This is a genomic window from Streptomyces sp. NPDC052036 (assembly GCF_040680495.1).
GTDB lineage: Bacteria > Actinomycetota > Actinomycetes > Streptomycetales > Streptomycetaceae > Streptomyces.
In genome coordinates, this window is record NZ_JBFAWW010000002.1 from 55799 (window position 1) to 171141 (window position 115343).

The following is a 115343-nucleotide window of genomic DNA, read 5'->3' on the forward strand; positions in this document are numbered from 1 at the left end:
CGGCGGCAGGCTGCCGCACAGGGCCACCGCCGTCGCGGAGCGCACCAGGTCGGTGTAGGTGTCCAGGAAGGCCGACCACTCGGCCGGCGCTATCACCGGGCCCGGCTCGTTGAGCTGGGTGGTGTCACCGGTGGTCTCGTCGACCACCGCGACGGTGCGCCGGGTCGAGCCCGCCACCGGGACGAGCGCGTCCACGACCCCGGGCGTGTGGGTGAGCTGGTCCTTCAGGGAGCGGCCCGTCGCGCCGCCCGCGAAGCCCGTGGCCGTCACCCTGTGGCCGAGCGCGGCGAGCACCCGGGCCGCGTTCAGGCCCTTGCCCCCGGGCCGTTCGGTCACCTCGGTCACCCGGTGCGCGGTGTGCGGCCTCAGCGCCCGTACGCGATAGGTGATGTCGAGAGCGGTGTTCAGCGTGACCGTCAGGATCACCTGGGGACCTCCCTCGAATGTCGTGACGGCGTGTCCGGTGGTTCCGTACGGCGGTCGCCCGCGTACGGAATCCCAGGATGCGCCCGCCGTCGGCGGTGTGCGGAGGCTCGATCATGCCAAATGAGTCGGCGGTCGGCCCAGTCCCCGGGTCGACCGCCGTGCACCAACGAACGGATGAATCATCCCAGTTGGGGATCGACCACCCATGCGCCGCGGCGCATCACCCCCTTGAGGGCGAACTCCTCGTCCAGCAGCACCAGGTCGGCGTCCTTGCCGGGCTCCAGGGAACCCACCCGGTCGTAGACGCCCAGCAGCCTGGCCGGATTGGCCGAGATGGCGGCGACGACGTCCTGCACCGGGAGCCGGTCCACGGTGACCGCCCGCCGGAAGGCGCGGTCCAGGGTGAGCGTCGAGCCCGCGATCGAGCCGCCCTGCACCAGACGTGCCACCCCGTCGGTCACCTCCACCTCCAGCGGACCGAGCATGTACCGCCCGTCGCCGCTGCCCGCCGCGTCCATCGCGTCCGTGATGAACGCGACCCGTGCGGCCCCCGCGTGATGGAACGCCAGCTGGAGGGAGGCCGGGTGCAGATGGGTGCCGTCGTCGATCAGCTCGACCGTGATCCGCTCGTCCTCCAGGAGCGCGGCGATGGGTCCCGGGGTGCGGTGGCCGAGTGGCGGCATGGCGTTGAACAGGTGCGTCGCGACGGTGGCGCCCGCGTCGACGGCCTCCACCGTCTGCTCGTAGGTCGCGTCCGTGTGCCCGATCGCCGCGATCACGCCGTGCTCAGCGAGCAGGCGCACGGAGTCGATGCCGCCGGGCAGTTCGGTGGCCAGCGTGACCATCCTCGCCCGGCCGCGGGCCGCGTCGATCAGCTTGCGGACCTCCGCCGGGTCCGGGGCGCGCAGCAGTTTCTCGGAGTGCGCGCCCTTGCGGCACGGCGAGATGAACGGCCCCTCGAAGTGGATCCCGGCGATGTCGCCCTGCTCCGCCAGCTCGGACAGCAGTCCGGCCTGCCGGACGAGGACGTCCATGTCGTCGGTGACGGTCGAGGCGACGAGGGTGGTGGTGCCGTGCAGCCGGTGGGTGCGGACGGCCGTGAGGATGTCGTCGGCCGTGCCGGAGAAGGACGCCCCGCCGCCGCCGTGGTTGTGCAGGTCGACGAAGCCGGGGACCAGCCAGTGGCCCCGTACGTCGACGGTCTCCGCGTCCGGGGGAGGGGTGTCGGTGATCCGTGTGCCCTCCACGACGACGCGGCCGTCGTCCACGATCCCGGTGGGCAGTACCACCCGGGCACCGGCGAGAACCTTGCTGGGGGCCATCAGGCGGTTACCTCCGAACGGTCAGTGGTTTCGAGGAGATCCCAGGCGAGGAGTCCCGCGCCCAGGCATCCGGCGGTGTCCCCCAGCGCCGCGGGGACGACCGACGGCGGCTTCTGGAAGGTGAGCCGTCGCCGGAGGGCATCCCGCAGCGGCGTGAACAGGGTGTCGCCCGCCTCGGCGAGCCCCCCGCCGACGATGATCGTGCGCGGGTCCAGCAGGGTCAGGGCGGTGACCAGGCCGTCGGCGAGCGCGTCCACGGCCTGCTGCCAGATCCGGACGGCGTTCGGGTCTCCGGACGTGACGGCCCGCGCGCAGTCGGCCGCGTCGGCGTCCGGCTCCCCGGACGCCTCGGCCCAGGCCTCGCTGACGGCCGCCGCGGAGGCGTAGCGCTCCAGACAGCCGGACTGGCCGCACGGGCAGGGGGTCCCGCCGGGCCGTACGACGATATGGCCGATCTCGCCCGCGAAGCCGTGCGCCCCGGCCTCCACCCGGCCGTCGATCCCGATGGCGCCCGCGATGCCGGTGCCGAGGGGGACGAACAGGAAGCGGTCGGCGCCCTGGCCCGCGCCGATGCGGCCCTCGGCGAGCCCGCCGGTGCGCACGTCGTGTCCGAGGGCGACCGGCGCGCCGGACAGCCGGCGGCTGAGCAGATCACGCAGAGGTATGTCACGCCAGCCGAGGTTGGCCGAGTAGGCGGCGACGCCGTGCTCGGCGTCCACGATGCCGGGCACCGCGACGCCCGCCGCGGCCGCGGGTTCGCCGAGGTGCTGCTCGCCGTGCGCGCGCAGCTCGGCGGCGAAGGCGAGGATCGACTCCACCACGGCGTCGGGTCCGCGTTCGCGGCCGGTGGCCCGGCGCGCCCGGTGCAGCAGCTCGCCCCCCGCACCGACCAGGGCGGCCTTCATCCCGGTGCCGCCCACGTCGAGGGCGATGACATGTCTCACGGAGACAGTGTGGGCCCTGGACCCGGAAGAGGTCTAGTCCACTCACGTGGTGTAGACCTTATGCAGTTGATATTCCGCATGGCGAGACAGCAGGGTTGGGCAAGAGCGGTGCAGGGGCGCGGGACGCGTAGGACGACGTGGCACAAGGGTCTGATCGCGGGAGTGTCCGCGCTGGGCATGACAGCGGTACTGGCGGGCTGCGGGGGCTCGTCAGGCTCGGGGGACGTGACGCTGCGGCTGGTGGCCGCGGACTACGGTGACTCCTCGGCCAACAGCTCCAAGAAGTACTGGGACGACCTGGTCCGGGGCTTCGAGGCGGGGCACTCCGGAATCAAGGTCGAGGTCAGCGTCTACTCCTGGAACGACGTGGACCGCAAGGTCAAGGAGATGGTGGCCGCGGGCGACGCGCCCGACATGGCGCAGATCGGGGCGTACGCGGACTACGCGGCGGCGGGGCGGCTCTACCAGGCGGACGAGGTGCTCTCCATCCCCGTCCAGGCGGACTTCGCCTCGGAGCTGAGCGACGCGGGCAAGGTGAACCGCACCCAGTACGGCATGCCGTTCGCGGCGTCCACGCGGCTGCTCTTCTACAACAAGACGCTGTTCGCGCAGGCGGGGATCCAGCCGCCCACGAGCTGGCACGACCTGGCGGCGGACGCCGAGGCGCTCAAGGCCAAGGGGGTGAAGTTCCCCTACGCGCTGCCGCTCGGACCGGAGGAGGCACAGGCCGAGACGATGCAGTGGCTGCTCAGCGGCGGAGACGGCTATCTGGACGGGTTCGGCTCCTACGACATCGACTCCGCGCAGAACGTGGGCACCTTCACCTGGCTGAAGGACGACCTGGTCGGCAAGGGGCTGACGGGGCCGGTGCCGCCGGGCCGGCTCAACCGCGCCGACGCCTTCGCCGCCTTCACCCGCGGCGAGGTCGGCATGCTCGACGGTCACCCCTCCCTGATGAAGACGGCCCAGGCCAAGGGCGTGGACTTCGGCATGGTGCCGATGCCGGGGGTCAACGGACGGGCGAAGTCCACGATGGGCGTGGCCGACTGGATGACCGCCTTCAAGCAGAACGGCCACCAGGACCAGGTCCGCGAGTTCCTCGACTATGTGTACGACGAGAAGAACGTGCTGGACTTCTCGCGCGAGTACGACCTGCTGCCCGTCACCAGCTCGGCCCAGGAGGCGATGGCGGCGTCCTCGCGGGACACGGACCTGGAGCCCTTCCTGCAGCAGCTGCCCAGTGCGGAGCTGTATCCGGCCGGCAAGACGTCCTGGGCGGGCGTCAGCGCGGACATCAAGAAGGAGATCGGCGAGGCCGTCAGCCCGGACGGCAATCCGTCGGCCGTCCTCGGCCGGATCCAGCAGGCGGCGGTGACGGCGGAGCGCGCCACCGGCTGAGCCGTCCGCTCTGTCGGCCCCTGCGGCTACCGTTTCCCCATGGAAGAGCTCAACCCCCGGGAAAAGGCCGTCCTCGCCCTGGAGGGGCGCAGCTTCTCCGGGCCGGGGGCCAAGGAGCGGGCCGTCCGGGAGCAGCTGGGACTCGCCCCCGTGCGGTACTACCAGCTGCTCAACGCCCTCCTGGACGACCCGAGGGCGCTCGCCCACGCCCCGGTCACGGTCAACCGTCTGCGCCGGATCCGCGACTCCCGCCGCGCCGAGCGCTGACCGCGTCGAGCGCTGATCGCTGGGAGCGGACCACGCCGGCGCGCGGCGAGTGTGCCGATGCGTCTGCCGGAGTCAGGAGTGGGTCCGGTCCCGCGCGGATAGGGTCGACGCATGGGCAGCCATACGGACTCCTTGCCGACGCCCGTCACCCCGGCCGGGCGCGACGGTCTCGACGCCATCCTCGCCCGGCCCGAGCGGGCCGTCCTCGCCTTCGACTTCGACGGGACGCTTGCCCCGATCGTCCCCGACCCCGACCGGGCCCGCGCCCATCCGGACGCGGCTGCCGCCCTCGCGGTGCTCGCCCCGAAGGTCGCCTCCGTCGCGGTCGTCACCGGCCGCCCGGCCGGCGTCGCCGTCCGCCACGGCGGCTTCGCGGGCGTGCCCGGACTCGACCGCCTCGTCGTCCTCGGCCACTACGGCGCCGAACGCTGGGACGCCCGCACCGGCACCGTCAACGCCCCCGCCCCCCACCCGGGCGTCGCCGCCGTCCGCGCCGAACTCCCCGGCTTCCTGGGCGAGATCGGTGCCTGGCGCGGCACCTGGATCGAGGAGAAGGGGCGCGCCGTCGCCGTGCACACCCGCCGGGCCGACGATCCGCAGGCCGCCTTCGAGGCCCTGCGCGAACCCCTCACCGGGCTCGCCGCCCGCCATGGCCTGATCGTCGAACCCGGCCGCCTGGTCCTGGAACTGCGTCCGCCGGGCATGGACAAGGGAGTGGCCCTGTCGGAGTACGTCCGCGAGACCGGTGCCGGAGCGGTCATGTACGTGGGGGACGACCTCGGCGACCTCCCGGCCTTCGCCGCCGTCGACAAACTCCGCTCCGACGGCGTACCCGGACTGCTCGTCTGCAGCGGCAGCGAGGAGGTCACGGAACTGGCCGACCGAGCGGATCTCGTGGTCGACGGCCCGGCAGGCGTCGTACGGCTGATGACCGCTCTGGGGGCCCGTATGACGGACCGCTCCTGAGGGCCTGAGGGCCGCTGTCCCGCCGGGCGCCGGACCGCCCCGCCCGGCCGGGCGGGGCGGTCCTCAGCCCCCCAGCGCGGCCAGCTGATCCAGGAACCAGCGGGCCGGGGGCAGCGCGGTGGCCTGCGCGGCCAGCCGCTTGGTGCGTTCCGCGCGCTCTGCGGGACTCATCGACAGCGCCTCGTGCAGCGCCTGGGCCGTGCGCACGATGTCGTACGGGTTCACGGTCACCGCGTCCTCGCCCAGCTCCTCGTACGCCCCGGCCTCCCGTGAGAGCACCAGCGCACAGCCCTCGTCGGAGACCACCGGCACCTCCTTGGCGACCAGGTTCATGCCGTCCCGGATGGGGTTCACCAGGGCCACGTCCGCCAGCCGGTAGGCGGCGAGGGAGCGGGCGAAGTCGTCCTTCACGTGCAGTTCCACCGGGGTCCAGCCGGGGGTGCCGAAACGGGCGTTGATCTCCGCCGCCACCCGCTGGACCTCCGCCGTGTAGTCGCGGTAGACCGCCAGGTCCTGCCGGGAGGGGTAGGCGAACGCCACATGGACGACCCGTTCGCGCCACTCCGGACGCGACTGGAGCAGTTCCTCGTACGCCAGCAGCCCGCGCACGATGTTCTTCGACAGCTCCGTGCGGTCCACCCGCACGACCGCCTTGCGGGGCGTGCCGTCGGGGGCCGTGCCGATCTGCTGCCGCAGGGCCCGCATCCGCTCTTCCACGTCCGGCCGGTGCGCCCGCTCGCGCAGGAACTCGGCGTCGGCACCCAGCCCGTGGACGCCGATGCGCGTCCCCGAGGGGATGCCGGGGCCGAGGACCGCGTGGCAGCAGTCTGTGAACGCGTCCGCCCACCGCTGGGTGAGGAACGCCGCCCGGTCCGCGCCCAGGATCCCGCCGAGCACCTGCGCGGCGATGTCGTCGGGCAGCAGACGGAAGTACTCCGGCGGTGCCCACGGCGTGTGCGAGAAGTGGCCGATCCGCAGGTCGGGCCGCAGCTCGCGGAGCATCCGGGGGGTCAGGGTGAGGTGGTAGTCCTGGACCAGGACCGCCGCGCCCTCGGCCGCCTCCTCGGCGAGCGCCTCGGCGAACGCCCGGTTGTAGGTCTCGTACGCCGCCCACTGCCGCCGGAACTCCGCGTCGAAGACCGGCTCCAGCGGCGTCTGGTACAGCATGTGGTGCACGAACCACAGGACCGAGTTCGCGATGCCGTTGTACGCGTCCGCGTGCATCTGCGCGTCGATGTCGAGCATCCGTACGCGCTGGCCGCCGGTGTCGGCCGGATCGAGCCTGCCCGCCGTGCGCCGGACGGCCTCCCGGTCGCTGTCGTTCAGCGCGGAGCAGACCCACACCGCGTCCGCGTCGGGGCCGATGGCTGACAGACCGGAGACCAGTCCGCCCCCGCCGCGCCTGGCCGTGAGCTGTCCGCTCTCGTCCAGTACGTACGAGACCGGGCCGCGGTTGGACGCCACCAGAACGGAAGCCGCATTCGAAGCCATGCCACGAAACCTAGCCCGAGCCGAAAACGCTCAAACGTTCCCTTCGGCCGTCTGCGGAACCGTATACAAATACAAAGGGGGCGCCATGGGCTTGGTTCCCCCGGGTTCCCCAGGGTGTGCCCGGACCGGACGGCTCAGGCCGCCCGCCGGTCCGTGTACTCCGCGATCTCCGCCATCGGCGGCCGCTCCTCCGTGTCCACCGAGTACGTCCGTGGTTCGAAGCGGCCCTCGACACGCTCGAACTGGGTGAGGGCGGGGCGCACCAGATGGCCCCGGGCCAGCCGCAGCTGCGCGGTGCGGTAGATCTCCGCGGCCATGCGGCCCAGCGCCTGGCCGTCCTGGTGGCGGTGCAGGCGCACCCCGACGTCGACCTGGGCCAGGGCGTCCAGGCCCACCAGATGCAGGGAGTCGACCAGCATGCCCAGCTCCACCCCGTACCCGACCGGGAACGGGAGCCGTTCCAACAGGGAGCGGCGGGCGGCGTACTCGCCGCCGAGCGGCTGGACGAAACCGGCCAGCCGCGGCCAGTGCATATTGAGCAGCGGGCGCGCCATCAGCTCGGTGACCCGGCCGCCCTGGCCGGCCGCCGTGCCGGTGGCGGGCTCACCGGGCAGGGCCAGCGGCCGGTCGTACATCGCCTTCACGAGGCACACGCCCGGGTCGGTGAGCAGTGGGCCCACGATCCCGGAGACGAAGTCGGAGGAGAACTCCCTCAGATCCGCGTCGACGAAGCAGACGATGTCCCCTCGGGTGACCAGGAGCGAGCGCCACAGCACCTCGCCCTTCCCGGGCACGGCCGGAACGCGCGGCAGGATCGCGTCGCGGTGCACCACCGTCGCGCCGGCCGCCGCGGCGACCTCGGAAGTGCGGTCCGTGGAGCCGGAGTCGACGACGACGATCTCGTCGACGAGCGGAACCTGCTGCATCAGGTCATGGCGGATCACGGCGACGATCTCGCCGACCGTCTCCTCCTCGTTCAGTGCGGGCAGCACGACGCTGACCGACGAACCCGAGGCGCGTTTGGCGGCCAGGATCTGGTGGATCGGGCGATCGGCCGCGGTCCAGGAGCGGGTGCTCAGCCAGCGCTCGACTTCTTCCAGCACAGTCTGCGGCTCCTTACATGCGGTGATCCATCTCGCGGGTCGGACGACTATCTCAACTGTCCTGGCCTTCGGTTACAGTCTTGAACAACGCCGGTGACCATCGCATGTCGGGGGTCGCCGCTGCTGACAGCAGTGAAACAACCGCATACAGCTCATCCAGAGGGGCAGAGGGACACGGCCCGATGAAGCCCCGGCAACCCTCCAGCCGGTTCTCGTAGATCCATGTGATCGTCTCCGCGAGGCTCCCGGCTAGGGAAGGTGCCAAATCCGTCTCACGGCGAGATGCGTCGTGAGGAAGATGAGGAGAAAGGGCCTCGCCTGACATGGCTGTGCAGACAGTTGTAAGCAGCACCGACTCCGTGAATCTCGGACCCGCCGCGGCTCTGTCCTGCCGCGAGTGCGGCCATCGGGTGCCCCTCGGTCCGGTCTTCGCCTGCGAGGAGTGTTTCGGCCCGCTGGAGATCGCCTACGACTTCTCGGGCTACGACACCGAGGAGCTGCGCAAGCGCATCGAGGCGGGCCCCGCGAACATCTGGCGCTATGCGCCGCTGCTGCCCGTCCCGGCGGACGTCGCCGACAAGCCGAACCTCAACCCCGGCTGGACCAAGCTGGTCAAGGCCGACAACCTGGCGCGCGAGCTGGGCGTGACCGGCGGTCTGTATGTGAAGGACGACTCCGGCAACCCGACGCACTCCTTCAAGGACCGCGTGGTCGCCCAGGCGCTGGAGGCGGCGCGCGCCTTCGGCTTCACCACCCTCTCCTGCTCCTCCACCGGCAACCTGGCGGGCGCGGTGGGCGCCGCGGCGGCCCGGGCCGGCTTCCGCTCCTGCGTCTTCATCCCGCACGACCTGGAGCAGGGCAAGATCGTCATGGCCGCGGTCTACGGCGGCGAGCTGGTCGGCATCGAGGGCAACTACGACGATGTGAACCGCTTCTGCTCGGAGCTGATCGGCGACCCGGTCGGCGAGGGCTGGGGCTTCGTCAACGTCAACCTGCGCCCGTACTACGCGGAGGGGTCCAAGACCCTGGCGTACGAGATCGCCGAGCAGCTGGGCTGGCGGCTGCCGGACCAGATCGTGGTCCCGATCGCCTCCGGCTCCCAGCTCACGAAGATCGACAAGGGGCTGCAGGAGCTGATCAAACTCGGGCTGGTCGAGGACCGCCCGTACAAGATCTTCGGTGCCCAGGCCGAGGGCTGCTCCCCGGTGTCGACCGCGTTCAAGGCGGGCCGCGACGTCGTACGGCCGCAGAAGCCGGACACGATCGCCAAGTCGCTGGCGATCGGCAACCCGGCGGACGGTCCCTATGTCCTCGACATCGCGCGCCGCACCGGAGGGGCCGTGGAGGACGTGACGGACGCGCAGATCGTGGACGCCATCAAGCTGCTCGCCCGCACCGAGGGCATCTTCGCGGAGACGGCGGGCGGTGTGACGGTGGGCGTCACCCGCAAGCTGGTCGAGAGCGGTGCGCTCGACCCGACGAAGACGACCGTCGTCCTCAACACCGGCGACGGCCTCAAGACCCTGGACGCGGTGGCGGGCACCGGCCTCACCGCGACGATCCGTCCGACCCTGGACTCCTTCCGAGAGGCTGGCCTCGCATGAGCGTGACCGTTCGCATCCCCACCATCCTGCGCACCTACACCGGAGGCCGGGCCGAGGTCGCCGCCGAGGGCGCGACCCTCGCCGACGTCATCGCCGACCTGGAGAAGAACCACACCGGCATCGCCGCCCGCGTCCTCGACGACCAGGGCAAGCTGCGCCGCTTCGTCAATGTGTACGTCAACGACGACGACGTCCGCTTCGAGCAGGGCCTTCAGACGGCCACCCCGGACGGCGTGGGCGTCTCCATCATCCCGGCTGTCGCGGGTGGCTGACGGCCGTTCATCCCCGCGCGACCATTACCCTCGGTAAGGTCGAGTACCGAGAGTTCACCGAATTGCCCTCTCCGTGACAGAAGCGGAGGGGGCAATTCTGCATGGTTGAGCACGGTACAGTTGGGGAACTCGCTCCCCGTTTTCCGGTCGGACAACCGGTGTCCCTGCCGCCCGTCCGACAAGAAGCAGCCAAAGTAGGCAGGGGTTTTGCGCCATCCATTCCTTTTGTCGGGCCCGACTTGCCCTGAATTCGGGTGAATTCTTAGTACATTCCCGACCGGTCGTGCCCGGAATTCTCGTCCGATTGACCTGTTGCACACGGCAGTTGGACAGATACATTCAGCCGCGGTCGACGCGTTCCGGCGCACGCCCCCAACCGTTGGGGGGTGAGGTCTGACCCGGATCCGCGAAGTGTGGATCTGTGCAAGGGCCAGTAATAGGGGAGTTAGGCATGGCTCAGGGCACCGTCAAGTGGTTCAACGCGGAGAAGGGGTACGGCTTCATCGCGGTCGACGGTGGTGCGGATGTATTCGTCCACTACAGCGCGATCCAGATGGACGGCTACCGCACCCTGGAAGAGGGCCAGCGGGTCGAGTTCGAGATCTCGCAGGGTCAGAAGGGGCCGCAGGCGGACATGGTCCGTCTGGCCGGCTGAGTTGCGCGCCGACGACTGAACTGTTCGACGTGTCGAGGGGCTCGTATCCCGTACGGGATACGAGCCCCTCGGTCTGTCCGGATCCGATGGGTCCGGACGCGACGGGGGCGCGCGGGGAGTCGCGGCGGGGGCTGCTGCGCGCCCTCCGGCGAGCGCGCTTCGCGGGCGCGCCGTGCGCCCACCCGTCACCCGGCCACCACCCCCCATCGAGCCCGCTTCGCGGGCAGCGTCTTGCACTCTCGGGGGGCGAGTGCTAATCATTGGCGTTAGCACTCTGAAGGTGAGAGTGACAAAGAAGGACCGGGTCGGTGAGGCCACGGACCGGGTGGGGCAAGGAACCTCCGGCCGGGGCCGTCCGTCGCGGGCGCGGGCGCGGTCCGAAGTAATCACCCCCAGTCCTGGAGGGACCACTTCACATGGCCAAGATCATCGCGTTCGACGAGGAGGCGCGGCGCGGCCTCGAGCGCGGCATGAACCAGCTCGCGGACGCCGTGAAGGTGACGCTCGGCCCCAAGGGCCGCAACGTCGTCCTCGAGAAGAAGTGGGGCGCCCCCACGATCACCAACGATGGTGTGTCCATCGCCAAGGAGATCGAGCTCGAGGACCCGTACGAGAAGATCGGCGCCGAGCTGGTCAAGGAAGTCGCCAAGAAGACGGACGACGTCGCCGGTGACGGTACGACCACCGCGACCGTGCTCGCCCAGGCGCTGGTCCGCGAGGGCCTGCGCAACGTGGCCGCCGGTGCCAACCCCATGGCTCTGAAGCGCGGTATCGAGAAGGCCGTCGAGGCCGTCTCCGCCGCCCTGCTGGAGCAGGCGAAGGACGTCGAGACCAAGGAGCAGATCGCCTCCACGGCCTCCATCTCCGCCGCCGACACCCAGATCGGCGAGCTCATCGCCGAGGCCATGGACAAGGTCGGCAAGGAAGGCGTCATCACCGTCGAGGAGTCGCAGACCTTCGGTCTGGAGCTCGAGCTCACCGAGGGCATGCGCTTCGACAAGGGCTACATCTCGGCGTACTTCGCCACCGACATGGAGCGTATGGAGGCCGTCCTCGACGACCCGTACATCCTGATCGCCAACTCCAAGATCTCCTCGGTCAAGGACCTGCTCCCGCTGCTGGAGAAGGTCATGCAGTCGGGCAAGCCGCTGCTGATCATCGCCGAGGACGTCGAGGGCGAGGCCCTGTCGACCCTGGTCGTCAACAAGATCCGTGGCACCTTCAAGTCCGTCGCCGTCAAGGCCCCGGGCTTCGGTGACCGCCGCAAGGCCATGCTCGGTGACATCGCCATCCTCACGGGCGGCGAGGTCATCTCCGAGGAGGTCGGCCTCAAGCTGGAGAACGCGACCCTGGACCTCCTGGGCCGCGCCCGCAAGGTCGTCATCACCAAGGACGAGACCACCATCGTGGACGGCTCCGGCTCCACCGACCAGGTCGCCGGTCGTGTGAACCAGATCCGCGCCGAGATCGAGAACAGCGACTCGGACTACGACCGCGAGAAGCTCCAGGAGCGCCTGGCGAAGCTGGCCGGCGGTGTGGCCGTCATCAAGGCCGGTGCCGCCACCGAGGTCGAGCTCAAGGAGCGCAAGCACCGCATCGAGGACGCCGTTCGCAACGCGAAGGCGGCCGTCGAGGAGGGCATCGTCGCCGGTGGTGGCGTGGCCCTGCTCCAGGCCTCCCAGGTCTTCGAGAAGCTGGAGCTGGAGGGCGACGAGGCCACCGGTGCCGCCGCCGTCAAGCTGGCGCTCGAGGCCCCGCTGAAGCAGATCGCCGTCAACGCCGGCCTTGAGGGCGGCGTCGTGGTGGAGAAGGTGCGCAACCTGACCCCGGGTCACGGCCTGAACGCCGCGACCGGCGAGTACGTCGACCTGGTCAAGGAAGGCATCATCGACCCGGCGAAGGTGACCCGTTCCGCGCTGCAGAACGCCGCCTCCATCGCCGCGCTGTTCCTCACCACCGAGGCCGTCATCGCCGACAAGCCGGAGAAGGCCGCCGCGCCCGCCGGCGGTGGCATGCCGGGCGGTGACATGGACTTCTGATCGACCCTGGTCGATCACCGTCCTGACCGAGGGCGGCATCCCCTGTTCCGACAGGGGGTGCCGCCCTCGGGCGTGTCCGGGGTCACGCCCGTGGTGCGCCGGGGTGCGGAATACGGGGTACTGCAATCGGCGTTTGCTTTATGAGGTGCAACAATGCGCGTGCACATACCACCCGGTTAGCAGAGCCACCACGAGGAGCCCACGTGACCGTCGCCCCGTCTCCCGCCTCCCGCGCGGCCCGGATCCTGTCCCGGCCGATCACCCTCAACGGCCTCACGGTCCCGAACCGGATCGCGATGGCCCCGATGACCCGTATGTTCTCCACGGACGGCGTTCCCGGCGAGGACGTGTCGGCGTACTACGCCCGCCGGGCGGCCGCCGGTGTCGGTCTGATCGTCACCGAGGGCACGTATGTGGGCCACGCGTCGGCGGGTCAGAGCAGCCGGGTGCCGCGCTTCCACGGCGAGGAGCAGCTCGCGGGCTGGGCGAAGGTCGCCGAGGCGGTGCACGCGGCAGGCGGCACGATCGTCCCGCAGTTGTGGCACGTCGGCATGGTCCGCGAGGAGGGCCGGCCGCCGTTCGCCGACGCCCCCGCCGTCGGCCCCTCGGGTCTGCGCATCGGCGCCACCGAGGCCACCGGCAAGACCATGGACCGGGCCGACCTGGACGCCGTGATCGGCGCGTTCGCGCAGGCCGCGGCCGACGCCGAGCGCATCGGCTTCGACGGTGTGGAGATCCACGGCGCCCACGGCTACCTCGTCGACCAGTTCCTGTGGGAGGGCACCAACCGCCGTTCCGACGCCTACGGCGGCGACGCGGTGGCCCGCACGAAGTTCGGGGCGGAGATCGTGGCCGCCGTACGGGAGACGGTCTCGGCGGAGTTCCCGGTCATTTTCCGCTACTCGCAGTGGAAGCAGGACGCCTACGACGCCCGGCTCGCGGAGACCCCCGAGGAGCTGGAGGCGATCCTGACCCCGCTGGCCGCGGCCGGTGTCGACGTCTTCCACGCCTCCACCCGCCGCTACTGGCTGCCGGAGTTCGACGGTTCGGACCTCAACCTGGCGGGCTGGACCAAGAAGCTCACGGGCAAGCAGGTCATCACCGTCGGCTCGGTGGGTCTGGACGGCGATTTCATCAGCGGCTTCCAGGGCGAGGGCGCCCCGGTCAAGGCCATCGACAACCTCCTGGACCGCCTGGAGGCGGACGAGTTCGACATGGTCGCGGTGGGCCGCGCCCTGCTCCAGGACCCCGAGTGGGCGGCGAAGGTCCTGGCGGGCCGGTTCGACGAGCTGACGTCGTACGACGCGGCAGCGGTGCAGACCCTGTACTGATCGGTGCCCCGGGCGGCCCCCGCGCCTCGAGCGAGCGCGGGGCCGTGCCGGCCGTCGTACCAGGTTCCCCCTCGGGGTCGCTGTCCCTCTCGGGCGCCTGGCTCGCCTTCAATCGGCCCCGCGCCTGTCTCGATTTCGTAGGGTGCTTCCGTGGGCGATTTACCTTGCTTAAGTCAATCAACCGACTTAAGGTTGCCTGAGTCAAGCACGCCTGCACTCCGACGGAGGCACTCTTCATGTCCGACGCACTCGCCCGGCCCGCCGAGGCCGGGCCGTCCGCGGCGCCGAGATCGAACGTCCTGGTCGCGGTGCTCGCCTTCGGAGGCATCGTGGTCTCGCTGATGCAGACCCTGGTGATCCCGATCGTCCCCGAGCTGCCGAAGCTCCTGGGCGCCTCCTCCTCGGACACCGCCTGGGCCGTCACCGCGACCCTGCTCGCCGCCGCCGTCGCCACCCCGGTGATGGGCCGCCTCGGAGACATGTACGGCAAGCGCCGCATGCTGCTGACCGGGCTGTCGATGCTGGTCGTCGGCTCGGTCACCGTCGCTCTCAGCGACGCCCTGACGCCGGTGATCGTGGGCCGCGCCCTCCAGGGCCTCGCCTCCGGTGTCATCCCGCTCGGCATCAGCATCATGCGCGACGAACTGCCCGCCGAGCGGCTGGGTTCGGCGACCGCGATGATGAGCGCCTCGCTCGGTGTCGGCGGCGCCCTCGGCCTGCCCGCCGCCGCGGTCATCGCCGAGAACTTCGACTGGCACATGCTGTTCTGGACCTCTGCCGCGCTCGGTGCGGTCGCCGCCGTCCTCGTCGCGGCCCTTGTCCCGGAGTCGGCGGTGCGCAGCGGCGGCCGGTTCGACGCGCTCGGCGCGCTCGGCATGGCGGCCGGACTGATGTGCCTTCTGCTGGCGGTCTCCAAGGGCGCCGACTGGGGCTGGGCCGGTGGCACCACCCTCGGCCTGTTCGCGGCGGCCGTCCTGATCCTGCTGGTGTGGGGCGTCTTCGAACTGCGCGTGGCGGAGCCGCTGGTGGACCTGCGTACCACCGCCCGCCGGCAGGTGCTGGTCACCAACCTCGCCTCGGTGGCGCTCGGCTTCGGCATGTTCGCGATGTCCCTCGTCATCCCGCAGCTGCTGCAACTGCCCGCGGCCACGGGCTACGGCCTCGGCAAGTCCCTGCTGACGGCCGGTCTGGTCATGGCGCCCTCCGGCCTGGTGATGATGGCGACGGCTCCGGTGTCGGCCGCCGTCTCGCGCGCCAAGGGTCCGAAGACGACTCTGATGATCGGCGCGCTGATCGTGGCCGCCGGCTACGGCATCAACATCGCGCTGATGGACCAGGTCTGGCACTTCGTGCTGGTCTCCTGTGTCATCGGCGCCGGCATCGGCTTCACCTACGGCGCCATGCCCGCCCTCATCATGGGGGCCGTGCCCGCCTCCGAGACCGGGTCCGCCAACAGCCTCAACACCCTGATGCGCTCCATCGGCACGTCCACCGCGAGCGCGGTGGCCGGTGTCATCCTGGCCCAGATGACCACGACCCTGGGGCCCGTCACCCTCCCGTCGGAGAGCGGCTTCAAGACCGTTCTGGCCATCGGCGCGGGCGCCGCTCTCCTCGCCTTCGTCGTGGCGTCCTTCATCCCGCGCCGGGGCACGCCCGACGAGCAGGGGCCGGCCGCCGCGGCAGCGGGCGAGCAGGAGCCGGCGGACGAGGTGTCCGGGAGCAAGGCATAAGAGCTGCGAACACAATGGGAGCGCGAGCCGGGCGCCCATTGTGTTCGCAGCTCTCAGGGTCCGGCGACCGTGACGTGCGCGGCGGACACGGTCCCGCTCCGGCGGGATCACCCGCCGCGCGCCGTTCGTTACGGGAGCGGGCGCGCCGTGCGCCGCTTCTCCCGATCGAGCAGTGGAGGTCATCGATGACGTCATCCGGGCTCCTCGTCCCGGGCGCCGACCCGTCCGCCCCCGTGGTGCGCACCGCCGCCGGTGCCGTCCGCGGGCGCCGGGAGGACGGACTCGCGGTCTTCCGCGGCGTCCCGTTCGCCGAGCCGCCGGTGGGCGAGGGGCGCTTCGCGGCGCCACGGCCGGTGCGCGCCTGGGACGGCACCCGCGAGGCGTACGCGTTCGGCCCGCCGCCCCCGCAGGAGGCCGGGATCCAGGGCCGTGCCCGGCCGGTGGACGCCGCGCTCGGCGACGACTGGCTGACCGTCAACGTCTGGACACCGGAACCCGATCCGGCCGCACACCGCCCCGTCATGGTGTGGATCTACGGCGGCGCCTACAAGGTCGGCCACGCCGGCAGCCCCGGCTACGACGCCCGGCACCTCGCTCGGGACGGCGACCTCGTCGTCGTCACCTTCAACTACCGCGTCGGCATGGAGGGGTTCGCCCGTATCGACGGCGCTCCCGCCAACCGCGGCCTGCTGGACCAGGTCGCGGCCCTGGAATGGGTGAGGGACAACATCACGGCGTTCGGCGGCGACCCCGACCGGGTCACCGCCTTCGGCGAGTCGGCCGGCGCCGGCTCGGTCGCCGCGCTGCTGGCCATGCCCCGCGCGGCCGGACTGTTCCGTCGGGCGATCGCCCAGAGCGTGCCGGGCACCTACTTCTCGGACGAACTGGCCAGGGACATCGCGACCGCTCTCGCCGCGGAGGCAGGGCTGTCCCCGACGGCCCCCGCCCTGGCGGCCGTGGACCCCCGCCGGCTGACCGACGCGGGGGAGGCGCTGGGCGCCAAGATGGCCCAGTACCAGGACCGCTGGGGGAAGGCCGCCCCCACCGCGACCCCCTTCTCCCCGGTCGTCGACGGCGAGGTGCTGCCCACCACGCCCTGGCGGGCGCTGGCGTCGGGCGCGGGCCGGGACATCGATCTGGTCACCGGGCACAACCGGGAGGAGTTCCAGCTGTTCCTGGTCCTCGGCGGAATGCTCGGGAAGATCACCGACGAGCAGGTGACGGCGGCCCTGCGGCTGCTCGCGCCCGGCCCGGACGGCGAGCGCGCCTACCGGGACGCGTACCCGGACGCCACGGCCGACGAGATGTACGAGCGGATCCAGTCCGACTGGCTCTTCCGCATGCCCACGCTGCATCTGGCCGAGGCGCAGGCGGCGGGCGGCGGGCGGGCGTACGCGTATGAACTGACCTGGCCGGCCCCGGGCAGCGGGGGAGTGCTGCGCGCCTGCCACGGCCTGGACATCCCGCTGGTGTTCGGCACGTTCACCGCCGACCTCGGCACCCTGCTGTTCGCGGGCGCGGACCCCACACCGGAGGCCGAGGCGCTCTCGGCCCGCTTCCGCGCGTCCTGGACGGCGTTCGCCCGGACCGGCGACCCGGGCTGGCCGGCCTACGACACCGGGCGACGGCAGGTGCAGATCCTCGACGCCCGGCCGACGGTCACGGCGTACCCGGAGGAGCGGTCGCGGCGCATCTGGGAGGGCCACGAGTTCTCCGAGCTGCCGCTGCTCGGGTGAGACGGGACCTCCGCCGGTGACGCCGTACCGGAACGAGACCGGTACGGCGGCCGGGCGAGGCAGTGTCCCGCTCGGCCCCCGCGTGACGGACCATGGAAGCCGGTGCCGACCGCCGAAGCCCAGCCGCCCGGAGACCGCCGATGACCCAGCCCCCGCTCCCCGGAGTCCTCGCCGATGTCGCGCCGGTCCTGGACCACTGGGGCTATCCGGCCGTCGTCGGCCTGGTGTTCCTGGAGGACTTCGGCGTGCCCGTCCCCGGCGAGACGATCCTGATCGTGGCCGCCGTGTATGCGGGCACGGGGCGGCTGAACCTGATCCTGGTGGCCGTCATCGCCTTCCTCGCCGCGGTCGTCGGCGACAACGTCGGCTATGCGATCGGCCACTTCGGCGGCCACCGGGTGGTGGAGCGCTACGGCCGCTACGTCCTGCTCACCCCGGCCCGGGTCGCCAAGGCGGAGGCCTTCTTCACCCGGCACGGCGGCAAGGTCGTCACCGTGGCCCGGTTCATCGACGGGCTGCGCCAGGCGAACGGCATCATCGCCGGGCTGGCCAAGATGCCCTGGCGGCGTTTTCTGCTGTTCAACGCGCTCGGCGCCGCCCTGTGGGTCGGTGTGTGGGTCACGTTCGGCGCCCTCGCCGGATCTCATCTGGAGACGCTGTACCCGGCGATCAGCCGCTTTGAGCTGTACCTGTTCATCGCGCTGGCCGTCCTTGTCGTGCTGCTCGTCGGCCGCCGTCTGCACCGCCGCCGCAAGAACCGGACCGAGCGGTAGCGCGGGGACCACGGATGACGTGGAGATCCCGGCAGCCGCGGCCCCGTGAACCCGAGCGGGATCGCCCGCGTCCGGTCAGTCCGCCGCCTTCTCCAGCGCCGTGCGCAGACGGCCGTCGCTCTCGGCGAGGAGCCGGGCCGCCGTCGGACCGTCCACCGCGCCGAGGAGGGTCAGGATCGCGTTCTTGACCTCGCCGTCCGTGGCCGCGAGGGCGCGTTCGATCTCCTCGTCGTCCGCGCCCGTCGCCCGTCGCCAGCGCCACGATGCGCCGGGAGCGGGCGCGCAGCTTGTCGTTGGAGGCCCGCACATCGACCATCAGGTTCCCGTACGTCTTGCCCAGCCGGATCATCGTGATCGTCGAGAGCATGTTGAGGACCAGCTTCTGCGCGGTGCCCGCCTTCAGCCGGGTCGAGCCGGTCAGCAGTTCGGGGCCGACCACGATCTCGATGCCGTGGTCGGCGGCCGCTGCGAGGGGACTGTCCGCGTTGCAGGACAGGCCGACCGTGAGGGCGCCGGCCGCCCGGGCGTGCTCCACCGCGCCGAGTGCGTACGGCGTGCGCCCCGAGGCCGAGATGCCGACCACCGTGTCACGGGCCGTCAGCCCCAGTGCGTCGAGGTCCTGGGCCGCCAGCTTCCGGGAGTCCTCCGCGCCCTCCACCGACGTCACCATCGCGCCGGGGCCGCCCGCGATCAGCCCCACCACCTGCGAGGGGTCCGTGTTGAAGGTCGGCGGGCACTCGGAGGCGTCGAGGACGCCGAGCCGTCCGGCCGTGCCCGCGCCCGCGTACACCAGCCGGCCGCCCCGGGCCATCCGTTCGGCGACGGCGTCGATCGCGGCGGCGATCTGAGGCAGCCGCGCGGCGACCGCGGCCGGCACGGTCGCGTCCTCGCCGTTCATGATCTGCGCGATCCGGAGGGTCGGCAGCCGGTCGATCTCGGCCAGCTCGGGGCGGAACGCCTCGGTGGTCAGGGACTCCAGCTCGGCTCGCAGATCACGCGGGTGGGACGAGGAGGTCATCGGGCGCGGCTCTTTCCGGTGCGGCACTGCTCTGGGGGGAGGACGGGCAGAGCTATCGCTTCGTTGCGCCGCGGGGGTGGTGACGGTGCGCCAGGGCCTCGTAGGAGGCGGACAGGGCCGGTGCGGCGGTCTCGTACGTCCGCTGTGCCACGCCGACGAACAGGCAGTCCACGACGAGGAGCTGGCTGGTGCGGGACGACATCGCGGCCGGCCTCAGCTCGCTCTCGCGCGCGGTGGAGGTGGTCAGGATGTGGTCCGCGTACTGCGTGACGGGCGCGTCCGGACGGCCGGTGACCGCGACGGTGGTCGCCCCGTGCTCGAAGGCCGCCCGCAGCGGTTCGATGACGTCGCCGGTGGAACCGGAGTGCGTGATCGCGATCGCCACGTCCTTGGCGCGCAACTGCACGGCGTTGGTGACCGCGAGGTGCGGATCGCTGTGCGCATGGGCTATGAGCCCTATCCGCAGCAGCTTCTGGACGAGGTCCTGGGCGACGAGCCCGGACGCCCCTATGCCGTACACATCGATGCGGCGGGCGCCGGCGAGCGCGGCGACGGCGGCGCCGAGCTGCACGGTGTCGAGACCGGCCGCCGTGTCGGCGAGGGTCTGCTGCTCGTCGTAGGCGAGCTTCGCGACGACGTCCGCGATCGGGTCGTCGACCGCGATGTCGGCGGTGACGGACGGGGCACGGCCCGACTGCTGCTGGGCGGCGAGGCCCGCGAGGGCCAGGCGCAGGTCCCGGTAGCCGGGATAGCCGAGGAGGCGGGCCGTACGCACCACGGTGGCCTCGCTGGTGCCGGTCCGCTCGGCGAGACCGGTGACCGTGAGCGCGGCGCACCCCGCCGGGTCACCGGCGACCGCCTCGGCGACACGCTGCATGGACCGGGTCATGGAGGGCGCCAGGGTGCGCACCTTGGCGGCGAGCGCGGCGGGAGCGGGCGGCGCGTCCTGGCCCGATGAACCGTGGAAAGTTTCCTTCACGCGCTGGGTCACAATGTGAAAGATATTTTCCGTTCGGACGTCCGGTCAAGAGTTGCGCACAATGGGGGCATGGATCCCATCAGTCCCCTGGAGCAGGCCCTGCACGCGGCTCGGGCCCTGGTGCTCGCCGATCTGGTCGCGGGCGAGGTCGCCGAGGCGGATGTCGTCTCGCTCGTCGAGAACTCCGTCGCCGAGCGGCGATGGTGGGTCGAACAGTGGCCGGACGGCGTGGACTATGTGGCCGGGCTCGTCGCCCAGGACGTCCAGGACGCCCTTCTGGAGCGGTACGGACGCTGGCCGCTGTGCCCCGTCTGCGGCTCCGGCGACCCGCACGCCCTCGACGTCGAGCCCGAACTCGGCGCCGATCCGCACTGGGTGTGCCCGAAGGCGGGCGTGAAGGTCGCGGCGGTGGGGTTCCTGGGGAGGGCCACGGGCGGGATGTCGTCCTCGTGACGGTCTATATCGACCCGCCCACCTGGCCGGGCCACGGCCGACTGTGGTCGCACCTGGTCAGCGACGTCTCGTACGACGAACTGCACCGGTTCGCCGAGCGGCTGGGCGTGCCGCGCCGGGCCTTCGAACGCGACCACTACGACCTGCCCTCCCACCGCTACCCGGACGCCGTCCGGGCGGGCGCGGTGGAGGTGGACAGCCGTGAAGTGGTGCGTCTGTTGCTTGCCTCCGGTCTACGGCGGCGCAAGGGCCCGGCGGCCGCCGCGGCGCGCCTGTCAGACACCCCCTAGCTCGTACGCCACCTGCGTGCCGTCCTTGCCGGTCGTGCCCACCCGCCGGAACCCGGCGCGCGAGACCACCGCGTGCGAGGCGTGGTTGTCCTCGTCCACGACCGCGTGCAGGGCGCGGACGTCGTCCCGCTCCAGCGCCCGTGCCGTCAGGGCGCGCAGGGCCTCGGTCGCGTAGCCGTGGCCGCGGGCGGCCTCCGCCAGGGCGTAGCCGACCTCCGCACGTCCGTCCTCGTCCGGGGCGCCGTGGAAGCCCATGCCGCCGACCGCGCGGCCGTCCTCCTTCCGTACGAGGACGTACAGGCCCCACTCCGGCCGGTACATCCCGTTCTCGTACGCGGCCACCACCATCCCGGAGGCCTCCCGCGTGCCGTAAAAGGGCCCGCCCTCGATCCACTCGAACCCTCCGGCGCCGCCCAGGAACAGATCACGGGCCGCTGCGGGCGTGACGCCCTCCAGGGTCAGGCGCTCCGCCGGGACCACCGGGGTGTTGTGCCAGCGCCACTCGGTGACCGGCGCCCGGCCGGGCAGGTCACCGCGTCCGGTGGCCCACAACAGGGTGGGCCAGGGCTCCGGTCCGGGCTCGACCTGCGGGAAGATCCGGGTCAGGACGTCCTCGCACAGCTCGGCGGGCGGCTCGTACGCGAGCCCCAGGCCCGCGGCGATGTCGTGGGTGTGCAGCAGGACTTCGGTGATGCCCATCGCGGCGAAGCCCTCGCGGTTCACGCTGCGGAAGGGATACGGGTGGAAGGCGCGCACCCCCGGCGGGGTGGTGCGGACGGCCGCCGAGAGCAGGGCGCCGGTCGTCTCGATCACGTCCAGCGCGCCCGCCGCGCCGGTGCCCTCGTCGAGGGTGAGGTCGAAGGGCACGTACGCGTTCTGTGCCCGGCCCGCCAACTGCCCCGCGTAGGCGATGAGATCGCTCGCGATGTGTTCCGCCGTCCGCAGGCAGCTCCACTCCAGCCGTCCGGCCTTCACCCCGTCCCAGTCCCGGTCCGTCGCCGTCCGCAACAGCCCCGTGCAGCTCGCCACGGCCTCTTCCACCCGTTCCCCGCCCATGTTCCGCATGCGGGCAGGCTAGGAGAGCGCCGGTCCTCAGGGCGACAGCATTTCCAGCTCCGAGGCGATGTTGTAGCGGGCCGTCGCCTCCCACCGGTCCTGTCCGTACGGGGTGTGGAACAGCCGGGGCAGGCCGAGGAGTTCGCGCAGGATCGCGGAGCGGCCCGCGCGGAAGGCGTCGCCCGGGACGAAGCCGTACTCCTCGCGGACGGCGGCGGTGTAGGCGGCGTACGCGGACGGAGGCGCCGCGAGGATCGCGAGATCGGCGTCGCACAGCACCTGGCCGTCGCGGTCGTCGTCGGCCGGGTCGTGGGTGACGGTGAGCCGGACCAGCCGGGCGACCTCGGCCGTCCGGTCCTCGGCGACCCCGGCCTCGGGCAGGGCGCGTTCGGCGAGACGGGCGGAGCGCTCCTCGTTCTCGGAGCGGTCGGGCAGATAGACGGCGTCGTGGAACCAGGCGGCCAGCCGCACCACGTCCGGATCGTCCGCGTACTGCTGCAGGACGTCGACGTGGTCGAGGACCGCGGTGAGATGCGCGAGCGTGTGATACCGGCGCTGCGGCTCCTGCCAGCGGGCGAGCAGGTTCTCGGCGTACGGGGCGGGGTCGGGGCCGCCGGCCGGTCCCCGGGCTCCGTCGAGGGCCCGGGTCCAGCGTGCGCGCAGGGCTTCGAGATCGGCCATGCCGCCATTGTCCTCGTGGTGCCCCGGTCGTTCGACCGGGGCCTCAGGCGGCGAGGTCCGTCTTGGGAACCGCTCGGGACCGCAGCGTGCGGAAGACGACGTCCAGGGCGTCGATCTCGTCGTCGGTGAAGTGGTTGTCGATGACTCCGCGGCTTCTGAAGAAGCCGTTCTCGTACAGGTCGCGGATGCCGATGAGGCCGTTGGCCGCGACGTACCGGACCATCAGGCCGACGAGATCGATCTGGCCGGCGGAGAGGTCGCGGCCGGCGACGAAGCCGGAGAAGGCCGTCTGCGCGGCCGCCTTGTCCAGGCCGCCGACACCGCGCAGGAACACCCCGAGTCCGCCCTCGGCGGCCCGCTTCTGCTCCAGGTCCTCGGCGGAGGCGACGCCCTCGGCGAGGAAGATCCCTTCCAGCACGGCCAGGTCCTCGGCGGTGATCTGCTCGTTCTCGCGCAGTTTGCGGACGGCCTCCTGTTCGCGGTGGTTCTGGAGGTAGGCACGGGCCTTCTGCTTGAAGCGCTCCTCGTCCGTGCCGACGGGGAGCCCCTTCAACTCGACCTCCGAGAGCGTCCCGTGGTCCTCCGCTATGTCGGTGTAGACGATCTTCCGGACGGACGGTGCCTCGATCAGATGGGCCAGACCGCGCAGCCGGCGGCGCACATGCTCCAGCATCGGGACGGTGATGTCCTGCCACCACGCGTCCTCGGTGAGGGACTCCAGCAGGACGGACTCGTCCCGGACGGCGGGAATCATGGTCCTCTTGCCGAGGAGGTCCTCGGCGATCTCCCGCAGCTGTCCGCGCAGACGGGCGTACTCCGAGCCGCCCTCCAGGGCCGCGAGCTGGAGACGGTAGGCGAGAAGGTCGAAGCGCTTGGCGTCCTCGCCCTGGTCCTCGCCCTCGGGCCGGTAGTCGGACGGCAGTCCGAGAACATGCTCGCTCAGCGCGTGGGCCGCGTCGTCGTCGATGCGGTGCCAGGCGGTGAAGTCACCGCCGAACAGCTCGACATGACGGCGGTGCGGCCGTACGAGGAAATTGTCGAGGTTCATGCCCCGCACGGTCTCGTGGAGCCGGTGTGCCGCCGCCCAGCGCAGTGTCGCCTCGGTGTCGAACGTGTCCGGACCGCCGTCCTGCGCCGGATCGGGAGCCTGGCGGCGGTCCAGTGTCCGGATGAGGTCGAGCCGGCGCCGCAGGAGCTTCTCGGTGAGCGTCGGCGCCTGCCGGGCCGGGGCGCGGTCGAGTTCCTGGTTGAAGAACTCGGCGTTGCCGCAGAGGTCGAAGACGTGGAAACCGTCCTTGTCACGGCCGGGCCCCTGGATGTTCTCGCGCAGACGGGTGCCGCGGCCGATCATCTGCCAGAACTTGGTCCGCGAGTACACCGGCTTGAACAGGACGAGGTTCAGCACCTCGGGCACGTCGATACCGGTGTCCAGCATGTCGACGGAGATGGCGATGTCCGGGGCCTTGGCCGGGTCGGAGAAGTCGTCGATGAGCTGCTGGGGGTTCTTCTCCTGGTAGGTGATGACCCGGGCGTCGTTCCCCGCGCCCTGCGGGTAGTGGAGGTGGTAGCACTCCTCGATGAAGAGGGCGTGCTTGTTGTTCTTGGCGAAGACGATCGTCTTGCCGAGCCGGTCCCCGCCCTCGACGCGCAGTCCGTGCCGCATCAGGACCTCAAGCGCCTTTTCCACGGTCGGAGCGTTGAACAGGAAGCGGTTGACCTCGTCCGCGGAGACCGTGTCCGGGACCTGACCGTCCTCGGTCCACTCCAGGTTGTCCCAGGCCTCCTTCTGCTCCTCGGTGAGGTCGTCGTAGCGGAAGCCGCGCCGCAGGGAGTCGAAGGGGACGTCGACGACGTTGGGCTTCACCAGGAAGCCCTCGGCGGCGGCCTGGTCCAGGCTGTAGGAGTCGGTGGGGACCCCGTCCTCCAGCTGGAACAGCCGGTAGGTGTTGTGGTCGACGTCGTCCTTGGGAGTGGCCGTCAGTCCCAGCAGGAGGCCGTCGAAGTACTCGAAGAGTTCCCCGTACTTGTTGTAGACCGAGCGATGGGCCTCGTCGATGACGACCAGATCGAAGAAGCCCGGCCCGAAGCGGCGCCGGCCGTCGTCCGTGACCTCGTCGACCAGGTTCATCATCTTCGGGTACGTCGAGACGTACACATGGCCTTCGGTCTTCCTCTCGGTGAGGAGGTTGACCGTCACGCTGTTCGGCAGGTGCTCCTTGAACGCGCGCACGGCCTGGTTGACGAGCGCCTGGCGGTCGGCCAGGAAGAGGATGCGCCGCGCCCAGCCCGCCCGCTGCAACAGCTCGGTGAACGCGACCGTGGTACGGGTCTTGCCGGTGCCGGTCGCCATTACGAGCAGGGCGCGGCGGCGGTGCTCCTTCTCGAAGCTCTCGCCGACGCGCTGGATGGCGTGCAGCTGGTAAGGGCGGCCCGCGATGCCCTGGTTGACGTTGGACGACTTCAGGGCGAGCCGGCCGGCCCGCTGGCGGATCAGCCAGTGCAACTCGTCCTTGGTGCGGAAGCCCTGGACCCGGCGGGGCGGATAGCCGTTGCCCTCGTCCCACAGGTGGGTCTCGTAGCCGTTGGTGTAGAAGATCACCGGCCGCTGGTGGTACGCGGCTTCGAGCGCGTCGGCGTAGAGCTTGGCCTGCTGTCGGCCGGCGCGCGCGTCGACGCGGGTTCGTTTGGCTTCGACAACGGCCAGGGGCCGGTCGTCGTCGCCCCACAGGACGTAGTCCGCAAAGCCCTTGCCGGACGTGCTGATCACCCCGGGCTCGCCCTCGACCGGGAACTCCCGGTCGCGGTCCTCGGCGAGATCCCAGCCCGCCTCCTTGAGGAGGAGGTCGATGAACAGGTCCCGGGTGGCGGCCTCGTCGTAGTCGTGGGTGTCCGGGCGGTCCTCGTTGGCCTTGCGGAGCGCGGTCGCCCGGGCGCGCAGCTCCGCCACCTCGGCGGCGAGCCGGGCGCCCTTCGCGCGCTCCGCGGTCAGCTCCTCGGCCTGCGCGTCCCAGCGGGCCTGGTCCTCCTCCGCCTGCTTCTTCAGCTCGGCCTGACGCCGCAGCCGGACCTCGGCGGGGACGGGACGCGGAATGCGCCGGTTGTCGAACTGAACGCCGGGGGCGGGGGCCGCGGCCGGATCGGGCGCGTAGGTGCGGGCGAACCAGTAGAAGACGTGGAACAACTCGGCGACCGTCCGCACCGCGTCCCTGGCCTGGACGGGGGCGGGGCGGTGCACGGCGTAGTTGCCCTGGCGCCGGACGAGATCCATCTTCGCGCTGAGCGCCGGCCCGACCAGATTCCGCATGCTCGGCTCGTTGAGCATCGCGCTCAGGTCGTTGCGGTACGGGGGCCGCAGCGCCGAGTCGTGGTCGTACATCCAGTGCACGGCGAGTTCGAGAACCCGGCGGGCGTAGAAGCAGGACGTGCGGGGGTCGGCGTGGGCGAGCCGCTCGGCACGGACGGCTTCGTCATGGAGAGCGGGCCACTCGGCGCGCAGGAAGTGGAAGTTGCTCCGGGGCTGCCCGACGGCGTGCGCGGCCGCGATGTCCCGGGCGTCCTTCGCTCCGTGTGCCTCCGGTGCGTTGCCCTGCCCCTGGCTGCCCGTGTGTCGCTCTGTGCCCATGACGGAACAGATCCCCCTCCCCAGTGGTGCTGTGTGCGGTGCCGCGCGGCCCGTCAGGGTCTACGCGGCGGGTTCATGCTTCCAGAGGGTGCCGGCGAAGGCACGCGGCTGGATCGAGGCGAAGAGTTCGTCGAGGGAGCCCAGTTGGGCTTGGTGTGCGGCCTTCGCCCGGTCGATCTCATCGAGGCGGCGCTCGAAGGCCTGCTGTTCTGTGAGCGGCGGCAGGAGCACGGGGACCTTCGCCAGGTTCTCCTGGCTGATGCCGGTGATGGTCGCCCCGGTGACCCGAGGGAAGACGTACGCGGCGCGCACCCGCTGATGGGACAGATAGGCGTACAGATACCGCGTGGTGAGCAGGTCGGGCGCGGGTGTGACGCGGATCAGCGACGACTCGAAGATGAGCGGCTCGGCCGACTCGGTGACCCGGCAGGGTTTGGCGGACCCTTCGTAGTTGAGCGAGCGGCGGGCCACCAGGAGGTCGTGCCCGGTCAGCGCGTACTTGGCGGTGTCCTTCTCCTGGCACGCCACCCGCTTCAGCCCCTCGGCGCTGACGGTGCCGTAGAACGCGTCGCTCATGTGCACCATGGCCACGCCGTCCTCGGCATACGCCTCGGCCGGGAAGTAGGCGCCGTTCTGCAGGCGCCTGGACACGGCGTCCTCCAGGGGGACCCTGGGGAACCGCGGGGCGGGGGAGGCCGGGTCCCCGAACATGTCGAGGAAGAGGGACTCCGCGAGGTCGTCGAGGAGGGCCATCGCCTGGCGGCGCTTCTCGCGCAGCTCCTCCACCTGCTCCAGCACGGCGACGACGCGGCGCTGCTCGGGCAGCGGCGGCACGTTCAGCTCGATGTCCCGGAGCGTCTTGACGGAGAGGTGCTTGACCGTCGCGAAGGGGGTGGCGTCCTCGATGCGCTTGAGCACCGGGGGCAGGAAATGGGCCAGATAGGCCAGGTCGATGTCCTCGGACAGCGGCCGCGGACTGCACACCCGCTGATTGAGGACGGCCCGGCCGCCGCGCCACCGGGAGAGGGCGAACTCGCCGTCCATCCCGATGACGTAGTCGCCGTCGGAGATCACGTATTTGGGGTCGTAGGTCCCGCTGTAGTACGTCCGTGAGCGCCCGGGCTTCACATCACGGATCCGGATCACCGGGATGCCGTCCCCGTCCGTGTTGAACTGGCCGGACTTGAAGGCGAATCCGGACAGGAAGTCCACGCAGTCGCCGAGCCGGACGGTCCGCGCCCCGCTCATGCCAGCATCTCCTTCAGCTTGGCGGTGCCCGCGTCGATCTCCTTGTTGAGCCGTTCGAGGTCGGCGAGGATCTCCAGCGGGGACCGGGTGACGACCTCTTCGTGGACGACCTCCTTGTAGCGGTTGAGGGAGAGGTCGTAGCCCTGGGCGGCGATGTCGGCCTTGGGGACGCGGAAGCTCTGGTCGGTGCGGGCGCGGTCGCGTTCGCCGGTGGTGCGGCGCTTCCAGCGGGCCAGGACGTCGGGGAGGTTGTTCTTGGCGTGTTCCTCGGCCGTGAGGCCGGTGGCGCGGGCGCCGAGACGGTCCTCCGGCAGGAGGGGTGTGCGCTTGTCGTCGAGGCTGAAGCCGTCGGCGCGGACGTCGTAGAACCAGACGTCGTCGGTGCCGCCGGAGTCCGTCTTGGTGAAGAAGAGGATGGCGGTGGAGACGCCCGCGTAGGGCTTGAAGACGCCGGACGGGAGCTTGATCACCGCGTCGAGTTTCTGCTCCTCGACCAGCATGCGGCGCAGTTCCTTGTGCGCTTTGGTCGAGCCGAAGAGGACGCCGTCGGGGACGATGACGGCGGCGCGGCCGCCGGGCTTGAGCAGTTTGAGGAAGAGGGCGAGGAAGAGGAGCTCGGTCTTCTTGGTCTTGACGAGTTTCAGCAGGTCCGAGGAGGTCGTCTCGTAGTCGAGGCTGCCGGCGAAGGGCGGGTTCGCCAGGATCAGGGAGTAGCGGTCGGTCTCCTCGCCCGCGCTCTGGGAGAGCGAGTCGCGGTAGCGGATGTCGGGGGCGGCGACGTCGTGCATCAGCATGTTCATCGAGCCGATGCGCAGCATGGTGGAGTCGAAGTCGAATCCGTGGAACATGCTGTTGTTGAAGTGGTGCTGGTTGTCGGCCTCGAACAGGTCGTCCTGGTGGACGCGTTGGACGTAGTCGGAGGCGTTGACCAGGAAGCCGGCCGTGCCGCAGGCGGGGTCGCAGATCTCGTCGCGGGGGTGGGGCTCGGTCATCTCGACCATCAGCTGGATGATGTGCCGGGGGGTACGGAACTGTCCGTTCTGTCCGGCGGTGGCGATCTTGCCGAGCATGTACTCGTACAGGTCGCCGTTGGTGTCCTTGTCCTGCATCGGGATGCCCTCCAGGAGGAGGACGACCTTGGAGAGCAGGTTGGGGGTCGGGATGGTGAAGCGGGCGTCCTTCATGTGGTGCGAGTACGTCGAGTCCTCGCCGCCCAGGGCGCGCAGATAGGGGAAGACCTTGTCGGCGACCGTGTGGTACATCCGGGCCGGCTCGTCGTCCTTGAAGTTCTGCCAGCGCAGGTCCTGCCGGTCGGGGCCGAAGAAGGGGTCGGCGTCCGGGATGCCGCGGCGGGCCATGCGGTCCTTGACCGTCTGGAGCTCGTCGAGACGGCGGATGAAGAGCAGATAGGTGATCTGTTCCATCACCTCCAGCGGGTTGGAGATCCCGCCCGACCAGAACGCGTCCCAGACGCGGTCCACCTTGCTCTTCAGCTCGCCCGTAATCACACGAAGGATCCTACGGCCCGGCACCGACAGCGACGGCTGGTGCGGAGGAGCCGGGGGCGGGCGCGGGGCGGGCTGTCTCCCCGGTGGTGGGTCCTCGTCGTACCCTTGGATTGGACTAGACCTGTAGTCGCTCCAGGGGAACACCAACGGAAGGGGTCCTATGAGCTCGCGTGCAGTCCTGGAGGTGATCGCCCTCGTCCCCGAGGACGCGGTCGCCGCCCAGGCCGGAGGCGCGGACCGCCTCGAACTGGCCACCGACATGGCCGCCGACGGGCTCACCCCGCCGGTCGCGGCCTTCGCCGGGATCCGCGACGCCGTCGACATCCCGCTGCGCGTGATGCTCCGGAAGCGGGACGGGTTCGCGGCCGGTGACGCCGGGGCGCTCGTCCGTGCCGTGTGCGAGCTGCGCGCGGCCGGTGCCGACGAGTTCGTGTTCGGGTTCCTCGACGAGGACGGCGGGCCCGACCTGGGGTGCGTGGAGCGGCTGCTCGCGGAGCTGGACGGCTGCCGCTGGACCTTCCACCGCGCGATCGACCACGCCGCCGACCGGGACGCCCTGCGCAAGCAGCTCGCCGATCTGCCAGGCCTGGACACCTACCTCACCGCGGGCTCGTCCGACGGTGTGGACGACGGCCTGCCCACCCTCCTCACCGAGGCCGCCCGGCACGGCGAGCCCGGCTACACCCAGCGGCTCATGGTCGGCGGCGGCCTCCGCCTCGACCACGTCCCGCGGCTGCGCGCCGCCGGCGTGGACGCCTTCCACATCGGCGGCGCGGCCCGCCCGGCCGGCTGGACCGGGCCGGTCTCCGCGCAGGCGGTACGGGAGTGGCGCACGGCCCTCGACGGCTGATCTCAGCCGAGTTCGGGCGGCAGCGGGGCCGTGTGGGTCATGATCAGGCCTGAGACGGCACGGGTGAGGGCCACATACAGGCGGCGCAGGCCCGTTCGTTCGTCCGGCTCGCCGTCGACGACCGCCTGCGGCTCGTCGAGGACCACGTAGTCGTACTCCAGGCCCTTCGCGAGGGATGCCGGGACCAGGGTCAGCCGGGTCTCCTCGGTCGTCTCCTCGCCGGGGCCGAGGTAGCCGATGCCCGCGGCGGTGAGCGCCTCGGCGAGCGCGGGGACCCGGGCGTCGGCCGCGATCAGGCCGGTCGAGCCCTCGTGGCGCAGCGACTGCGCGCAGGCGGCCACCACATCGGCGGTGTCCGTGACCGGGCGCACCTCGAAGGACCCCGGGTTCTCCCGGACCGACGCCACCGGCGTGAGCCCGGGCGCGATGTGCGGCAGCAGCCGGGAGGCGTAGGTGATCACGTCCGTCGGCACACGGAAACCGGCCGTCAGTTCCTCGATCAGCGCGTCCTGCTTGCCCAGGTGCGCGAGTGCCTCCTCCCAACTGCGCGTCGCCCAGGGCGTGGTGCCCTGGGCGAGGTCGCCGAGCACGGTCGCCGAACCGGTGGTGCAGCGTCGGCCGACCGCCCGGTACTGCATCGGGGAGAGGTCCTGCGCCTCGTCGAGCACGACATGCCCGAGCGAGTGCGTGCGCTGGACCAGATCGGTGGCCTCGTCGATCAGCACGGCGTCCGCGGGCGACCAGCGGGCGGACTTCACCGAGCGCACCGGCTTCGCCCAGAGGATCTCCTTCTGCTCGTCCTCGTCGAGCAGCCCCGCCGCGTGCTCGGCGAGGAACTCGGCGTCAGTGAGCAGCCGCAGGACCAGCCTGGCCGGGTCGACCGGCGGCCAGATCGCCTTGACCGCCGCCTTCACGGCGGTGTTGCGGGCCACGGCGTCCTGCACACGGTCGTCCGGCGCCTCCCCGGCCCGCTCCATCTGAACCAGCACGGCGTGCGCGATCCGCTGCGGCAGGGCCTCGCGGGCGGCGCCGTAGCGGATGTCCCGGTCGAGCAACTCCCGCACGATCTCCTCCAGTTCGTACGCGGGTACGCGCCAGCGCCGGGAGCCGCGCACCACCACGACGGGCTCGGTGGGCAGCGTCACCTGCGCGCGGACGGCCCGCCGGAGCACTTCCGCCATGCGTGCGTCGCCCTTGACGACGGCGGCGGCCGCCGCGTCCGTCCCCCGGACCTCGACATGCGCCACGAGGTCGTCCACCGTCGCCTGCCTCACCTCCAGCTCGCCGAGCGCGGGCAGCACCTGCTCGATGTAGTGCAGGAAGGACGCGTTCGGTCCGATGACGAGGGTGCCGGTGCGGGCGAGCCGCTCGCGGTGGGCGTAGAGGAGATAGGCGACCCGGTGCAGGCCGACGGCCGTCTTCCCGGTGCCGGGGCCGCCCTGCACGCAGACCGTGCCCGACAGCCCGGACCGCACGATCTCGTCCTGCTCGGGCTGGATCGTGGCCACGATGTCGCGCATCGGGCCGACGCGCGGGCGCTCGATCTCCTGCTGGAGCAGCTTGCCTACGGCGGCGGTCTCGGCGGGGTCGGACAGGTGCTCGTCCTCGTACGCGGTCAGGCCGCCGCCGGTGTAGCCGAAGCGACGGCGCAGCCCGATGTCCATCGGGTCCTTCTTGGATGCCCGGTAGAACGGCTGGGAGACGGGCGCGCGCCAGTCGATCACCATCGGGTCGCCGTCGGCGTCGTGCACATGCCGACGCCCGATGTAGAACCGCTCGCCCTCGGCCCCCTCCGCCTGGTCGGCCCCGGGAGCGTGCAGATAGTCGAGGCGGCCGAAGAACAGAGGGGTGTGGCTGAGGTCGGCGAGGGCCTTGATGCGCTCGTCGATCTGACGGGCGAGCACCGCGGCGTTGACCCAGTTCGCGGTGACATCGCTGATGTCGAGGTTCTCCGCGTCCTCGCGCATCGCGCGCAGCGCGGCCCGGGAGGCGGCGAGATGGGAGCGTTCGCGAGAGAGGGGGTCGGTGTCGGTGTCGGAGAGGCCGGGGCGGGGGTCGGGGGCTGACGGGGCGGACACGGAAAGCTGCCTCCGGGGCGGTGGCTTCGTCGCGAGGACAGGTGGCGGTGGTGCCGTCCGGTTTCCGTCCGGACGACGGCTCTCCGTGAAGGGAGGCGGGCAAGAGAGGAGATTTTAGGTGACGGAGTCCGCGGCGGCCAACGGATTTTCCGGTGCCGGGGGCCGCGCACGACCGGCGCCCCGGTGACGGACGGCCCGTGTCCCCCTAGGGGCCCCTAGGGGGCGAGGTCCCTCCGGGGTACGACACCGGGCCGCCGGAAGGGGTACGGGAGAGCCGCGCAGGTTACGTCCTTGGTCCGACGCCATTCGGGGCCGGCGGTTCCACCATGGAGACATGAGCGCAGTGAGTTTCACACCCGCCCGGCACGGCCCGCCGACCGGTGCCACCGCCCTTGAGGGCAAGCACCAGCGTCATCGCCTCGGGGACGCTCTGCGCGCCGCCAAGGTGTTCCTGGGTGCCGCGATCGACGTGGTCCTCCTCGGCGAGTACGGGGAAGAGGCGGGCGTCCGCAGCCGCCGGTGACGGCGGCTCGCCGGGCGCTTCCCCACCCGCCCCAGCCGGGCTCGGCCGCCCGGACGCAAGGGCCCCGGCCCGCACCGTGACGGACCGTGTCCCCTCGTACGCCTGCTGTGACCCGCCCTTTCGGGCTTCGGGTCCGTGACCCTCAGCTCTCGGTCAGCAGTTCGTCCGCGTCCATGATCCGGTACGCATAGCCCTGTTCCGCCAGGAAGCGCTGGCGGTGGGCGGCGAAGTCCTGGTCGATGGTGTCGCGGGCGACCACCGAGTAGAAGTGCGCCTGGTGTCCGTCGGCCTTCGGGCGCAGCACCCGGCCCAGCCGCTGGGCCTCCTCCTGCCGCGACCCGAACGTCCCCGACACCTGGATGGCGACCGTCGCCTCCGGCAGGTCGATGGAGAAGTTCGCGACCTTGGAGACGACCAGCACGTTGATCTCGCCCTCGCGGAAGGCGTCGAAGAGCTTCTCGCGCTGAGCGTTGGAGGTCTCGCCCTTGATGACGGGCGCGGCCAGATGCTCGCCCAGCTCGTCCAGCTGGTCGATGTACTGGCCGATGACCAGGATCTGCTGTCCCGCGAAGCGCCGCACCAGCGCCTCCGTCACCTTCCGCTTGGTGTCGGTGGTGGCGCAGAACCGGTACTTCTCCTCGGTCTCGGCCGTGGCGTACGCGAGCCGCTCGGAGTCGGTGAGGTTGACCCGCACCTCCACGCAGTCGGCGGGCGCGATATAGCCCTGGGCCTCGATCTCCTTCCAGGGAGCGTCGAAGCGCTTGGGGCCGATGAGGGAGAACACGTCCGACTCGCGGCCGTCCTCGCGCACCAGCGTCGCGGTCAGTCCGAGCCGCCGGCGCGCCTGGAGGTCCGCCGTGAACTTGAAGACCGGCGCGGGCAGCAGATGCACCTCGTCGTAGACGATGAGTCCCCAGTCGCGGGAGTCGAACAGCTCCAGATGCGGGTAGACACCCTTCCGCTTGGTGGTGAGCACCTGGTACGTGGCGATGGTGACCGGCCGGATCTCCTTGCGCGTACCGGAGTACTCGCCGATCTCGTCCTCGGTGAGCGAGGTCCGCTTCACCAGCTCGTGCTTCCACTGCCGGGCGGAGACGGTGTTGGTGACCAGGATCAGGGTGGTGGCCTTGGCCTGGGCCATGGACCCGGCGCCGACCAGGGTCTTGCCGGCGCCGCAGGGCAGCACGACGACCCCGCTGCCGCCGTGCCAGAAGTTCTCCACGGCCTGCCTCTGGTAGGGCCTGAGCGCCCATCCGTCCTCGGCCAGCTCGATGGGGTGCGCCTCGCCGTCGACGTAGCCCGCGAGGTCCTCGGCGGGCCAGCCCAGCTTGAGCAGCGTCTGCTTGATCTGTCCGCGCTCGGAGGGATGCACGGCGACGGTGTCGTCGTCGATCCGGGTCCCGACCAGCGGGGCGATGCGCTTGGACCGCAGCACCTCCTCCAGGACGGGCCGGTCGGTGCTCGTCAGGACCAGTCCGTGGGCGGGGTGCTTGGTGAGGGTCAGCCGCCCGTACCGGTCCATGGTCTCGGCGATGTCGACGAGCAGGGCGTGCGGCACCGGATAGCGGCTGTACTGCACGAGGGCGTCGACGACCTGCTCGGCGTCGTGCCCGGCGGCCCGGGCGTTCCACAGGCCGAGCGGGGTCACCCGGTAGGTGTGGATGTGCTCGGGCGCCCGCTCCAGCTCGGCGAACGGGGCGATGGCGCGACGGCACTCGTCGGCCTGCTCGTGATCGACTTCGAGAAGCAGGGTCTTGTCGGACTGAACGATGAGCGGACCATTCACGCGCGGCACCCTTTCCGTCTGGCCGATACGTCCGGCCAAACGTCCAGTGTGCCTCATCCGGGGGTGATCACAGCTGGTCGTCCGCCAGCTCGGCCACTCCCGTGACGCGGTGCAGCGGATAGGTGCGGACCTCGTCCGCCGTGTGGTCGTACGCGGTGACGAAGCCGCCCTCGACCCGCAGGGGGGCGATGACGCGCTGGGAGGCGGTGCCCTCGGCGTTGACATAGCCGATCCACAGGGCGGTGCCGGTGAGGACGGCGGCCTGCATGGTGGCGAGGGTCTCGGCGGAGGTGGTGCGCGGCAGGTCGCCGTCGGCGGCGGGCTCCGGGCCGGGCTTGCGGGGTGCCGTCGAGGCCAGGTCGCCGGCCCGGACGGCGCGCAGCGCCGCGGTCAGCAGCGTCGCGTCGGGCGTCGGCGGCCCGTCCGGGACCGGCTCCGGCGCGGTGCGGGGCGGGGTGCGGTGGGCATGGGCCCGGGTGATCAGGACATCGCCCTCCGCGGACTCCGCGGCCGGGGCGAAGCCCATGGCGCGCAGCCCCTCCAGGAGGGTCGCCGGGTCGGCCCCCGCGGCGAGCACCGTCGGGGCCAGCCGGCGCAGGCGCAGCGAGGCGGAGCGCTTGTCGGCGAGGATCTCGTTCAGCGCGCTGTCGTCGTCGCAGCGCACATACGCCGAGGCCGCCCCGACGCGCAGATGCCCGTGCCTGCGCGCCATGTCGTCGATCAGATAGGCGAGCGGCTGTGGCACCGGGGTGCGGGAGTGCGCGGTGAGGAACGCGTGCAGATCGCTCGCGCTGCGCCCCGCGTCCAGGGCGCGGCGCACGGAGGCCGGCGTGAAGCGGTAGACCGTCGCGCCGCCCTTCGACTCGACGTCCGCGAGCACTCCGAGCATGTCGGCCAGCGGCCGCTGAAGCGGGCCGGGGGCCACCGCCGTCAGGTCCGCCTGGAGCAGCACATGATCCAGGGGTTCGGGCAGCAGCGGGGCGAGCAGCGCCGCGGCGCGGTCGGCCGCCGCCGCCCGCTCGGCCGCCGTGAGGGGCTCGCGGAGCGCGGCGCGATGGTGCCGGTGGTGCACCGGGAGCTTGTCGCCGGGGCCCGCCGGCTCGGCGGCGGGCGCGTGCTCCCCGGCCTCCCCGAGCAGCGCGCGGCCGTGGGCGGACAGGGCGCCGCGGCCCGTGACGCCCAGCAGCTCCGCCTCCGACAGCGCCCACTCGGCCAGGCGCCCGCGCAGGTCCTCCGCCGTGGGCTGGCCGCCGCGCAGCGGGCGCTCCCAGCGGAGCCGGGCGAGGACCGAGTCGGGGGCGGCCGCGGCGCCCTCGGGCAGGCCCGCGAGCAGGGTCAGCACCCGGTGGCGGACCTCGGGGGCGGGCGAGCGGTCGAGGCCGGGGCCGAGCGTGGACAGCGCGCGGTCCTTCGCGTCCCGGCCGCCGACCAGGCCCGGGGCGCGGGTCGCCGCCAGCCAGGCCGTGGCCAGCCGGGTCCACCGCTCGGCGGCGGGCAGTTCGAGCCACTCGTCGTACGCCGGGGTGGCCGCGTACCGCTCGTCGGCCTCGCCGTCGGAGGCCAGCAGTCCCGCCGCGTAGGCGAGTTCGACCCAGAAGGCGGCCATGGGCTCGGGCACGTCGAGCGCCACCGCGGTCCGCTTCAGGTCGCGCACGCTCAGGCCGCCCGCACGCAGCACCGCCGGGCCGCCCTCGTCCCAGTCCTTCAGCAGTTCTTCGACGGTCGCGAGCGCGGTGTACGCCTGACCGGCCGCCGTCGCGTCCACCATCTGCGGACGGTGGGTGGCGGCGGTCGCGAGGGCGGGCGGCAGCGGCTCGGTGTGCCGGTGCGCGCGGCCGGACCGCAGATGCAGGGCCGCCTCCCGGGGCAGGACGACGGTCCCGGGGGCGGTCGGCAGCAGCAGCCCGCGGTCGAGCAGCCAGCGCAGCCGTGGCGCGGGATCCGCGGTGACCTGGCCGTACGGCGGCCCCCACACCAGGCGGGTCAGCACCTCAAGGGACTCGGCGGGGGCGGTGGCGAGGAGCGCGGCCATCCGGACGCGGTCGGTGAACAGGGCGCTCAGGGAGTCCGTCGCGGACACGGCGTCATGGGTGCTGGGCAGCCCGGTGGCGGTCAGGATCTGCTGGATCCGGCCCGGGGACATCCCGGAGGCGGCCTCGGCGACGGTCGGCCCGAGACCGGTGGGCGAGGGGTGCTGCGGGGACGGGGAGAGCAGCTCCCGGGCCGTGCGCACCAGGCGCAGGCGGTCGTCGGGTCCCCAGGCGAGGGCCTGTTCGCGCAGGGTGGCGAGGGCGCGGGGGAGGGCCTCGGCGACGAGCGGGTCGGCCTCGGCGCCGCCGTCCGAGGCCATCAGGGCCAGCAGTTCGCCGTACGACGCCGGGTCCGGGGCCACGGCCAGGGCCTCCGCCGTCTGCAGGGCGAACCGGTCGAGGCGCTCCAGCGCGCGCACGACGCTCGCCCGGGTGGCGGCGCGGGTGGCGAGCTGGGTGAGGTCGGTGGGGACGGGGGTGATGAGGTCCGGGCGGGCGCGTAGGAGGGCGGACAGGGAGGCGTCGTCCCGCGCACGCAGGGATTCGGCCAGTGAGCGGGGCGCGACGGCGCCGGTGCCCGCGGCCTCCTTGCGTGAGCGCTGCTCGGGGGTCATCCGGTCAACCGTAGCGGGTGACCCGCGTTCCGGGCCCGTCCGGCACCTGAGGACCGGGGCGACAAGGTCGTCGGGGCCGACGGGAGGCCCGGGCACAGCTCACGGGAAGCTTCCGCCGGGATACGGTACGTACCGACAGCGGCCCACCCCGGAGGGGCTTCGTGGGGATCGAGAGCGACCACATCGTCTTCGACTATCTGAGCCGGGTCGGCGACGTGGCCCAGCAGCGCCAGCTGCCGTCCGCCGCGCGGATGCGGCTCGTGACCGGGCTGCGCGAGGAGATCGACCGGCGGCGGGCGAAGTCCCCGGTCGACAGCCCGGCCGCCGTCCGGCGCATCCTCGCCCGGCTGGGCACCCCCGACGAGGTCGTGACCGCCGCGTCCGAGGACACCTCGGGCGGTGCCGTCGCGAGCCGTCCCGCGGCCGTCCCCACACAGCGGACGAAGGGCTTCGAGGACCCCGACCGCCCCCGGGGTCTGCGCCGTGTCGTGCCCCGCCCCCGCCCTGCCGAGCCCGACCCCGCGGGCCCGTCCCGCAGCGCCGCCTCGCCGCCTCATCTGGCCGGTGCGGACGAGCTGGGGGACAGCGCCACCCGGCCCGACTGGTGGCGGGTGGACGGCGCCCCCGGCGGCGGGTTCGCGCTCGGCGACCCCGTGCCGGGGTTCACGGGCGGGGTGGAGATCCCCGAACTGCTCAAGCCGCCGCCCGCGCCGGGCGGTCCGCCGAAGCCGGACAGCGGCCGGGAGCCGGCCGCCGAGGGCCCGCGGGCGAAGGTGCCGGCCGCGGGGGAACCCGTCGTCGAGGCCGCCCCCGCCGCCAAGAAGGGTGCCGCTGCCCGCCGCCGGCTGCCCCTGCTGACCGCCCGGAGCAACCCGCTGCTGCTCCTGGCCGCCGGACTACTCGCGGCCGGGGCCGTGCTCGGCAATTGGCTCGCCCTCGGTCTCGGCTGGCTGATCGCCTGGGGCTCGCGGCGGCTGACCGCCGCCGAGTCCAAGTGGGCGGTCATGGGCCTGCCCGGCCTCGCCGCGGCCTCGGGGATCGTCTGGCTCTGGGGCCGCGCCAGTGGCCGCTGGGGCGATCCGATCGCCCAGGGGCACATGAACGACGCCGTCGCCCAGACCTGGCCCTGGGTGGTGCGGGGAGCGGCCGTCGCCTCGGCCCTTTATCTGGTGTGGCGGTCGCAGCGGCAGAAGTGAGGCAGGGTCCCGCGGGCGGAGCCGCCGCCGGTGCCCGCCCACGGCGCTGGGACAATGGCCCCCATGACGTCTCGCGCCCTCACCGTCGGTTTCGACCTCGACATGACCCTGATCGACTCCCGCCCCGGGATCCACGCCTGCTACCGGGAGCTGTCGGCGCGGACGGGAACGTACATCGACGCCGACCTCGCGATCACCCGGCTCGGCCCCCCGCTGGTGGACGAACTGGTCAACTGGTTCCCGGCGGAGCGGATCGAGGAGATGGCCGATCTCTACCGCGCGATGTACCCCGCCATCGCGATCGCCGCGACGCCCGCCCTGCCCGGCGCTCGTGAGGCGATCGAGGCCGTGCGGGCGGCCGGCGGGCGCGCGATCGTCGTCACCGCCAAGTACGAGCCCAACGCCAAGCTGCACCTGGAGCACCTCGGGATCGAGCCCGACGAGGTGATCGGCGACCTGTGGGCGGAGCAGAAGGCGGAGGCGCTCCTGGAGCACGGGGCGGGCGTCTACGTCGGCGACCATGTCGGAGACGTGCGCGGCGCCCGCAAAGCCCGTGCGTACTCCGTCGCCGTGGCCACCGGCCCCTGCCCCGCCGAGGAACTGCGGGCGGCGGGCGCGGACGTCGTCCTCGCCGACCTGACCGAGTTCCCCGCCTGGCTGACGGCGTACGCGGCCCGGTAGGGCCCCTCGTCGCACGCGTGTCCCCGCCCGGCGGGCGGCCGTCCGCGCCGGGCCGTCAGGAGCGTGCCTCGCGGGCTCGTCTGCGGCCCTGCGCGATCGAGCGCAGCAGACCGGCGCCGGCCATCAGGAAGCCGACGCCCATGAGCATGCTCAGGCCGTACAGGTACGTCGGGAAGGGCTTCGTCCCGAGCAGGAACGGGGCCACGGTGACCAAAGTGGCCACCGCTCCGACGAAAAAGACGATCGCACCGGCACGGATCAGCCGGTCGCCGGCGGCGGCGGAATTCGCTTGGGTTTCGTCACGCACTGGACCAGGGTAGTTCCCGTCGCGAGGAACGACTCGGCGACGTCTTGTCACCGGCCCCTGGACCATTAGCCTTGGTACCGGCGGGTCCGGGGGACCCGCTGCAGTGCTCTCCAGAGCGGTTTCCCGAAATACTTTGCAGACGCAGTTTCCGACGAGTACGAGGACGAGGACAGACGTGCCTACCGGCAAGGTCAAGTGGTTCAACAGCGAGAAGGGCTTCGGCTTTCTCTCCCGCGACGACGGCGGCGACGTCTTCGTCCACTCCTCGGTTCTCCCCGCCGGAGTCGATTCCCTGAAGCCGGGACAGCGCGTGGAGTTCGGGGTGGTCGCCGGTCAGCGCGGTGACCAGGCGCTGTCCGTCACCCTTTTGGAGCCGGCCCCCTCCGTCGCGGCCGCCCAGCGCAAGAAGCCGGACGAACTGGCGTCCATCGTCCAGGACCTGACGACGCTTCTGGAGAACATCACTCCGATGCTGGAGAAGGGCCGCTACCCCGAGAAGACCTCCGGCAAGAAGATCGCGGGCCTGTTGCGCGCGGTCGCCGACCAGCTGGACGTCTGACCGCGCGCGAGCCGGTCCGGGATCCCCGTCAGGGGAACGCCAGTGCGTTCGGGCCGAGGGGCGGCACCAGCCCTTCGGCCGCCGCGCGCGTGAGCAGGCCCCGGACCGCGGCGTAGCCGTCTTCGCCCAGGTCTGCGGTGAACTCGTTGACGTACAGCCCGATATGCGCGTCCGCCACCGCCGGATCCATCTCCTGCGCGTGCTCCATGACATAGGCGCGGGAGGCCTCGGGGTCGTCCCAGGCCGCCCGTACGGAGGCCCGGGCGGACTCGGCGAGCAGCTTCAGCGTGGCCTCGCCCAGCGAGCGCCTGGCGATGATCGCGCCCAGCGGGATCGGCAGACCGGTCGTGGCCTCCCAGTGCTCGCCCATGTCGGCGAGTTTGTGCAGCCCGTAGTTCTGGTAGGTGAACCGGGCCTCGTGGATCACGAGCCCGGCGTCGACCTTGCCGTCCCGCACGGCCGGCATGATCTCGTGGAACGGCATGACGACGATCTCGCCGACGCCGCCCGGCACGGTGTCCGCGGCCCACAGACGGAAGAGCAGATACGCCGTCGACGTCTCGCTCGGCACGGCCACCGTCCGGCCGGTGAGCGGGGCCTGCGGCTCCCGCGTGAGCACCAGCGGCCCGCAGCCCCGGCCCAGCGCGCCTCCGCACGGCAGCAGCGCGTACTCGTCCAGGACGTACGGCAGCACGGCGTACGACACCTTCAGCACATCGAACTCACCGCGCTCGGCCATGCCGTTGGTGATGTCGATGTCGGCGAAGGTGACGTCGAGTGCCGGTGCGCCGGGAACGCGGCCGTGGGCCCATGCCTCGAAGACGAAGGTGTCGTTCGGGCAGGGGGAGTAGGCGATCTGCAGGGGCCGGGACTCAGTGGGTGCGGTCATGCTGTGTCCAACTCTCGAGTACGTACGCGAACTTCCCGAACCCATCCGTGAGGGCCGCGAGGGCGTCGCCGACGCGCCAGGCGGCGCGGTCGCGGGGGCCGACGGGGTTGGAGACGGCCCGGATCTCCACGACGGGCGTGCCGTGCGCGGCGGCCGCCTCCGCGACGCCGAAGCCCTCCATCGCCTCGGCGAGGGCGTACGGATGCCGGGCGCGCAGCTCCGCGGCGCGCCGGGCGCTACCGGTGACGGTCGAGACGGTGAGGACGGTGCCGGTGAGTGCACCGGAGGCGGCCGCGAGTTCTCGTACGAGTGATGCGGGCGGCCGGTGGCTGACGGTCCCGAACCCGAGGTCGGTGGCCGGGAGGAAACCGTCCGGGGTCTCGGCACCGAGGTCGGCGGCCACGATGTCGTCGGCGACGACGAGCGCGCCGAGGGGGGCGTCCGGCGCGAAGCCGCCCGCGATGCCGGCGCTGACCACGAGGGCGTAGGGGGCGCCCGCGAGGGCGGCGGCGGTCAGCGCGGAGGCGGTGGAGGCGGCGGCGAGGGCGGGGCCGACCCCGACGGCGAGGAGGTCCAGGGCCCCGGTCCGGTGCAGGCCGGCCGCGGGCAGCGGCACCTCGGTCACCGGTCCAGGAAACGCCCTGGCCACCGCGTCCCGTTCGGCCGGGACCGCGGTGGCCACCAGGATGCCGCCCCCGCGAGCGGGGGACGCCTCGACGGACGACGTGGTCAGGATTCCTTCTTGAGCTTGAAGGACCACAGACCGGTCACCTTGTTCTCGCCCTCCTTGATGGAGACGAGGGTGGAGCTGCCGCTCGCGCCGTACTGCGCGTTGAAGAACACGCTGCCCGGGATCGTGCGGTACGTCTTCTTGCTGGAGTCGGTCAGCGGCTGGCCGTTCATGAGGATCGTCCAGCCGTTGTCCGCGATGGCCGGGTCCACGCCGAAGCGGACCGTCGCATCGGGGTCGACGCTGATCGTCTTGATGTCCTTGGACTTCAGGCAGTTCGCCAGATCCGCGGCCGCGACTTCCTTGCCGTCGTTGTAGCAGTCGGTCTGGGAGTTCACCGAGTCCGTGCCAACCGTGACGGTCGCGAGCGGCGTCGGCTTGTTACAGGCGGACAGCAGGAGAAGTCCGGCGGAAACGGCGCCGAGAGCGGCTACGGCGCGACGGGAACGCAGTGCGGTCATGGCCGAAGGCTATCGGGCACGTCCGGTCCCCTCCCCACGTGGGGTGCGCGACGTGCCGCGTACTCGTGCGATCAGGTGCCTGTGCGGGTGCCGCGGCGGGCCGAGGCGAGCAGGCCCCGTACGGTCGTCAGCCAGCCCACGGCGACGAGAGCGGCGCCCACCGCGAGCCCCAGCACCCCGTTCAGCGGCAGCACGATGCCGATCGCGCCGCCCAGCACCCAGGCCACCTGGAGCAGCGTCTCCGAGCGCGCGAACGCCGAGGTCCGCACCAGCTCCGGCACGTCCCGCTGGATCAGCGCGTCCAGCGACAGCTTGGCGAGCGCCTGCGCGAACCCGGCGACCGCCGCCAGACACGCCACCAGGAACGCGCCGAAGAAGGCCGCCGCGGTGACGGCCGTGCCCAGCACGATCGCCACGACCGTCACGATGATCACTTCCGGTGCGCGGGATCTCAGCCAGGAGCCGACCGCCGTGCCCAGCGCGTTGCCCGCGCCCGCCGCGACGCCGACTATCCCGAGCGACACCGCGGCGCTCTCCCCGGTGAGCGGGTGCTCGCGCAGCAGGAAGGCGAGGAAGAAGATCAGGAAGCCGGACAGACAGCGCAGGGCGGCGTTGGCGGCCAGGGCGTGGGTGACGGCGGGCCCGACCGTGCGCAGCCCGGGGCGGCGCCCGGTCGTCCCGCGGCGCGGCCCGTGCAGGTGTTCGGCGTCCGCGGCGAGCAGTGCGATGTCCTCGCCCTTGGCGGAGTCGACCTTCGGGGGCAGCGAGAACGACAGAAACGTCCCCGCGACGAAGATCACGAAGGCCCCGTACAGCGGCCACGCCGGTCCTACGGTGTGCAGGCCCGCCCCGATGGGGGCGGCCACGCCGGTGGCGAGAAGGCCGCCGAGGGTGACCCGGGAGTTGGCCTTCACCAACGAGAAGCCGGGCGGCAGCAGCCGGGGCACCACGGCGCTGCGGACCACGCCGTACGCCTTGGAGGCCACGAGGACGCCGAGCGCCGCCGGGTACAGCTCCAGGCTTCCGCTCGCGACCGCCCCGGAGATGATCAGCGCGAGCAGGGCCCGGGCGAGCATCGCGCCGGCCATCGCGGCCCTGCGGCCGTGCGGCAGCCGGTCCAGGAGCGGGCCGATCACGGGGGCGAGGACCGTGAACGGCGCCATCGTGATGGCGAGGTACAGGGCGACGCGCCCGCGGGCCTCGTCGGTCGGCACGGAGAAGAAGACGGTGGAGGCGAGGGCGACGGTGACCATGACGTCGCCGGCGCCGTTCACGGCGTGCAGTTCGATCAGTTTGCCGAGGCCGGACTCCCCGGCGCCGTGCGCATGGGTCACCTTGCGGATGCCGCGGGCGGTGCCGGTCACAGGGAGGTGCAGGGCACGGCCGACCGCGCGGACGGAACCGCCGAACCGGCCCGAACCGCCACCCCGGCTGCGTCCTTCGACCCCGCCCACCCCGGCGGCTCCGTGGGACGACCTCGCGGCTGCCACCCCGTCATAGTGCCCCGAGAAGGCCGGGGGTAGTGCGGTTACCGCGCGGATCGGGGCGTGTGGTGTCCCGCACGGGACGGGCGCGGGGGTGCGCGACCGGCCGCGCGCGCCGGACGCTCCGGACACCGTCCGACGCCGTACCGGACCGGCTCGGAGGGCCCGGCTCCGGGAAAGCGCAGCCACTCGGTGTGGGCCCAGGGGCGTAGAGGGGGTAGCGTGCGTAGCGCGCCGTGGCGATTGTTCTCGGCCGCGCGCCTCTCATCCATCCCGCAGAATGGATGGGGTAGGTGCGCCCGAGCGCGATCGGGCGCGGACGTCGACGCGGTCCTCCGGTCCGCTCCGTCCGCACCCGCAGCCGGGAAGGGCGCACCCGTGAGACGGCGTAGGAGAGAAGCGATACCTGTGAGCGCAGCGACAACGCGAAGCCGCACCCCCGACCGCCTGTGCGCCGAGGCCGTCGACCTCGCCCGCGCCGCCGCCGAGGAGGTCGCCGCGCCCGGCGTCGTCGGCGAGCACACCGGGATGGTGGCCGAGGGCGATCGCGTTGTCACTCACTTTTTCGAGTGCAAGGAGCTGGGGTACCGGGGCTGGCGCTGGGCGGTGACCGTCGCACGGGCGTCCCGCGCGAAGATCGTCACGCTCGACGAGACGGTGCTGCTGCCCGGCCCCGACGCGCTGCTCGCGCCGGAGTGGGTGCCGTGGAGCGAGCGGCTGCGCCCCGGCGACATGGGCCCCGGCGACCTGCTGCCGACGGACGCCGAGGACCTGCGCCTGGAGCCCGGCTTCTCGGGCGAGGAGGAGCCGCCGCCGAACTCCCCGGTCTCCGGCGAGATGGCGGAGCTGGTCGAGGCGGAGGACGTGGAGGTGACCGCGGGCGTTCCCGCGAACCTGCCGATGGCGCCCTCGCGCGGCTCGATCGCCGCGGTCGCGGAGGAACTGGGCATGCGCCGCGCCCGGGTTCTGTCACGCTACGGACTGCACGTCGCCGCCGACCGCTGGGAGGAGGCGTTCGGCCCGAAGACGCCGATGGCGCAGGCGGCGCCGGCCTCCTGTGTCAGCTGTGGCTTCCTGGTGACGCTCGGGGGCTCGCTCGGGCAGGCCTTCGGCGTGTGCGCGAACGAGTTCTCCCCGGCCGACGGCCATGTGGTCTCCCTCGCCTACGGCTGCGGCGGCCACTCGGAGGCGGCGATCATGCCGAAGGCTCCGCAGCCGCCCCCGCCGGTGGTCGACGAGACGAAGGTGGAGCCGTTCCCGCTGCGTCCCTCTCCGGACTCGGGTTCGGTACCGGCGGTCGCGGACGAGGCAGTGGCGGAGCTGGGGCACTCCTAGGAGCGCCCCCCTCGGGGCCCGCCCGTAGGAGTGACCCCACCGAGGCCCGCCCCGCGCGGGACCCTCGTTCCCTTGTCAACGGCTCTTTCGCCGCTCTCGCCCGGTCCTTCCGCCGTGCCGTGACGGCCCTGCCGACGGCCCCCGGTCCGGCCACGACCGGCCCGTGCGGCCACCGCGGAAGGCGGCCGTGCGGGCCGCGGCGAGAGGTTTGGGAGTGCCACCCCCGGGAACGGCCGGTCCGGCAGACGGTACTTTCGTCCCGCGGCAGGCACGGGCACGCCGCGAGAGGGAGAGTGAAAGCGTGAGCGTATTCGTGCGGCCGGCAGCCGAAGGCGCGGACCCGTTCGGAACGGCCCGGCTGCGGCGCGGGGTGCTGGACGCCTGGGCCACCAGCCCGGCCCGGTTCCGCGAGGACGCCAACGCCGAGGAGGACCTGGTACTCGGCGGGTACCGCGACCGTCTGGTCGTCGAGCTCGCGCAGAACGCCGCCGACGCCGCGGCCAGGGCCGAGGCCCCCGGCCGGCTGCGGCTCACCCTGCGCGACGGCGTGCTGGTCGCCGCCAACACCGGTGCCCCCCTGGACGCGGTCGGCGTCGAGTCGCTGTCCACCCTCCGCGCCTCCGCCAAGCGCGACCTCCATGAGCACGCCGTCGGGCGCTTCGGCGTCGGCTTCGCGGCCGTCCTCGCGGTCAGCGACGAGCCCGCCGTCGTCGGCCGGCACGGCGGGGTCCGCTGGTCCCTGGCCGAGGCCCGGGAGCTGGCCGCCGAGACCGCCCTGCACGGTCCCGGCCTCGGGGACGAGATCCGCCGCCGCGACGGTCATGTGCCGCTGCTGCGACTGCCGTTCGCCGCCGAGGGCAGCGCTCCCGACCCGTACGACACCGTCGTCATCCTGCCGCTGCGCGACACGGCCGCCGCCGACCTGGCCGAGCGGCTGCTGCACACCGTCGACGACGCCCTCCTGCTCGCCCTGCCCGGCCTGGAGGAGGTCGTCGTCGAGATCGGCGACGAGGTACGGACCCTGCGCCGCCGCGCCGACGGCACCGACACCGTGATCGAGGACTCCCGCGACGGCACCACCCGCTGGCGCGCCGAGTCCCGGCACGGCCCCCTCACCGCGGACCTCCTCGCCGACCGTCCGGTCGAGGAGCGGCTGCGTCCGCACTGGTCCGTCACCTGGGCCGTCCCCGTCGCCGACGACGGCGCCCCGGGCCGGCCCCGTACCGCACCGGTCGTGCACGCCCCCACGCCCAGCGACGAGGCGCTCGGTGTGCCCGCGCTGCTCATCGCCTCGTTCCCGCTGGACACCACCCGCCGCCACGCCGCGCCCGGCCCGCTCACCGACTTCCTGGTGGAGCGCGCGGCCGACGCGTACGCCGAACTCCTCGCCGACTGGCGCCCGGTGACCTCCGACGTCATCGACCTCGTGCCCGGGCCGTTGGGCAAGGGCGAGCTGGACGGCGCCCTGCGCCGGGCCGTCCTGGACCGGCTGCCGCGCACCGCGTTCCTGCCGCCCGCCCACGACCTCGCCGAGGACTCCGAGCTGCCCGAGGCGCTGCGGCCGCGGGACGCGGAGATCGTCGAGGGGGCCGGTGCCGAGACCGTGCGGGTCCTCGCCGAGGTGCTGCCGAGCCTGCTGCCCGCGGGCCTGGAGCGCCGTGCGGAGCTGCGGACCCTGGGCGTGGCCCGGGTCCCGCTGACCGAGGCGGTGGACCGGCTGGCGGGCCTGGAGAAGGAGCCCGAGTGGTGGTGGCGGCTGTACGACAGCCTGGCCGGGGTCGACCCGGACCGGCTGACCGGGCTGCCCGTGCCGCTCGCCGACGGCCGGACGACCATCGGACCCCGTCAGGTGCTGCTGCCGACCCTGGACGGGCCGCCGGTGACGCCCGAGGCCCTGGCCCGGCTGGGCCTGAAGGTCGCCCACCCGGAGGCCGCCCATCCGCTCCTGGAGAAGCTGGGCGCCCTGCCGGCCACCCCGCGCGCGGTGCTCACCACTCCGCAGGTGCGGGCCGCCGTCGCCGCCTCCCTCGACGACGAGGGGCCCGGCTGGGACCAGGAGGGCCTGGACGCCGAGGAACTGGCCGACACTGTCCTCGCCCTGGTCCGGGAGGCCGCGCTCGGCCCCGGTGACGAGCCCTGGCTCGGCGCCCTCGCCCTGCCCGACGAGGACGGCGAACTCGCGCCCGCCGGGGAACTCGTGCTCCCCGGCAGCCCCTTCGCGAGCGTCATGCGCGAGGAGGAACTCGCGCTGGTCGACGCCGAGTTGTCCGAGCGCTGGGGCGAACAGCCGCTGACCGCCTGCGGGGTGCTCGCGAACTTCGCCCTGGTCCGCGCCACCGACATGGTCCTGGACCCCGACGAACTGGAGCCCCGCGACGGGGACTTCGCCGAGCCGGACGACGTCGGTCTGCTCGATGCCGTCGACGTGTGGTGCGAGGACATCCTGGACCGGCTCCCCGACACCCCCGTGCCGCCGGTGGCGACCGAGATCGTCGCCGTTCGCGACCTGGACCTGGTCGACGACGACCAGTGGCCGCGGGCCCTCGCCCTGCTGTCCGAGCCCCCGCTGCGGGACGCGCTCACCCAGCCGGTGCGGATCCTGCTGCCCGACGGCACCCATGAGGTCGTACGGCCGTACACGGCCTGGTGGCTGCGCGGGCATCCGGTGCTCGGCGGCCGCCGCCCCGCGGGTCTGCGCGCCGCGGGCGGCGACCCGCTGCTGCACGGGCTGTACGACGCGGCCGACGCCACCGGTTTCGACGACGAGCAGGTGCTGCGGGCGCTCGGTGTACGGACGTCCGTGGCCGCCCTGCTCGACGAGCCGGGCGGGGCCGCCGAACTGCTCGACCGGCTCGCCGACCCCGAGCGGCCCGTCTCCGCGGCCCAGCTGCACGCCCTCTACACGGCCCTGGCCGATCTCGACCCGGAACAGGTGACCCTGCCGGAGGAGCTGCGTGCGGTGGTCGACGGCCGGGTGGGCGTCGTGGACGCCGCCGACGCGGTGGTCGTCGACTCGCCCGATCTGCTGTCCTTCACGGAGGGCGTCCCGCTGCTGCCGGTGCGCCCGACGCGGGCCGCCGATCTCGCCGAGCTGTTCCAGGTGCGGCGGCTGAGCGAATCGGTGACGGGCGAGGTGACCTCCGAGGGCGCCGAGCACGACGTCCCGGAGTCCGTACGGGTCCTGCTCGGGCGGTCCACCCCGGCGTCGTACGTGGAGCACGAGGAACTCGTCGTCGACGGCGTGGAGATGGACTGGCGGCTGGCCTCGGACGGTGTGCTGCACGCCGCCACCCTGGAGGGGGTCGCCGCGGGCCTGGCCTGGGCGACGGGCCAGTGGCCGCGCCGCTTCGAGGTCGCCGCGCTCCTGGAGGACCCCTCGCGCACGGACGAGCTGGCACGGGACCGCTGGTTCGACTGAGCCCGGCCCGCGGTCGTACGGGGCCTGCACGTGGGGTGACGTCCGCCGGTACGTCGCCCCATGTGAAGGGGTGTGGAGCAGCCGGGTAATGCGTGTGAAAAAAAGATCCAGCCACGTACAACCATGTGTTCAGGCCATGGATCTGATCACGCGAGTCAACCGACTCCCCAGACACTCGGGGCCACCGTGAGTCAATCCCACGGTCCCCTTTCTCCAGTTGGAGAACGTCATGCGTATCCGTGCCACTGCGGCCGCCGTCACCGGCGCCCTGGCCCTCTCCGCCTTCGCCGTGTCGGCCGCGCACGCCGCCGCCCCGGCCCCCGCCCACCGCGCGGCCGTCGCGAAGGTCCTGCAGTCCGCCCACGCCGCCTCCGGCATGCGGGCGTTCACCGCCGACACCGGCACCTCGGGCGAGCCGTACGCCCTGAACGTCACCTTCTCCGGCTTCAAGATCGGCAAGGCCTACAAGGTGAGCACCGGCGGCCACGTCTCCATCCCGGTCTCGTACACCCTGACCCACGGCTCCGACGTCAACATCGCCTCGTCGGACTTCGAGACGGACCCGTACCTCTACAAGGGTTCCTACGGCAACCCGGACAACCTGCTCTTCGGCGACGCCTCGGCCACGTGCACCGCCACCTCGTCGACCGTCGCCGCCTGCAAGGGCAAGATCGACATCTACCCGGCCGACGGGGACCTGAAGAACGTCAACGCGGGCTCGTGGGGCGCCGCTGCCGGTGCCATCGACTGGAACGGCCAGCTGGACTCGACCGACCCGGACATCTCCAAGGTCGGCGTCGCCGAGAAGGGCGGCCTCGCGACGACCCTGATCCAGCACAGCTCCGCGCTGACGGCCGACGCGTCGCCGGAGCCGGTGAAGAAGGGTGCGACCCTCACCGTCAAGGGCAAGCTGTCCCGTGCCGACTGGCAGGCCAACAAGTACGTCGGGTTCTCGGGCCAGTCGGTGAAGCTGCAGTTCCGCAAGAAGGGCAGCACCACCTACACCACGCTCAAGACCATCAAGACGGACAGCGCGGGCAACCTGAAGACCACGGTCAAGGCGTCCGTCGACGGCTACTACCGCTACTCCTTCGCGGGCACCTCGACCACCGTGGCGGTCAGCGCTGCGGGTGACTTCGTCGATGTGAAGTAACCTTCCGCCGTATCAAAGGCCGCCCCCGCCGGATTCCCGGTGGGGGCGGCCGTTTTTCCCGCACCGGGCATGTGTCGAACCCGCCGTCCGTGTTCCCGAGGGCGCAGCCGTGAACTCCTCGAAATCGAAAAGGGGCGGTGCAGCACCCGAGATCAGCGCAATCGAATCCGATTTACGGCCGATGCGACGGAGGGTCGGCCCCTTCCCGGGAAATGTCTCGTTGCTCCCTCTGTGGCGGGGTATCGGCGGCGGTCCCGTGGCGCGATCGCATCGGGTGCGTGGCGAGTTGACGAGCAGGGTGTAGAGGTCTTGTATTGACGAACAGTGAGGCTTTGGCTAACGTATGCCCCGCCTTTGTCTCCGCCTGACCAGCGGCGGCTTTCGGCCAGGGGATTTCAAACATTCGCGCCTTTCCGTCTGTCAAGTCGCCGGCGCCTTGGTTTTTCGACGCAATCACGGGGGTTGTCTTGAGGCGTCTTCAGCAGTGCGGACCGGTCTGTCACAGCCCGGCGCTCGCCTGACCTCTTCTGCTTCTTCGCAGGCTTTTTCGTTCCTTACATCTCGGCGGGTCCGACTCTTCGACGACCCGTTTCCGAAAGGACTTTCGCGTGCCTTTCCACGCCCGGAAAATAGTCGTGTCCGCAGTCGTGGCCGGGATCGCCACGGTGGGCGGTGTGTCCATCGCCGCCGCCGACGACCCGCCCACGCCCCCGTCCTCCGACACGCCGCCCGTCGCGGTCGAGGACTACAACTACCCCTCGGCGGACCGGATCCTCACCGAGAAGGGCATCAAGCTCAAGAAGGGTGACGGTCACATCCTTCTGGTCGACTGCGACCAGGCCGCCCAGCAGATCCGGGTGCTCACCGTCAAGGACGACTCCGTCGGCCGCCAGGGCACCTACTGCTTCAAGGCACTCGGCACGACGGGCCGTCTGACCCTGGAACTCCCCCGGGTCTTCGGGGTCGAGACCGCGGACCACCCGGTGAGCGCGGACCTCACGGCGGGCGGCTCCACCACGACCGTCAACGTGCCCAAGGACGGATACCAGTCCGTCGGCGAGGGCACCGGCGGCGGCGCCCGGTCGGTGCTCGTCGAGCTCCGGGTGACCGGCTGACCCGCCCGGCCGCACCGGTGCCCTTCGAGGCCCCTCCCTTCTTCCGTCCGCGCAGAACTTCTTGGTGATTCGAGGAACAGTGAAAAACGCTCGTCCGCGCACACAGCGCATGGCATGGGTGACCGGCCTGGTGACGGCCGGTCTCACGACCGGTCTGCTGGCCGCTCCGCCCGCACAGTCGGTGGCGGGTGATCAGGTGGCCGACGGAGCCGACCAGTTCACGGTGAAGCTCCACATCGACCTCGGGAACGACAACGAACGCAGCTGCTCCGGCACCCTGGTCGACGGCCAGTGGGTGCTCACCACCGCCAGCTGCTTCACCGCCGACCCCCAGCACCCGTCGAAGATCCCCGCCGGCAAGCCCGCGTACACCACCGTGGTGACCGCCGACGGCAACCGCCCCAGCGCGGAAGCGGTCGTGAAGCAGCAGGTCCTGGAGCTCGTCCCGCACCCCGACCGCGACCTGGTCATGGCGCGCATCGCCAACCCGGCCACGATCGACAACCCGCTGGACGGCCCGTTCCCCGACATCACCGAGGCCGACCTCGGCACCACCGCACCGGCCCAGGGCGACCAGCTCAAGGCCGACGGGTTCGGCCGCACCAAGGACGAGTGGGTCCCCGCCAAGGCGCACACCGGGTCCTTCACCGTGGACACCGTGGGTGCCTCGACCCTGGCGATCTCCCCGAGCAACGGCGGCGGCGCCCTCTGCCAGGGCGACGCCGGCGGCCCCGTCCTCAACGCGAACGGCGACCTGGTCGGCGTGGTCGACGCCTCCTGGGGCGGCGGCTGCCTCGGCTCCCAGGAGACCCGCACCGGGGCCGTCGCCACCCGGGTCGACGACATCGCGGACTGGGTGCAGCGGGTCCGGCTGACGACCCGGAAGGACTTCGTCACCGACGCCATCACGGCGGGGGACTTCAACGGTGACGGGCGTACGGACATCGCGGCCGTCCTGACCCGCGGCCCCGCCCATGTCTTCTACGGCCGTCCCGACGGCACGCTCCAGTACGGGGCGTACCTGGGCCCGACCTTCAGCCGCACCACGCCGGCCCAGCTCGTCGCGGGCGACTTCGGGGACGGGACGGGCCTGGAAGTGGCCATGGTCGAGGGCGACGGTGACATCTTCCTCGCGCAGCACACCTGGGTGCCGACGATGTGGAAGCGGAGCAAACTCTGGACCGACGCCACCTGGAAGAACGGCCTGCCCGCCGCCGCGCTCAAGACCGGTACCGTGGGACGCGACACCCTGCTGTTCCAGTGGCCCGACGGATCCCTCTACACGTACAAGAGGGACGCGAGCGGCAACCTGGTCAACCAGAAGAAGGCCATGTGGCCCGACAAGACCTGGAAGATGAAGCACATCGCCACCGGTGACTTCAACGGAGACGGCCGTGACGACATCGCCGCCGTCACCGCCGACGGCGCCCTGAACCTCTACCCGGGCAAGGCCGACGGGACCTTCGACAAGGCCCGTTCGATGTACCCCGGCAAGAGCTGGGGCACCATGCGTGCCGTGCTCGGCGGTGACTTCAACGGCGACGGCAAGGCGGACGTGGCCGCGCTGTGGGCCAACGGCGATCTGCGCTGGTACGCGGGCGACGGCACGGGCAAGCTGGCGGGCGGCAAGACCATGTGGCCCGCCGTGTAACCCTTCACGCGGGCACGCGGCGGTCGACCCACCTCCAGACGAGCTCCAGGGCGGCCGCCGCCACCGCCGCGATCCCCACCGCGATCCAGGGGACCGAGACGCCCACCAGTTTCAGCGCGAAGAAGTGCTGCAACGCGGGCACGGCCAGGACGAACAGGAACGCCAGGCCCATCGCGGCCACCAGGGCGATGCGCCACCAGGTGTAGGGCCGGGCGACGATCGCCAGCACCCACATCGAGATCAGGAAGAGCGTGAGGGTCGCCGCGCTGGTCTCCGCCTCCAGTGAGCCGGGGCCCGTGTAGTGGTGCCGGGCGATCAGATACGTCACGAAGGTCGCGACCGCCGCCATGACCCCGCCCGGGACCGAGTACCGCATGACCCGCCGTACGAAGTGGGGTCTGGCCCGCTCCCTGTTGGGGGCGAGCGCCAGGAAGAAGGCCGGCACGCCGATCGTCAGGGTCGACAGCAGGGTCAGGTGCCGGGGCAGAAACGGGTACTCCACCTGCCAGCACACCACCAGCACCGCCAGCAGCACCGAGTAGACCGTCTTCACCAGGAACAGCGTGGCGACCCGGGTGATGTTCCCGATCACCCGCCGGCCCTCGCCGACCACCGACGGCAGTGTCGCGAAGCTGTTGTCGAGCAGCACGATCTGCGCCACGGCCCGCGTCGCCTCCGAGCCGGAGCCCATCGAGACGCCGATGTCCGCGTCCTTGAGCGCTAGCACGTCGTTCACGCCGTCGCCCGTCATCGCCACCGTGTGCCCGCGCGACTGCAACGCGCCCACCATGTCCCGCTTCTGCTGCGGGGTGACCCGCCCGAACACGGTGCCCTTGTCCAGTGACTTGGCCATCTCCGCCTGGTTCGGCGGAAGGCGGCGGGCGTCCAGGACCTCACCGGCGATACCGAGCTTCCCGGCGACCGCGCCCACGGACACCGCGTTGTCGCCGGAGATCACCTTGGCGCGGACGTTCTGGTCGGCGAAGTAGCGCAGGGTGTCGGCGGCGTCCGGGCGCAACCGCTGCTCCAGAACGACCAGCGCGGTGGGCCGGGTGCCGTCCTTGACCCGGGGGTCGTCCAGCTCGCGGCAGGTGCGGGCGAGCAGCAGCACCCGCAGCCCCTGTTCGTTGAGGCGCTCGGTCTCGGTCAGGGCCGGGTCGTCGGGGTCGAGCAGGACGTCCGGGGCGCCGAGGAGCCAGGTGCTGGCCTCGCCGTCGCCCTCGTTGAAGGACGCGCCGCTGTACTTGCGTGCGGAGGAGAAGGGCAGGGCCTCGGTGCAGCGCCACTCCTCGTTGTCCGGGTAGGCGTCGATGATCGCCTGGAGGGAGGCGTTCGGGCGCGGGTCGGACTCGCCGAGCGCGCCGAGCACCTTGCGTATATAGGTCTCGTCGGCGCCCTGGAGCGGCCGGAGTTCGGTGACGTCCATGCCGCCCTCGGTGAGGGTTCCGGTTTTGTCCAGGCAGACCGTGTCGACACGGGCGAGGCCCTCGATGGCGGGCAGTTCCTGGACCAGGACCTGTTTGCGCCCCAGCCGGATGACGCCGATGGCGAAGGCCACGGAGGTGAGCAGGACGAGCCCCTCGGGGACCATGGGCACGATCCCGCCGACCGTGCGGGCCAGGGAGTCCTTGAACCCGGACTGCTTGGCCACCAGTTGGCTGATGACGAGGCCGATCGCGGTCGGGATCATCATCCACGTCACGTACTTGAGGATCGTGGAGATACCGCTGCGCAGCTCGGAGTGGACGAGGGTGAACCGGGTCGCCTCCTCGGCGAGCTGGGCGGCGTAGGCCTCCCGGCCCACCTTGGTCGCGCGGAAGGCGCCGGTGCCGGCGACGACGAAGCTTCCGGACATGACGGGGTCCCCGGCCCGTTTGACGACGGGGTCCGCCTCGCCGGTCAGCAGCGACTCGTCGATCTCCAGCCCGTCGGCCTCGACGCAGACGCCGTCGACGACGATCTTGTCGCCCGGCCCGGTCTCGATGATGTCGTCGAGCACGATCTCGGAGGTGGCGATCGCGGCGGTCACCCCGTCCCGGCGGACCGTGGGCCTCGCCTCGCCGATCACCGCGAGCGAGTCCAGGGTCTTCTTGGCGCGCCACTCCTGGATGATGCCGATGCCGGTGTTGGCGATGATCACGTAGCCGAAGAGGCTGTCCTGGAACGGCGCCACGAACAGCATGACCAGCCAGAGCACGCCGATGATCGCGTTGAAGCGGGTGAAGACGTTGGCGCGGACGATCTCGCCGAAGGTGCGGCTGCTGCGGACGGGGATGTCGTTGACGTCACCGCGGGCGACCCGCTCGGCCACCTCGGCGGCGGACAGTCCCCGCGTCCGCCCGGGGAGGGGGGCGGGGTGCACCGGATCGAGTTCGGCGCCCGCGTCGATGTGGCTCATGCATTCGACGGTACGTGCGGATCTGCGCCTTCACCCCTTGAGCGAGCCGAAGATCCGACCCGGGGAGGACGCGTCTCGTGCGGTGGTCGTACGCGGAGCCCGGGGCTAACCCTCGGCCGCCGCGCTCTGCCGCGCCGCGTCCCGCTTGATCGCAGCGTCCCGCTTGCGCACGTACCAGATGCCGATGCAGCCGAGCCCCGCGCCGGCCAGGCAGGTCCACAGCCACCAGGTGTGCCCGTGGTCGGCGAACCAGCCGTAGAACGGCAGCTGGGCCAGGAAGAGGACGAACCAGAGGATCGTGCCGCCGGTGATGGTGGCGACCACGGGGCCCTCCAGGGGCTCCGGCGCCTCGTGCTTCGGGGTCCACTTCGCCATGCGCACAGCTTACGAGGGTGGGGCCCCGGGGTCGGGGCGGCCCCCGGGGCCTTGTGCACCAAGGGTCTACGCGCGGAGATAGCGATCTACGCCTCATATGTTCATACTGAAACAGTTCGAGTCTGGCCGCTTATGTTCGTATGAATCACCAACAACGCCATGGGGGAGACCCGTTGGTGATCAGGTGACGGCGAGACTCGATCATGTTTGTCCGTTCTGTGTCTGTCCCAAGTCCCCCGCACTCCTGAGGTCTCGCATGTCCACCTCGGCCCCTGCCAAGGCCGCCCCGCAGCAGCCGGGCACCCGGCTGCCGTCCGGTGCCCTCGACCGCTACTTCAAGATCTCCGAGCGGGGCAGCACGCTCTCCCGTGAGATCCGGGGCGGTTTCGCCACCTTCTTCGCGATGGCGTACATCATCGTGCTGAACCCGATCATCCTCGGCAGCGCGAAGGACATGTACGGGCACCACCTGGACCATGGCCAGCTGGTCACCGCGACCGCCGTCACCGCCGCCTTCACCACGCTGCTCATGGGTGTGATCGGCAATGTCCCGATCGCCCTCGCCGCCGGTCTCGGCGTGAACACGGTCGTCGCCCTCCAGCTCGCGCCGCGTATGTCGTGGCCGGACGCGATGGGCATGGTCGTCCTCGCCGGCCTCGTGGTGATGCTGCTGGTCGCCACCGGTCTGCGCGAGCGGGTGATGAACGCCGTGCCGCTCGGTCTGCGCAAGGGCATATCCATCGGTATCGGCCTGTTCATCATGCTGATCGGGCTCGTCGACTCCGGTTTCGTCACCCGTATCCCGGACATCGCGCAGACCACGGTCCCGCTGCAGCTCGGCACCGGCGGTCATCTGAACGGCTGGCCGGTCCTGGTCTTCATCCTGGGCGCCCTGCTCACCTTCGCGCTGATCGTCCGCAAGGTGCCGGGCGCCATCCTGATCTCGATCGTCACGATGACGGTGCTCGCGGTGGTCCTCAACGCGACCGCCAAGATCGCCTCCTGGGGTCTGACCGTCCCGAAGTGGCCGGGCAATCCGGTCGCTACTCCGGACTTCGGCCTGATCGGCAAGGTCAGCCTGTTCGGCGGCTTCGGCAAGGTCGGCGTCCTGACCGGCATCCTCTTCGTCTTCACGGTCCTGCTGTCGTGCTTCTTCGACGCGATGGGCACGATCATGGGCATCAGCGACGAGGCCAAGCTGACCGACGCCGAGGGCTATATGCCGGGCATCAACAAGGTGCTCTTCGTCGACGGCATCGCGGTCGCGGCGGGCGGCGCCAGCTCCTCCTCGGCCACCACGTGCTTCGTGGAGTCCACGGCGGGCGTCGGCGAGGGTGCGCGCACGGGCTTCGCGAACGTCGTCACGGGCGCTCTCTTCGCCGTGGCCCTCTTCCTCACCCCGGTCGCCACGATGGTCCCGTCCCAGGCGGCCACCCCGGCGCTGATCGCGGTCGGCTTCCTGATCCTGTCCAACTCGGTCAAGGAGATCGACTGGGCGGACTACACGATCGCCGTCCCGGCCTTCGTGACGATGCTGATGATGCCCTTCACGTACTCGATCACGAACGGCATCGGCATGGGCTTCATCACCTTCGTGGTCCTGCGCCTGGCCGCGGGCCGCGCCCGGGAGATCCCCGCCGCGATGTACGTGGTGGCGGCGGTGTTCGGCTTCTACTACCTGATGCCGGCCCTGGGTCTGACCTGACCGGCTCCCCGGGGGTCAGGTGACCCCGTAGAACCTCTCCGTCTCCTCGACGGCGGCCTGGAACCGCTCGTCGAAGTCATCCCGAATGAGCGTCCGGACGACATAGTCCTGGACGCTCATTCCTCTTCTGGCGGCGTGCCGGCGGAGCCGTTCGAGCAGCTCCCGCTCCAGCCGCACACTGAGCACACTGGTCCCCATGTCTACGAGGGTGGCCGGATCCGGACGGCTGGTGTGTCACGTTCCCCCGGCGTATCACCCATTTGGGTGATAGATGTGACTCGGGAGTTTCCCGCGCGGTCGCGGAAGCGCGGGCCTGCGTGGTGGGAGTCACCCGACAGGCGGTGCCGTGCGGTGGTCTTTAGGGAAAGTAATGACCTATCCTAAAGAGCATGGCTGACCTGACCCATGGCGGCGACGCTGCCGCCGTGAACGCTCTCCGCTCCGCTGTGATGCGCCTCTCGCGCCGACTCAAGCATCAGCGGGTCGACGAGTCGCTGAGCCCGACCGAGATGTCGGTGCTCGGCACCCTGGCCCGCTGCGGCTCCGCCACCCCTGGCGAGCTCGCCCGCAAGGAGCACGTCCAGCCGCCGTCGATGACTCGCATCGTGGCGCTGCTGGAGAGCAAGGGGCTGGTCAGGCTGGAGCCGCATCCCGAGGACCGGCGCCAGAAGGTGGTCACCCAGACCGAGCGGGCCGAGGCGATGCTCGAAGAGAGCCGTCGCAAGCGGAACGCCTTCCTGGCCGGCCTGGTCGAGGGCCTGGACGAGGACGAGTGGGCGAAGCTCCGCGCGGCCGCCCCGGTCCTGGAGAAACTCGCGCATCTGTGACGGCGGGCGTCCGCGCCGGACGCCCACCGTGATGGACGCGGCCCCACCCGCGTACGAATGAAGCAGTCATCGCTAGGAGGCGAACCCCTTTGAGTCCGGGAACCGGAGCAGCTTCCGCCCCCGCACCAGCCGCCCACGACTCCCCGCCCGCCCTCCCCGGGACCCCCGAGCCCCCCACGGCTCCCGGGACCCCGCAGTCCCCCACGGCTCCCGCGACCCCGGACGCGGACGCCGCCGAACGGACCGGGTCCCGCGCGTCCTCGATGTTCAGCTCCCTGCGCGTGCGGAACTACCGGCTCTTCTTCCTGGGCCAGGTTGTCTCCAACACCGGCACCTGGATGCAGCGCATCGCGCAGGACTGGCTGGTGCTGAGCCTGACCGGCTCCTCCACCGCCGTCGGTGTCACCACGGCCCTCCAGTTCCTGCCGATGCTCCTCTTCGGGCTCTACGGCGGTGTCCTCGTCGACCGGCTCCCCAAGCGCCCGACGCTGCTGGTCACGCAGTCCGCGATGGGTGCCACGGGCCTGGTCCTCGCCTTCCTGACGCTCTCCGGCCATGTCCAGGTCTGGCATGTGTATGTCGCCGCCTTCGCCGTCGGACTCGCCACGGTGGTGGACAACCCCGCCCGGCAGTCCTTCGTCTCGGAGATGGTCGCCCCCGAGCAGTTGCAGAACGCGGTGAGCCTGAACTCGGCGAACTTCCAGTCCGCCCGCCTGGTCGGCCCCGCCGTCGCGGGCGTGCTGATCACCGGTGTCGGTACGGGCTGGGCATTCCTGTTCAACGGCCTGTCGTTCCTGGCCCCCATCGCCGGACTGCTGCTGATGCGGGCCCGTGAGCTGCATGCCGTGGACCGTGCCCCGCGTGGCAAGGGCCAGCTCCGAGAGGGGCTGCACTATGTCGCCGGGCACCCGGAGCTGATCTGGCCGATCGTCCTGGTCGGCTTCATCGGCACCTTCGGCTACAACTTCCCGGTGTGGCTCTCGGCGTACGCGGACGACGTCTTCCACGCGGGCGCGGGCGCCTACAGCCTCTTCAACGCGCTGATGGCGCTCGGCTCGCTGAGCGGAGCGCTGCTCGCCGCCCGCCGCGGCACGGCCCGGCTGCGGGTGCTGATCGCGGCGGCGGCGGTGTTCGGCGGGCTGGAGGTCGTGACGGCCGGGGCGCCGTCGCTGTGGCTGTTCGCGCTGCTGATGGTCCCGATTGGGATCGCCGGACTCACGGTGAACGTCACCGCGAACACGGCGGTCCAGATGGGCACCGATCCGGCGATGCGCGGCCGCGTCATGGCCCTGTTCATGATGGTCTTCATGGGCGGTACGCCCCTGGGAGCGCCGGTGGTCGGCTGGATCACGGACGCCTACGGCGCGCGGATCGGCTTCGTCCTGGGCGGTCTGGTCTCGTTCGCGGCGGCGGTGACCATCGGCCTGCTGCTGGCCCGGGTCGGCGGTCTGCGCCTGTCGGTCGGCTGGAACCGCGGCCACCCGCAGGTCCGCTTCGTCCCGCGCGAGCGACGGGAGGAGCTGGCGACGGCGGCGTAAGTCCCGGCCCCGGACCCCGGATTCACCGACCCCGGCCCCTCCAGGGAGGCCGGGGTCAGCCCTTCGGGAACTCGTCCGTCTTGAAGACCAGGCCCACCACGGTCCCGGTCAGATCGATCTCCTCGCCGAAGTCCAGACTGAGCTTGCCGCGGTACTCGCCGTCCTGCGCAGGGTGTGCAGATGCCATGTTCCGGTGTACGGGTCCACGATCAGGTACACCGCTGCTGCCTGGTCGCATGCAGCCGCACAGTACGACGATACGCAGGGTGACGAGGGCACGCCCGAGCGTCACCCGGGGACACTGGTGCCATGAGACTCTTCGCCGCGGTGCTGCCGCCGGAGCGCGCGATTCGGGAACTGGCCTCGGTCGTGCGCGAGTTGGAGGGAATGCCGGGCGCGGACGGGCTGCGCTGGACGGAACGGCCGGGCTGGCACTTCACGCTCGCCTTCTACGGCGAGGTCGACGAGGACGTCGTACCGGACCTGTCGGAGCGGCTGGCGCGGACGGCCCGGCGCGCCGAGCCCTTTCCCCTGGCCCTCGCCAAGGGCGGCCGTTTCGGGGACCGGGCGCTGTGGGTGGGCGCGGCCGGGGAGACCACGGCCCTGCGGCTGCTCGCCGACCGTACGGAGGCCGCGGGGCGCAAGGCGGGGGTGGAGATGGGGGAGCACCGCCGCTACAAGGCGCATCTGACGCTGGCCCGCAGCCGGGGCAGGGGCGCGGACCTGCGGCCGTACGCCGCCGCCCTGGACGCCTTCGAGGGCAGCGTCTGGCCGGTCGGGGAACTGTGCCTCGTGCGCAGCCGGCTGCCGAGGTCGGGAGTGCCGGGGGAGCAGCCGCGGTACGAGACCGTGGGGCGGTGGGGGCTCGGCGCGGGCACCTGACCGGGGCCGGTTACGCTCGATGCGTGGACCCGAAGACTCGTAACCGGATCATGGCCGGTGTGCTTGTGCTGATGTTCGCGGTGGTGGCGCTGACGGCGGCGGTCGGCAGGTAGACCACCGCCGCCGTGCGCGGCCCGGCCCCCCGGGGGCGCCGGGCCCCGTCGGCTACCAGGCGAACGCCTCCGGCGACGGTCCGGGCCCGGGGAAGATCTCCTCCAGGCCGGCCAGGACCTCCTCCGGGAGTTCCAGCTCGACCGCCCGCAGCGCCGACTCCAGCTGTTCGCCGGTGCGCGGGCCGACGATCGGGCCGGTGACGCCGGGCCGGGTCAGCAGCCAGGCCAGGGCGGCCTCGCCGGGCTCGATCCCGTGCTTGTCGAGCAGGTCCTCGTAGGCCTGGATCTGCGCCCGCACGGAGGTGTTGGCGAGGGCGTCGGCGGAGCGTCCGGAGGCGCGGCGGCCGCCCTCGACCTCCTTCTTGAGGACACCGCCGAGCAGTCCGCCGTGCAGCGGCGACCACGGGATGACACCGAGGCCGTAGTCCTGCGCCGCCGGGATGATCTCCATCTCGGCGCGGCGTTCGGCGAGGTTGTACAGGCACTGCTCGCTGACGAGACCGATCGTGCCGTGCCGGCGGGCGGCGATCTCGTTGGCCTGGGCGATCTTGTACCCGGGGAAGTTGCTGGATCCGACGTAGAGGATCTTGCCCTGCTGCACCAGGACGTCGATGGCCTGCCAGATCTCCTCGAAGGGGGTCCGCCGGTCGACGTGGTGGAACTGGTACAGGTCGATGTAGTCGGTGCCCAGCCGCTTGAGGCTGGCGTCGACCGCCCGGCGGATGTTGAGGGCGGAGAGCTTGTCGTGGTTGGGCCAGGCGTCGCCGTCCGCGGCCATGTTGCCGTACACCTTGGTGGCGAGGACGACCTTGTCGCGCCGGTCGCCGCCCTTGGCGAACCAGCTGCCGATGATCTTCTCGGTACGGCCCTTGTTCTCGCCCCAGCCGTACACGTTGGCGGTGTCGAAGAAGTTGATGCCCGCGTCCAGCGCCGCGTCCATGATCGCGTGGCTGTCGGCCTCGTCGGTCTGCGGGCCGAAGTTCATGGTCCCGAGGACGAGCCGGCTGACCTTGAGTCCTGTGCGTCCGAGCTGCGTGTACTTCATGACTGCCTAGCCAACGGCGTGGAGTGCGCTCTAGGCAAGGGAGCTGCAGGGCGGTCGGGTTCAGTCGCGGGGGAAGTCGTCGGTCCGGAGGGTGAGGCCGAGGGGGGTGGTGGTCATATCGACCGCGGTTCCATAGTCGACGCGCAGCTCGCAGGCGTAGTCGCCCTCTTTGGGTTCGGTGTACACGTGGCATGTGCCCTGATAGGGGTCGGCGATGAGGTACACGGGGACTTCGGCGAGCGCGTACGCGGTCTTCTTGGGGCCGTAGTCGTTCCGGGCCGTCCCCTTCGAGATGACTTCGGCGATGAACTCGACGTCCCCGTAGCGCCAGCGACCCTCGTCATCCTTTGCGGCGCCTTCGCGCAGCTTGGCCACATCGGGGCAGAAGCCGTTTTCCAGGCCGGGAAAGTCGATGCGGACGTCCGAGAACACCCGTGCGCGCCTTCTTCCGACGTGGTCCTCGAGCGCCCAGAGGATCTCGCGGACGGTTTCCCAGTGGATGTCCCGCTGCGGCGTCATGAAGACACTGCCCCCCACGATCTCAACCTTGTAACCCTCGGGGACGGGCATCCGCTCAAGCCGCTCGAACCACTGGTCCAGGCGTTCTGCGTTTGTGTCGGCCATCTCGATCTCGATCCTGTCGTCCAGGACGGTCATGGTGGCGCTCCTCCCCGGCCGCCCTCCGCACAAGTGCAGCCGCGCGGTACAACGATACGCACGGTGACCAGGCCACGCCGCTATTCGGTCAATCCGTTCCGGCCGCGTAAGGCCCCGCGATCCCCCACCCCTGGTACAGCGCCTCCGCGAACGCCTCCGCGATCTTGTGCTCGCCGTTCGCGTTCGGGTGCGTGCCGTCGTAGGTGTCGCGGTGGATGTCGTACGACGGCGGGGGAGTCGCCAGCAGGAGCGGCGAGCCGGGCTCGTCCAGGTCCGCCGCCGTCTTCGCCAGGAGGTCGTTGAAGAGGGTCACCTCGGCCCCGAACGAGTCGTCCGCCTCGGTGCGGATGTTCGGGATCACCGGCAGCAGCACCATACGGATGCGCGGCCTGGCCCGGCGGGCCTCGGCGACGAACTTCCGTACGTTCTCCTCCGTCTGTTCCGCGTTGGTGTAGAAGCCCAGGTCGATCAGGCCCAGCGAGACCAGCAGCACATCCGCACGGGTCTCCCGTACGGCCCCGCCGATCAGCGGCGTCATATGGATCCAGCCCTCGCCCCAGCCCGCCAGGTGGGCGCGGGGGAAGTCGGGTTCGGCGTACGCGTACGACGTGGGTGCGTCCGTCGCCTTGTCGTGGAGCGTCTCGCGCGGGCCGACCAGCGAGAACGGACCGTCGTACGTCGCGCACAGGTGCCGCCACAGCCGGTAGCGCCACGTGTGCTCGCCCGCGCTGCCGATCGTCATGGAGTCGCCTACGGGCATGAACCTGAGCATCCGCACATCATGGACGATCGCCCCGGGGAGCAGGGGGGATGTAGGGGGCGGGCCGGTGTGAGGATCGACACGCCCGCCCGGCACCGGGGCCCCGAGGCGCCGGGCCGGTGAACCGGGGCGCCGGATGGCAGGCTTGGGGCATGCGTCGATCGCTCGCGTTCCTTGCCGGGGCCCTTCTCATCGGTGCGCTCGCCACGCCGGCGCCCGCCTCCGCCGACGACGGCGGCGGATTCACCATCAAGGACCCCCGGATCACCGAGTCCAGCGGGCTCGCCGCCTCCCGTCTGCATCCCGGGATCTACTGGACCCACAACGACAGCGACGACGGGCCGTACCTCTACGCCGTGGACAGCCGCACCGGGAAGACCGTCGCCACCGTCACCCTCAGCGGCATCGGCAGGCCCCGCGACGTCGAGGCCATATCCATCGGCCCGGGGAACGAGATCTACGCCGGCGACATCGGCGACAACTTCGGCGGCCGATGGCCCTATGTGTGGATCTACCGGTTGCCCGAGCCCAAGGTCCTCAAGGACCAGACGATCCGGGCCACCCAGTACGTGGTGAAGTACGCGAACGGGCCCCGGGACGCCGAGTCCCTCGTGGTCCACCCCAAGACCGGGCGCGTCTACATCATCGACAAGAAGGAGGACGGCGGGCACCTCTACGAAGGCCCGGCCCAGCTGTCGTCCACCGGGGCGAACGTCTTCCGGCCCGTCGCCGCCGTCGACCTGTGGGCCACCGATGCCGCCTTCTCGCCCGACGGTGGACAGCTCGTCGTACGCGGCTACTTCGGTGGCATCGCCTACGCCTGGAACGACGGGCACATCAAGCGGCAGGGGCGGCTGAACGTGCCCCTGCAGCGGCAGGGCGAGTCGGTCACGTACAGCACCGACGGCTCGAAACTTCTCTACGGCAGCGAGGGCACCGACAGCCCCGTGCAGGCCGAGGACGCGCCCGGGGCCGACGGAACGGGCCACTCCGCGTCACCCTCGGGCAAGGGAACCCCGCAGGCCGGCTCGGGCAGCGGCACGATCCTGCACGCCGACTACAAGGTCGGTGCCCTGGTCCTGGCCCTGGGCCTGGTGCTGGTCCTCGGCCTCAAGCGGCTGCTGGGCAGGAAGCGCTAGCACCGTGCCGGGCGTGGCGAGCCGGCGAACCCTTCCGGTCGCAGGCCAGGGACGGCGAAGGGGCGCCCGGTGCACACAACACCGGGCGCCCCTCTGGGACATGACGTGCGAGAAGGTCAGAGCTTCTCGATCACGTAGTCGACGCACCGGGTCAGCGCCTCGATGTCCGCCGGGTCGATCGCCGGGAACATCGCGACGCGCAGCTGGTTGCGGCCCAGCTTGCGGTACGGCTCGGTGTCCACGATGCCGTTGGCGCGCAGGACCTTGGCGACGGCGGCCGCGTCGACCTCGTCGGAGAAGTCGATCGTGCCGATGACCTGGGAGCGCTTGGCCGGGTCGGCGACGAACGGGGTCGCGAACTTCACGTCCTCGGCCCAGCCGTACAGCGTCCGCGCGGAGGTGGCCGTGCGGCGGACCGCGAAGTCCAGTCCGCCCTGGCCGTTCAGCCACTCCAGCTGCTCGTTCAGCAGGAACAGGGTGGCGAGGGCCGGGGTGTTGTACGTCTGGTTCTTGCGGGAGTTGTCGATCGCCGTGGGCAGGCTGAAGAACTCCGGGATGTGACGGCCGGAGGCGTGGACGCGCTCGGCGCGCTCGATCGCGGCCGGGGAGAACACACCGATCCACAGGCCGCCGTCGGAGGCGAAGGACTTCTGCGGGGCGAAGTAGTAGACGTCGGTCTCGGCGATGTCGACCGGGAGGCCGCCGGCCCCGGAGGTGGCGTCCACCAGGACCAGGGAGCCGGTGTCCGCGCCCGCGACCCGCTTGATCGGCATCGCGACGCCCGTGGACGTCTCGTTGTGGGTGAAGGCGTAGACGTCGACGCCCTCCTCCGCGCCGGCCTCGGGGTGCGTGCCGGGCTCGGAGGAGATGATCGTGGGTTCGGCGAGCCACGGGGCGAGCTTCGCGGCCTTGGCGAACTTCGAGGAGAACTCGCCGAAGCTGAGGTGCTGCGACTTGTTCTCGATCAGACCGTGGGTCGCGATGTCCCAGAACGCGGTGGAGCCGCCGTTGCCGAGGACGACCTCGTAGCCGTCGGGGAGCTGGAAGAGCTCGCGGATGCCCTCGCGCACCTTGCCGACCAGGTTCTTGACCGGGGCCTGGCGGTGGGACGTGCCGAGCAGGGAGCTACCCGTGGCGGCGAGGGCGTCCAGCGCCTCCACCCGCACCTTGGAGGGACCCGCGCCGAAACGACCGTCAGCGGGCTTGAGGTCAGCAGGAATCTGGATGTCAGCCACGAGCCGGAGGGTATCCCCTCGGAGAAACCGGGCGGAAACGTGTCCGTTCGATGAGACGACGCCCTCCGGCACGTGGACTTGTGAGGACCTACGACTTCCGCGGCCGCTCCACTGAGGACCTACGACCTTCGCGGCCGCTCCACGAGGCGAGCCGCACCGGCAGTGCGAACAGGTCGTTCTGCGTCACCACCGGCTTGTTGCGCAGTTCGCCCGCCGGGACCGCCAGGTCCAGGCCGGGGAAGCGGGCGTAGAGCGCGGGCAGCGCCACCCCGGCCTCCAGGCGGGCCAGGGCCGCCCCGGGGCACACATGCGGGCCGTGCCCGAAGGAGATGTGCCGGTTCTTTGTCTCCCGGGTGATGTCGAAAGCGCCCGCGGTCGGACCGTGTGACTTCTCGTCCCGGCCGATCGCGCCGTACGACACGATCAGGGCGTCCCCGGCGGGGATGACCTGATCGCCGACCGGGACGTCCTCCGTCGCGAACCGGATCAGCACATGGGAGGTGGGGGTGGACCAGCGCAGGGTCTCCTCGACCACCGCCGACCAGTCCGCCTCACCCGCAAGGACGAGTGCGCGCTGCTCCGGATGGGTCGACAGATTGACCACCGAATTGACGATCAGGGAGATCGTCGTCTCGTGGCCCGCGGCCACCATCAGCTGAAGCGTGGAGACGATCTCCTGGTCGGTGAGGCGGTCGCCGTCCTCGGAGGCCTGGACGAGGGCGGAGGTGAGGTCCTCGCCGGGCTCGGCGCGCTTCGCCGCCACCGTGTCCGCCATGATCCCCGCCAGCTCGGTGAGCGTCGCGACGACCTCCGCGGGCGGGGTCTGCGTCGAGAAGAACTTCTCGAACAGCACCTGCAGACGCGGCAGCCGGGACTTCTCGATGCCCATCAGCTCCGCGATGACGTACATGGGCAGCGGATAGGCGAACTCCGCCTTGAGGTCGACCTCCCGGCCGTCCGTGGGCAGCCGGTCCAGCAGGCCCTCGGTCAGCTCGGTGATCCTCTGCCGCATCTCCTCCACCCGTCGGGGCGTCAGCGCCTGGGCGACGAGCGTGCGCATCCGCCGGTGGTCGGCCCCGTCCACGGTGAGCATGGAGCGGCCCGGGTTGGCGAGCCCGATCAACGGCCAGTCGGGGGCGATCTCGCCCCGCTGCCAGGCACCCCAGACGTCGATGTCCTTCACCAGCCGGGGGTCCGTCAGCAGCTGCCGGGCCTCGGCGTGGTGGGTGACCGCCCACACCGGAACGCCGCCGGGCAGGATCACGGAGGCGAGCGGGCCCGCGTCCCGGAGCCGGGCGCTCTCGGCGTCCAGATCGGTGACGAGGGGGTCCAGAGCTATGGGGCATCTGTCCATCGTGGTCATGCGGAAGGGCCTCCTAGGGAGGGGGTGGGGGTGAATCTCACCGGCAGTGCGGTGAGACCGCGCAGCCACGGCGACGGACGACGCGTCAACTCCTCGGCGGGTACGGCCAGATCGATGTCCGGCAGCCGGTCCAGGACTACCTCGATGCCCGTCCGCGCGATGACCTCCGCCACCTCCTGGGCCGGGAACGGGCAGCGGTGCTCACCGTGCCCGAAGGAGAAGTGCGCGTTGTTGCCGCCGGTCAGCGCGGAGCCGTCGGTGCGCACCTGCGGGTCGCTGTTGGCGCCCTGCAGGCCGAGCAGCAGCAGATCTCCGGCCCGGATGTGCCGGCCGCCCAGCCGGGTGTCACGGGAGGCCCAGCGGCCCGCCACGTTCTGGGTGGGGGTGTCCTCCCACAGCACCTCGTTCATGGCCTCGGCGACGCTGTTGCGGCCGCCGAAGAGGGAGGCGGCGAAACGGGCGTCGGTGAGCATCAGCCGCAGCGAGTTGCCGATCCAGTCCGCGGTCGGCTGGTGGCCCGCGGCCATCATCACCATCAGGTCCTGGGTGATCTCCTCGTCGGTGAAGCCGCTCTTGTCGGCGAGCATCCGGGAGACCACGTCGTTCGCGGGGCTCGCCTTCCGGGCGGCCAGCAGCTCGGTCATGGAGCCGGCCAGATGCAGCTGGCCCGCGATCGCCCGCTCCCGCCCGTCGATCATGTCGTTGAGGGCGGTGACCAGTCCCGGGCCCTGCTCCTCCGCGAAGCCGTAGAGGATCGCGAGGACGCGCACGGGCAGCAGCATCGCGTACTCGGCGACGAGGTCCGCCTCGCCCTGGCCGCACACCGCGTCGATCAGCGCGTCGGCGAACCGCTCGGCGTGGCCGCGCAGTTCGAACGGGTCGAGGGCCTCCAGCGCGTCGCTGATCATCGCCGCGCGTTCGCGGTGGCGCTCGCCGACGGTGTAGAGGATCGACGGCTGCCGGCGGCCGATCATCGGCAGCAGCGGCCAGTCGTCGGGGATGCCGTCCCACTGGTTCCACAGCCCGGAGTCCCGGCTGAACAGCACCGGGTCGCCGGTGACCTGGTGCAGCTCGCGATAGCCGAGCACCAGCCACGCCGGTATCCCGCCGTCGAGCACGACCGGGGTCACGGAGCCGTGCTCGCGCCGCATCTCCCGGTACAACGCGGCGGGTTCGGTCTGGAACCGGGGCCCGCTGAGGGGCACGGGGGCGGTGGTCACACCAGCTCCTGTTCGGCGGTGGGGGCAGGGGCGGCGCCGAGTTGCCGCACATGTTCGACGAGCGTGATCAGGACCTGCTTGCCGGACTCCCGGGAGCGCGCGTCGCAGTCCATGAGCGGGATGTGCGGGTCGAGGTCGAGGGCGGCGCGGACCTCCGCGGGCGTGTGCCGGGGACCGCCGAAGTCGTTGCAGGCCACGATGAACGGCATTCCGTGGCGTTCCAGGCGGTCGATGGCGTACCAGGAGTCGTCGATGCGCCGGGTGTCGAGGAGCACCACCGCGCCCAGGGTGCCGGTGAAGAGCCGGTCCCACAGGAACCAGAACCGCTCCTGTCCGGGCGCCCCGAACAGGTACAGCACATTGCGGGCGTCCAGGGTGATCCGGCCGAAGTCGAAGGCGACGGTGGTCGCGGACTTCTCCCGGACCCCGCTCACGTCGTCGACCGCCGCGCCGGCCTGAGTCATGGTCTCCTCGGTGCTGAGCGGGCGGATCTCGCTCACCGAGCGGACCAGGGTCGTCTTGCCGACGCCGAAGCCGCCGACGACCACGATCTTCAGGCCGTTGTCGGCCTGGGGACCCAGCGGAGTGCGGGTGTCAGAGGTTGCGAAGTCCAACGAGCACCTGTTCCAGGACGTCGGGATCGGGAAGTGCGGCGGTGCGGGGGTGGCGGGCGCTGACGCGCCCCGCCGACAGGAGGTCGCAGAGCAGGATCTTCGTGATGCTCACCGGCAGCCGCAGTTCGGCGGCGATCTCCACGACCGCCGTCGGCCGGTCGCACATCGCCAGGATCGTTGCGTGCTCCGACTGCATGCCCGGCACCGGATCGCACTCGGCCACCACGAGCGTCACCAGGTCGAACCGGGCGGCGGGATCGGACCGGCTGCGCCCTCCCGTGAGGGTGTACAGCCGGTCCGGTGCGTCGTCCCTGCCGGGGCGGCTCATGACGTACGCGGCTGCGCGGTCAGGTGCTCGCCGAGCTGCTCCACGAGTTCGCTCATGTGGTGCCCGACGAGACCCGCGTCCGCGTCCTCGTCGGTCACCAGGGCGAGATGCGCTCCCTGGCCCGCCTCCACGATGAACAGGACCCCGCCGTAGAACTCGGCCATCGCCGAGCGCACCCCGCCGCTTCCGTCGCCGAACTCCACGGATGCGCCGTGCGACAGCGACTGGATGCCTGCGGAGATCGCGGCCAGCTGGTCGGCCTGGTCGACGGACAGCTCCGGAGTGCGGCACAGCTTCAGCCCGTCCCGGGACAGCACGAGGGCGTGCCGGGCACCCGGGGTGCGCTCCAGCAGGCCCTCGATGAGCCAGGTGAGCTTCTCGTCGGCGGTCGTGATGCCGGTCATGAAGTGGTGTCGCCTTCCGGGTGCGAGGGAGTGACGGCCGCGTCCAGCGCGGCGGGGCCCGGTACGGGACCGGGGGTCGGTGTCCGGCGTGCGGCCGGTTCGTGCGGGGTGGCCCGGACGTGGGGGCCGGGCGCGGAGTCGTGTTCCCGTACGGGATCCGCGGGCGCCGTCTCCCGTACGGCCTCGGGCTCCGCCGTCGTGCCCTGCACCGCGGCCTGGTCCGGTACGGCGCCGCGGACCGCCTGGCGGAAGCTGCTGAAGCGGGCGGCCCGGGTCCTGGCGTCGTCGGGGGTGCGCGGTTCGCGTTCCGCGCGGACGGCGGGGTGGTCGCGCTCGGCCGCCGCGAGGGCGTGGCCGCGACGGCGCCGGGGCAGTCCCCCGGTCCCGGGGGTGTCCGGGCGAGGCGAGTCGTGGGTGGGGACCGGGTCGGGGTCGAGGTCCTCGGCGGCGCGGGCGGCGGCGTAGGAGGGCCGGTGCCCGGGGGCGGCCGGCGCGGGCGCGCTTGCGGCCGAAGGGGTGACCGCAGGGCCGGCGGCCGGGGTCGCGTCGGGCACGGCGGCCGGCGGGGGCGCCGACGGGGACAGGATCTCCTGCGGGATCAGCATCAGGACGCCGGTGCCGCCCCGCGCCGACGGCCGGAAGGAGACCTTCAGGCCGTGCTTGCGGGCGAGCCGGCCGACGACCGCGAGACCGAGCCGGGTGCCGGTGAGCCCGCTCAGCTCGTCGACGTCACCGGAGACCGCGCGCTCGGCGCGGCGCAGCTGCACGTCGCTCATGACCAGGCCCGCGTCCTCCACGGAGACGATGACCCCGGAGGGCACCTCCTCGACGTAGACATGGACCTCGGCGGTCGGCGGTGAGAAGTTCGCGGCGTTGTCGAGGAGTTCGGCGAGGGCGTGCATCACGCCCTCGGCGGCGTGCCCGGTGACCGCGGCGGCGCTGGAGGAGTGGACACGGACCCGCTGGTAGCCGTTGATCCGGCCCATCGCGCCGCGCAGGATCGACTCCATGACGATGGGGCGCGCCCACCGGCGGCCGGAGCGGGCGCCGGTGAGCACGGCGACGGAGTCGGCGAGGCGGCCCGTCTGCGCGGTGCGGTGGTCGAGGTGGAGCAGGTCGGCGAGGACGTCCTCGTCGCTGTGCTTCTCCTCCATCGTGCGCAGGTCGGCGAGCATGCCGGTGGCCAGGGCCTGCATCCGGCCGGCGACGTTGGCGGTGACGGAGACGGCCGAGTCCCGGGCGTTCGCCGCCTGGCGCAGGCCGCGGGTGAGCCGGGCGTTCTCCTCGGTGAGCCGGGCGAGGTCGGCGGTGAGCCGGTCGCGCTCGCGGTCGAACTCGTCGTTGAGCAGGGCGCGTTCCTGCGCGGACTCGTCGGCCTGGCGGATGCGCTCCCGAGCGGACTCCTCGGCGAGCCGGGCTCGGTCCCGCTCGAACCCTTCGGTGAGGCGGACGCGTTCCTCGATGAAGCCGTCGGTCAGCCGGGCCCGCTCCTGGCTGAAGTCCTCGGCGAGCCGGGCGCGTTCCTGGAGCAGCCGGGCCGCGTCCTGGGTCGCGGCGTCCAGACGACGGCGGGTCAGCCGGGCCGAGCGCAGGCCGTGGGCAGCGAGGGCGACCGCCGCGCACAGCACCAGCGTCAGGGCGCCGCCGCCCCAGGCGAGGGGGGCCCGGGCCGTCTTCGGCGCCATCACGACCACGACGGCGACGAAGAGGCCCGCGATCACGGCGGTGGCCAGCGGGGCGGGGGCGACGGCACGGAGGGCAGGGCGTTCGTCGGGCGGTGTGGGGGCGGTCATGAATGGTGTCCTCGGAAGCCTCGGGCAGGTCCAGGGCGGTGCGGTATGCGGGGCCGGTGGGTGAGAGCGACCCTTGTTGGTCAACCGCCCGTCACTATAGGTGAGTTGCTGATCGGAATGGACGTATTCCGTTTGACTCTGCACCAACGGACGGTCAATGCGAAGGGGCGGAGGAGTGGTCCCCCGTGCCGTCGTCGCGCGGTCGTACGGAACGAGGTGCCGACCTCGCCTTCATGTCCAGGGGTCACCCGTTCGACGTATGGTCACAGTGCGTATGCATCCTGTTACTCTGAGCTACGGAGTGGCGGTGACGCAGTGCCGAGGTCGCGCTTCACCAGGGCTCATGACGGGCCTGACGCCCGAGACCTGACCTGCGCTTCTCCTGCTGAGGGCCACCGATCACCAGAGCTCCGAGCGAAACGCGCTCGGAGCCCCACTCCATGGCGACTGCGAGGCAGAGATGGGAATGACGTGATCAGACGAACAGCCTGGCGGGCGGTGTTGGCGCTGAGTTGTGCCGGCGCCCTGCTGACGCCCGCCATGCCGGCCTCCGCCCAGCCCGGCGAAGGCAAGCTGACGGTCAATGTGTTCAGGGAGTTCGCCGCGGCGGGCACCCTCAACCCGCAGATCCAGACCGCGTTGGCCGGGGCGACCATTCGCGTCACGAGCGACCATTCAGGAGAGACGCGGACCTACCCGGTCGGTCCCGACGGGACCATCACCATCGACTTCGACACCTGGCGGCGCTCCAGGGGGAAGTACAAGGTCGAGCTGATCGACTGGCCGAACAAGTACGATCCGGCCACCGGTACCGGCTTCCTCCATCCGGCGTTCGCCGGCACCGGGCTGTCCTCCCACCTCAACTTCGTGGACATGGAGGACGACCAGGACGTCACGCTCAACATGGCCGTGTGGAATCCCGACGACTACTGCCAGGACAATCCCACCCTGGTCACGGTCTGCCAGCAGGCGGCGACCAAGCCGGGCCAGAAGACGCTGGTCACCTTCCCGTACAACTCCCGCGGTGACACCCAGGGCAACACCACGAACCCGAGGCCGATCGCCACGGTCCAGGACACCGGCGCTCTCTACGGACTGGCCTACCGCAAGAAGGACAAGCGGCTCTTCTCCGGGGCCTACGCCAAGCGGCACACCGAGTACGGCCCCGGCGGCCAGGGCGCGATCTACGTGACCGACCGGACCACCGGCGCCACCACTCTGTTCGCGACGGTGCCGAACGCGGGCACCACCGGACACAACCAGAGCAATCGGGTGGACGCCCCGTTCGCCAACCGGCCCGGCAAGGAGTCCCTCGGCGACATCGAGATCTCCTCGGACGGCTCGGAGCTGTACGTCGTCAACATGAACGACGGCAATCTCTACACCTACGACGCGACGCAGGCCACGGCCGGCGGTTTCAAGCGCGCACCGGTCAAGATCCCGGATTCCGCCTGTTCCCCTGGCGGCGACTGGCGGCCGATGGGACTGGGCGTGCGCGACGGTGTGGTGTACGCGGGCGGTGTCTGCTCCGCGGAGAGTACGCAGGACCCCACCAAACTGCGGGCGGTGGTGTGGACGTACGACCCCGTCACTGCCACGTTCGGCGCGGCACCCATCGTCGACGCACCGCTGAACTTCCCCCGCGACCCGGCCGAGGATCCCACGCCGGCCGACTGGAAGCCGTGGACGCAGGACAACCTGGCCCAGTTCCCCACGGGGCTCCGGGCCTACCCACAGCCGATGCTCAGCGATATCGAGATCGAGCGCGACGGCGGCCTGGTCCTGGGCTTCCGCGACCGGTTCGGCGACCAGTCCGGGCTGGTGATCCCCAACGCCAACCCCAGCGGAGGCATCGAGAGCAGCGTCACCGGCGGCGACATCATCAAGGTCTGCCGCAAGTCCGACGGCACCTACCACTGGGAGGGCGGCACCGACTGCCCCCGTCCCCAGGGCGGCAACGAGTGGTTCACCGGCGACACCTGGTACACCGGGACCGGCCATCGGGAGACGGGGCAGGGCGCGCTCGCGCTCCCGCTCCAGCAGAACACGATCGCCAGCACCGTCCTGGACCCGTATCGCACCATCAACTCCGGCGGGATCGGGTGGTTCGACCGGACGACGGGCCACCGCGACGCGACGCAGGACGGGTTCGGGGTCGTCTACGACACCGACGGCGGCTTCGGCAAGGCTCACGGTCTGGGCGACCTGGAACTGCTGTGTGACGACCCGCCGGTGCAGATCGGCAACCGGGTCTGGCTCGACGACGGCGGCGGCACCCAGAACGCAAGGTACGACGAGACCCTCGGTATCCCGGACGTGACCGTCACCCTCAAGGACTCGGCCGGGCGGGTCATCGCGAGAAAGAAGACCAACGCCAAGGGCGAGTACTACTTCGACCATCGTGACGGGCTCCTGCCGAACACCGACTACACGGTGGAGTTCGACAAGTCCACCGCCGACACCGGCAACCTGCCCGGCGGCATCAACTCACCCGACGACCTGATGTGGACGCGCACAACGGGCCGTGACCCGGCGACCAACTCGGACGCCGAGCCGACCGGCGGCGACGAGAACGCCCCGACCGCGGTGGCGAAGGTGAGGACCGGTCCTCCCGGCTCGGTCAACCACGACCTGGACGCCGGATTGTGGGCGGGCACCTGACAGTTCCCCGCGTCAGCCGGGGGATCCGGGCAGCGCCGGTACGGGCGGCCCGGATCCCCCGGGCCTCTTCCGGGCTCAGGAGAACAGGGGGGCGCCGAGCGGACGCGTCCCGGTGAATCCCGGCAGCACGAGAAAGGTGCCGGAGGCGGTGGCCGTGGCGAAGGAGGACAGTTCGTCTCCGTCGTCCAGCCGCTGCTGCGTTGCCACGAAGGTGCGCAGTTCACGCTGGAAGCAGATGAACAGCAGCCCGCGGTCCTCAGGTCCGTTGGCGTAGCTGTAGCCGCGCCGCAGCATCAGTCCGCTGCCCGTGCCGTTGGGGTTGGCACGGCGGGCGTGCGCCATGGCCGGGACCAGATACCGGCCCTGCGGGGACTTCGCGCCGAGATCCACGGGCGCGCCCGGTCCGCCGCCGCTCAGGGGCGCCCCGTCGTCGCGGCGCCGCCCGATCGCCCGCTCCTGCTGTGGGAGGTCCTGGGCGAGGAAACGTGCCACATCCAGCCGCAGGCGCCGCACCACCGCGACGGTGCCGCCCCGCACCGGGGCCGGGGCCGGCAGCCACACCTCCTGGTCCAACTCCCGTCCGGTGCTCGGTACGACGATGCCGTCGAGGAACCCCAGCAGATTGCGTACCGGCACCCGCTGTCCGGGATGTGCGGGTGCCGCAGGGGGCGGCCGGAAGCCGTGCTGCGACCAGCGCGGCGCCGCCGAGTGCTCCTGGAGCCAGGCTCTCAGGGCGCCGTCGGCCAGTGTCACCACCTGCGGGTCGGACGCACAGACCTGGACCATCAGGTCGCCGCCCCGGGCCGAGCCGGGCATCTCCTCCCGGGCGAATCCGGGCAGTTCACGGGCTCCTGGCAGGTCGCTGTCCACGGCGGCCACGACACGTGGGCCCACCCCCACGGTGACGGTCAGGTCGCCCGGCGGGAGTCCGCCCAAGGCCGTGTCGCCGCCCTGCGTGGTCAGCGTGAGGACACGGGTGCCCAATTCGGCGACGAGCCTCCCGCTCCGGCGCACGAAGTCACCGCCCGGCGTGTCCGGGTGTCCGGCTCCGGGCAGGTCATGGACCGACAGGGCCGCATGCTGCTGGGGCTGCACCGGGCGGTCGACCCCGGCCTGGCGACCGCCCCGAGCGGACGCGGCCACGGTCCCCGGCGCGGAGGCCGACCCGGTCCGGGAGGCCCCCGCCCGGGACACACCGTCCGGGGGAGCGGCCGGCCGGCCTCGCGCACCGACTGCGTATCCGGTGATCCCGGCAGCCGTCATGGCCGCCGTGCCCCTCACCAGTGCCCTGCGCCGCGACAGCCGCTGTCCCGCACCTGGTGCATCCAACTGGGCACGCTGTGTAGTCATTCGAGTACTCTAAGCCAACACCTGCTGTCCTCACGGATCGGAAGAAACCGCCCATGATGCCGCTCATCGCCCGCCGGGCACGGAGCCGTTGGCGCGCTGCGACGCTGGGCGGCGTGCTGGCCGCCGCGTTCCTCTGTGCCGGCTGCTCGGACTCGTCCACCACCGCGGACGACCACACCCCCGCCCGTTCGGCCCGGCCCGCCACCATCCGGGTGCCGGCGCAGGCGGCGACGATCAACGCCGCACTCGTCCGGGCCCGCCCGGGCGACCTGGTGCTCGTCTCGCCCGGCGTGTACCACGAGAGCGTGCAGGTACGCACCGACCGCGTGGTGCTGCGGGGCACCGACCGCAACCGCGTCGTCATCGACGGCGAGGGCCGACGCTCCAACGGCATCGTGGTCACCGCCTCGGGCGTCTCGGTGGAGAATCTGACCGTCCGCAACCACTTGCTCAACGGCGTTCTGGTCACCGGTATGAGCGACGCCGACGGCGGACTCGCCCGCGGCAGCGACGGCTACCAGCGCCTGGACCCGGCCCGCTTCCCTCCCCTCGACGGCTTCCGCGTCCGCTACGTCACCGCTCATGCCAACGGCCTGTACGGCATCTACGCGTTCAACGCCCGGCATGGCGTGATCGAGCGCAACTACGCCTCCGGCAGTGCCGACTCCGGTCTCTACGTGGGCCAGTGCAAGCCCTGCCACGTACTCGTCCAGGACAACATCGCCGACCACAACGCCATCGGCTACGAGGGCACCAACGCCAGCGGACCCGTCTGGGTGCTGCGCAACCGGTTCACCCACAACCGGGTCGGCCTGACCGTCGACACCGACTACCAGGAAGCCTTCGTACCTCAGTCCGGAGGTGTGGTCGCCGGCAACCTGGTCTCCGACAACAACGCCCCCGACACCCCCGAGCAGGCGGACGGCGGCTTCGGGATCGGCATCGGCATCGCCGGCGGGCAGCACAACGCGTTCCTGCGCAACCGCGTCAGCGGCAACTCACGCGCCGGCATCGTGCTCGCCTCCCACGAGGACGTACCTCCCTCGGGCAACCGGCTGGAGGACAACACCCTGTCCGACAACGCGCTCGACATCACCTACCAGGCCTCGGCCCGGTCCCCCGGTCAGGGCAACTGCCTGCGCGGCAACACCCTGCACCGCACCCTTCCCGAAGACCTCCCCCGTACCGCGCCCTGCCCCGGGGGAAACCGCCGGTCCTCCGGCGCGGCGCCCCGCACCCGTACCGCCCCGCCACCGGCCGGCATCGCCTTCCTCGACGTCATCCCGCCCCCCGCCCAGCCGCAGCTCCCGCGGGCCGGCAGCGCACCCGCCACCCCCGCCCTCCACCTGCCCGGCGACGTACACCCCGACCGCGTACCCCTCCCCGCCCCGGACCTGCTCGCCCCGCGCCCCCGCCGAGGTGCGACCGCACGATGACGCCGCCACGCCGTCGCACCCTGCCGTGCCTTCCTGTCCGCGGCTTCGCGCTGACCCTCCTGGCTCTCCTCGGTGTCTCGGCCTGTACCCAGGACAAGCTGCCCGTCCCGCTCTCCGCCCCCACCGCCCCCGCCCTGACCGCACCGCAGGCCGAACTGCTCGCCCTCACCCGGTTCGCCAACTACCGGCGCGGCACCGCCCAGGTCACAGCCGACATCCCCGTCCAGGGACACCACGCCCGCCTCACCGGCCGCCTCGACTGGCGCCACGGGGCCGGACTCGCCGTCCTCCAGGGCACCGGCGGCGTCCTCGAACACGGACGTCACCTCCTGCGTTGGGACCGCTCCACCGTCTCCATGCGGCAGAACTGGACGGGTCGTCTCCCCCCACACCCACCCCGCGACGGCTGGACCCAACGAGCGCTCACGGCCCGGGCGTCCGCCATCGACACCACGCTGCTTCTGCTGCTCGACCTGGCTGCCGACCGCCCCGACAACGCCCAACTGCTGCTCCACAGCGGCGCCCGCCGCCTCGGTCACGAGGAAGTGGCGGGAGTCCCGGTCACGGTGTTCGCCGGCCCGTCCGCCACCGCGCCCCGAGGGGCCGCTCCAGAGACGTCCCGCACCGCCCCGGGCCGTACCCGCTACTGGATCGGCGCGGACGGCCGACTCTGCCGCTTCTCGGCACGGCTGGGCGGCGGCACCGAGTGGCTGGTCGCGACGTTCTCCGTGTGACGTCCCACCACACTCATCGGTCCTCCGGTGGGTCAGAGGCATCCTGGGGAGCATGAGGGATCCCGAGGAACGCCGGCAGGCCACCGGCGCGGACATCGGCGCGCTGCTCGCGGAGCTGAGCGCCGCGGTGCACGGCGCCGTCGACTTCCGTACGACGGCCCGGGCCCTGCACACCATGGACGCCTCCAACTACCGGCGGGTGCCGCTCGGCGTGGTCGCCCCCCGGGACGCCGACGACGTGGCGGCCGTGCTCGCCGTGTGCCGGCGACACGCGGTGCCGGTCGTCGCCCGCGGCGGCGGCACGTCGATCGCCGGGCAGGCCACGGGCACGGGCGTGGTGCTGGACTTCACCCGGTTCATGAACGGGATCGTGGCCCTGGACCCCGGGGCACGCACGGCGGTGGTCCGGCCCGGCCTCGTCCTCGACCGGCTCCAGGAGGCCGCCGCCCCGCACGGGCTGCGCTTCGGCCCGGACCCCTCCACCCACTCCCGCTGCACCCTCGGCGGCATGATCGGCAACAACGCGTGCGGCTCCCACTCCGTGGCCTGGGGCACCACGGCGGACAACGTGCGCGAGCTGTCGGTGCTCACCGCGCGGGGCGAGGCACTCACCCTGGGCCGCGACGGAAAGGGCGCCCCCGAGGGCCTGCTCGCCCTCGCCGGGAGCGAGTCGGCGCTGCTGCGCACCGGCTACCCTGCCCTGCCCCGCCGTATCTCCGGGTACGCGCTGGACGCGCTGCTCCCCGAGAACGGCAGGGACGTGGCCCGCTCCTTCTGCGGCTCCGAGGGAACTCTGGGCGTGCTGACGGAGGCGGTCGTGGACCTCGTGGAGGCGCCGCGCGCACAGGCTCTCGCCGTCCTGGGGTACGCGGACGAGAGCGCGGCGGCCCAGGCGGCGGCCGGACTGCTCCCCTGGGGCCCGCTGACCGTGGAGGGCATGGCCGCCGACCTGCTGCCGGCCCCGGCGGGGCTGCCGCGCGGCGGCGCCTGGCTGTTCGTGGAGACGGGCGGCGCGAGCGAGGCGGAGGCACGCGCGCGTGCGGAGGCGATCGTCCGGGTGGCGGACGTCACGGACGCCCTGGTGATCACCGAACCGGCCGGACAGCGTGCGCTGTGGCGGCTGCGCGAGGACGCGAGCGGGACGGCGACCCGCACACCGGACGGCCGGGAGGCCTGGCCGGGCTGGGAGGACTGCGCGGTGCCCCCGGCCCGCCTCGGGGACTACCTCCGGGACTTCCGCCGCCTGCTGGCCGAACACGGCTTGCACGGGGTGCCGTACGGGCACTTCGGGGACGGCTGCATCCATGTCCGCATCGACTTCGACCTGCTGTCCCCGGCGGGCGTCGCCCGCTTCCGCCGCTTCTCCGAGGAGGTCGCCGCCCTGGTCGTCGCCCACGGCGGCTCGCTCTCCGGGGAGCACGGCGACGGGCAGGCCCGGGCGGAACTGCTGCCCACGATGTACGGACCGGACCTGGTCGCCCTGTTCGAGCGGGCGAAGGGCGTCTGGGACCCGGACGACCTGCTCAACCCCGGGATGCTGGTCCGCCCGGCCCCGCTGGACGCCGACCTGCGGTTCGCGGTGCTGCCCCGCGAACCGGTGGACGTCTCCTTCGGCTACCCCGCGGACGGCGGCGACTTCTCGGCCGCGGTCCGGCGCTGTGTGGGCGTCGCCAAGTGCCGCACGACGACCGTGTCCGGCGCGGGCGTGATGTGCCCCTCGTTCCGGGCGACCGGCGAGGAGGAGCACTCCACCCGCGGACGGGCCCGGCTGCTGCACGAGATGCTGGCGGGCGAGGTGATCACCGACGGCTGGCGGTCGACGGAGGTACGGGACGCCCTGGACCTGTGTCTGTCCTGCAAGGGCTGCCGCACGGACTGCCCCGTCGGCGTCGACATGGCCACCTACAAGGCGGAGTTCCTGCACCACCACTACGCGGGACGGCGCAGACCGGCCGCGCACTACGCGATGGGGTGGCTGCCGGTGTGGCTGAGGGCCGTCGCCCGCACCCACACGGCCCCGGTGGTCAACGCGCTCGCGTCCCTGGCCCCGGCCGCCGCGCTCGCCAAGCGGCTCGCCGGGATCGCGCCCGAACGGGGGCTGCCGCGGCTGGCACGGGAGACGTTCAGCCGGTGGTGGCGGCGAGAGACGGCGCGACGGCACCGGGCGGGCACCGGGACGCCCCCCGGCGACCGGGTCGTCCTGTGGCCGGACACCTTCACCGAGCATCTGTCCCCGTCCGTCGGCAGGGCGGCCGTACGGGTGCTGGAGGCGGCGGGCCTACGAGTGCTCCCGCCGCCGACGGTGCGGGCACGGCGCGCGCCGCTGCCCGCGTCCCACGGCCGGGTCTGCTGCGGCCTGACCTACGTCTCCACGGGCCAGCTCGACCGCGCCCGCGCCGTGCTGCGCCGCACCCTCGACCTGATGGGACCGGTCCTGGCGGCCGGCCTCCCGGTGGTCGTCCTCGAACCGAGCTGCGCGGCCGCCCTCCGCACGGACCTGCCGGAACTGCTGCACGACGACCCGCGCGCCGCCCGGCTGTCGGCGGCGGTGGTGACGTTCGCGGAAGCCCTGGAACGCTACGCCCCGGACTGGACACCCCCGTCGCTGGACGGCCCGGTGGTCGGCCAGACCCACTGCCACCAGCACGCCGTCCTGGGCGACGCGGCCGACCGCCGGCTGCGCGCGGCGGCCGGCCTGACGGGGGAGCTGAGCGGCGGCTGCTGCGGACTGGCCGGCGACTTCGGCTTCACGCGGGGCCACTACGAGGTCTCGACGGCCTGCGCGGAGGAGCAACTGCTCCCGTCGGTGCGGTCGGCACCTGAGGACGCGGTCGTCCTCGCCGACGGCTTCTCCTGCCGCACCCAGCTGGCCCAGTTGGCGGGCCGCAGGGCGCGGCACCTGGCGGAGGTCCTGGCGGACGGCCTGGACCGGCCGTAGGGGATGAGCCCAGCGCAGTGAAATCCCCCTGGCCGGGATGAAGGCCCGGCGGGTCTCCGGGAGGATCGAGGGGCGGGTCCGTGCACCTGCTCGGACCGGTGTCACCGTGTCCCACCGAGGAGCCTCGCATGACCCTCCGCGTCCGCCCGATCTCCCGCGAAGAACACCTGGCCTTCGTCACCGCGCGCCCGTCGGCCAGCCATCTGCAGGTGCCGTCCTGGGGCGAGGTGAAGCCGGACTGGCGGGCGGAGAGCCTCGGCTGGTTCGAGGGGGACGGCGGCCGGCCGGCCGGGGCGGGCCTGGTCCTGCTGCGCCCGCTGCCCGGGCTCAGGCGGCATCTGGCGTATCTGCCGGAGGGCCCGCTCATCGACTGGCACGCGCCGGACCTGGACCGGTGGCTGGAGCCGCTGCTCGCGTATCTCAAGGGCCGCGGCGCCTTCTCGGTGAGGATGGGGCCGCCCGTGGTCGTACGCCGCTGGAGCGCGGACGCGGTCAAGGCGGCGATCGCGGACCCGGGGGCGCGGCGGCTGCGGGACGTGCCCGCGACGGAGGAGGAACCGGGCGCCGCGGAGCTGGCGGACCGGCTGCGCCGCATGGGCTGGCGGCAGACGGAACCGGGCGGAGAGGACGGCTTCGCGGCCGGACAGCCCCGGTACGTCTTCCAGGTGCCGCTCGCCGGACGGACGCTGGACGACCTCCACCACGGCCTCAACCAGCAGTGGCGGCGCAATGTGAAGAAGGCCGAGAAGGCGGGCGTGAAGGTGGTCCAGGGCGGCTACGACGATCTGCCGGCCTTCTACGCCCTCTACACGGAGACCGCCGAGCGCGACCGTTTCGTGCCGCGCCCGCTGCCGTACTTCCAGCGGATGTGGACCGCGCTGACGGCGGAACACCCCGACCGTATGCGGCTCTATCTCGCCCATCACGACGGGGAGGTGCTGGCCGCCGCGACGATGCTGACGGTCGGCACCCACGTCTGGTACTCCTACGGCGCCTCCACCGGCCGCAGACGCGAGGTGCAGCCGAGCAACGCGATCCAGTGGCGGATGCTGAGCGACGCCCACGCGCTCGGCGCCTCGGTCTACGACCTGCGTGGCATCTCCGACACCGTGGAGGACACCGACCACCTCCTCGGCCTGCTCCGCTTCAAGGTCGGCACGGGCGGCCACGCGACGGAGTATCTGGGCGAGTGGGACTTCCCCCTCAACCGCCTGCTGCACAAGGCGCTGAACCTGTACATGTCCCGCCGGTGAGGCCGCCGGTGGGACCGGTCGTGCCGGTGTCCGCCCCTCCCACGGCATCCCCCCGTTCGACTGAGTTTGCTTTTGACACTCAGATTGCTAGGTTGGTCGGCGTGTAAGTTTGAAATCTGGACTAACCTGGAGAGGACTGTCATGGCGAGCCACGCCGCTGAGGCGCCTGCCGCCCGGGCGATTGCCGACACCCAGCGGGCGCGACGGCGGTGGATCGGACTTCTCGTCGCCTGCCTCGGGCAAATGGTGATGTTCGTGAACATCACGCAGACGACAGCGATCCTGACGCCGATCCAGCAGGACCTGCACGTCCCCAGCTCGACCCTGGTCTGGATGGCCAGCCTCTATTCCGTGATGGTCGCCAGCTTCGTTCTGTCCGCCGGGACGGTCGGCGACATCGTGGGACGCCGTCGGATTTTCGCCCTCGGCGCGTTCCTGCTGGGTGGAGGAAGCCTGACCGTCTCCCTGTCGTCGGGTTCGACCGGTGTCCTCGCCGGAGAGGCGATCATGGGTCTGGGCGGGGCGGCGGTCCTTCCCAACAGCCTGTCGATCGTCACCCACCTGTTCACCGACGCGCACGAGCGGACCAGGGCGGTCGGCATCTGGGCCGCGGTCTCCGGCATCGGCCTGGGAGTCGGCCCGATCGCCGCCGGAGTGATCCTTGAGCGTTACTCCTGGCACGCGGTGTTCCTCGTCAATGTGGTCCTGGCGGCCGTCGTGCTGCTCCTCACCCCCCGCTTCGTCGCCGAAAGCCGGCACCCCGGCCGCCATCTCGATCCACCGGGCCTGGTGCTCGGGGTGGCAGCCATCGGCGCTCTCAACTACGGCGTCATCGACGGCGGCCACTCGGGCTTCGGGTCGGCCCGGGCCGTCTGGGCGTTCGTCGTGGCCGCGCTGGCGCTGGTGGCGCTCATCCTGGTCGAGGCGCGTACGCGCACACCGATGCTGAAGCTGCGGCTGTTCCGTATTCCGTCGTTCGCCACGGCCAACGTGGTCGCGCTGATCGCGCAGTACGGTTTTGTGGCCACGGCGTTCACCCAGGTGCTCTACCTCGAGCGGGTCCGGCACGAGTCGATCCTCAGGTCGGGTCTCCTGCTGCTGCCGCTGATGCTGGCTTACGTGATCTTCAGCTTCGTGGCCGCTCCGCTCGCACGTGCGATCGGCTTCAAGGCGACGCTGGGGATCGGTGCGCTGCTCGCCGCGGCCGGAAATCTGCTGATGATCAACCAGGACCCGTCGACGTCCTTGGCGACCGTCGGGATCCTGATGGCGATGTTCGGGGCCGGGGCAGGGCTGATCCTTCCTCCGGTCACCGCGGTGTCGGTGATCAGCGTGCCGCACGCCGACGGTGGCATGGCCAGTGGGACCGTCAACCTGTTCCGCCAGGTCGGCGGCACACTGGGGGCGACCGTCACCGGGACGATCCTCACCAGCGGGCTGACGTCCCGACTGCCTGACCAGTTGACGAGCCGGGGTCTGCGGCCGTCCGTCGCCGAGAAGCTGACCGCCGCCGTCAGCAGCGGGGCGCCCGCGTCCAAAGCCTCCCGCGCTCTGCGGGAAACGATCACCGCAGCCGTCGGCGGGGCGTTCTCCGGGGCACTGCACCTGGCTGTGCTGATCCCGGGTGCGGCGATCCTGGCAGGCGGCGCGGCAGCTGTCGTCCTCATCCGCAACCGGCCGGGACAGCCGGCCGCCTCGCCCGTCGCGGCAGGGAACACCCAGGCCACGGTCCGGGAACCGGAACCTGAGCCGCAGCTCGTGCGTGCGGGCACCGCCGCTTTCGGCCGGCCGGCCACCGGGTACACCGCAGCGCTCTCGGGTTCGTCCGGCCGGGAGACTCCCCTGGACGGCATGACCGGCACGGTCGTTCACGGATTCGTGCGCGACGGCACGGGCACCGCGGTCGCAGCGGCCACGTTGACCCTGATCTCGTTGCAGGGGACACAGCTGGGCCGCGCGCATGTGGGCCCGGACGGCGGATACGCACTGACCGCGCCGGCGGGTGGTAGCTACGTGCTGATCACGGCGGCCGACGGGCGTCAGCCGCAGGCGTCCACCGTGGTCGTGGGGGAGGAACCGCTCGGCTACGACGTGGTCCTGTCGGGTGCCGGCGGACTGACAGGAGTGGTGCGCGACGCGGCCGACGGGAAGCCGGTGGCCGAAGCCATGGTCGTCGTCACTGATGTCCGCGGCGAGGTGCTGGTCGCGGACACGACGGGGGAGTCGGGCGCCTTCACCTTCAACGAATTGACCGCGGGCGCCTTCACCGTGGCGGTCAGCGCCGCTGCCTACCGGCCGGTGGCGCTGCCGGTGGAGGTGGGTGAGCACGTGACCCGCCTCGAAGTCGACCTGAGCCGCGGTGCCGTACTGCGGGGCACGGTCAGGGCGGGGGCCGGCCGTCGGCCGCTGCCCGACGCGCGGGTCACGCTGGTGGACGCTGCGGGCAATGTCGCAGGCACGGCGATCACCGACGACGACGGCTCGTACGCCTTCACCGACCTGGACAGCGGCGAGTACACACTGACCGCCAGCGGATACGCGCCCGCGGCCACCTCGCTGTCCCTGGACGGCCCCGGGCGAAGCGGTCACGACATGGAGCTGGCCCACCCGGACCAGTGACAGACGGCAGACGGACCGGCCGGCGAACTCCACGGCGGATCTCCCGGCTGGACATCAGCCGCCGAGACCGGCTCGCGGAGTGATCCACGAGACCCGGCAGCCCTCGTCAGGCGGCCGGCTCGGCCGGAGGTGCGGCGCGGCGGGTCTGGGTACGGACCGCACCCATGCTCGCCGCGATGACCAGGGCGATCGCCGCCGCCTGGGGCGCGGTCAGGGACTGGCCGAGGACCAGGAAACCGGCGGTCGCCGCGATCGCCGGCTCCAGGCTCATCAGGATCGCGAAGGTGGAGGCGGGCAGCCGGCGCAGGGCGAGCAGTTCCAGGGTGTAGGGCAGCACCGAGGAGAGCATCGCCACGCCCGCACCCAGCCCGAGGGTTGCCGGTACGAGCAGTTTCGTGCCCGACTCGGCGATCCCCAGCGGCACGAACAGCACCGCGGCGACCCCCATCGCCAGCGCCAGTCCGTCGGCCTGGGGGAAACGCCGTCCGGTACGGGCGCTGAAGACGATGTACGCCGCCCACATCGCGCCCGCCCCGAGGGCGAACCCGACCCCCGCCGCGTTCAGTGCGCCGAAACCGCCGCCGCCCAGCAGGAAGACGCCGGCCAGGGCGAGGCCCGCCCAGAGAAGGTTCACCGCGCGGCGGGAGGCGAGCACGGACAGGGCCAGCGGGCCGAGGACCTCCATGGTCACCGCGAGGCCCAGCGGGATGCGGTCCACCGCCTGGTAGAAGAGGCCGTTCATCGCGGCCATGGTGATGCCGAAGACCACCACCGTGCCCCAGTCGGCACGCGAGTGCCCGCGCAGCCGGGGCCGGCAGACCACCAGCAGGACGAGGGCCGCCACGACTAGCCGCAGGCTGACCACGCCGAGCGCGCCGGCCCGCGGCATCAGGGTCACCGCGAGCGCCCCGCCGAACTGCACGGAGATGCCTCCGGCGAGCACCAGCCCCACCGGCCCGAGGGAGCCGCGACCGCCCGGCCCGCCGGACGCCGACGGCACGCGGTCCGGTGCGGTCGCGGCCGGGACCGGGGAGGAGGGGGCGGCGCTGGCGGGGTTCACGGGGCCTTCCAGGGGACTCGACGCGATCTGTGCAGCGTGCTGCACTCAGGAGTCCAGAGTAGTGGACTCGGTCAGGTGTGTGAACCCTGGACGACCCTGTCCCGGGAGGACCGGGCGGGCTCAGCCCTCCTGCCCGTGCCACCCTTCCCGGAATCCGTCCTGGAGCCCGTCAGGGAAGGGGTGACCCTGGGGATGGGGCGCCCAGGTGTACGACTCCGGGGGCACGCCCCCCTCCGGGCCCGCCGTGACACCACCGAAGCCCCGGTACCACTGGGCCGCCCAGCCGCCGGCCGGGTATCCCTCCGCCCCTGCGTACCCCACCGGCCCCGCCGGGGGTGCCGCCCCCACCGGCTCGGTGAACAGCGGCAGCCGCAGCTCTCCCGTGTCCATCAGCGCGTTGTTCTGCGACCGGTGCAGCCGGGAGTAGGCCCCGCCGCGGGCGAGCAGCTCCTCGTGCCGGCCCGTCTCGACGATCCGGCCCTGGTCGACGACGAGGATGCGGTCGGCGTCCGGCGCCAGATTCAGATCGTGCGTGATCATGATCGTGGTCCGGCCGGTCATCAGGCGCCGCAGCGGTCTGACGACCCGGCGGGCGGCCATCGCGTCCAGACCGGTCGTCGGCTCGTCCAGGACGAGGACCGGCGCGTCGCGCAGGATGGCGCGCGCGATCGCCAGACGCTGGAGCTGGCCGCCGGACAGCCGTGCCGAGTTGGGGTCGATCCTGGTGTCGTAGCCCTCCGGCAGCTTCACGACGAAGTCGTGCGCGTCCGCCGCCCGCGCCGCCTCGACGATCGCCCCCTCGCTCGCGCCGGGTCGCCCGCAGGCGATGTTCGCGCGGACGGTGTCGTGCAGCACGAGGGTCTCCTGCGGCAGCAGCGTGACGTACTCGCGCAGCCGGGCCAACGGGAAGTCGCGGACCGGGGTTCCGTCGAGCAGGACCGTGCCGGAGTCGGGGTCGTAGAAACGCAGCAGCATCTTGGAGACGGTGGACTTGCCGGCGCCGCTCGGCCCGGTGACGATCACCAGCTCACCGGGCCGGACGGCGAAGGACAGTCCGTCCAGGGCCGCCTTGTCCGTACCGGGGTAGCGGAAGGACAGCTCCCGTACCTCCACGGCGCCGTCGGGCCGGCCGACCGCGGTGTTCGGGGAGGGCGCCGGGTCGGCCACCGAGGGCCGTACATCCAGGATCTCGATCAGCCGCTCGGCGCCCGCCGTGGCCGCCGTGACCGTCAGTCCGAGCTGGGCGAGGCCGCGGACGGGCGGGTAGAGATAGCCGAGGAAGGCGGCGAAGGCGAGGAGCTGGCCGAGGGTCATACGGCCGGTGGAGATCTCCCAGGCGCCGATGCCGATCACCGCGAGCACGCATACCGTCTCGATGACCTGCACGAGCTGCTCGTACGCCTCGTTGAGCCGCGTCGAGCGGACCGAGGCGCGGAACCAGGCGTTCGCCTCCTCACGCAACCGCCTGCGCTCGGCGTCCCTGCGGTCGTAGGCCTGGGTCAGGACGATGTTGCCGAGCGACTCCTCCACCACGGAGGTGATCGCGCCGTCGGCGACCCGGCCCTCACGGGAGACGTCCTTGATGGAGCCGGAGAAGCGGCGGGCCGCCAGCCAGAACAGGGGCGCGAGGACGAAGGTGGCCGCGGCCAGGTCCCAGCGCAGCCAGAACGCGGCGGCCGCGTAGAAGAGCGCGCTGAACGCCGCCGACGCCGCGCCGACGAGACCGGAGACGACCATCGTCTCGATCGCCTCGACGTCACTGGTCAGCCGGGACAGCAGGTCGCCCTGCCGGTGCCGTTGGAAGAAGTGCGGCGGCAACTGCTGTACGTGGTCGAAGACATGCTCGCGCAGCCGCATCACAAAGCGTTCGGTGGTCCAGGCGGCCAGCGAGTTGCCGGCGTACGCCACGATCGCGCCGACCACCGCGATCCCCAGCCACTTGGCGGCCGGGTCCCAGAACGCGCTCAACGAGCCGTTCTTCAGGGCGTGGTCGGTGAGGTCGCTGAACAGCAGGACGGCCTCGGTCTCGGCGAGCGCGGACAGCACCGTGCACACCCAGACGGCCACCAGCCAGCCCCGCAGCCCCTTGGTGAGGGGCCAGAAGCGCCGGAAGGCGGTACGCGCGGGGATGGCGGGGGTCCGGTCGTACTCGTCGTCGTCCGTGTACGCGTGCTCGTACTGATCCGTACCGGTCATGTCCACCAGGCTCTGTCATCCGCATTGGCCGCCCCTGGGAATTCCCTCGGTACAAGCTGTGAGATGCCGCCGGGAATATTTCCGGGAAATGCCGAAGAGGGCCGACTGTGCACCGTCGGCCCTCTTTTTCAGGAATGTGTCAGCGGTCCCGGCCGGGCAGCGGCTTGGGCAGCGGCTTCGGCTCGTGACGCTTCTTCGGCTTCGGCGGCGGCGGGGGCGGGAGCTGCTTCGACCTGGGCTTCGGGGGCAGCGGGGCAAGCTTCTTGAAGCTCATTTCGACTCCTTGAGAGTGGTGCTGTGCCATGGTGCGAGAATTCTCGGCGGACTGGGTCGGGAATTCCGGCTGTTCGCCTCGGGGATTCCCTCCGCGGCCCGACACGAAAGAACTTACACGCCCCTCCCGGCCCTCTTCGGCAAGAAAGAGCAAACGGGCCCTGTGAAAACCTTTGAAACGCCTGGCAGTTGCCGGAAGAACCTGGGCGTTCGTTGTAGTCCTGGGCCCTTCGCTGTGAGCTCCCTGGCCGAGGCGTCAACGACGACGCCTGTGTCGCTGCGGTGAGCGCGGCGGAGTGGCTCCACTGCCTGGCGTCGCCGTGCCGCACGGCCGCCGTGACGAAGGCGGCGAAGGCCTCCGGGGTGACGGTGAGGGCTCCGGCCGCAGGGTTCTTGGGGTCGCGGATGGCTATGTGGGGGGGCGAGGCCGACGATCTCGATGCAATCACCGCCGCTGCTGCCGCTGTATGACGACTTACGCCACAGTGCACGCGTCAGGTCAGGCTTGCTCCCCATGGCGTTCCTCCATCACGCGGGCGATCAGGGCCGCCGACTTTCTCGGGGAGACGTCCAGCCGCTCGGAGAAGTCCCGCTGTGGAACCTTCGCCGCCGTCTCGATCTGGCCGATCAGTGACCTGATGCAGAAGACGACGGACCCGAGCTGCGCCAACGTGAATCCCGCTGCCTCCCGTGCCCTGCGCAGCTCGTAGCCGTAGCAGTCCAATGGCGACGCACTCAGGTCGAGTTCACGGCTTCGCACGCCGACCGCCCCACTCACTGAGAGTAGCCATAGCCGCACACAGGGATGGTGGCATGTGGAAAGCAAATCGATGCAAGCACGCTTGATTGTTTCCTGGCCCCCTGCCATGCTCCTCAGCGCACCGCCACGCACGCCGTAGTCCCCGGAGGGGAGCGCATCGTGTCCGACGCATCGTCAGTGATCGACGATCTGGGCCGGGAGAGCGAGGAACTCGACCGGCTGGTCGCCGAGTCGGGGGAGGAGCGCTGGGCGCTCGCCACGCCCGCCCCGGGCTGGACCGTCGCCCACCAGATCGCGCATCTCGCCTGGACGGACCGCGCCGCGCTGCTGGCCCTCACCGACGCGGAGGGGTTCGCGACGGAGGTGGAGAAGGCGCTGCGTTCGCCCGACACCTGGGTCGACGAGGCCGCGTGCGAGGGCGCCGCGCAGCCGCCCGCACGACTGCTCGCCGAGTGGCGCACCGGACGGGCGGCCCTGGACCGGGCCCTGCGCGCCGCCCCGCCCGGCAGCCGTTTCCCCTGGTACGGCCCACCCATGTCCGCCGCCTCCATGGCAACGGCCCGGCTGATGGAGACCTGGGCGCACGGGCAGGACATCGCCGACACGTTGGGTGTGGTGCGAACCCCCACCGACCGGCTGCGGCATGTGGCCCGCATCGGGGTGCGGGCGCGTGACTATGCCTACTTCGTCAGGAAGTTGAGCGCGCCTGGCGAGGAGTTCCGGGTGGAGCTGGTCGCACCCTCCGGGGACGATCTGTGGACCTACGGCCCCGAGGACGCCGCCCAGCGGGTGACCGGCCCGGCGCTGGACTTCTGTCTGCTGGTCACCCGGCGCGCGCACCGGGCCGACCTCGCGGTGCGGGCCGAGGGCCCGGACGCCGACCGCTGGCTGGACATCGCGCAGGCCTTCGCTGGCCCGCCCGGCGCCGGACGCCCGCCGAAGGGGGACGCCGCGTGACGCCGCTGCGGATAGGCAACGCCTCCGGATTCTACGGAGACCGCTTCGACGCCCTGCGCGAGATGCTCACCGGCGGCCCGCTCGACGTCGTCACCGGCGACTACCTCGCCGAGCTGACGATGCTGATCCTCGGCCGCGACCGCCTGAAGAACCCCGCCGGGGGCTACGCGCGCACCTTCCTGAGCCAGTTGGAGGAGTGCCTCGGCCTCGCCCACGCGCGCGGGGTGCGCATCGTGACGAACGCGGGCGGACTCAACCCCGCCGGACTCGCCGACGCCGTACGGGAGCTGGCCGGCCGCCTCGGCATCCCCGTGCGCGTGGCCCATGTCGAGGGCGACGACCTCACCGCCGCGTTCCCTCAAGGTCTCGACCCCGCTCGACCCGGGGGGACCCCCATGGGCACCCTCGCAGCCCACGCCTACCTCGGCGGCCAGGGCATCGCCGCCTGTCTGCGCGAGGGCGCCGATGTCGTGGTCACCGGGCGCGTCACGGACGCCGCGCTGGTCACCGGGCCTGCCGTCGCCCACTTCGGCTGGGGACCCGAGGAGTACGACCGGCTGGCGGGCGCCGTGGTCGCCGGACACATCCTGGAGTGCGGGACACAGGCCACGGGCGGCAACTACTCCTTCTTCGCCGAGCACCCGCCCGCGCTGCGGCGCCGCCCCGGCTTCCCGCTCGCCGAACTCCACGAGGACGGCAGCAGCGTCATCACCAAGCACGACGGCACCGGCGGTGTCGTCGACCTCGGCACGGTCACCGCGCAGCTGCTGTACGAGACGGCAGGCGCCCGGTACGCGGGTCCGGACGTCACCGCCCGCCTCGACACGGTCCGGCTCACCCAGGAGGGACCCGACCGGGTACGGGTCGAGGGCGTGCGCGGAGAGGCGCCGCCCCCGACCCTCAAGGTGGGCCTGAACCGGCTGGGCGGTTTCCGCAACGAGGTCACCTTCGTGCTGACGGGGCTCGACATCGAGGCCAAGGCCGCATACGTGAGGGACCAGATGGAGGCCGCCCTGGAGGCGGCCAAGTCCCGGCCCGCGCAGGTCCGCTGGGACCTCGCGCGTACCGATCGTCCCGACGCCCCGACCGAGGAGACGGCGAGCGCCCTGCTCCGGCTGGTGGTGCGCGACCCCGCCCAGGAGGCGGTGGGCCGGGCACTCAGTGGTGCCGCGATCGAGTTGGCGCTCGCGAGCTACCCCGGCTTCCATGTGGTCGCCCCACCCGGAAAGGGCTCCCCCTATGGGGTTTTCGAGGCCGCCTACGTCGACCGGGATGCCGTCGGCCATACGGCGGTGCTCCATGACGGTCGGCGGATCCCGGTGCCGGGGGTCCCTGTGACCCGCGTACTCGACGACGTACCGGAGCCGCCCCTGCCCGAGCCGGGGCCCCCGGGTCCGGCCCGGCGCGCGCCGCTCGGTCTGGTCGCCGGGGCCCGTAGCGGTGACAAGGGCGGGAACGCCAACGTCGGGGTGTGGGTGCGTACGGACGCCGCTTGGCGGTGGCTCGTCCGGGCGCTCACCGTCGACCGCTTCCGCGCACTCCTGCCGGAGACGGCCGGACTGCCCGTCGCACGGCACGTCCTGCCGAATCTGCGTGCCCTGAACTTCGTCGTCGAGGGGCTCCTCGGCGAGGGCGTCGCCGCGCAGCACCGCTTCGATCCGCAGGCCAAGGGCCTGGGCGAATGGCTGCGCGCCCGCCACCTGGACATACCGGAGGACCTGCTGTGACCGTCCTTGCCTCGGCCCTGGACACGGGCGGCCCGGAGTACCGGGCCAACCGCGAGGCCATGCTCGCCAAACTCGCCGAGCTGGACACCGAACACGCCAAGGCACTGGCGGGCGGCGGCGAGAAGTACGTGGAGCGGCACCGCGGACGCGGCAAGCTCCTCGCCCGTGAGCGGATCGAGCTGCTCCTCGATCCCGACACCCCCTTCCTGGAGCTGTCGCCGCTCGCCGCCTGGGGCAGCGAGCACACGGTGGGTGCCTCGCTCGTCACCGGGATCGGGGTCGTCGAGGGCGTCGAGTGCCTGATCACCGCCAACGACCCCACCGTGCGCGGCGGCGCCAGCAACCCGTGGAGCCTGAAGAAGGCCCTGCGGGCCAACGACATCGCGCTGGAGAACCGGCTGCCCTGCATCAGCCTGGTGGAGTCCGGGGGCGCGGACCTGCCGTCCCAGAAGGAGATCTTCATCCCGGGCGGCGCGATCTTCAGGGATCTGACCCGGCTGTCCGCCGCCGGGATCCCCACCGTCGCCGTCGTCTTCGGCAACTCCACCGCCGGAGGCGCCTACATCCCCGGCATGTCCGACCACGTGATCATGGTGAAGGAGCGGGCCAAGGTCTTCCTCGGCGGACCCCCGCTCGTGAAGATGGCCACCGGCGAGGAGAGCGACGACGAGTCCCTGGGCGGCGCCGAGATGCACGCGCGCGTGTCGGGCCTCGCCGACTACCACGCCGTGGACGAGCAGGACGCCCTGCGCCAGGCCCGCCGGGTGGTCGCGCGCCTCAACCACCGCAAGGCGCACCCCGATCCGGGGCCCGCCATCCCGCCCGAGTACGACGAGGACGAACTCCTCGGGATCGTGCCCGGCGATCTGAAGGTGCCCTTCGACCCGCGCGAGGTCATCGCCAGGATCGTCGACGGCTCCGACTTCGACGAGTTCAAACCGCTGTACGGCAGAAGCCTGTGCACCGGGTGGGCGGCCCTGCACGGCTATCCCGTCGGGGTGCTGGCCAACGCCCAGGGAGTGCTGTTCAGCGAGGAGTCGCAGAAGGCGGCCCAGTTCATCCAACTGGCCAACCAACGCGACATCCCGCTCCTGTTCCTGCACAACACCACCGGCTACATGGTCGGCAAGGAGTACGAGCAGGGCGGCATCATCAAGCACGGCGCGATGATGATCAACGCGGTGTCCAACAGCCGGGTCCCGCATCTGTCCGTGCTCATGGGCGCCTCGTACGGGGCCGGGCACTACGGCATGTGCGGACGGGCGTACGACCCGCGCTTCCTGTTCGCCTGGCCCAGCGCCAAGTCCGCCGTGATGGGCCCCCAGCAGCTCGCCGGCGTCCTGTCGATCGTCGCCCGCCAGTCCGCGGCCGCCAAGGGCCGGCCCTACGACGAGGACGCGGACGCCGCCCTGCGCGCGATGGTGGAGCAGCAGATCGAGTCCGAGTCCCTGCCGATGTTCCTGTCCGGGCGGCTGTACGACGACGGGGTCATCGACCCCCGCGACACCCGCACCGTGCTCGGCCTGTGCCTGTCCGCGATCCACACGGCGCCCTACGAGGGTGTCCGTGGCGGGTTCGGCGTCTTCCGGATGTGAGGCCCCGTGATTGATTCCGTTCTGGTGGCGAACCGCGGCGAGATCGCCTGCCGCATCGTCCGTACCTGCCGTGAGCTGGGCATCCGCACGGTCGCCGTGCACTCGGACGCCGACGCTGACGCGCTCCACACGCGCGTGGCCGACGCGGCGGTACGGCTGCCGGGGTCGGCGTCCGTGGACACGTATCTGCGCGGCGACCTGATCGTGCGGGCGGCGCTCGCGGCCGGCGTCGATGCCGTGCACCCCGGGTACGGCTTCCTGTCCGAGAACGCCGGCTTCGCCCGCGCGGTGCTCGACGCGGGCCTGACCTGGATCGGCCCGCCGCCGGAGGCGATCGAGGCGATGGCCTCCAAGACCTGCGCCAAGAAGCTGATGGGCCTGGAGCCCCTGGCCACGGTCACCGCCGACGACCTGCCCGTCCTGGTCAAGGCGGCGGCCGGCGGCGGTGGACGCGGTATGCGCGTCGTACGGGACCTGGCCGGCCTGGATGCCGAGCTGACCGCCGCGCGCGCCGAGGCCCTCGCCGCCTTCGGTGACGACGAGGTCTTCGTCGAGCCGTATGTGGAGGGCGGACGCCATGTCGAGGTGCAGGTCCTCGCCGACACCCATGGAACGGTGTGGACGCTCGGCACCCGCGACTGCACCCTCCAGCGGCGCCACCAGAAGGTGATCGAGGAGGCCCCGGCACCGGGCCTCACCCCCGAACTCTCCGGCTCCCTTCAGGAGATGGCCCGACGGGCCGCCAAGGCCGTCGACTATGCGGGCGCGGGCACCGTGGAGTTCCTGGTCGCGGACGGCCGGGCGCACTTCCTGGAGATGAACACCCGGCTCCAGGTGGAACACCCCGTCACGGAAGCGGTGTTCGGGATCGACCTGGTGGCGTTGCAGATCCGGGTCGCGGAGGGCGCCGCCCTCGACAGCGAGCCGCCCGGCGCGCGTGGCCACGCGGTCGAGGCCCGCCTCTACGCCGAGGACCCCGCGTGCGGCTGGGCTCCCCAGACCGGCACCCTGCACCGGCTCGCCGTGCCGGGCGCGCGTCTGGACACCGGGTACACCGACGGCGACACGATCGGCGTCCACTACGATCCGATGCTCGCCAAGGCCGTCGTCCACGCCCCCACGCGCGCGGAGGCCGTCCGGAAACTCGCGGGCGCCCTGGAGCGGGCCGAGATCCACGGCCCGGCGACCAACCGGGACCTGCTCGTACGCTCCCTGCGCCACGAGGAGTTCACGGCGGCCCGTATGGACACGGGCTTCTACGACCGCCACCTGACCGCGCTGACCGAGCCCGCCCCTGACCCGTACGCGCCGCTGGCCGCCGCCCTCGCCGACGCGCACGGCCGCTCACGGTTCGGCGGCTGGCGCAATCTGCCGTCCCAGGAGCAGGTCAAGCGGTACCTCATGGCGGGCGAGGAGTACGAGGTGCGCTACCGGCACACCCGCGAGGGCCTGACGGCCGACGGGGTGCGGGTCGTGCACGCGGACGCCCGGCTCGTGATCCTCGAAGTGGCCGGGGTGCGGCGGAAGTTCGGGGTCAGCCGGTACGGCGACCAGGTGTACGTCGGTGTCACCGCCCTGACGGCCCTGCCCCGCTTCCGGGACCCGGCCCCCGACCACGCCCCCGGCTCCCTGCTCGCGCCGATGCCGGGAACCGTCGTACGCGTCGCCGAGGACCTGGCCGTCGGATCGGCCGTACAGGCCGGAGAGCCCCTGCTCTGGCTGGAGGCGATGAAGATGGAGCACAAGATCACGGCGCCTGTCACCGGAACGCTCACGGCCCTGCACGCGACCCCCGGCCGGCAGGTGGAGGTCGGCACCCTGCTCGCCGTCGTACAAGCCCCTTGACCATCCTCCGAGGAGGCCCCATGACCCCCGTCGCAGAAACCGAAGAGCACAAGGCACTCCGTTCCGCCGTCTCCGCCCTCGGCAAGCGCTACGGCCGCGACTACCTCGCCACGGTCGTCGCCGAGGGCCGCCACCCCACCGAACTGTGGGCCGAGGCCGCCAAGCTCGGCTATCTCGGTGTGAACCTCCCGGAGGAGTACGGGGGCGGAGGCGGCGGCATCGCCGAACTGTCCATCGTGCTGGAGGAACTGGGCGCCGCGGGCTGCCCCCTCCTCATGCTCGTCGTCTCGCCCGCGATCTGCGGCACCGTGATCGCCCGCTTCGGCACGGCAGAGCAGAAGCGGCAGTGGCTGCCGGGCCTCGCGGACGGCACCCGCACCATGGCCTTCGGGATCACCGAACCCGACGCCGGCTCCAACTCCCACCGCATCACCACCACGGCCCGCCGCGACGGCACCGACTGGGTCCTCAGCGGCCGCAAGGTGTTCATCTCCGGCGTCGACATCGCCGACGCGACCTTGATCGTCGGCCGCGCCGAGGACGCCCGCACCGGGAAGCTCAAGCCCTGCCTGTTCGTCGTCCCGCGTGAGACGCCCGGTTTCGAGCGGCGCCAGATCGACATGGAACTCAGCAGCGCGGAGAAGCAGTTCGAACTGACCCTGGACGAGGTACGGCTGCCCGCCGACGCCCTCGTCGGCGACGAGGACGCCGGGCTGCTCCAGCTGTTCGCCGGTCTCAACCCCGAACGCGTCATGACCGCCGCCTTCGCGATCGGCATGGGCCGCTACGCGATCTCCCGGGCCGTCGAGTACGCGCGCGACCGTACCGTCTGGAAGCAGCCCATCGGCGCCCACCAGGCAATAGCGCATCCGCTCGCCCAGGCGCACATCGATCTCGAACTGGCCCGGCTGATGATGCAGAAGGCCGCCTTCCTGTACGACTCCGGGGACGACATCGCCGCCGGGGAGGCCGCCAACATGGCCAAGTACGCCGCCGGGGAGGCCTGTGTGCGGGCCGTCGACCAGGCCGTGCACACCCTCGGCGGCAACGGCCTGACCCGCGAGTTCGGACTCGCCTCGCTGATCACGGCCGCACGCGTGTCCCGGATCGCGCCCGTCAGCCGGGAGATGGTCCTCAACTACGTCTCCCACCAGAGCCTCGGCCTGCCGAAGTCCTACTAGGCCGCGCCAGGCCGCGCGAGCCGACACCGAGTCGCACGTACCAGGAGGAGCCATGTCCGTCCGTGTCGCCGACCACCGGGGCATCACCACCCTCACCCTCGATTCGCCCGGCAACCGCAACGCCCTCTCGGCCGGGCTGGTCCAGGGCCTGACGGACGCGCTCACCCGCTGCGGCGAGGACCACGACGTACGCGCCGTGGTCCTCACCCACACCGGCAACACCTTCTGCGCGGGGGCCGACCTGCGCGACCCGCCGCACCCCGACGCACTGGTCGGGCTGCTGCGGCAGATCGTCGAGCTGAGCACGCCCGTCGTCGCCCGGGTGACCGGGCACGTCCGGGCGGGCGGCCTCGGTCTGCTCGGCGCCTGCGACATCGCGGTCGCCTCCACCGACGCCACCTTCGCCTTCACCGAGGTCCGCATCGGTGTGGCCCCCGCCGTGATCTCCCTGCCCCTGCTGCCCCGCACGGACCCCCGTGCGCTCGCCCGCTACTACCTCACCGGCGAACGCTTCGACGCCGCCGAGGCCGTGCGCACCGGACTGCTCACGGCCTCCGGAACCGACGCCGACGAGGTCCTCGCGCCCGTGCTCGACGGACTGCGCCGGGCCTCACCCCAGGGCCTGGCCGAGACCAAACGGCTGCTCACGGCTACTGTGCTGGAGACCTTCGACCGGGACGCGGCCGACCTGACCGCGCTCTCGGCCCGGCTGTTCGGCTCCCCGCAGGCCCGCGAGGGGATGACGGCCTTCCTCGAGAGACGGGATCCCGTATGGGTGGTGTGAGCACGGCCGACCGCGTCCCCAAGCAGGACCGCAGCAGGGCCACCCGGCAGCGGCTCCTGGAAGCGGCGGTGGCGTGCCTCGCCGAACGCGGTTGGTCGGGCTCCACCGTCTCCGTCGTCGCCGAACGCGCGGGCGTCTCCCGCGGCGCCGCCCAGCACCACTTCCCGACCCGCGAGGACCTGTTCACGGCGGCCGTCGAGTACATGGCCGAGCAGCGCTCGACGGCGGTACGGGCGCTGTTCCCGGAGGGCGCCGCCGACCGGCGCTCGGTGGTCGCCGCCCTTGTCGACCTCTACACCGGGCCGCTGTTCCGCGCCGCCCTGCATCTGTGGGTCGCCGCCTCCAGCGAGGAGCAGCTGGGCCCGCGGGTGACGGAACTGGAGGCCCGCGTCGGCCGGGAGACCCACCGCATGGCGGTCGACCTGCTGGGCGCCGACGAGTCCCGGCCAGGGGTGCGGGAGACCGTACAGGGCCTGCTGGACATGGCCCGCGGCCTGGGCCTCGCCAACCTCCTCACGGACGACGCCGGCCGCCGGGAACGGGTGGTGGCCCAGTGGGGGGCACTGCTGGACGAGGCACTGGGCCAGGGCCCGGGAGGGTGAACGGCGAGGCACCGGGCCGAGACCCGGAAGTGTGACGGAAGAGGCACCGGGAGTCCGGTCGGAGGGCGTTACCCTGGGCCCATGCTTCCGATGCTCGTTCGACGCCGACACGTGGACTACGTGCGCGTCACGAGCATGGGCTGTCGGCGCTCTGCCTGATCCAGCCCCGTTCTCTGCGTTCTCCCGCGCATCTGCGCGTGCTCCTACGCCTTACGCCCCTTCCACCCGGCACCCGGGCACCGCCGACACCCCAGGCGGCCGTTCGGGCCCCGTACACCCCGCGGACGCACCCATGACCCACACGGCCACCCACCCGTCGCACCAGACCTCGCAGCGGCAGCTCCCGATCATCGACCTCTCCGCGGCCGACCGCGGCCCCGAGGCCAGAGCGCTGTTCCGTGCGCAGCTCCACAGCGCCGCCCACGACGTGGGCTTCTTCCAGCTCGTCGGGCACGGCGTCACCCAGGCCGAGACCGATGCCCTGCTCGGCGCCATGCGGTCCTTCTTCGCGCTGCCCGAAGCGGACCGCCTCGCCCTCGACAACGTCAACTCGCCCCACTTCCGCGGCTACACCCGCATCGGCGACGAGCGCACCGGCGGTGCCCGCGACTGGCGCGACCAGCTCGACATAGGCGCGGAACGACCCGCCCACGTGCCGGGACCGGGCGAGGCCCCCTACTGGTGGCTCCAGGGCCCCAACCAGTGGCCCGCGGCCCTCCCCGAGCTGCGCACCGCGACCCTCGCCTGGATCGACCGGCTCAGCGGGGTCGCCGAACGGCTGCTGCACGAGCTGCTCACCGCGATCGGCGCGGACCCCGCCTTCTACGACTCCGTCTTCGGCGACCGTGCCCACCCCCACCTGAAGCTCGTCCGCTACCCCGGCAGCGCGGGCGACGGCGCCGACCAGGGCGTCGGCGCACACAAGGACTACGGCTTCCTGACCCTGCTGCTGCAGGACCGGGTCGGCGGGCTCCAGGTGCAGCGCGAGGACGGGCTCTTCCACGACGTGCCGCCGCTGGACGGGGCGTTCGTGGTCAACCTGGGCGAACTGCTGGAGGTGGCCACCAACGGCTATCTGCTGGCCACCAACCACCGGGTCGTCAGCCCGCCCGGTGCCACCGAGCGGTTCTCGGTGCCGTTCTTCTACAACCCGCGCCTGGACGCCCGGGTCGAGCCGCTGCCCTTCCCGGGCGCCTCGACCGCGCCCGGCATCACCGCCGACCCGGCCAACCCGCTGTTCGCCGAGTACGGCTACAACGAGCTCAAGGGCAAGCTCCGGGCCCACCCCCGCACCGCCGAACGCCACCACGCGGCCCTGCTCACACCGGCGTGACCCCGGCCGCCGGGACGCCGGCGGCCGAGGGCGTGATTCCGGCAGGCCTCAGCGGGTCATGTCCGCGTAGCCCTCGATCTCCTGGGGGCCGCGCGGGCCGGGGCCGACATAGCGGGCCGAGGGGCGCACCAGACGGCCCGTGCGCTTCTGCTCCAGGATGTGCGCCGACCAGCCGGCCGTCCGGGCGCAGGTGAACATCGAGGTGAACATGTGCGCCGGGACCTCGGCGAAGTCCAGGATGATCGCCGCCCAGAACTCCACGTTCGTGGCGAGGACACGGTCGGGGCGGCGGCTGTGCAGCTCCTCCAGGGCCGCCTTCTCCAGCGCCTCCGCGATCTCGAAGCGCGGGGCACCCAGCTCCCGGGCCGTGCGGCGCAACACCCGCGCCCGGGGGTCCTCGGCGCGGTAGACGCGGTGCCCGAAGCCCATCAGCCGCTCGCCCCGGTCCAGGGCCTGCTTCACGTAGGCCTCCGCGTCCCCGGTCCGCTCGATCTCCTCGATCATGCCGAGCACACGGGAGGGCGCACCGCCGTGCAGCGGCCCGGACATGGCGCCCACGGCGCCCGAGAGCGCGGCCGCCACGTCCGCGCCCGTGGACGCGATCACGCGGGCCGTGAACGTGGAGGCGTTCATGCCGTGCTCGGCGGCCGACGTCCAGTAGGCGTCGACGGCCGCGACATGCTTGGGGTCCGGCTCGCCCCGCCAGCGGATCATGAACCGCTCGACGATGGAGTGCGCCTTGTCGATCTCGCGCTGCGGCACCATCGGCAGCCCCTGGCCGCGGGCCGACTGGGCGACGTACGACAGCGCCATGACGGCCGCGCGGGCCAGGTCGTCACGGGCCTGCTCCACGTCGATGTCCAGCAGTGGTTTCAGGCCCCAGACCGGGGCGAGCATGGCGAGCGCCGACTGCACGTCGACCCGGATGTCACCGGAGTGCACCGGGATCGGGAACGGCTCGGCGGGCGGCAGTCCGGGGTTGAAGGCCCCGTCGACCAGCAGCCCCCAGACATTGCCGAACGAGACGTGGCCGACCAGATCCTCGATGTCGACGCCCCGGTACCGCAGGGCACCGCCCTCCTTGTCGGGTTCGGCGATCTCCGTCTCGAACGCGACGACTCCTTCGAGCCCGGGTACGAAATCGGACATCAGGCGGCTCCTCGTGATGTGTGCGGATGTGGCCGGCGGGATTCCCACCGACCCCGGTCCACGGCCCGTCGGGACGGACTCAGGCCGTGCACTTCGGTTGCGGGAAAGGGGTGGCCGCCCCGGTTCCACGGTCCTTCACGGTCGTATCCGAAGACTCGCGGTCCAAAACGGTCACTCCGGTGATGCCCCGATCGGCAGGCGGTCACCCCATCCGAACGGCACCAGCACGATATCCCCGAGTGCCACCTTTGGGGAGAGCATGCGGCACTCAGTGCCACGCAGTGATGAACCACACCCCCGCCGCAAGCCGTGCCCCATACGGCAAGATGACGGCGTGACCGACCGCCGCCCGGACGAACCGGCACCCGAACCCGCAGCTGAAGGCGGATCCGAACCGCCCGCCCGGCCCTCCGCGGAGGCGCTCCGCGCCGCCGAGGCCGCCGCCGCGGCCGCGGACGCCGCGGAACCCGTCCTCGAACCCATCGTCGAACGCGCGGCCGAAGGCCCCGCCGAGGACCTGGCCCACAACCCCGCCGAGATGCGGGCGCACTACCGCGCCGAGGGGCTCGACGAGTCCTCGCTCGCCGCCCACCCCATGGACCAGTTCGCCCACTGGTTCAAGCAGGCCGCGCAGGCCGCCGTGGCCGGGATGATCTACGAGCCGAACGCGATGATCGTCTCCACGGCGGACGCGGACGGCCGTCCGAGCTCGCGCACGGTCCTCATGAAGCAGTACGACGCGGAGGGCTTCGTCTTCTACACCAACTACGACTCCCGCAAGGCCCGGGACCTCGCGGCCAACCCGCACATCTCGCTGCTCTTCCCCTGGCACCCCATGGCCCGCCAGGTCATCGTCACCGGCACCGCGCACCGCACCGGCCGCGACGAGACCGCCGCCTACTTCCGCACCCGCCCCCACGGCTCCCAGCTGGGCGCCTGGGCCAGCGCCCAGTCCTCCGTGATCCCCACCCGGGACGAGCTGGACACCGCCTACGAGGAACTGGGCGCCCGCTACCCCGAGGGCTCCCAGGTCCCGGTCCCGCCGCACTGGGGCGGCTTCCGCATCGTCCCCGAGACCGTCGAGTTCTGGCAGGGCCGCGCGAACCGCCTCCACGACCGCCTCCGCTATGCCGTCCAGCCCGACGGCGCCTGGCGGGTGGAGCGGCTCAGCCCCTGAATCCGCCCCGGACGCAGACGACCCGCGAGCTCTGGTCCCTCCGCCTGACGGCGGAGAAGCCGGCCGGACGTACCGGCGAGCTCGCGGGTCGGGTGACTGCGTTGGATTAGGCCGGCTGCACGTATCTCGCACGCGCTGGTCCGGCACCGCACCGAGTGTGGTGACGGGCCACTAGCCCGCAGCCACCTCCGACGTCCGGTGTGCATACATGCTCCGAACCACCTCCTTTCTTCGGTGCTCCCCACCCTAAGAACCCCTTCGCCACCGATCAACAGCTTTTTTCCGGGAGCCTTTTTCCGGAGCCGCGCGGACGCACGTCCGCGGGCCCGCCCGAGCCGGGGCGAGGATTTCCTCGAATTCTTTCCGGAAGGGCATGTGGGCTGGGTCACGTTCCAGTTGAATGTGAGGAAGCGAGGGGACGAGCGCCGTACGTACGGACGCAGCAGCCTGCAGGGGGTTCAGGTGAGTGCTTCCCGGCGTAGGGGGACCACGGACGAGCTGGGGCCGGGCGAGCCCGGCCGGGACGGTTCCGATCTTCTGGCCGCCCTGCTGGACGGGATGGACGCGGCGTTGTGCGCCTTCGACGCCCAGGGGGTGGTCACCCACTGGAACCGCGAGGCCGAGCGGATTCTCGGCTGGTCCGCCGCCGAGGCCGTGGGGCGGCACGGGTTCGCCGGCTGGGCCGTGCGGAGCGCGGACGCCGCCGAGGTCGAGGCATGGCTGATGTCCGCGATGCGGGCCACCGGGCGTCAGGTGCACGAGTTCGCGCTGCTCACCAAGGACGGCGGGCGGGTGCTGGTACGGACCCAGTCCGCGACGGTGCGGGGGCCCGACGGGAAGCCCGCCGGTGTCTACTGCGCCTTCAGCGAGGTCCATACGCAGATCGACCTGGAGCGGTCCATCGCGCTGAGCGAGGCCCTGTTCGAGGACGCGAGCTGGGGCGTGGTGCTGGTCGACGCGGATCTGCGCCCGGCCGTCGTCAACGCCCACGCCGCCCGGGCGCTCGGCACCGGCCGCACGGCCGTGCTGGGGCGGCCGCTCGGCGATCTGCTGACGCAGGGCGTCGAGGAGCTGGAGAGCGCGCTGACCCATGTGCTCGCCGAGGGCGCCCCGCCCGCGCCGGCCGAGATGTGGGTCAGCGTGCGCACGACCGACGGCGAGAAACGGCGGTGCTGGCGCAGCGGGTTCGTACGGCTGGCCTCCCCGCTCGCGGAAGAGCCGGTACCGCTGGGCGTGGGATGGCTGTTCCAGGACATCACCGAGGCGAAGCAGGCCGAGCAGGAGGCGGCGCTGCTGCGCTTCCGGGCCAACCAGCTGCACCGCGCCGCGCGGGCGGCCGTCGAGTGCGAGGACCCGCTGGAGGCGGCCGTCGTCCATCTGGACTTCGCGCTCGCCGGATTCGCCGATCACGCGCTGGTCGACCGGGTGGCGGGCGGCCCGGTGGCGGACGCGGAGGGTCCGATACGCCTGGTACGGGCCGCCGAGACGCCGTCCGGGGCGCCCGGGCCCAGCCTGCTCGCCGGAAAGGCCGGACTGCCCGTCCGCTACAAGGAGGGCCACCCCGCCCTGCAGTGCGTGGCACGCGTCGGCTGCGTGCGGGCCGGAGCGGGTGCCGCGGACCCTGAGCAGGCGCGGGAGTGGGCCCTCGCCCGGCAGTGGCCCGCGGACGCGGTGCACGCGCTGTGCGCGGTGCTCCGCAGCCGGGGCCGGACCCTCGGCGTGGTGACGTTTCTGCGGGGCGCCGGGCGCACCCGGTTCGAGCGCGCCGACGCGGTGTACGGGGAGGACGTGGCGGTACGGATCGCCGCCGCGCTGGACCTGGCCGACCTGGTGGAGAGGGCGCCGTAGCCGCTTCGCAGGGCCTAGCTCTGCTGGTAGAAGATCCGGTCGCGGTACTCCCGCAGGATCCGCCCGTTCCACTCGTGGCCGCCGTCGACGTTCCCCGACCTGAGCAGCGGCGGTTCGACGCCGCGCTCGGCCAGCGTGGCCGCGGCCGTGGCCATGACCGCCTGGAGCAGCGCCGTGGTGACGACGGTGGAGGCGGGGGCGAAGGGCGCGGGGATGGTGTCGAGGGTCAGCTCGGCGTCGCCCACCGCGATCTTCGAGTCGAGGACGAGGTCGCAGTGGTCCCTGAGATACGTACCGGAGGAGTGCCGCGACTTCGTTTCCGAGGCGTACGCCACCGAGGTCACCCCGATGACCTTCACCCCGAGGGCGCGGGCGGTCATGGCCATCTCCACCGGGAGCGCGTTGCGGCCGGACAGGGAGATGATCACCAACAGGTCCCCGGAGCGGAGCGGGCCGGCCTCGATGACCGCGCTCGCCAGGCCGTCGACCCGCTCCAGCGCGGAGCCCAGGGTGGCCGGCATGACATCGACGCCCACGACGCCGGGGACCGTGAGCAGGTTCATCAGGGCGAGGCCGCCCGCGCGGTAGACGAGGTCCTGCGCGGCCAGCGAGGAGTGCCCGGCGCCGAAGGCGAACAGCCGGCCGCCGGAGACGACGGTGTCCGCGATCAAGCGGCCCGCCGCCGCGATCGGCTGGGCCTCCTCGTCCCGCGCCCGCCGCAGCAGCCCGATCGCCGCGTCGAAGAACCGCTCGGCCGGCGTGCCCCCGTGCCCGGGCTCCCCGCCCCGTGGTTCCCCGGCCTTCGCCTCCTCGCCGCGCGCTTCCTCGCCCCTCGGCCTCTCGCTCATCTCAGGCGCCCCTTTCGAAGTCTTGGTGGATCGGTGGATCGGCGGATCGGCGGATCGGCGGATCGGCGGATCGGCGGATCGATCGCTGCGCACGGCGCCCGGACGGGGCACCGACCACGCACCGGCGCCCGTGACGGCCTGTGCCGCGGATCACGTTGCGGTCTGGACCAGTGGGATGTCAATACGGCGCTCGTGCGGGCGGACGCGCCCCTGTACCCGTCGCGGGGGCCCGGTAATCCCCCCGGTTGCCTCGGCGCGCCACGGTTGTCAGTGGGATGCGTCAGAATTGACTCAGGGCCAGCGCACGCGCCGGTGAGCCGCGGAGCCTCCGGCAGATCACATCGAGGGGCACGTATGTCCGGACTGATCGACACCACGGAGATGTATCTCCGCACCATCCTCGAGTTGGAGGAGGAAGGCGTGGTCCCCATGCGCGCCCGGATTGCCGAGCGGCTGGACCAGAGTGGCCCGACGGTCAGCCAGACGGTGGCGCGGATGGAGCGCGACGGTCTGGTCGGCATCGCGTCGGACCGGCACCTGGAGCTGACGGACGAGGGCCGCCGGCTCGCCACCCGCGTGATGCGCAAGCACCGCCTGGCCGAGTGCCTGCTGGTCGACGTGATCGGGCTGGAGTGGGAGCAGGTGCATGCCGAGGCATGCCGCTGGGAGCACGTGATGAGCGAGGCGGTGGAGCGCCGCGTCCTGGAGCTGCTGCGCCACCCCACCGAGTCGCCGTACGGAAACCCGATCCCGGGCCTGGAGGAGCTGGGCGAGAAGGACGGCGCGGACCCGTTCCTGGACGAGGGCATGGTGTCACTGGCCGACCTCGACGCGGGCACGGACGGCAAGACGGTGGTCGTGCGGCGCATCGGCGAGCCCATCCAGACGGACGCCCAGCTGATGTACACGCTGCGGCGGGCGGGCGTGCAGCCCGGCTCTGTGGTCAGCGTGACGGAGTCCGCGGGCGGCGTCCTGGTCGGCAGCGGCGGGGAGGCCGCCGAGCTGGCGGTCGACATCGCCTCCCATGTGTTCGTGGCCAAGCGCTGAGCCGGTCCCTTCGTCCCCGGCCGTACGGCGCCGACGCCCCGTACGGCCGGTCGGGGGCCCGGTTCGCGCCACGTCCCGTCAACGCCTGAGACCCGGGTGATCGCTGTGGCGGTCACCCGATCCCGCGGTCCTCAAGATTCAATGTGCGGAATCGCAGCGCTTTGGCCGTTCGCGTGCGAGGCTGTCGCGTGAGGCATATGACCTGAGGGCTCTTGGCCGGTGGGTGACAGCGATGTCGCCTGGTCAGGGAGGGGGCGGGCGGATGTGCCACGGACATGGGGTGGGCCCCGGCGCCGTTGGGCGCCGGGGCCTGTCCTCCCCTGTTCTGACCCGGAGCCCCGAGCTCCCAGGGTCATCCCCCTCGGACCGGTTTTCCCCGAGCGGTCCGCCTCCCGCAGAAGATCTCCCCGCGCAGACGGCGGCCAATCATGGCGGAGGGTCACTCGAAGGAGGGGTGTTGCCGCCGGAAACCGCATTTTCGAATAGCCATTCGATAGCGTGGGGGTGACGATCTCACCGGACCGCGCGCTGTGACCAACGGTACGTGGCACGGCAGCACAGGACACAGGCCACCCCGGCACCGGACCGACACCCGACGCACGGGGGTGGCCCGCGACACCAGCGGCAGCAGCAGGGGCAGCAGGACCACAGCGGCAGCAGACGAGCGTGGACCGGCCGCGCGAAGCGGGGCGAGCGGTCCGAGCGGAGCAGGGGGGTGCCTGGAGGATGGTGCGGCGCATCGACGTGACCGGAGCGGGCGGCGTACGCCTCGCCGCATGGGAGTTCGCGGAGCCTCCCAAGACCGGGGAGGCCGAGCACCCGCCCGGTGTGCTCTTACTGCACGGGCTCATGGGCCGGGCCTCGCACTGGGCGTCCACCGCCCGCTGGCTCTCCGAGCGGCGTCGTGCCGTCGCGCTCGACCAGCGCGGCCACGGCCAGAGCGACAAGCCGCCCGAGGGCGAGTACACCCGCGAGGACTACATCGACGACGCCGAGGCCGCCGTAGAGCAGCTCGGCCTCGCCCCGGTCGTCCTGGTCGGCCACGCCATGGGCGCCCTGACCGCCTGGCAGCTCGCGGCCAAACGCCCGGACCTGGTCCGCGGCCTGGTCGTCTGTGACATGCGGGCCTCCGCGCTCGGCGCCGCGTCACAGCGCGAGTGGGAGGGCTGGTTCAAGTCCTGGCCCCTGCCCTTCGCCACGCTCGCCGACGTCCGCAAGTGGTTCGGCGAGGACGACCCCTGGGTGGAACGCCCCAATCCGGCCCGCGGCGCGTTCTACGCCGAGGTGATGGCCGAGTCGGCGGACGGCTGGCGGCCCGTCTTCGAACCCGAGCAGATGCTGAAGTCCCGCCGGACGTGGGTCTACGACGCGCACTGGGAGGAGCTGGCGCAGGTCCGGTGCCCGGCCCTGGTCGTCCGCGGCCTGGACGGCGAACTGGGCCGGGCGGAGGCACAGGAGATGGTGCGCGTCCTGCCGCACGGCCGGTACGCGGAGGTGCCCGACGCGGGCCACCTCGTCCACTACGACCAGCCGGAGGCCTGGCGCGCGGCGATCGAACCGTTCGTCGACGGCCTGCTCACCCCCTGACCGCACCCGGCCCGGGACCCCTGGTCACAGCCCTACCCCTTGCTCACCGCCGCCAGGATCTCCGGCAGCCGCCGTGCCGTCCGGGGTGCCGCGAGACGCAGTCCGAGAAGGACGAGCAGCGCCCCGTAGACGGCGCCGGCGGGCAGCAGCAGCCAGGCCCAGTGCTTCCCGTCCGACGTGACGTTCAGCCAGATCGTCGCCGCGATCACGGGCGAGGACAGCAGGGCCCCCGAGACCATGCCGCCGAAGAGGGAGATCCAGGCGAGCCCCGCCTGCCCGGGGACCACGTTCTTGTAGCCCTCCTGCGGGATCGAGTACGGGAAGCTCGCCGAGGTCCAGGCGCCGGTCGCCAGCATCGCGCCGAGCAGGGCGAAGGACAGTCCGAGCACCTCGGGCAGCCTGGGCCAGGCGCCGAGCAGCGCGGTGGTGACGACGGTGACGAGGGCGGCGTACGGCACGGTGATCAGCAGCAGGGCCAGCGCCCGGCCGCGCAGTTCGGCGTAGGCGTCACGGGGCGAGGAGATCGTCATCGCGACCATCCAGAACGCGGAGGTGTCCTGGCCGAACTGGTTGTACATCTGGATGCCGAGCATCCCCGCCGCGAAGCAGGCGAAGTAGACGGAGCCGGTGCCCTGGAGGGCGTTGAAGACCGGCACGATCAGCCCGATCGCCAGCGAGGTCACCCACGCCGCCTTGGTCTTGGGGTCGCGCCACACATAGCGCAGGCTGCGCTCCATCACCGTGCCGGTGCGGCCCGCGGGCAGCAGCCGGGACAGCCGCGTCGAGGCGCCCTCCCGGGGGCCCGGTTCGGCGGCCTGCAGGGTGGACCCGTCCGGCGCGGTCATCAGCTTCGTCAGACTGCGCGACCACAGGGTCCCCAGCCCCGCCACCGCGGCGGCGCTCAGCGCGAGCTGGGCGAGCCCGGTGCCGTAGGAGCCCTTGCTCATGGAGTCCACCGCGCCGATCGCGGAGGCCGGCGGAACCCAGCGCAGCACGTCCGCGACCGGGTTCAGCTGCGTGAGTCCGCCCGGACCGAGCCGCTGCGCGCCGAAGTTCACGAGCTGGGCGCCGACGGCGACGACGAGCCCGCTCAGGACGGCCAGATCACGCCCTTTGCGGCTGGTCAGCAGCCGGATGTTGGCGGCGGCCACGGCTCGGGCGAGCGCCACGCACACCAGCAGTGCGAGCACGACCGCGACGACGGCGGTGGCGTAGGCCGCCGCCCCGTGCGCCACGGACACCACGGAACCGGCGAACAGGCACAGGGTGAACAGGGGCCCGATGCCGACCAGGGACGCCACCAGCAGGGCCCGTATGAGCGGCTGCGGGCGCAGCGGCAGCATCACCAGGCGGGTCGGGTCCAGGGTCTCGTCCCCGCTGGGGAAGAACAGCGGCATCACGGCCCAGCCCAGCGCCAGGATCATGGCCAGCAGCACGGCGACGGTGGCGGCGTGCGTCGAGCCGCGCAGGGCGATCAGACCGATCAGCTGCAGGGCCGCGAACAGCAGCACCACGACGACGGTCGTGACATACGCGGCCCGCCGCCCGGCGGACTGCCGCAGCCCGTTGCGCAGCAGGGACAGCTTGAGTCGTACGAGGGTGGGAGTGAGACCGGGGGCGCTCATCGGGCGCCGCCGCCGAGCCAGTCGAGGTCGGCACCGGTGTTCTGGGCGCGCGCACCGACCAGTTCGAGGAACGCCTGTTGGAGCGTGGGCGCGCTGCCCCGTACGTCGGCGAGCGGGCCGTGCGCGCGGATGCGTCCGGCGGCCATGACCGCGACCCAGTCGCACAGCGACTCAACCAGCTCCATCACATGGGAGGAGAAGACGACGGTGGCGCCGGAGGCGGTGTACCGCTCCAGGACACCGCGGATGGTCTGCGCGGAGACCGGGTCCACGCCCTCGAACGGCTCGTCCAGGAAGAGCACTTCGGGGTTGTGGAGAAGGGCGCAGGCGAGCCCGATCTTCTTGCGCATACCGGTCGAGTAGTCGACCACCAGCTTGTGCTGGGCCCCGGCCAGGTCGAGGACGTCGAGGAGCTGGGTGGCCCGCTTGTCCACCTCGGCGCCGGGCAGTCCCCGCAACCTGCCGGTGTACGCGAGGAGTTCACGGCCGGAGAGACGCTCGAAGAGGCGCAGGCCCTCGGGCAGGACGCCGATGCGGGCCTTGATCGCGACCGGGTCGCGCCACACGTCGTGCCCGACGATCTCGACGGTCCCCTGGTCGGGCCGCAGCAGCCCGGTGACCATGGACAGGGTGGTGGTCTTGCCGGCGCCGTTCGGCCCGACGAGCCCGATGAACCGCCCTGCGGGCAGCTCCAGATCGATCCCCGCGACGGCGACCTGTTCCCCGTACCTCTTCCAGAGCCCCTGCACCCGTACGGCGGGCGTGCCCGCCCCTGCTCCATTGGTCATGGGAGCACCATACGGGGGCGGTTGCGTCCCTGGGGGCATGGGCCGGTGGCCGTTCGGCCGGGCCGCCGCGCGGGTATGGGCGAGTGCCCTCCGACGCGGCCGGGACCGGCGGACGGGATCGCGAACGGGCTACCGATCCCTTCCGCAGGCGTACGCCAGCGGGGAGATCAGCTCCTCGGCGTCCGGCAGCCACCGGTTCGCGGGCGTCGGCCGGCAGGCCCACTGCACGGCCCCCCGCGACCCGTACCGGGTGGGCGGCGCGGCCACGTATCCGCCCTCGCCGAGGGTGACCAGATCGAGGGAGGAGGGCGACCAGCCCAGGTTGCGCACCAGGTCGGGGACCTTCGCGGAGGCCCCGGGCAGGACGAAGAACCGCATACGCCGGTCCGGCGCCAGCGTCACCGGCCCGAGGGTCAGCTCCATCCGCTCCATGCGCGCGAGGGCGAGGAAGCCGGCCGTCTCCGGGACCTCGATGGCGTCGAACGTCCGCCCGGTGGGCAGCAGGATGGACGCGGTGGGCTGTGTGGACCACATCCGTCGCACGGCCGTCGCGCTGCCGGTCGCCTGCGTCGCCCAGTCGTCGCCCGCCGGGTGCGCGCCGGGCGTGGGGCAGGAGGGCTGATCGCAGGAACAGCGGTGCATCCCCGCCACGGCCTCCAGCCAGGTGCCCGGGAACACGTCCCAGTGGCGTTCCTCGGCGTAACGAACCGCGGCTTCCAGGAGTGAGTCGCCGCGCTGCTTGGGGATGTGGGCAGCTTCAGGGCCCGCGATGGTGTCTTCCACGATGAACTCAACTCTAGTCGTCACCGGGGGTTACGCCCGCCTACCGCGAGCCATCTCCCGCCCGGGGAACGGTTTTTGGGCATGCCCTTTCTATCAGGTTTTGTCCCACATGCGCCGGGGAGGAGCACCGGTTCCGCGGGCGGGGCGCATGGATGCACGGGTGGGGGCGCGCAAGAGGATCGGCAGCGGGGGCGGGGTAACCAGGTGGGGGGGGACAGCATCAGTCTTTACCCCGGCAATCCTCGCATGTCTCGCATCAGAGGCATGTCCGCTGGGCATCGATCTTCAAGGCCGGATCTTTTCGGTGCACGGAAAGAGTGTTCCCGGTGGTCCGGCCGGAGAAGACACGTCAACTCGGTGCGTGAGCAGGCACCGCACCCACAGGGGGTACGCCATGGCCGCAAGGCCACTCGTCGCACGACAGCCGAACGAACGGCTTCAGGCACTCATTCAGGAAGCGGGCTGCTCGAACGCGGGGCTCGCCCGCCGGGTCAACATGTGCGGCGCCGAACACGGCCTCGATCTGCGCTACGACAAGACGTCGGTGGCCCGTTGGCTGCGCGGACAGCAGCCGAGGGGCCGGGCCCCGGCGATCATCGCCGAGGCGCTGGGCCGCAAGCTGGGCCGCACGGTCACGATCGACGAGATCGGCATGGCCAACGGCAAGAACCTCGCGTCCGGCGTGGGTCTGCAGTTCTCGCCCACGGTGCTCGGCGCCATCGAGCAGGTCTGCGAGCTGTGGCGCAGCGACGTCGGCCGCCGGGACTTCCTGTCCGGCTCGTCGGTCGCCGCGTCGGCGCTGGTCGAGCCGAGCCGGGACTGGCTGATCTCCGCGCCGGACGCGCAGGTCGCGCGGTCGGCCGGGCCGCGGGTGGGCCCGTCGGACGTGGCCGCGGTGCGCGCGACGACCCAGGCACTGGTCCAGCTGGACCACCAGTACGGCAGCGGCCATGTGCGCCCGGTCGTCGTGCACTACCTCAACAGCGTCGTCTCGGGACTGCTGGCCGGCTCCTACCGGGAGGCCGTGGGACGCGACCTGTTCGCCGCGGTCGCCCGGCTGACCGAACTCGCCGGATACATGGCCGTCGACACCGGGCAGCCCGGACTCGCGCAGCGGTACTACATCCAGGCGCTGCGGCTCGCCCAGGCGGCGGGCGACCGCGGGTACGGCGGCTATGTGCTGGCCGCCTCCATGAGTCATCTCGCCGCGCAGCTCGGAAACCCGCGCGAGATCGCGCAGTTGGCGCGCGCCGCCCAGGAGGGGGCACGCGGACGGGTCACCCCGCGCGCGGAGGCGATGTTCCATGCCGCCGAGGCGCGGGGGCACGCGCTGATGGGCGATGTCCGCGCCACCCAGCTCGCGGCGGGGCGCGCGGTCACGGCACTGGAGGCCGCCGACACGGCGTCCGGGGACGACCCGGCGTGGATCGCCCACTTCGATCACGCGTATCTGGCGGACGAACTGGCGCACTGCCACCGGGATCTGGGGCAGGCCGAGGCGGCGGCCCGGCGCGCGGAGGAGTCCCTCGCCGGGCACCCCGAGTCCCGGGCCCGGCGCCGGGCGATCGGCTATGTGCTGCTCGCCACGGCCCAGGTGCAGCAGCGCGAGGTGGAACAGGCCTGCCACACGGGCCTGAGGGCCGTGGAACTGCTCGGCTCCCTCAGGTCCAACCGCGGCGCCGAGTATCTGGAGGACCTCCAGCAGCGGCTGGAGCCGTACCAGGACGAGGCGGTGGTCCGGGAGTTCGGGGCGCGGATGGACCTGGCAGCCGCGGCGTAGGCCTCCGGCCGGGGAGCCACCGGAGATCCCGGCGCGGGGGCTCGCGGAGATCCCGGCGCGCGGGCCCCGGCCGGCCGTGGACGGTGTCTCCCGTCGTGGACGGGGGCCCGGCCGCGCACAGAGATGAACCCACCGTGAACGGAGGGACTCGCCGCCCCGCCCCTCCCTGGTGGTTTGTGACTGCTCGCGTGGTTCCCCCCGCTCTCGGGGGGCCGCTCCACCCGTGCGGCGTGGCACCCGGCTCAGGGGACCCGGTAGCGTGAGCCGACGATTCCGTAGGTTCCCCCGATCGTAGGAGTCCCGGTGACGCAGAGTGGACAGGGCGAGGAGCCCTCGGCGCGGCCCGCGCGCGAAGGCATCGTGCTGCCCTCCGACGGCGGCGAGCCCCTGCTGCCGGGCATGACGGGCGGGGCGAACGGTGCCGCGGTCCCTGCGGGCCGCCACGGCGCGCCCCCCGCGCCCGCCCCCGACGGCCACACCACCCCGGCGGGCGGCCAGAGCTGGGGCCAGCCGTGGGGTCCGGGGCAGCAGTCGGCCCAGACGCCCCCCGCCCAGGGCTGGGGCGCCGACGCCGGGCAGTCCTGGGGGGCGCAGCAGCCGGCGCAGCAGTCCTGGGAGCAGCCCGCCGACCCCCGTTCCGCCTGGGGCGACGTCCCCGGACCGCGGCAGGGCGGCGCCGGGCCGCTGCCGCCCGAGGGCGCGCAGCCGTCCCCGTACGGGACGAACGGGCAGCTCCCGGTCCACGGCGGGCCGCAGCCGCCGCACTCCGCACCCCTGCCGGCCCCCGTGGACGAGGGCGCCACGCAGTACATCCCCCCGGTGGCCACCGCGCCCGACGAGGGCGCGACGCAGTACCTCCCGCCGGTCACCGCCGAGGGAGCCACCCAGTTCATCCCGCCGGTCGCGGGAGCCCTGCCGCCGGAGCGGCCGACGGACGACGCGACACAGTTCCTCGGCCGGTCCGGGGCGATGCCCCCCGCCGGTCCCGACGCGCAGGCCACGCAGTACCTCCCGCCCGTGCCCGGACAGCCGGGCCCGGCTCCCTACGGCGCCCCGGCGGGCGGCGCCGGGCAGCCGCCGGCGGTGTTCGACAACCTCTTCCGGGCCGGCCCGGGCGGCGCCGAGTCCACCCAGAACCTGCCGCGGTTCGACGCGCCGGATGCCCCGGGTATGCCCCCGGGCCGGACGGCCGGACGGCGCGGCGACGACGGCGGAGGCGCCCGTAGGGGTTCGCGCGTTCCGCTCATCGCGGCCGTCGGCGTGGGCATCGTCGTCCTCGGCATCGGAGCGGGCGCCCTGCTCGGCGGCGGCGACAAGGGCGACCACAGCACGTCTGTCGCGGCGACCGGCCCGGCCGCGGACTCCTCGTCCTCCTCGTCGGGCGGCGGCGACCCGGCCAAGGCGCAGGCCGTCGCGCTCGACAAACTCCTCTCGGACAGCGGCAACAGCCGTGGCGCGGTGATCAAGGCGGTGGCCGACGTCAAGGGCTGCCAGAACCTCGACCAGGCCGGCACCGATCTGCGCGACGCGGCGAAGCAGCGCAACGACCTGGTCGGCCGGCTGTCCGGGCTCGCGGTCGACAAGCTCCCCGCGCACGGTGAGCTGACCGCCGCGCTCACCAGCGCGTGGAAGGCGTCCGCCGCCGCCGACACCCACTACGCGGCCTGGGCCGACCAGGTCTCGGCCGACAAGAAGGGGTGCCACAAGGGCCAGGCCCGCACCACCGGCCAGACCGCGGCCGGCAACCGGGCCAGCGGCACGGCCAGCGCCCAGAAGGCCAAGGCCGCCAACCTGTGGAACGCCATCGCCCAGAAGTACGGCCTGACCCAGCGCCAGCCGACCCAGCTGTGACACACCGCGAGGTGCACCCCCCGCCGCACGCGCGGACCGGGGTGGTGCACCTCACGTCTGTCCGCTGATCGCACGGACCGCAGGGCCGCACACGCCGTCCGCTCATCCGCACGGACCGGGCGGCGCCCCCTGCGGCACGGCTCACTCGCTGGTCGCGTTCTCCAGCGTCTTGCCCACGTTCACAAAGCCCTTGCGCGCTCCCACCAGCCGTCCGTCGTGGACGACCTGGAGCGTCACGTCCGAGTTGATCAGGCGCGGGAAGTCGACCACCGCGGTCAGGTCCTGGAAGCGCCACCTCAGGGTCGGAGTGAGACCCCCCGTGTCCACCTTCAGGCCGTTGTCGAGGGCCGAGCGGATTCCCTGCGCGGTGATCTCGCCGGTGCCGAGCGATTCGATGACCTTCGACAGGACGGTGTACGCGATCCACGTGGTCTGCACACCGGCGTCCGCCGGGTCGATCCGGTTGTCGCCGAAGGCCTGCTCGCGGATCACCTTCTTCATCGGTTGCCAGCGCGCGTCCGTGGCCTCCGGGTACCAGCTGGTGATGTAGGCGTCCTCGTACGGTCCCGACTTGCCGCCCGACGTGTCGATCACCGACTGGTCGACGCTGCCGAGCACGGAGGCCGTGCGCACCGCCGGGTAGCTGTCGCTCAGGCGGCGGAAGGAGTCCATGAACGTGCCGGTGCGCTCGTCGAGCGAGGGCACCACGCACCCCTTGAGTTGCGGATTCACGGTCGCCTTCTGCAGCGCCTGCTGCGCCTGCTGGTCGAGGGCGGTGGCGTCCTCGGCGGCGCGCACGTCCTCGGCGTCGGCGTGGCCGCCCGCCTTCAGTCCGGCGTCGAGCAGCAGCGGAAGCTGGTCGCCGGCGATGGTGTCGGGCCGTACCAGTGCGACGGGACCGCAGCTCTTGCCCAGTTCCTCGCCGAGTCCGGCCAGCAGCGCGGGCTGACCGCCGTTGACGGGGTAGGAGAGGACGCTCTTGAACTCGTCGTCGGTGAGTCCGTAGCCGCCGATGTAGGGGATGCCGGCCGACTCCAGCGGGGAGAGGAAGGAGGACGCGTACTGGCTGTAGGAGCCGACGACCGCGACGGCCTTCTCCTTGACGGCGGTGCGGGCGCATCGCGCGGCGTCCACGTAGTCATTGTGGTCGTTGCAGGTCAGGACGTTGAGCTTGTGGCCGGCGATCCCGCCGTGCGCGTTGACGTAGCGTGCGTAGGCCTTCGCCATCGCGGGCATGCCCGGCTTGTTGGTCGCCGAGGTCTTGTCCGGTGCCCAGGTCATGACGGTCACGGTGCCGTCCCCGGAGCCCCCCGCGGTGCCGGGGATGACACCGCACGCGGCGGCGATCGACCCGACCGCCACCAGGGCACCCGCGGTGAGCAGGGCCGTCCTGGCGCGGGGAGTCGCTTTTTTACGGACGGAATCCTGACTGCGGGGGCTGGTGGTGGAGGTGCTGGTGCGTCGCCTGCCGGTCATAGACCCGCACGATTCCGTCACACAGCTAACCCGCGAGTGACCACCGGTTAGCGCAAGGTGTCCCAGAGGTGAATTACGGGGGCCTGTGATCCGCATTTCGCAGGGAACGTACGATCGATGACCGTGCAAGGTTCGGAGAACTCTTCCCGTCGCGGCCGTCGCTCATCCACCATGGGCGGCATGCCACTCAACGACATGCCATGGTGGCGCTGGCGCAGCAATGTGCGCTCCGCGCTGCACATGCTCTCCGACCCGGTGTTCCAGCGGGACGTCTGGCTGGCCGGTGTCGAGGGATACGGCGACGTCACCGACGCCGTGTACCGCCTGGTCGAGGACACCTGGCTGGACAACTGGTCGGCCGAGAAATACGTCGGCACGATCTTCCGTGACTCGCAGGAGGCGGCGCTCGTGGACACCGCCGTCCTGCGGGTGCTGCGGATCATGCACCAGGTCGGGCCGGACGCGCCGGTGGAGACGTACGTCAACGACCCCGCGTGGCCGGAGGCGGTGCGGGCGGCACGCGACGCGCACATGCGGCTCGCGACCAGCGACGGCGAGGACCCGGACGCGCCCCCGCGCACGCTGGAGGTGCTGCGGATCCTGACCCGGACGGCGTAGCCGTCCGGGTGGCGGGACGGCCCTCCTCCCGGGCCCCCGGTCATGAGACCCTGGCCTGCATGAGTGAGCAGACCTCCCGAGCCGCGGCCACCGCCGACCAGTACGTCCTCACCCTTTCCTGCCCGGACAAGCAGGGCATCGTGCACGCCGTGTCGAGCTATCTGTTCATGACCGGCTGCAACATCGTGGACAGCCAGCAGTTCGGCGACCACGACACGGAACTGTTCTTCATGCGGGTCCACTTCTCGGCCGAGGCTCCGGTCACCGTGGACAAGCTGCGCGCGAGCTTCGCGGCGATCGGTGACTCCTTCCAGATGGACTGGCGGATCAGCCGGGCCGACGACAAGATGCGCGTCGTTCTCATGGTCAGCAAGTTCGGCCACTGCCTGAACGACCTGCTCTTCCGCGCCCGTACCGGGGCGCTGCCGGTGGAGATAGCGGCCGTGGTCTCGAACCACACCGACTTCGCCGAGCTCGTGGGTTCGTACAACATCCCCTTCCACCACATCCCTGTGACGAAGGACACCAAGTCGGAGGCCGAGACCCGGCTGCTGGAGCTGGTCCGCGAGCGCGACGTCGAGCTGGTGGTCCTGGCCCGCTATATGCAGGTGATCTCCGACGACCTGTGCAAGCAGCTCAGCGGCCGGATCATCAACATCCACCACTCGTTCCTGCCGAGCTTCAAGGGAGCGAAGCCGTACCACCAGGCCCACGCGCGCGGTGTGAAGCTGATCGGCGCGACCGCGCACTACGTCACGGCCGACCTCGACGAGGGCCCGATCATCGAGCAGGAGGTGGAGCGCGTCGGCCACGACGTGACCCCGGACCAGCTGGTCGCGATCGGCCGCGACGTGGAGTGCCAGGCGCTGGCGCGCGCGGTCAAGTGGCACGCCGAGCGCCGGATCCTGCCGAACGGCCGGCGCACGGTGGTGTTCGCGTAGGGCACCGCTCGGATCCGGTACGTGTCCCGCGCACGGACCCTGCCCGCACCCGGGTCCGCGAACGCGACCGTGTCCGACCCGTATCCGGTGTGCTTCCGATGTGCTTCCGACCCATGGACGCGACCGCGTCCGCCCTACATCCGGCTCAGTGACGCGGTCGCGAACAGCACGTCCCTGATCGCCTCCCGGTCGCCCAGCTGTCCCGCGGCCGCCTCCTCGGGCGGCACATGGCCGGCGGCCAGCCGGCAGAACTCCACCCCGTCGAGTGCGACGTGCGCCACCTCGTGCTCGGCGGAGGGGATCGCACCGGGGGAGTCGAGGGCGATCAGCCACTCGCCGCCGCCCGAGCCCTC

At 72.0% G+C, this 115343-nt stretch carries 94 protein-coding genes, 4 pseudogenes and 1 riboswitch (2 of these 99 running past the window's edge); of the genes and pseudogenes, 50 read left to right on the plus strand and 48 right to left on the minus strand.

What is annotated here, in order from left to right; translation table 11 throughout:
- The 3 genes from AB0L95_RS04315 to AB0L95_RS04325 all read right to left on the minus strand — a co-directional run.
- A protein-coding gene (locus tag AB0L95_RS04315) for a 1-phosphofructokinase family hexose kinase (protein ID WP_365156700.1) crosses the window boundary here: on the minus strand, positions 1-426 show its beginning. 504 nt of this gene lie to the left of the window's left edge; 426 of the gene's 930 nt are visible here — the first part of the coding sequence; the start codon lies at positions 424-426; its stop codon lies off the left edge, out of view.
- Between the two features lie 179 nt (positions 427-605).
- The gene (nagA, locus tag AB0L95_RS04320; RefSeq protein ID WP_365156703.1) at positions 606-1748 is read right to left on the minus strand and encodes an N-acetylglucosamine-6-phosphate deacetylase; all 1143 of its coding nucleotides are present in this window, start codon (positions 1746-1748) and stop codon (positions 606-608) included.
- Positions 1748-2692, minus strand: a complete 945-nt coding sequence (locus tag AB0L95_RS04325) for an ROK family protein (protein ID WP_365156706.1) — start codon at positions 2690-2692, stop codon at positions 1748-1750. The genes nagA and AB0L95_RS04325 overlap by 1 nt, the downstream gene beginning before the upstream one ends.
- A 177-nt stretch (positions 2693-2869) precedes the next feature.
- Between AB0L95_RS04325 and AB0L95_RS04330 the strand changes: the two genes are divergently transcribed.
- From AB0L95_RS04330 to otsB, 3 genes are all read left to right on the plus strand, one after another.
- Positions 2870-4090, plus strand: a complete 1221-nt coding sequence (locus AB0L95_RS04330; RefSeq protein WP_365156708.1) for an extracellular solute-binding protein — start codon at positions 2870-2872, stop codon at positions 4088-4090.
- A 39-nt stretch (positions 4091-4129) separates the two neighbouring features.
- A complete protein-coding gene (locus AB0L95_RS04335) occupies positions 4130-4357 on the plus strand; it encodes a DUF3263 domain-containing protein (RefSeq protein WP_365156710.1) in 228 nt (75 codons plus the stop codon).
- Positions 4358-4468: 111 nt separating this feature from the next.
- On the plus strand, positions 4469-5323 hold the full coding sequence (gene otsB / locus AB0L95_RS04340) for a trehalose-phosphatase (RefSeq protein ID WP_365156713.1): 855 nt from the start codon (positions 4469-4471) through the stop codon (positions 5321-5323).
- Between the two features lie 63 nt (positions 5324-5386).
- Here the strand turns inward: otsB and AB0L95_RS04345 are convergent, their stop codons facing one another.
- Both AB0L95_RS04345 and AB0L95_RS04350 read right to left on the minus strand, forming a co-directional pair.
- Positions 5387-6814 carry a trehalose-6-phosphate synthase gene (locus tag AB0L95_RS04345; RefSeq protein WP_365156716.1) on the minus strand — a complete coding sequence of 476 codons (1428 nt, stop codon included), beginning with the start codon at positions 6812-6814 and terminating at the stop codon, positions 5387-5389.
- Between the two features lie 134 nt (positions 6815-6948).
- Entirely contained in the window at positions 6949-7917 is a 969-nt protein-coding gene (locus AB0L95_RS04350; protein ID WP_365156719.1) for a glucosyl-3-phosphoglycerate synthase, read from the minus strand.
- Between the two features lie 149 nt (positions 7918-8066).
- Positions 8067-8222: riboswitch (SAM riboswitch) on the plus strand.
- Positions 8223-8240: 18 nt separating this feature from the next.
- Between AB0L95_RS04350 and thrC the strand changes: the two genes are divergently transcribed.
- The 8 genes from thrC to AB0L95_RS04390 all read left to right on the plus strand — a co-directional run bounded on the left by thrC (position 8241) and on the right by AB0L95_RS04390 (position 18057).
- Positions 8241-9521 carry a threonine synthase gene (thrC, locus tag AB0L95_RS04355; protein ID WP_365156722.1) on the plus strand — a complete coding sequence of 427 codons (1281 nt, stop codon included), beginning with the start codon at positions 8241-8243 and terminating at the stop codon, positions 9519-9521.
- Positions 9518-9793: a MoaD/ThiS family protein gene (locus tag AB0L95_RS04360; protein WP_365156724.1), complete on the plus strand. Its 276-nt coding sequence runs from the start codon at positions 9518-9520 to the stop codon at positions 9791-9793. Before thrC ends, AB0L95_RS04360 begins: the two co-directional genes overlap by 4 nt.
- Before the next feature lie 451 nt (positions 9794-10244).
- Positions 10245-10448 (plus strand): cold-shock protein, encoded by a 204-nt coding sequence (locus tag AB0L95_RS04365; protein WP_009339379.1) that lies wholly within the window; start codon positions 10245-10247, stop codon positions 10446-10448.
- Positions 10449-10864: 416 nt separating this feature from the next.
- Complete coding sequence (groL, locus tag AB0L95_RS04370; protein WP_365156728.1) at positions 10865-12487, plus strand: chaperonin GroEL; 1623 nt, start codon at positions 10865-10867, stop codon at positions 12485-12487.
- Between the two features lie 203 nt (positions 12488-12690).
- Positions 12691-13818 (plus strand): NADH:flavin oxidoreductase, encoded by a 1128-nt coding sequence (locus tag AB0L95_RS04375; protein ID WP_365156731.1) that lies wholly within the window; start codon positions 12691-12693, stop codon positions 13816-13818.
- Between the two features lie 236 nt (positions 13819-14054).
- Positions 14055-15548: an MFS transporter gene (locus tag AB0L95_RS04380; protein WP_365156734.1), complete on the plus strand. Its 1494-nt coding sequence runs from the start codon at positions 14055-14057 to the stop codon at positions 15546-15548.
- Positions 15549-15733: 185 nt separating this feature from the next.
- Entirely contained in the window at positions 15734-17284 is a 1551-nt protein-coding gene (locus AB0L95_RS04385; protein ID WP_365156737.1) for a carboxylesterase family protein, read from the plus strand.
- 140 nt (positions 17285-17424) lie between these two features.
- Entirely contained in the window at positions 17425-18057 is a 633-nt protein-coding gene (locus tag AB0L95_RS04390; protein ID WP_365156740.1) for a DedA family protein, read from the plus strand.
- Between the two features lie 75 nt (positions 18058-18132).
- Here the strand turns inward: AB0L95_RS04390 and murQ are convergent.
- Positions 18133-19075, minus strand: a pseudogene (gene murQ, locus AB0L95_RS04395) (N-acetylmuramic acid 6-phosphate etherase).
- 52 nt (positions 19076-19127) lie between these two features.
- On the minus strand, positions 19128-20066 hold the full coding sequence (locus AB0L95_RS04400) for a MurR/RpiR family transcriptional regulator (protein WP_365156743.1): 939 nt from the start codon (positions 20064-20066) through the stop codon (positions 19128-19130).
- Positions 20067-20123: 57 nt separating this feature from the next.
- On the opposite strand from AB0L95_RS04400, the gene AB0L95_RS04405 reads away from it, so the two are divergent.
- Complete coding sequence (locus AB0L95_RS04405; protein ID WP_365156746.1) at positions 20124-20507, plus strand: hypothetical protein; 384 nt, start codon at positions 20124-20126, stop codon at positions 20505-20507.
- Positions 20504-20797: a DUF4031 domain-containing protein gene (locus tag AB0L95_RS04410; RefSeq protein WP_365156748.1), complete on the plus strand. Its 294-nt coding sequence runs from the start codon at positions 20504-20506 to the stop codon at positions 20795-20797. Before AB0L95_RS04405 ends, AB0L95_RS04410 begins: the two co-directional genes overlap by 4 nt.
- Here AB0L95_RS04410 and AB0L95_RS04415 read toward each other — a convergent pair.
- The 5 genes from AB0L95_RS04415 to AB0L95_RS04435 are packed head-to-tail and all read right to left on the minus strand — an operon-like array spanning position 20783 to position 28912.
- Positions 20783-21862, minus strand: a complete 1080-nt coding sequence (locus AB0L95_RS04415; protein WP_365156751.1) for a GNAT family N-acetyltransferase — start codon at positions 21860-21862, stop codon at positions 20783-20785. The two genes, AB0L95_RS04410 and AB0L95_RS04415, sit on opposite strands and share 15 nt — an antisense overlap.
- Positions 21863-21889: 27 nt before the next feature.
- Positions 21890-22534, minus strand: coding sequence for a hypothetical protein (locus AB0L95_RS04420; protein ID WP_365156754.1), 645 nt, complete (start codon positions 22532-22534; stop codon positions 21890-21892).
- Positions 22535-22577: 43 nt separating this feature from the next.
- Positions 22578-26156 (minus strand): DEAD/DEAH box helicase family protein, encoded by a 3579-nt coding sequence (locus tag AB0L95_RS04425; RefSeq protein ID WP_365156757.1) that lies wholly within the window; start codon positions 26154-26156, stop codon positions 22578-22580.
- Between the two features lie 60 nt (positions 26157-26216).
- On the minus strand, positions 26217-27404 hold the full coding sequence (locus AB0L95_RS04430) for a restriction endonuclease subunit S (protein WP_365156760.1): 1188 nt from the start codon (positions 27402-27404) through the stop codon (positions 26217-26219).
- Positions 27401-28912: a class I SAM-dependent DNA methyltransferase gene (locus tag AB0L95_RS04435; RefSeq protein ID WP_365156763.1), complete on the minus strand. Its 1512-nt coding sequence runs from the start codon at positions 28910-28912 to the stop codon at positions 27401-27403. The genes AB0L95_RS04430 and AB0L95_RS04435 overlap by 4 nt, the downstream gene beginning before the upstream one ends.
- Positions 28913-29072: 160 nt before the next feature.
- Here AB0L95_RS04435 and AB0L95_RS04440 point away from each other — a divergent pair, with 160 nt between their 5' ends.
- Entirely contained in the window at positions 29073-29762 is a 690-nt protein-coding gene (locus AB0L95_RS04440; protein ID WP_365156767.1) for a copper homeostasis protein CutC, read from the plus strand.
- 2 nt (positions 29763-29764) lie between these two features.
- Here AB0L95_RS04440 and AB0L95_RS04445 read toward each other — a convergent pair whose 3' ends face one another.
- Positions 29765-31729 carry a UvrD-helicase domain-containing protein gene (locus AB0L95_RS04445; RefSeq protein WP_365157730.1) on the minus strand — a complete coding sequence of 655 codons (1965 nt, stop codon included), beginning with the start codon at positions 31727-31729 and terminating at the stop codon, positions 29765-29767.
- A gap of 445 nt (positions 31730-32174) precedes the next feature.
- On the opposite strand from AB0L95_RS04445, the gene AB0L95_RS04450 reads away from it, so the two are divergent.
- The gene (locus AB0L95_RS04450; RefSeq protein ID WP_365156770.1) at positions 32175-32363 is read left to right on the plus strand and encodes a hypothetical protein; all 189 of its coding nucleotides are present in this window, start codon (positions 32175-32177) and stop codon (positions 32361-32363) included.
- 142 nt (positions 32364-32505) lie between these two features.
- Here AB0L95_RS04450 and AB0L95_RS04455 read toward each other — a convergent pair whose 3' ends face one another.
- Positions 32506-34149, minus strand: coding sequence for a DNA repair helicase XPB (locus AB0L95_RS04455; protein ID WP_365156774.1), 1644 nt, complete (start codon positions 34147-34149; stop codon positions 32506-32508).
- Between the two features lie 67 nt (positions 34150-34216).
- Positions 34217-36793: a helicase-associated domain-containing protein gene (locus tag AB0L95_RS04460; RefSeq protein WP_365156777.1), complete on the minus strand. Its 2577-nt coding sequence runs from the start codon at positions 36791-36793 to the stop codon at positions 34217-34219.
- A gap of 161 nt (positions 36794-36954) precedes the next feature.
- Between AB0L95_RS04460 and AB0L95_RS04465 the strand changes: the two genes are divergently transcribed.
- The gene (locus AB0L95_RS04465) at positions 36955-37989 is read left to right on the plus strand and encodes a hypothetical protein (protein WP_365156780.1); all 1035 of its coding nucleotides are present in this window, start codon (positions 36955-36957) and stop codon (positions 37987-37989) included.
- Between the two features lie 63 nt (positions 37990-38052).
- Positions 38053-38670 carry an HAD family hydrolase gene (locus tag AB0L95_RS04470; protein ID WP_365156783.1) on the plus strand — a complete coding sequence of 206 codons (618 nt, stop codon included), beginning with the start codon at positions 38053-38055 and terminating at the stop codon, positions 38668-38670.
- A 55-nt stretch (positions 38671-38725) separates the two neighbouring features.
- Here AB0L95_RS04470 and AB0L95_RS04475 read toward each other — a convergent pair whose 3' ends face one another.
- A complete protein-coding gene (locus AB0L95_RS04475) occupies positions 38726-38977 on the minus strand; it encodes a hypothetical protein (RefSeq protein ID WP_365156786.1) in 252 nt (83 codons plus the stop codon).
- A gap of 175 nt (positions 38978-39152) precedes the next feature.
- Here AB0L95_RS04475 and AB0L95_RS04480 point away from each other — a divergent pair, with 175 nt between their 5' ends.
- Positions 39153-39536 (plus strand): cold-shock protein, encoded by a 384-nt coding sequence (locus AB0L95_RS04480; RefSeq protein ID WP_365156789.1) that lies wholly within the window; start codon positions 39153-39155, stop codon positions 39534-39536.
- Positions 39537-39564: 28 nt separating this feature from the next.
- On the opposite strand, the gene AB0L95_RS04485 is transcribed toward AB0L95_RS04480, so the two are convergent.
- From AB0L95_RS04485 to AB0L95_RS04500, 4 genes are all read right to left on the minus strand, one after another.
- Positions 39565-40425 carry a 1,4-dihydroxy-6-naphthoate synthase gene (locus AB0L95_RS04485; protein WP_365156791.1) on the minus strand — a complete coding sequence of 287 codons (861 nt, stop codon included), beginning with the start codon at positions 40423-40425 and terminating at the stop codon, positions 39565-39567.
- Positions 40409-41185: a futalosine hydrolase gene (locus AB0L95_RS04490; RefSeq protein ID WP_365156794.1), complete on the minus strand. Its 777-nt coding sequence runs from the start codon at positions 41183-41185 to the stop codon at positions 40409-40411. The genes AB0L95_RS04485 and AB0L95_RS04490 overlap by 17 nt, the downstream gene beginning before the upstream one ends.
- The gene (locus tag AB0L95_RS04495) at positions 41155-41616 is read right to left on the minus strand and encodes a DUF2771 domain-containing protein (RefSeq protein WP_365156797.1); all 462 of its coding nucleotides are present in this window, start codon (positions 41614-41616) and stop codon (positions 41155-41157) included. The genes AB0L95_RS04490 and AB0L95_RS04495 overlap by 31 nt, the downstream gene beginning before the upstream one ends.
- A gap of 71 nt (positions 41617-41687) precedes the next feature.
- Complete coding sequence (locus AB0L95_RS04500) at positions 41688-43106, minus strand: MFS transporter (RefSeq protein WP_365156799.1); 1419 nt, start codon at positions 43104-43106, stop codon at positions 41688-41690.
- 402 nt (positions 43107-43508) lie between these two features.
- Between AB0L95_RS04500 and AB0L95_RS04505 the strand changes: the two genes are divergently transcribed.
- The 5 genes from AB0L95_RS04505 (at position 43509) to AB0L95_RS04525 (ending at position 51772) form a co-directional block, all read left to right on the plus strand.
- A complete protein-coding gene (locus tag AB0L95_RS04505; protein WP_365156802.1) occupies positions 43509-44435 on the plus strand; it encodes a DUF3027 domain-containing protein in 927 nt (308 codons plus the stop codon).
- A gap of 301 nt (positions 44436-44736) precedes the next feature.
- Positions 44737-47853, plus strand: coding sequence for a molecular chaperone Hsp90 (locus AB0L95_RS04510; RefSeq protein WP_365156805.1), 3117 nt, complete (start codon positions 44737-44739; stop codon positions 47851-47853).
- Between the two features lie 229 nt (positions 47854-48082).
- Positions 48083-49006 (plus strand): hypothetical protein, encoded by a 924-nt coding sequence (locus AB0L95_RS04515; RefSeq protein ID WP_365156808.1) that lies wholly within the window; start codon positions 48083-48085, stop codon positions 49004-49006.
- 608 nt (positions 49007-49614) lie between these two features.
- Positions 49615-50121, plus strand: coding sequence for a hypothetical protein (locus AB0L95_RS04520; RefSeq protein WP_365156811.1), 507 nt, complete (start codon positions 49615-49617; stop codon positions 50119-50121).
- A 109-nt stretch (positions 50122-50230) separates the two neighbouring features.
- Positions 50231-51772 (plus strand): FG-GAP-like repeat-containing protein, encoded by a 1542-nt coding sequence (locus AB0L95_RS04525; protein ID WP_365156813.1) that lies wholly within the window; start codon positions 50231-50233, stop codon positions 51770-51772.
- Positions 51773-51776: 4 nt separating this feature from the next.
- On the opposite strand, the gene AB0L95_RS04530 is transcribed toward AB0L95_RS04525, so the two are convergent.
- Together AB0L95_RS04530 and AB0L95_RS04535 are read right to left on the minus strand one after the other, a co-directional pair.
- Positions 51777-54170 (minus strand): HAD-IC family P-type ATPase, encoded by a 2394-nt coding sequence (locus tag AB0L95_RS04530; protein ID WP_365156815.1) that lies wholly within the window; start codon positions 54168-54170, stop codon positions 51777-51779.
- 105 nt (positions 54171-54275) lie between these two features.
- Positions 54276-54545 (minus strand): DUF2530 domain-containing protein, encoded by a 270-nt coding sequence (locus tag AB0L95_RS04535; protein ID WP_365156818.1) that lies wholly within the window; start codon positions 54543-54545, stop codon positions 54276-54278.
- A gap of 256 nt (positions 54546-54801) precedes the next feature.
- Here AB0L95_RS04535 and AB0L95_RS04540 point away from each other — a divergent pair, with 256 nt between their 5' ends.
- Positions 54802-56250, plus strand: a complete 1449-nt coding sequence (locus tag AB0L95_RS04540; protein ID WP_365156821.1) for an NCS2 family permease — start codon at positions 54802-54804, stop codon at positions 56248-56250.
- A gap of 15 nt (positions 56251-56265) precedes the next feature.
- Here the strand turns inward: AB0L95_RS04540 and AB0L95_RS04545 are convergent, their stop codons facing one another.
- Positions 56266-56448, minus strand: coding sequence for a ribbon-helix-helix protein, CopG family (locus AB0L95_RS04545; RefSeq protein WP_365156824.1), 183 nt, complete (start codon positions 56446-56448; stop codon positions 56266-56268).
- Between the two features lie 191 nt (positions 56449-56639).
- Between AB0L95_RS04545 and AB0L95_RS04550 the strand changes: the two genes are divergently transcribed.
- Together AB0L95_RS04550 and AB0L95_RS04555 are read left to right on the plus strand one after the other, a co-directional pair.
- The gene (locus AB0L95_RS04550) at positions 56640-57077 is read left to right on the plus strand and encodes a MarR family transcriptional regulator (RefSeq protein WP_365156827.1); all 438 of its coding nucleotides are present in this window, start codon (positions 56640-56642) and stop codon (positions 57075-57077) included.
- 89 nt (positions 57078-57166) lie between these two features.
- Positions 57167-58615 (plus strand): MFS transporter, encoded by a 1449-nt coding sequence (locus AB0L95_RS04555; RefSeq protein ID WP_365156830.1) that lies wholly within the window; start codon positions 57167-57169, stop codon positions 58613-58615.
- A 55-nt stretch (positions 58616-58670) separates the two neighbouring features.
- Here the strand turns inward: AB0L95_RS04555 and AB0L95_RS04560 are convergent, their stop codons facing one another.
- Positions 58671-58802 (minus strand): hypothetical protein, encoded by a 132-nt coding sequence (locus tag AB0L95_RS04560; RefSeq protein WP_365156833.1) that lies wholly within the window; start codon positions 58800-58802, stop codon positions 58671-58673.
- A 122-nt stretch (positions 58803-58924) separates the two neighbouring features.
- Here AB0L95_RS04560 and thpR point away from each other — a divergent pair, with 122 nt between their 5' ends.
- Positions 58925-59497, plus strand: a complete 573-nt coding sequence (gene thpR, locus AB0L95_RS04565; RefSeq protein ID WP_365156835.1) for an RNA 2',3'-cyclic phosphodiesterase — start codon at positions 58925-58927, stop codon at positions 59495-59497.
- 165 nt (positions 59498-59662) lie between these two features.
- Here thpR and AB0L95_RS04570 read toward each other — a convergent pair whose 3' ends face one another.
- From AB0L95_RS04570 to AB0L95_RS04580, 3 genes are all read right to left on the minus strand, one after another.
- A complete protein-coding gene (locus AB0L95_RS04570) occupies positions 59663-60655 on the minus strand; it encodes an aldo/keto reductase (RefSeq protein WP_365156838.1) in 993 nt (330 codons plus the stop codon).
- A gap of 60 nt (positions 60656-60715) precedes the next feature.
- Positions 60716-61312, minus strand: a complete 597-nt coding sequence (locus AB0L95_RS04575; protein WP_365156841.1) for a Uma2 family endonuclease — start codon at positions 61310-61312, stop codon at positions 60716-60718.
- An 88-nt stretch (positions 61313-61400) separates the two neighbouring features.
- Complete coding sequence (locus AB0L95_RS04580; protein WP_365156844.1) at positions 61401-62084, minus strand: GDSL-type esterase/lipase family protein; 684 nt, start codon at positions 62082-62084, stop codon at positions 61401-61403.
- 140 nt (positions 62085-62224) lie between these two features.
- Between AB0L95_RS04580 and AB0L95_RS04585 the strand changes: the two genes are divergently transcribed.
- The gene (locus AB0L95_RS04585) at positions 62225-63211 is read left to right on the plus strand and encodes a WD40 repeat domain-containing protein (RefSeq protein WP_365156847.1); all 987 of its coding nucleotides are present in this window, start codon (positions 62225-62227) and stop codon (positions 63209-63211) included.
- Between the two features lie 116 nt (positions 63212-63327).
- Here the strand turns inward: AB0L95_RS04585 and serC are convergent, their stop codons facing one another.
- From serC to AB0L95_RS04620, 7 genes are all read right to left on the minus strand, one after another.
- Positions 63328-64446: a phosphoserine transaminase gene (gene serC, locus AB0L95_RS04590; protein ID WP_365156850.1), complete on the minus strand. Its 1119-nt coding sequence runs from the start codon at positions 64444-64446 to the stop codon at positions 63328-63330.
- 88 nt (positions 64447-64534) lie between these two features.
- Positions 64535-65809: a cytochrome P450 gene (locus AB0L95_RS04595; RefSeq protein ID WP_365156853.1), complete on the minus strand. Its 1275-nt coding sequence runs from the start codon at positions 65807-65809 to the stop codon at positions 64535-64537.
- On the minus strand, positions 65806-67029 hold the full coding sequence (locus AB0L95_RS04600) for a cytochrome P450 (RefSeq protein WP_365156856.1): 1224 nt from the start codon (positions 67027-67029) through the stop codon (positions 65806-65808). The genes AB0L95_RS04595 and AB0L95_RS04600 overlap by 4 nt, the downstream gene beginning before the upstream one ends.
- Entirely contained in the window at positions 67026-67643 is a 618-nt protein-coding gene (locus AB0L95_RS04605; RefSeq protein ID WP_365156859.1) for an ATP/GTP-binding protein, read from the minus strand. Before AB0L95_RS04605 ends, AB0L95_RS04600 begins: the two co-directional genes overlap by 4 nt.
- Positions 67624-67971: a DUF742 domain-containing protein gene (locus tag AB0L95_RS04610; protein ID WP_365156862.1), complete on the minus strand. Its 348-nt coding sequence runs from the start codon at positions 67969-67971 to the stop codon at positions 67624-67626. Before AB0L95_RS04610 ends, AB0L95_RS04605 begins: the two co-directional genes overlap by 20 nt.
- Positions 67968-68375: a roadblock/LC7 domain-containing protein gene (locus AB0L95_RS04615; RefSeq protein ID WP_365156865.1), complete on the minus strand. Its 408-nt coding sequence runs from the start codon at positions 68373-68375 to the stop codon at positions 67968-67970. Before AB0L95_RS04615 ends, AB0L95_RS04610 begins: the two co-directional genes overlap by 4 nt.
- Positions 68372-70168, minus strand: coding sequence for an ATP-binding protein (locus tag AB0L95_RS04620; RefSeq protein WP_365156867.1), 1797 nt, complete (start codon positions 70166-70168; stop codon positions 68372-68374). Before AB0L95_RS04620 ends, AB0L95_RS04615 begins: the two co-directional genes overlap by 4 nt.
- Before the next feature lie 471 nt (positions 70169-70639).
- Between AB0L95_RS04620 and AB0L95_RS04625 the strand changes: the two genes are divergently transcribed.
- A complete protein-coding gene (locus AB0L95_RS04625; protein ID WP_365156869.1) occupies positions 70640-72829 on the plus strand; it encodes an SdrD B-like domain-containing protein in 2190 nt (729 codons plus the stop codon).
- A 75-nt stretch (positions 72830-72904) separates the two neighbouring features.
- Here AB0L95_RS04625 and AB0L95_RS04630 read toward each other — a convergent pair whose 3' ends face one another.
- Entirely contained in the window at positions 72905-74179 is a 1275-nt protein-coding gene (locus AB0L95_RS04630) for a Dyp-type peroxidase (protein WP_365156872.1), read from the minus strand.
- Between the two features lie 53 nt (positions 74180-74232).
- On the opposite strand from AB0L95_RS04630, the gene AB0L95_RS04635 reads away from it, so the two are divergent.
- From AB0L95_RS04635 to AB0L95_RS04655, 5 genes are all read left to right on the plus strand, one after another.
- Positions 74233-75615, plus strand: a complete 1383-nt coding sequence (locus AB0L95_RS04635) for a right-handed parallel beta-helix repeat-containing protein (RefSeq protein WP_365156874.1) — start codon at positions 74233-74235, stop codon at positions 75613-75615.
- Positions 75612-76349, plus strand: coding sequence for a hypothetical protein (locus AB0L95_RS04640; RefSeq protein WP_365156877.1), 738 nt, complete (start codon positions 75612-75614; stop codon positions 76347-76349). Before AB0L95_RS04635 ends, AB0L95_RS04640 begins: the two co-directional genes overlap by 4 nt.
- A gap of 175 nt (positions 76350-76524) precedes the next feature.
- Positions 76525-79287: an FAD-linked oxidase C-terminal domain-containing protein gene (locus tag AB0L95_RS04645; RefSeq protein ID WP_365157733.1), complete on the plus strand. Its 2763-nt coding sequence runs from the start codon at positions 76525-76527 to the stop codon at positions 79285-79287.
- Positions 79288-79415: 128 nt separating this feature from the next.
- A complete protein-coding gene (locus AB0L95_RS04650) occupies positions 79416-80540 on the plus strand; it encodes a peptidoglycan bridge formation glycyltransferase FemA/FemB family protein (protein WP_365156880.1) in 1125 nt (374 codons plus the stop codon).
- A 243-nt stretch (positions 80541-80783) separates the two neighbouring features.
- A complete protein-coding gene (locus AB0L95_RS04655) occupies positions 80784-83159 on the plus strand; it encodes an MFS transporter (RefSeq protein ID WP_365157736.1) in 2376 nt (791 codons plus the stop codon).
- A 106-nt stretch (positions 83160-83265) separates the two neighbouring features.
- On the opposite strand, the gene AB0L95_RS04660 is transcribed toward AB0L95_RS04655, so the two are convergent.
- The 6 genes and pseudogenes from AB0L95_RS04660 to AB0L95_RS04685 form a co-directional block, all read right to left on the minus strand.
- Entirely contained in the window at positions 83266-84219 is a 954-nt protein-coding gene (locus AB0L95_RS04660) for an EamA family transporter (RefSeq protein ID WP_365156883.1), read from the minus strand.
- A gap of 120 nt (positions 84220-84339) precedes the next feature.
- A complete protein-coding gene (locus AB0L95_RS04665; protein WP_365156886.1) occupies positions 84340-86415 on the minus strand; it encodes an ABC transporter ATP-binding protein in 2076 nt (691 codons plus the stop codon).
- Positions 86416-86554: 139 nt separating this feature from the next.
- Positions 86555-86689, minus strand: a complete 135-nt coding sequence (locus AB0L95_RS04670; RefSeq protein ID WP_365156889.1) for a hypothetical protein — start codon at positions 86687-86689, stop codon at positions 86555-86557.
- Positions 86690-87056: 367 nt separating this feature from the next.
- Positions 87057-87137: pseudogene (locus AB0L95_RS04675) on the minus strand (hypothetical protein); the annotation flags it as partial.
- Between the two features lie 4 nt (positions 87138-87141).
- Positions 87142-87204, minus strand: a pseudogene (locus AB0L95_RS04680) (DUF397 domain-containing protein); the annotation flags it as partial.
- A 52-nt stretch (positions 87205-87256) separates the two neighbouring features.
- Positions 87257-87448 (minus strand): annotated as a pseudogene (locus AB0L95_RS04685) (helix-turn-helix domain-containing protein); the annotation flags it as partial.
- 159 nt (positions 87449-87607) lie between these two features.
- On the opposite strand from AB0L95_RS04685, the gene AB0L95_RS04690 reads away from it, so the two are divergent.
- The 8 genes from AB0L95_RS04690 (at position 87608) to AB0L95_RS04725 (ending at position 97472) form a co-directional block, all read left to right on the plus strand.
- The gene (locus AB0L95_RS04690; protein WP_365156891.1) at positions 87608-88405 is read left to right on the plus strand and encodes a TIGR03084 family metal-binding protein; all 798 of its coding nucleotides are present in this window, start codon (positions 87608-87610) and stop codon (positions 88403-88405) included.
- Positions 88402-90132 carry an acyclic terpene utilization AtuA family protein gene (locus AB0L95_RS04695; protein WP_365156894.1) on the plus strand — a complete coding sequence of 577 codons (1731 nt, stop codon included), beginning with the start codon at positions 88402-88404 and terminating at the stop codon, positions 90130-90132. The genes AB0L95_RS04690 and AB0L95_RS04695 overlap by 4 nt, the downstream gene beginning before the upstream one ends.
- Positions 90129-91727, plus strand: a complete 1599-nt coding sequence (locus AB0L95_RS04700) for a carboxyl transferase domain-containing protein (RefSeq protein WP_365156897.1) — start codon at positions 90129-90131, stop codon at positions 91725-91727. Before AB0L95_RS04695 ends, AB0L95_RS04700 begins: the two co-directional genes overlap by 4 nt.
- Positions 91728-91733: 6 nt before the next feature.
- Positions 91734-93572, plus strand: a complete 1839-nt coding sequence (locus AB0L95_RS04705) for a biotin carboxylase N-terminal domain-containing protein (RefSeq protein ID WP_365156900.1) — start codon at positions 91734-91736, stop codon at positions 93570-93572.
- A gap of 20 nt (positions 93573-93592) precedes the next feature.
- On the plus strand, positions 93593-94753 hold the full coding sequence (locus tag AB0L95_RS04710) for an acyl-CoA dehydrogenase family protein (RefSeq protein WP_365156902.1): 1161 nt from the start codon (positions 93593-93595) through the stop codon (positions 94751-94753).
- Between the two features lie 52 nt (positions 94754-94805).
- Complete coding sequence (locus tag AB0L95_RS04715; RefSeq protein WP_365156905.1) at positions 94806-95537, plus strand: enoyl-CoA hydratase family protein; 732 nt, start codon at positions 94806-94808, stop codon at positions 95535-95537.
- Positions 95525-96139, plus strand: coding sequence for a TetR/AcrR family transcriptional regulator (locus AB0L95_RS04720; protein WP_365156907.1), 615 nt, complete (start codon positions 95525-95527; stop codon positions 96137-96139). The genes AB0L95_RS04715 and AB0L95_RS04720 overlap by 13 nt, the downstream gene beginning before the upstream one ends.
- A 292-nt stretch (positions 96140-96431) precedes the next feature.
- Positions 96432-97472 (plus strand): 2-oxoglutarate and iron-dependent oxygenase domain-containing protein, encoded by a 1041-nt coding sequence (locus tag AB0L95_RS04725; protein WP_365156910.1) that lies wholly within the window; start codon positions 96432-96434, stop codon positions 97470-97472.
- A 48-nt stretch (positions 97473-97520) separates the two neighbouring features.
- Here AB0L95_RS04725 and AB0L95_RS04730 read toward each other — a convergent pair whose 3' ends face one another.
- Positions 97521-98621, minus strand: a complete 1101-nt coding sequence (locus AB0L95_RS04730) for a citrate synthase 2 (RefSeq protein ID WP_365156913.1) — start codon at positions 98619-98621, stop codon at positions 97521-97523.
- A gap of 538 nt (positions 98622-99159) precedes the next feature.
- On the opposite strand from AB0L95_RS04730, the gene pdxH reads away from it, so the two are divergent.
- Together pdxH and AB0L95_RS04740 are read left to right on the plus strand one after the other, a co-directional pair.
- Positions 99160-99798: a pyridoxamine 5'-phosphate oxidase gene (pdxH, locus tag AB0L95_RS04735; RefSeq protein WP_365157739.1), complete on the plus strand. Its 639-nt coding sequence runs from the start codon at positions 99160-99162 to the stop codon at positions 99796-99798.
- A gap of 462 nt (positions 99799-100260) precedes the next feature.
- Positions 100261-101646, plus strand: a complete 1386-nt coding sequence (locus AB0L95_RS04740) for a PAS domain S-box protein (RefSeq protein ID WP_365156915.1) — start codon at positions 100261-100263, stop codon at positions 101644-101646.
- 14 nt (positions 101647-101660) lie between these two features.
- On the opposite strand, the gene AB0L95_RS04745 is transcribed toward AB0L95_RS04740, so the two are convergent.
- Positions 101661-102494, minus strand: a complete 834-nt coding sequence (locus AB0L95_RS04745) for an SIS domain-containing protein (RefSeq protein ID WP_365156918.1) — start codon at positions 102492-102494, stop codon at positions 101661-101663.
- Between the two features lie 354 nt (positions 102495-102848).
- On the opposite strand from AB0L95_RS04745, the gene AB0L95_RS04750 reads away from it, so the two are divergent.
- The gene (locus tag AB0L95_RS04750; RefSeq protein ID WP_365156921.1) at positions 102849-103541 is read left to right on the plus strand and encodes a metal-dependent transcriptional regulator; all 693 of its coding nucleotides are present in this window, start codon (positions 102849-102851) and stop codon (positions 103539-103541) included.
- Positions 103542-104267: 726 nt separating this feature from the next.
- The gene (locus AB0L95_RS04755; protein WP_365156924.1) at positions 104268-105128 is read left to right on the plus strand and encodes an alpha/beta hydrolase; all 861 of its coding nucleotides are present in this window, start codon (positions 104268-104270) and stop codon (positions 105126-105128) included.
- Positions 105129-105160: 32 nt separating this feature from the next.
- Here the strand turns inward: AB0L95_RS04755 and AB0L95_RS04760 are convergent, their stop codons facing one another.
- The 3 genes from AB0L95_RS04760 to AB0L95_RS04770 all read right to left on the minus strand — a co-directional run bounded on the left by AB0L95_RS04760 (position 105161) and on the right by AB0L95_RS04770 (position 108324).
- On the minus strand, positions 105161-106753 hold the full coding sequence (locus AB0L95_RS04760) for a transporter (protein ID WP_365156927.1): 1593 nt from the start codon (positions 106751-106753) through the stop codon (positions 105161-105163).
- Positions 106750-107541 (minus strand): ABC transporter ATP-binding protein, encoded by a 792-nt coding sequence (locus AB0L95_RS04765; protein WP_365156930.1) that lies wholly within the window; start codon positions 107539-107541, stop codon positions 106750-106752. Before AB0L95_RS04765 ends, AB0L95_RS04760 begins: the two co-directional genes overlap by 4 nt.
- Positions 107542-107670: 129 nt before the next feature.
- A complete protein-coding gene (locus AB0L95_RS04770) occupies positions 107671-108324 on the minus strand; it encodes a bifunctional DNA primase/polymerase (RefSeq protein ID WP_365156933.1) in 654 nt (217 codons plus the stop codon).
- Positions 108325-108718: 394 nt separating this feature from the next.
- Between AB0L95_RS04770 and AB0L95_RS04775 the strand changes: the two genes are divergently transcribed.
- The gene (locus AB0L95_RS04775) at positions 108719-110104 is read left to right on the plus strand and encodes a transcriptional regulator (protein ID WP_365156935.1); all 1386 of its coding nucleotides are present in this window, start codon (positions 108719-108721) and stop codon (positions 110102-110104) included.
- 303 nt (positions 110105-110407) lie between these two features.
- Positions 110408-111955 carry a hypothetical protein gene (locus tag AB0L95_RS04780; protein ID WP_365156938.1) on the plus strand — a complete coding sequence of 516 codons (1548 nt, stop codon included), beginning with the start codon at positions 110408-110410 and terminating at the stop codon, positions 111953-111955.
- A gap of 141 nt (positions 111956-112096) precedes the next feature.
- Here the strand turns inward: AB0L95_RS04780 and AB0L95_RS04785 are convergent, their stop codons facing one another.
- Positions 112097-113431 carry an ABC transporter substrate-binding protein gene (locus tag AB0L95_RS04785; protein ID WP_365156940.1) on the minus strand — a complete coding sequence of 445 codons (1335 nt, stop codon included), beginning with the start codon at positions 113429-113431 and terminating at the stop codon, positions 112097-112099.
- Positions 113432-113548: 117 nt separating this feature from the next.
- On the opposite strand from AB0L95_RS04785, the gene AB0L95_RS04790 reads away from it, so the two are divergent.
- Together AB0L95_RS04790 and purU are read left to right on the plus strand one after the other, a co-directional pair.
- Positions 113549-114049, plus strand: a complete 501-nt coding sequence (locus tag AB0L95_RS04790; RefSeq protein ID WP_365156942.1) for a hypothetical protein — start codon at positions 113549-113551, stop codon at positions 114047-114049.
- Between the two features lie 59 nt (positions 114050-114108).
- Positions 114109-114990 (plus strand): formyltetrahydrofolate deformylase, encoded by an 882-nt coding sequence (gene purU / locus AB0L95_RS04795; RefSeq protein WP_365156945.1) that lies wholly within the window; start codon positions 114109-114111, stop codon positions 114988-114990.
- Between the two features lie 134 nt (positions 114991-115124).
- On the opposite strand, the gene AB0L95_RS04800 is transcribed toward purU, so the two are convergent.
- Positions 115125-115343, minus strand: the 3' end of a protein-coding gene (locus tag AB0L95_RS04800; RefSeq protein WP_365156947.1) for a maleylpyruvate isomerase N-terminal domain-containing protein. The gene runs 957 nt beyond the window's last position; only the last 219 of its 1176 coding nucleotides appear in the window; its start codon lies off the right edge, out of view — the gene reads right to left on this strand; its stop codon occupies positions 115125-115127.

Bases quoted from the DNA above. Each gene is read 5' to 3' on its own strand.
- AB0L95_RS04640 (WP_365156877.1), top strand. From the start codon at position 75,612: ATGACGCCGCCACGCCGTCGCACCCTGCCGTGCCTTCCTGTCCGCGGC.
- AB0L95_RS04390 (WP_365156740.1), top strand. From the start codon at position 17,425: ATGACCCAGCCCCCGCTCCCCGGAGTCCTCGCCGATGTCGCGCCGGTC.
- AB0L95_RS04360 (WP_365156724.1), top strand. From the start codon at position 9,518: ATGAGCGTGACCGTTCGCATCCCCACCATCCTGCGCACCTACACCGGA.
- AB0L95_RS04515 (WP_365156808.1), top strand. From the start codon at position 48,083: ATGCGTATCCGTGCCACTGCGGCCGCCGTCACCGGCGCCCTGGCCCTC.
- AB0L95_RS04460 (WP_365156777.1), bottom strand. From the start codon at position 36,793: ATGACCCCCGAGCAGCGCTCACGCAAGGAGGCCGCGGGCACCGGCGCC.
- AB0L95_RS04630 (WP_365156872.1), bottom strand. From the start codon at position 74,179: ATGACTACACAGCGTGCCCAGTTGGATGCACCAGGTGCGGGACAGCGG.
- AB0L95_RS04440 (WP_365156767.1), top strand. From the start codon at position 29,073: ATGAGCTCGCGTGCAGTCCTGGAGGTGATCGCCCTCGTCCCCGAGGAC.
- pdxH (WP_365157739.1), top strand. From the start codon at position 99,160: ATGCGGGCGCACTACCGCGCCGAGGGGCTCGACGAGTCCTCGCTCGCC.
- AB0L95_RS04530 (WP_365156815.1), bottom strand. From the start codon at position 54,170: ATGAGCCACATCGACGCGGGCGCCGAACTCGATCCGGTGCACCCCGCC.
- AB0L95_RS04775 (WP_365156935.1), top strand. From the start codon at position 108,719: ATGGCCGCAAGGCCACTCGTCGCACGACAGCCGAACGAACGGCTTCAG.
- thpR (WP_365156835.1), top strand. From the start codon at position 58,925: ATGAGACTCTTCGCCGCGGTGCTGCCGCCGGAGCGCGCGATTCGGGAA.
- purU (WP_365156945.1), top strand. From the start codon at position 114,109: ATGAGTGAGCAGACCTCCCGAGCCGCGGCCACCGCCGACCAGTACGTC.
- AB0L95_RS04535 (WP_365156818.1), bottom strand. From the start codon at position 54,545: ATGGCGAAGTGGACCCCGAAGCACGAGGCGCCGGAGCCCCTGGAGGGC.
- AB0L95_RS04665 (WP_365156886.1), bottom strand. From the start codon at position 86,415: ATGACCGGTACGGATCAGTACGAGCACGCGTACACGGACGACGACGAG.
- AB0L95_RS04575 (WP_365156841.1), bottom strand. From the start codon at position 61,312: ATGACCGTCCTGGACGACAGGATCGAGATCGAGATGGCCGACACAAAC.
- AB0L95_RS04655 (WP_365157736.1), top strand. From the start codon at position 80,784: ATGGTGATGTTCGTGAACATCACGCAGACGACAGCGATCCTGACGCCG.
- AB0L95_RS04580 (WP_365156844.1), bottom strand. From the start codon at position 62,084: ATGCTCAGGTTCATGCCCGTAGGCGACTCCATGACGATCGGCAGCGCG.
- AB0L95_RS04345 (WP_365156716.1), bottom strand. From the start codon at position 6,814: ATGGCTTCGAATGCGGCTTCCGTTCTGGTGGCGTCCAACCGCGGCCCG.
- AB0L95_RS04525 (WP_365156813.1), top strand. From the start codon at position 50,231: ATGGCATGGGTGACCGGCCTGGTGACGGCCGGTCTCACGACCGGTCTG.
- AB0L95_RS04485 (WP_365156791.1), bottom strand. From the start codon at position 40,425: ATGACCGCACCCACTGAGTCCCGGCCCCTGCAGATCGCCTACTCCCCC.
- AB0L95_RS04445 (WP_365157730.1), bottom strand. From the start codon at position 31,729: ATGCGCGAGGACGCGGAGAACCTCGACATCAGCGATGTCACCGCGAAC.
- AB0L95_RS04380 (WP_365156734.1), top strand. From the start codon at position 14,055: ATGTCCGACGCACTCGCCCGGCCCGCCGAGGCCGGGCCGTCCGCGGCG.
- AB0L95_RS04615 (WP_365156865.1), bottom strand. From the start codon at position 68,375: ATGACCGGCATCACGACCGCCGACGAGAAGCTCACCTGGCTCATCGAG.
- otsB (WP_365156713.1), top strand. From the start codon at position 4,469: ATGGGCAGCCATACGGACTCCTTGCCGACGCCCGTCACCCCGGCCGGG.
- AB0L95_RS04720 (WP_365156907.1), top strand. From the start codon at position 95,525: ATGGGTGGTGTGAGCACGGCCGACCGCGTCCCCAAGCAGGACCGCAGC.
- AB0L95_RS04635 (WP_365156874.1), top strand. From the start codon at position 74,233: ATGATGCCGCTCATCGCCCGCCGGGCACGGAGCCGTTGGCGCGCTGCG.
- AB0L95_RS04760 (WP_365156927.1), bottom strand. From the start codon at position 106,753: ATGAGCGCCCCCGGTCTCACTCCCACCCTCGTACGACTCAAGCTGTCC.
- AB0L95_RS04785 (WP_365156940.1), bottom strand. From the start codon at position 113,431: ATGACCGGCAGGCGACGCACCAGCACCTCCACCACCAGCCCCCGCAGT.
- AB0L95_RS04750 (WP_365156921.1), top strand. From the start codon at position 102,849: ATGTCCGGACTGATCGACACCACGGAGATGTATCTCCGCACCATCCTC.
- AB0L95_RS04430 (WP_365156760.1), bottom strand. From the start codon at position 27,404: ATGAGCGGGGCGCGGACCGTCCGGCTCGGCGACTGCGTGGACTTCCTG.
- AB0L95_RS04365 (WP_009339379.1), top strand. From the start codon at position 10,245: ATGGCTCAGGGCACCGTCAAGTGGTTCAACGCGGAGAAGGGGTACGGC.
- AB0L95_RS04425 (WP_365156757.1), bottom strand. From the start codon at position 26,156: ATGGGCACAGAGCGACACACGGGCAGCCAGGGGCAGGGCAACGCACCG.
- AB0L95_RS04570 (WP_365156838.1), bottom strand. From the start codon at position 60,655: ATGAAGTACACGCAGCTCGGACGCACAGGACTCAAGGTCAGCCGGCTC.
- AB0L95_RS04790 (WP_365156942.1), top strand. From the start codon at position 113,549: ATGACCGTGCAAGGTTCGGAGAACTCTTCCCGTCGCGGCCGTCGCTCA.
- AB0L95_RS04330 (WP_365156708.1), top strand. From the start codon at position 2,870: ATGACAGCGGTACTGGCGGGCTGCGGGGGCTCGTCAGGCTCGGGGGAC.
- AB0L95_RS04560 (WP_365156833.1), bottom strand. From the start codon at position 58,802: ATGGCATCTGCACACCCTGCGCAGGACGGCGAGTACCGCGGCAAGCTC.
- AB0L95_RS04670 (WP_365156889.1), bottom strand. From the start codon at position 86,689: ATGAGCTTCAAGAAGCTTGCCCCGCTGCCCCCGAAGCCCAGGTCGAAG.
- thrC (WP_365156722.1), top strand. From the start codon at position 8,241: ATGGCTGTGCAGACAGTTGTAAGCAGCACCGACTCCGTGAATCTCGGA.
- AB0L95_RS04495 (WP_365156797.1), bottom strand. From the start codon at position 41,616: ATGACCGCACTGCGTTCCCGTCGCGCCGTAGCCGCTCTCGGCGCCGTT.
- AB0L95_RS04645 (WP_365157733.1), top strand. From the start codon at position 76,525: ATGGACGCCTCCAACTACCGGCGGGTGCCGCTCGGCGTGGTCGCCCCC.
- AB0L95_RS04715 (WP_365156905.1), top strand. From the start codon at position 94,806: ATGTCCGTCCGTGTCGCCGACCACCGGGGCATCACCACCCTCACCCTC.
- AB0L95_RS04405 (WP_365156746.1), top strand. From the start codon at position 20,124: ATGGATCCCATCAGTCCCCTGGAGCAGGCCCTGCACGCGGCTCGGGCC.
- AB0L95_RS04595 (WP_365156853.1), bottom strand. From the start codon at position 65,809: ATGACCACGATGGACAGATGCCCCATAGCTCTGGACCCCCTCGTCACC.
- AB0L95_RS04540 (WP_365156821.1), top strand. From the start codon at position 54,802: ATGTCCACCTCGGCCCCTGCCAAGGCCGCCCCGCAGCAGCCGGGCACC.
- AB0L95_RS04710 (WP_365156902.1), top strand. From the start codon at position 93,593: ATGACCCCCGTCGCAGAAACCGAAGAGCACAAGGCACTCCGTTCCGCC.
- AB0L95_RS04385 (WP_365156737.1), top strand. From the start codon at position 15,734: ATGACGTCATCCGGGCTCCTCGTCCCGGGCGCCGACCCGTCCGCCCCC.
- AB0L95_RS04550 (WP_365156827.1), top strand. From the start codon at position 56,640: ATGGCTGACCTGACCCATGGCGGCGACGCTGCCGCCGTGAACGCTCTC.
- AB0L95_RS04335 (WP_365156710.1), top strand. From the start codon at position 4,130: ATGGAAGAGCTCAACCCCCGGGAAAAGGCCGTCCTCGCCCTGGAGGGG.
- AB0L95_RS04650 (WP_365156880.1), top strand. From the start codon at position 79,416: ATGACCCTCCGCGTCCGCCCGATCTCCCGCGAAGAACACCTGGCCTTC.
- nagA (WP_365156703.1), bottom strand. From the start codon at position 1,748: ATGGCCCCCAGCAAGGTTCTCGCCGGTGCCCGGGTGGTACTGCCCACC.
- AB0L95_RS04585 (WP_365156847.1), top strand. From the start codon at position 62,225: ATGCGTCGATCGCTCGCGTTCCTTGCCGGGGCCCTTCTCATCGGTGCG.
- AB0L95_RS04755 (WP_365156924.1), top strand. From the start codon at position 104,268: ATGGTGCGGCGCATCGACGTGACCGGAGCGGGCGGCGTACGCCTCGCC.
- AB0L95_RS04620 (WP_365156867.1), bottom strand. From the start codon at position 70,168: ATGACCGCCCCCACACCGCCCGACGAACGCCCTGCCCTCCGTGCCGTC.
- AB0L95_RS04765 (WP_365156930.1), bottom strand. From the start codon at position 107,541: ATGACCAATGGAGCAGGGGCGGGCACGCCCGCCGTACGGGTGCAGGGG.
- AB0L95_RS04610 (WP_365156862.1), bottom strand. From the start codon at position 67,971: ATGAGCCGCCCCGGCAGGGACGACGCACCGGACCGGCTGTACACCCTC.
- AB0L95_RS04545 (WP_365156824.1), bottom strand. From the start codon at position 56,448: ATGGGGACCAGTGTGCTCAGTGTGCGGCTGGAGCGGGAGCTGCTCGAA.
- AB0L95_RS04415 (WP_365156751.1), bottom strand. From the start codon at position 21,862: ATGCGGAACATGGGCGGGGAACGGGTGGAAGAGGCCGTGGCGAGCTGC.
- AB0L95_RS04470 (WP_365156783.1), top strand. From the start codon at position 38,053: ATGACGTCTCGCGCCCTCACCGTCGGTTTCGACCTCGACATGACCCTG.
- groL (WP_365156728.1), top strand. From the start codon at position 10,865: ATGGCCAAGATCATCGCGTTCGACGAGGAGGCGCGGCGCGGCCTCGAG.
- AB0L95_RS04450 (WP_365156770.1), top strand. From the start codon at position 32,175: ATGAGCGCAGTGAGTTTCACACCCGCCCGGCACGGCCCGCCGACCGGT.
- AB0L95_RS04420 (WP_365156754.1), bottom strand. From the start codon at position 22,534: ATGGCCGATCTCGAAGCCCTGCGCGCACGCTGGACCCGGGCCCTCGAC.
- AB0L95_RS04745 (WP_365156918.1), bottom strand. From the start codon at position 102,494: ATGAGCGAGAGGCCGAGGGGCGAGGAAGCGCGCGGCGAGGAGGCGAAG.
- AB0L95_RS04725 (WP_365156910.1), top strand. From the start codon at position 96,432: ATGACCCACACGGCCACCCACCCGTCGCACCAGACCTCGCAGCGGCAG.
- AB0L95_RS04730 (WP_365156913.1), bottom strand. From the start codon at position 98,621: ATGTCCGATTTCGTACCCGGGCTCGAAGGAGTCGTCGCGTTCGAGACG.